The 111032-nt window shown below is 66.3% G+C and carries 111 protein-coding genes, 2 pseudogenes and 1 other annotated feature (1 of these 114 running past the window's edge); of the genes and pseudogenes, 49 read left to right on the top strand and 64 right to left on the bottom strand.

The genetic code is table 11. The annotated features are described in order from the left end of the window. Positions 1 to 1488, top strand: the 3' portion of a protein-coding gene (locus tag AC1DIO_RS04485) for a heavy metal translocating P-type ATPase (RefSeq protein ID WP_476769720.1). The gene continues 528 nt to the left of window position 1, outside the view; 1488 of the gene's 2016 nt are visible here — the last part of the coding sequence; the start codon falls outside the window, past its left edge; its stop codon occupies positions 1486 to 1488. A gap of 41 nt (positions 1489 to 1529) precedes the next feature. Here AC1DIO_RS04485 and AC1DIO_RS04480 read toward each other — a convergent pair whose 3' ends face one another. The 3 genes from AC1DIO_RS04480 to AC1DIO_RS04470 form a co-directional block, all read right to left on the bottom strand. Then, positions 1530 to 2225, bottom strand: a complete 696-nt coding sequence (locus AC1DIO_RS04480; protein WP_441504630.1) for a VIT1/CCC1 transporter family protein — start codon at positions 2223 to 2225, stop codon at positions 1530 to 1532. Between the two features lie 30 nt (positions 2226 to 2255). Then, on the bottom strand, positions 2256 to 2807 hold the full coding sequence (locus AC1DIO_RS04475) for a cytochrome b (RefSeq protein ID WP_441504629.1): 552 nt from the start codon (positions 2805 to 2807) through the stop codon (positions 2256 to 2258). A gap of 65 nt (positions 2808 to 2872) precedes the next feature. Then, entirely contained in the window at positions 2873 to 3148 is a 276-nt protein-coding gene (locus AC1DIO_RS04470; RefSeq protein WP_441504628.1) for a PepSY domain-containing protein, read from the bottom strand. A gap of 148 nt (positions 3149 to 3296) precedes the next feature. On the opposite strand from AC1DIO_RS04470, the gene AC1DIO_RS04465 reads away from it, so the two are divergent. After that, positions 3297 to 3986 (top strand): response regulator, encoded by a 690-nt coding sequence (locus AC1DIO_RS04465; RefSeq protein WP_441504627.1) that lies wholly within the window; start codon positions 3297 to 3299, stop codon positions 3984 to 3986. After that, positions 3983 to 5341 carry a sensor histidine kinase gene (locus tag AC1DIO_RS04460; protein WP_441504626.1) on the top strand — a complete coding sequence of 453 codons (1359 nt, stop codon included), beginning with the start codon at positions 3983 to 3985 and terminating at the stop codon, positions 5339 to 5341. The genes AC1DIO_RS04465 and AC1DIO_RS04460 overlap by 4 nt, the downstream gene beginning before the upstream one ends. Before the next feature lie 127 nt (positions 5342 to 5468). On the opposite strand, the gene AC1DIO_RS04455 is transcribed toward AC1DIO_RS04460, so the two are convergent. Further along, positions 5469 to 6008 carry a Crp/Fnr family transcriptional regulator gene (locus tag AC1DIO_RS04455; RefSeq protein ID WP_441504625.1) on the bottom strand — a complete coding sequence of 180 codons (540 nt, stop codon included), beginning with the start codon at positions 6006 to 6008 and terminating at the stop codon, positions 5469 to 5471. A 62-nt stretch (positions 6009 to 6070) separates the two neighbouring features. On the opposite strand from AC1DIO_RS04455, the gene AC1DIO_RS04450 reads away from it, so the two are divergent. Further along, the gene (locus AC1DIO_RS04450; protein WP_441504624.1) at positions 6071 to 6652 is read left to right on the top strand and encodes a hypothetical protein; all 582 of its coding nucleotides are present in this window, start codon (positions 6071 to 6073) and stop codon (positions 6650 to 6652) included. Between the two features lie 294 nt (positions 6653 to 6946). Here the strand turns inward: AC1DIO_RS04450 and AC1DIO_RS04445 are convergent, their stop codons facing one another. Beyond that, positions 6947 to 7072, bottom strand: coding sequence for a hypothetical protein (locus tag AC1DIO_RS04445; protein ID WP_441504623.1), 126 nt, complete (start codon positions 7070 to 7072; stop codon positions 6947 to 6949). 204 nt (positions 7073 to 7276) lie between these two features. Between AC1DIO_RS04445 and AC1DIO_RS04440 the strand changes: the two genes are divergently transcribed. The 3 genes from AC1DIO_RS04440 (at position 7277) to AC1DIO_RS04430 (ending at position 11748) form a co-directional block, all read left to right on the top strand. Next, on the top strand, positions 7277 to 7651 hold the full coding sequence (locus AC1DIO_RS04440; RefSeq protein WP_441504622.1) for a hypothetical protein: 375 nt from the start codon (positions 7277 to 7279) through the stop codon (positions 7649 to 7651). 323 nt (positions 7652 to 7974) lie between these two features. Next, positions 7975 to 9321, top strand: a complete 1347-nt coding sequence (locus AC1DIO_RS04435; protein ID WP_476853157.1) for a DUF2339 domain-containing protein — start codon at positions 7975 to 7977, stop codon at positions 9319 to 9321. A gap of 48 nt (positions 9322 to 9369) precedes the next feature. Continuing rightward, the gene (locus AC1DIO_RS04430) at positions 9370 to 11748 is read left to right on the top strand and encodes a DUF2339 domain-containing protein (RefSeq protein WP_476853156.1); all 2379 of its coding nucleotides are present in this window, start codon (positions 9370 to 9372) and stop codon (positions 11746 to 11748) included. Positions 11749 to 11902: 154 nt separating this feature from the next. On the opposite strand, the gene AC1DIO_RS04425 is transcribed toward AC1DIO_RS04430, so the two are convergent. Genes AC1DIO_RS04425 through AC1DIO_RS04405 form a run of 5 tightly spaced genes read right to left on the bottom strand, consistent with a single transcriptional unit; the run spans position 11903 to position 17077 of the window. Then, positions 11903 to 12820, bottom strand: a complete 918-nt coding sequence (locus tag AC1DIO_RS04425) for a dihydrodipicolinate synthase family protein (protein ID WP_441504620.1) — start codon at positions 12818 to 12820, stop codon at positions 11903 to 11905. Positions 12821 to 12844: 24 nt separating this feature from the next. Further along, on the bottom strand, positions 12845 to 13747 hold the full coding sequence (locus AC1DIO_RS04420) for an ABC transporter permease (RefSeq protein ID WP_441504619.1): 903 nt from the start codon (positions 13745 to 13747) through the stop codon (positions 12845 to 12847). After that, positions 13747 to 14706 (bottom strand): ABC transporter permease, encoded by a 960-nt coding sequence (locus AC1DIO_RS04415; RefSeq protein WP_441504618.1) that lies wholly within the window; start codon positions 14704 to 14706, stop codon positions 13747 to 13749. Before AC1DIO_RS04415 ends, AC1DIO_RS04420 begins: the two co-directional genes overlap by 1 nt. A gap of 55 nt (positions 14707 to 14761) precedes the next feature. Beyond that, the gene (locus AC1DIO_RS04410) at positions 14762 to 16339 is read right to left on the bottom strand and encodes an ABC transporter substrate-binding protein (protein ID WP_441504617.1); all 1578 of its coding nucleotides are present in this window, start codon (positions 16337 to 16339) and stop codon (positions 14762 to 14764) included. A gap of 12 nt (positions 16340 to 16351) precedes the next feature. After that, positions 16352 to 17077: a FadR/GntR family transcriptional regulator gene (locus tag AC1DIO_RS04405; RefSeq protein WP_441504616.1), complete on the bottom strand. Its 726-nt coding sequence runs from the start codon at positions 17075 to 17077 to the stop codon at positions 16352 to 16354. Between the two features lie 112 nt (positions 17078 to 17189). On the opposite strand from AC1DIO_RS04405, the gene AC1DIO_RS04400 reads away from it, so the two are divergent. Both AC1DIO_RS04400 and AC1DIO_RS04395 read left to right on the top strand, forming a co-directional pair. Next, positions 17190 to 18143 (top strand): dihydrodipicolinate synthase family protein, encoded by a 954-nt coding sequence (locus AC1DIO_RS04400; RefSeq protein WP_441504615.1) that lies wholly within the window; start codon positions 17190 to 17192, stop codon positions 18141 to 18143. A 41-nt stretch (positions 18144 to 18184) separates the two neighbouring features. Further along, positions 18185 to 19408, top strand: a complete 1224-nt coding sequence (locus AC1DIO_RS04395; protein ID WP_476853155.1) for a mandelate racemase/muconate lactonizing enzyme family protein — start codon at positions 18185 to 18187, stop codon at positions 19406 to 19408. A gap of 115 nt (positions 19409 to 19523) precedes the next feature. Here AC1DIO_RS04395 and AC1DIO_RS04390 read toward each other — a convergent pair whose 3' ends face one another. The 6 genes from AC1DIO_RS04390 to AC1DIO_RS04365 form a co-directional block, all read right to left on the bottom strand. Then, entirely contained in the window at positions 19524 to 20255 is a 732-nt protein-coding gene (locus AC1DIO_RS04390; protein ID WP_476769725.1) for an amino acid ABC transporter ATP-binding protein, read from the bottom strand. Next, positions 20236 to 20889 (bottom strand): amino acid ABC transporter permease, encoded by a 654-nt coding sequence (locus AC1DIO_RS04385; protein ID WP_441488518.1) that lies wholly within the window; start codon positions 20887 to 20889, stop codon positions 20236 to 20238. The genes AC1DIO_RS04390 and AC1DIO_RS04385 overlap by 20 nt, the downstream gene beginning before the upstream one ends. After that, positions 20889 to 21584: an amino acid ABC transporter permease gene (locus AC1DIO_RS04380; RefSeq protein ID WP_113516339.1), complete on the bottom strand. Its 696-nt coding sequence runs from the start codon at positions 21582 to 21584 to the stop codon at positions 20889 to 20891. Before AC1DIO_RS04380 ends, AC1DIO_RS04385 begins: the two co-directional genes overlap by 1 nt. A gap of 69 nt (positions 21585 to 21653) precedes the next feature. After that, on the bottom strand, positions 21654 to 22457 hold the full coding sequence (locus AC1DIO_RS04375; RefSeq protein WP_441504612.1) for a transporter substrate-binding domain-containing protein: 804 nt from the start codon (positions 22455 to 22457) through the stop codon (positions 21654 to 21656). Between the two features lie 84 nt (positions 22458 to 22541). Continuing rightward, positions 22542 to 23528: a 2-hydroxyacid dehydrogenase gene (locus AC1DIO_RS04370; RefSeq protein WP_476853154.1), complete on the bottom strand. Its 987-nt coding sequence runs from the start codon at positions 23526 to 23528 to the stop codon at positions 22542 to 22544. A gap of 23 nt (positions 23529 to 23551) precedes the next feature. Continuing rightward, entirely contained in the window at positions 23552 to 24313 is a 762-nt protein-coding gene (locus AC1DIO_RS04365; RefSeq protein ID WP_441504610.1) for a GntR family transcriptional regulator, read from the bottom strand. A 205-nt stretch (positions 24314 to 24518) separates the two neighbouring features. On the opposite strand from AC1DIO_RS04365, the gene AC1DIO_RS04360 reads away from it, so the two are divergent. Together AC1DIO_RS04360 and AC1DIO_RS04355 are read left to right on the top strand one after the other, a co-directional pair. After that, positions 24519 to 25718 (top strand): mandelate racemase/muconate lactonizing enzyme family protein, encoded by a 1200-nt coding sequence (locus tag AC1DIO_RS04360; RefSeq protein ID WP_441504609.1) that lies wholly within the window; start codon positions 24519 to 24521, stop codon positions 25716 to 25718. Between the two features lie 11 nt (positions 25719 to 25729). Beyond that, positions 25730 to 26497 (top strand): SDR family oxidoreductase, encoded by a 768-nt coding sequence (locus AC1DIO_RS04355; protein ID WP_441504608.1) that lies wholly within the window; start codon positions 25730 to 25732, stop codon positions 26495 to 26497. Between the two features lie 42 nt (positions 26498 to 26539). Here the strand turns inward: AC1DIO_RS04355 and AC1DIO_RS04350 are convergent, their stop codons facing one another. The 7 genes from AC1DIO_RS04350 to pcaD form a co-directional block, all read right to left on the bottom strand. Then, positions 26540 to 27376: a 3-oxoadipate:acetyl-CoA acetyltransferase gene (locus AC1DIO_RS04350; protein WP_441504607.1), complete on the bottom strand. Its 837-nt coding sequence runs from the start codon at positions 27374 to 27376 to the stop codon at positions 26540 to 26542. Between the two features lie 8 nt (positions 27377 to 27384). After that, complete coding sequence (gene benD, locus AC1DIO_RS04345) at positions 27385 to 28188, bottom strand: benzoate diol dehydrogenase BenD (protein ID WP_441504606.1); 804 nt, start codon at positions 28186 to 28188, stop codon at positions 27385 to 27387. A 160-nt stretch (positions 28189 to 28348) separates the two neighbouring features. Then, complete coding sequence (locus AC1DIO_RS04340; RefSeq protein WP_441504605.1) at positions 28349 to 29278, bottom strand: dioxygenase family protein; 930 nt, start codon at positions 29276 to 29278, stop codon at positions 28349 to 28351. A 56-nt stretch (positions 29279 to 29334) separates the two neighbouring features. Then, on the bottom strand, positions 29335 to 29625 hold the full coding sequence (catC, locus tag AC1DIO_RS04335) for a muconolactone Delta-isomerase (protein ID WP_043230486.1): 291 nt from the start codon (positions 29623 to 29625) through the stop codon (positions 29335 to 29337). 5 nt (positions 29626 to 29630) lie between these two features. Further along, positions 29631 to 30803 (bottom strand): muconate/chloromuconate family cycloisomerase, encoded by a 1173-nt coding sequence (locus AC1DIO_RS04330; protein WP_476853153.1) that lies wholly within the window; start codon positions 30801 to 30803, stop codon positions 29631 to 29633. A 238-nt stretch (positions 30804 to 31041) separates the two neighbouring features. Then, on the bottom strand, positions 31042 to 32412 hold the full coding sequence (locus AC1DIO_RS04325) for an MFS transporter (protein WP_441504603.1): 1371 nt from the start codon (positions 32410 to 32412) through the stop codon (positions 31042 to 31044). 9 nt (positions 32413 to 32421) lie between these two features. Continuing rightward, on the bottom strand, positions 32422 to 33231 hold the full coding sequence (gene pcaD, locus AC1DIO_RS04320) for a 3-oxoadipate enol-lactonase (protein ID WP_441488506.1): 810 nt from the start codon (positions 33229 to 33231) through the stop codon (positions 32422 to 32424). Between the two features lie 378 nt (positions 33232 to 33609). On the opposite strand from pcaD, the gene AC1DIO_RS04315 reads away from it, so the two are divergent. After that, the gene (locus AC1DIO_RS04315; protein ID WP_476853152.1) at positions 33610 to 34476 is read left to right on the top strand and encodes a LysR family transcriptional regulator; all 867 of its coding nucleotides are present in this window, start codon (positions 33610 to 33612) and stop codon (positions 34474 to 34476) included. A gap of 61 nt (positions 34477 to 34537) precedes the next feature. Here the strand turns inward: AC1DIO_RS04315 and AC1DIO_RS04310 are convergent, their stop codons facing one another. The 4 genes from AC1DIO_RS04310 to AC1DIO_RS04295 all read right to left on the bottom strand — a co-directional run bounded on the left by AC1DIO_RS04310 (position 34538) and on the right by AC1DIO_RS04295 (position 38625). Beyond that, positions 34538 to 35929 (bottom strand): AtzE family amidohydrolase, encoded by a 1392-nt coding sequence (locus AC1DIO_RS04310; RefSeq protein WP_441504854.1) that lies wholly within the window; start codon positions 35927 to 35929, stop codon positions 34538 to 34540. A gap of 56 nt (positions 35930 to 35985) precedes the next feature. Beyond that, positions 35986 to 36210, bottom strand: coding sequence for a DUF4089 domain-containing protein (locus AC1DIO_RS04305; RefSeq protein ID WP_441504601.1), 225 nt, complete (start codon positions 36208 to 36210; stop codon positions 35986 to 35988). Then, positions 36207 to 37808: a regulator gene (locus AC1DIO_RS04300; protein WP_441504600.1), complete on the bottom strand. Its 1602-nt coding sequence runs from the start codon at positions 37806 to 37808 to the stop codon at positions 36207 to 36209. The genes AC1DIO_RS04305 and AC1DIO_RS04300 overlap by 4 nt, the downstream gene beginning before the upstream one ends. Before the next feature lie 130 nt (positions 37809 to 37938). Continuing rightward, entirely contained in the window at positions 37939 to 38625 is a 687-nt protein-coding gene (locus AC1DIO_RS04295) for a cysteine hydrolase family protein (protein WP_441504599.1), read from the bottom strand. Between the two features lie 278 nt (positions 38626 to 38903). Here AC1DIO_RS04295 and atzF point away from each other — a divergent pair, with 278 nt between their 5' ends. After that, positions 38904 to 40694: an allophanate hydrolase gene (gene atzF / locus AC1DIO_RS04290; RefSeq protein ID WP_441504598.1), complete on the top strand. Its 1791-nt coding sequence runs from the start codon at positions 38904 to 38906 to the stop codon at positions 40692 to 40694. Here the strand turns inward: atzF and AC1DIO_RS04285 are convergent. From AC1DIO_RS04285 to AC1DIO_RS04245, 9 genes are all read right to left on the bottom strand, one after another. Beyond that, positions 40676 to 41359 (bottom strand): GntR family transcriptional regulator, encoded by a 684-nt coding sequence (locus tag AC1DIO_RS04285; protein WP_441504597.1) that lies wholly within the window; start codon positions 41357 to 41359, stop codon positions 40676 to 40678. The two genes, atzF and AC1DIO_RS04285, sit on opposite strands and share 19 nt — an antisense overlap. Positions 41360 to 41455: 96 nt before the next feature. Then, the gene (gene hpxZ / locus AC1DIO_RS04280; RefSeq protein ID WP_476853151.1) at positions 41456 to 41836 is read right to left on the bottom strand and encodes an oxalurate catabolism protein HpxZ; all 381 of its coding nucleotides are present in this window, start codon (positions 41834 to 41836) and stop codon (positions 41456 to 41458) included. Between the two features lie 63 nt (positions 41837 to 41899). Beyond that, the gene (locus AC1DIO_RS04275; protein WP_441504595.1) at positions 41900 to 43633 is read right to left on the bottom strand and encodes a dipeptide ABC transporter ATP-binding protein; all 1734 of its coding nucleotides are present in this window, start codon (positions 43631 to 43633) and stop codon (positions 41900 to 41902) included. A gap of 2 nt (positions 43634 to 43635) precedes the next feature. Further along, the gene (locus tag AC1DIO_RS04270; RefSeq protein ID WP_441504853.1) at positions 43636 to 44535 is read right to left on the bottom strand and encodes an ABC transporter permease; all 900 of its coding nucleotides are present in this window, start codon (positions 44533 to 44535) and stop codon (positions 43636 to 43638) included. A gap of 14 nt (positions 44536 to 44549) precedes the next feature. Beyond that, positions 44550 to 45563 carry an ABC transporter permease gene (locus AC1DIO_RS04265; protein WP_441504594.1) on the bottom strand — a complete coding sequence of 338 codons (1014 nt, stop codon included), beginning with the start codon at positions 45561 to 45563 and terminating at the stop codon, positions 44550 to 44552. A 76-nt stretch (positions 45564 to 45639) separates the two neighbouring features. Continuing rightward, on the bottom strand, positions 45640 to 47229 hold the full coding sequence (locus AC1DIO_RS04260) for an ABC transporter substrate-binding protein (protein ID WP_441504593.1): 1590 nt from the start codon (positions 47227 to 47229) through the stop codon (positions 45640 to 45642). 301 nt (positions 47230 to 47530) lie between these two features. Beyond that, positions 47531 to 48235, bottom strand: a complete 705-nt coding sequence (locus AC1DIO_RS04255; protein WP_441504592.1) for a hypothetical protein — start codon at positions 48233 to 48235, stop codon at positions 47531 to 47533. A 253-nt stretch (positions 48236 to 48488) separates the two neighbouring features. Further along, on the bottom strand, positions 48489 to 48998 hold the full coding sequence (locus tag AC1DIO_RS04250; RefSeq protein ID WP_441504591.1) for a cupin domain-containing protein: 510 nt from the start codon (positions 48996 to 48998) through the stop codon (positions 48489 to 48491). 160 nt (positions 48999 to 49158) lie between these two features. After that, positions 49159 to 49470 carry a hypothetical protein gene (locus tag AC1DIO_RS04245; RefSeq protein ID WP_476775819.1) on the bottom strand — a complete coding sequence of 104 codons (312 nt, stop codon included), beginning with the start codon at positions 49468 to 49470 and terminating at the stop codon, positions 49159 to 49161. Positions 49471 to 49843: 373 nt separating this feature from the next. Here AC1DIO_RS04245 and AC1DIO_RS04240 point away from each other — a divergent pair, with 373 nt between their 5' ends. The 9 genes and pseudogenes from AC1DIO_RS04240 to AC1DIO_RS04200 all read left to right on the top strand — a co-directional run bounded on the left by AC1DIO_RS04240 (position 49844) and on the right by AC1DIO_RS04200 (position 58540). Further along, positions 49844 to 50332 carry an MgtC/SapB family protein gene (locus AC1DIO_RS04240; RefSeq protein ID WP_441488503.1) on the top strand — a complete coding sequence of 163 codons (489 nt, stop codon included), beginning with the start codon at positions 49844 to 49846 and terminating at the stop codon, positions 50330 to 50332. Positions 50333 to 50421: 89 nt separating this feature from the next. Next, a pseudogene (locus AC1DIO_RS04235) lies at positions 50422 to 50595 on the top strand (helix-turn-helix domain-containing protein); the annotation flags it as partial. A 234-nt stretch (positions 50596 to 50829) separates the two neighbouring features. Further along, positions 50830 to 51900 carry a LacI family DNA-binding transcriptional regulator gene (locus tag AC1DIO_RS04230; protein WP_476853150.1) on the top strand — a complete coding sequence of 357 codons (1071 nt, stop codon included), beginning with the start codon at positions 50830 to 50832 and terminating at the stop codon, positions 51898 to 51900. Positions 51901 to 51969: 69 nt separating this feature from the next. Further along, positions 51970 to 53265 carry an ABC transporter substrate-binding protein gene (locus tag AC1DIO_RS04225; protein WP_441504589.1) on the top strand — a complete coding sequence of 432 codons (1296 nt, stop codon included), beginning with the start codon at positions 51970 to 51972 and terminating at the stop codon, positions 53263 to 53265. 38 nt (positions 53266 to 53303) lie between these two features. After that, positions 53304 to 54236 (top strand): carbohydrate ABC transporter permease, encoded by a 933-nt coding sequence (locus AC1DIO_RS04220; protein ID WP_441504588.1) that lies wholly within the window; start codon positions 53304 to 53306, stop codon positions 54234 to 54236. Next, positions 54233 to 55090, top strand: coding sequence for a carbohydrate ABC transporter permease (locus AC1DIO_RS04215; RefSeq protein WP_441504587.1), 858 nt, complete (start codon positions 54233 to 54235; stop codon positions 55088 to 55090). The genes AC1DIO_RS04220 and AC1DIO_RS04215 overlap by 4 nt, the downstream gene beginning before the upstream one ends. Before the next feature lie 36 nt (positions 55091 to 55126). Next, on the top strand, positions 55127 to 56437 hold the full coding sequence (gene melA / locus AC1DIO_RS04210) for an alpha-galactosidase (protein WP_476853149.1): 1311 nt from the start codon (positions 55127 to 55129) through the stop codon (positions 56435 to 56437). Positions 56438 to 56508: 71 nt separating this feature from the next. After that, positions 56509 to 57603 (top strand): ABC transporter ATP-binding protein, encoded by a 1095-nt coding sequence (locus tag AC1DIO_RS04205; protein WP_476826091.1) that lies wholly within the window; start codon positions 56509 to 56511, stop codon positions 57601 to 57603. Between the two features lie 10 nt (positions 57604 to 57613). Further along, positions 57614 to 58540, top strand: coding sequence for a Gfo/Idh/MocA family protein (locus AC1DIO_RS04200; protein ID WP_441504584.1), 927 nt, complete (start codon positions 57614 to 57616; stop codon positions 58538 to 58540). A gap of 28 nt (positions 58541 to 58568) precedes the next feature. On the opposite strand, the gene AC1DIO_RS04195 is transcribed toward AC1DIO_RS04200, so the two are convergent. Beyond that, a complete protein-coding gene (locus AC1DIO_RS04195) occupies positions 58569 to 59468 on the bottom strand; it encodes a sugar phosphate isomerase/epimerase family protein (RefSeq protein ID WP_441504583.1) in 900 nt (299 codons plus the stop codon). A gap of 16 nt (positions 59469 to 59484) precedes the next feature. Next, entirely contained in the window at positions 59485 to 60210 is a 726-nt protein-coding gene (locus AC1DIO_RS04190; RefSeq protein WP_441488494.1) for a GntR family transcriptional regulator, read from the bottom strand. 279 nt (positions 60211 to 60489) lie between these two features. On the opposite strand from AC1DIO_RS04190, the gene AC1DIO_RS04185 reads away from it, so the two are divergent. From AC1DIO_RS04185 to AC1DIO_RS04170, 4 genes are read left to right on the top strand one after another with little or no spacing between them, the layout of a single operon-like run. Further along, positions 60490 to 61383 carry a dioxygenase family protein gene (locus tag AC1DIO_RS04185; protein WP_476768300.1) on the top strand — a complete coding sequence of 298 codons (894 nt, stop codon included), beginning with the start codon at positions 60490 to 60492 and terminating at the stop codon, positions 61381 to 61383. Between the two features lie 37 nt (positions 61384 to 61420). After that, entirely contained in the window at positions 61421 to 62203 is a 783-nt protein-coding gene (gene hpaH / locus AC1DIO_RS04180) for a 2-oxo-hept-4-ene-1,7-dioate hydratase (protein WP_441504581.1), read from the top strand. A gap of 19 nt (positions 62204 to 62222) precedes the next feature. After that, positions 62223 to 62987, top strand: coding sequence for a 4-hydroxy-2-oxoheptanedioate aldolase (gene hpaI, locus AC1DIO_RS04175; protein ID WP_441504580.1), 765 nt, complete (start codon positions 62223 to 62225; stop codon positions 62985 to 62987). Between the two features lie 38 nt (positions 62988 to 63025). Next, on the top strand, positions 63026 to 63781 hold the full coding sequence (locus AC1DIO_RS04170; protein WP_441504579.1) for a transporter substrate-binding domain-containing protein: 756 nt from the start codon (positions 63026 to 63028) through the stop codon (positions 63779 to 63781). 175 nt (positions 63782 to 63956) lie between these two features. Here the strand turns inward: AC1DIO_RS04170 and AC1DIO_RS04165 are convergent, their stop codons facing one another. Continuing rightward, positions 63957 to 64487, bottom strand: a complete 531-nt coding sequence (locus AC1DIO_RS04165) for a hypothetical protein (RefSeq protein WP_441504578.1) — start codon at positions 64485 to 64487, stop codon at positions 63957 to 63959. Positions 64488 to 64837: 350 nt separating this feature from the next. Between AC1DIO_RS04165 and metG the strand changes: the two genes are divergently transcribed. Then, the gene (metG, locus tag AC1DIO_RS04160; RefSeq protein WP_441504577.1) at positions 64838 to 66520 is read left to right on the top strand and encodes a methionine--tRNA ligase; all 1683 of its coding nucleotides are present in this window, start codon (positions 64838 to 64840) and stop codon (positions 66518 to 66520) included. A 205-nt stretch (positions 66521 to 66725) separates the two neighbouring features. Here metG and AC1DIO_RS04155 read toward each other — a convergent pair whose 3' ends face one another. Then, entirely contained in the window at positions 66726 to 68066 is a 1341-nt protein-coding gene (locus tag AC1DIO_RS04155) for a hemolysin family protein (RefSeq protein ID WP_441504576.1), read from the bottom strand. 211 nt (positions 68067 to 68277) lie between these two features. Here AC1DIO_RS04155 and AC1DIO_RS04150 point away from each other — a divergent pair, with 211 nt between their 5' ends. The 3 genes from AC1DIO_RS04150 (at position 68278) to AC1DIO_RS04140 (ending at position 72740) form a co-directional block, all read left to right on the top strand. After that, complete coding sequence (locus AC1DIO_RS04150) at positions 68278 to 69399, top strand: 2OG-Fe(II) oxygenase (protein ID WP_441504575.1); 1122 nt, start codon at positions 68278 to 68280, stop codon at positions 69397 to 69399. A 278-nt stretch (positions 69400 to 69677) separates the two neighbouring features. Then, positions 69678 to 71003, top strand: a complete 1326-nt coding sequence (locus tag AC1DIO_RS04145) for an O-antigen ligase family protein (RefSeq protein WP_476853148.1) — start codon at positions 69678 to 69680, stop codon at positions 71001 to 71003. Between the two features lie 100 nt (positions 71004 to 71103). Beyond that, positions 71104 to 71159: a sequence feature (sul1 is cis-regulatory element that is thought to sense ions involved in sulfur or methionine metabolism; They are found in Alphaproteobacteria), on the top strand. A 105-nt stretch (positions 71160 to 71264) separates the two neighbouring features. Then, positions 71265 to 72740, top strand: coding sequence for a SulP family inorganic anion transporter (locus tag AC1DIO_RS04140; protein ID WP_441504573.1), 1476 nt, complete (start codon positions 71265 to 71267; stop codon positions 72738 to 72740). 101 nt (positions 72741 to 72841) lie between these two features. On the opposite strand, the gene arsH is transcribed toward AC1DIO_RS04140, so the two are convergent. The 6 genes from arsH to AC1DIO_RS04110 form a co-directional block, all read right to left on the bottom strand. Then, positions 72842 to 73540 (bottom strand): arsenical resistance protein ArsH, encoded by a 699-nt coding sequence (gene arsH / locus AC1DIO_RS04135; RefSeq protein WP_441504572.1) that lies wholly within the window; start codon positions 73538 to 73540, stop codon positions 72842 to 72844. Beyond that, positions 73537 to 74589 carry an ACR3 family arsenite efflux transporter gene (gene arsB / locus AC1DIO_RS04130; protein ID WP_476853147.1) on the bottom strand — a complete coding sequence of 351 codons (1053 nt, stop codon included), beginning with the start codon at positions 74587 to 74589 and terminating at the stop codon, positions 73537 to 73539. The genes arsH and arsB overlap by 4 nt, the downstream gene beginning before the upstream one ends. Before the next feature lie 131 nt (positions 74590 to 74720). Then, on the bottom strand, positions 74721 to 75185 hold the full coding sequence (arsC, locus tag AC1DIO_RS04125) for an arsenate reductase (glutaredoxin) (RefSeq protein WP_441504570.1): 465 nt from the start codon (positions 75183 to 75185) through the stop codon (positions 74721 to 74723). Continuing rightward, positions 75163 to 75534: an ArsR/SmtB family transcription factor gene (locus AC1DIO_RS04120; RefSeq protein ID WP_441504569.1), complete on the bottom strand. Its 372-nt coding sequence runs from the start codon at positions 75532 to 75534 to the stop codon at positions 75163 to 75165. Before AC1DIO_RS04120 ends, arsC begins: the two co-directional genes overlap by 23 nt. Before the next feature lie 185 nt (positions 75535 to 75719). Further along, positions 75720 to 76169: a helix-turn-helix domain-containing protein gene (locus AC1DIO_RS04115; RefSeq protein ID WP_441504568.1), complete on the bottom strand. Its 450-nt coding sequence runs from the start codon at positions 76167 to 76169 to the stop codon at positions 75720 to 75722. A gap of 286 nt (positions 76170 to 76455) precedes the next feature. Further along, on the bottom strand, positions 76456 to 77397 hold the full coding sequence (locus tag AC1DIO_RS04110; RefSeq protein WP_441488478.1) for an N-carbamoyl-D-amino-acid hydrolase: 942 nt from the start codon (positions 77395 to 77397) through the stop codon (positions 76456 to 76458). A gap of 116 nt (positions 77398 to 77513) precedes the next feature. On the opposite strand from AC1DIO_RS04110, the gene AC1DIO_RS04105 reads away from it, so the two are divergent. From AC1DIO_RS04105 to AC1DIO_RS04085, 5 genes are all read left to right on the top strand, one after another. Next, a complete protein-coding gene (locus tag AC1DIO_RS04105; protein ID WP_441488477.1) occupies positions 77514 to 78425 on the top strand; it encodes a LysR family transcriptional regulator in 912 nt (303 codons plus the stop codon). Positions 78426 to 78561: 136 nt separating this feature from the next. Next, the gene (locus AC1DIO_RS04100) at positions 78562 to 79566 is read left to right on the top strand and encodes an ABC transporter substrate-binding protein (RefSeq protein ID WP_441488476.1); all 1005 of its coding nucleotides are present in this window, start codon (positions 78562 to 78564) and stop codon (positions 79564 to 79566) included. A 37-nt stretch (positions 79567 to 79603) separates the two neighbouring features. Next, positions 79604 to 80383, top strand: a complete 780-nt coding sequence (locus AC1DIO_RS04095; protein WP_476853146.1) for an ABC transporter ATP-binding protein — start codon at positions 79604 to 79606, stop codon at positions 80381 to 80383. Beyond that, on the top strand, positions 80370 to 81158 hold the full coding sequence (locus AC1DIO_RS04090) for an ABC transporter permease (RefSeq protein WP_441504567.1): 789 nt from the start codon (positions 80370 to 80372) through the stop codon (positions 81156 to 81158). The genes AC1DIO_RS04095 and AC1DIO_RS04090 overlap by 14 nt, the downstream gene beginning before the upstream one ends. A 28-nt stretch (positions 81159 to 81186) precedes the next feature. Then, positions 81187 to 82695 (top strand): amidohydrolase family protein, encoded by a 1509-nt coding sequence (locus tag AC1DIO_RS04085; protein ID WP_441504566.1) that lies wholly within the window; start codon positions 81187 to 81189, stop codon positions 82693 to 82695. A 99-nt stretch (positions 82696 to 82794) separates the two neighbouring features. Here the strand turns inward: AC1DIO_RS04085 and AC1DIO_RS04080 are convergent, their stop codons facing one another. After that, a complete protein-coding gene (locus tag AC1DIO_RS04080) occupies positions 82795 to 83202 on the bottom strand; it encodes a hypothetical protein (protein WP_476853145.1) in 408 nt (135 codons plus the stop codon). Positions 83203 to 83570: 368 nt separating this feature from the next. Between AC1DIO_RS04080 and AC1DIO_RS04075 the strand changes: the two genes are divergently transcribed. Beyond that, on the top strand, positions 83571 to 84194 hold the full coding sequence (locus tag AC1DIO_RS04075) for a class I SAM-dependent methyltransferase (protein ID WP_441504564.1): 624 nt from the start codon (positions 83571 to 83573) through the stop codon (positions 84192 to 84194). 160 nt (positions 84195 to 84354) lie between these two features. Here AC1DIO_RS04075 and AC1DIO_RS04070 read toward each other — a convergent pair whose 3' ends face one another. The 10 genes from AC1DIO_RS04070 to AC1DIO_RS04025 all read right to left on the bottom strand — a co-directional run bounded on the left by AC1DIO_RS04070 (position 84355) and on the right by AC1DIO_RS04025 (position 93997). Next, positions 84355 to 85170, bottom strand: a complete 816-nt coding sequence (locus AC1DIO_RS04070; RefSeq protein ID WP_441504852.1) for an aspartate dehydrogenase — start codon at positions 85168 to 85170, stop codon at positions 84355 to 84357. Positions 85171 to 85172: 2 nt separating this feature from the next. Then, positions 85173 to 86279 carry an alpha/beta hydrolase gene (locus tag AC1DIO_RS04065; RefSeq protein WP_441504563.1) on the bottom strand — a complete coding sequence of 369 codons (1107 nt, stop codon included), beginning with the start codon at positions 86277 to 86279 and terminating at the stop codon, positions 85173 to 85175. Between the two features lies 1 nt (position 86280). Further along, positions 86281 to 86982, bottom strand: coding sequence for an ABC transporter ATP-binding protein (locus tag AC1DIO_RS04060; protein WP_441504562.1), 702 nt, complete (start codon positions 86980 to 86982; stop codon positions 86281 to 86283). Beyond that, positions 86982 to 87734, bottom strand: coding sequence for an ABC transporter ATP-binding protein (locus AC1DIO_RS04055; RefSeq protein WP_441504561.1), 753 nt, complete (start codon positions 87732 to 87734; stop codon positions 86982 to 86984). Before AC1DIO_RS04055 ends, AC1DIO_RS04060 begins: the two co-directional genes overlap by 1 nt. After that, positions 87731 to 88732, bottom strand: a complete 1002-nt coding sequence (locus AC1DIO_RS04050) for a branched-chain amino acid ABC transporter permease (protein ID WP_441504560.1) — start codon at positions 88730 to 88732, stop codon at positions 87731 to 87733. The genes AC1DIO_RS04055 and AC1DIO_RS04050 overlap by 4 nt, the downstream gene beginning before the upstream one ends. 4 nt (positions 88733 to 88736) lie before the next feature. Beyond that, the gene (locus tag AC1DIO_RS04045; protein ID WP_441504559.1) at positions 88737 to 89651 is read right to left on the bottom strand and encodes a branched-chain amino acid ABC transporter permease; all 915 of its coding nucleotides are present in this window, start codon (positions 89649 to 89651) and stop codon (positions 88737 to 88739) included. Between the two features lie 15 nt (positions 89652 to 89666). Then, on the bottom strand, positions 89667 to 90833 hold the full coding sequence (locus AC1DIO_RS04040) for an ABC transporter substrate-binding protein (RefSeq protein ID WP_476853144.1): 1167 nt from the start codon (positions 90831 to 90833) through the stop codon (positions 89667 to 89669). A 118-nt stretch (positions 90834 to 90951) separates the two neighbouring features. Further along, positions 90952 to 91503 carry a 3-hydroxyanthranilate 3,4-dioxygenase gene (locus AC1DIO_RS04035; RefSeq protein ID WP_441488463.1) on the bottom strand — a complete coding sequence of 184 codons (552 nt, stop codon included), beginning with the start codon at positions 91501 to 91503 and terminating at the stop codon, positions 90952 to 90954. Positions 91504 to 91536: 33 nt separating this feature from the next. Further along, the gene (locus AC1DIO_RS04030; RefSeq protein WP_441504557.1) at positions 91537 to 92523 is read right to left on the bottom strand and encodes a dihydrodipicolinate synthase family protein; all 987 of its coding nucleotides are present in this window, start codon (positions 92521 to 92523) and stop codon (positions 91537 to 91539) included. A 40-nt stretch (positions 92524 to 92563) separates the two neighbouring features. Next, positions 92564 to 93997, bottom strand: a complete 1434-nt coding sequence (locus AC1DIO_RS04025) for an NAD-dependent succinate-semialdehyde dehydrogenase (RefSeq protein WP_441504851.1) — start codon at positions 93995 to 93997, stop codon at positions 92564 to 92566. A gap of 291 nt (positions 93998 to 94288) precedes the next feature. Here AC1DIO_RS04025 and AC1DIO_RS04020 point away from each other — a divergent pair, with 291 nt between their 5' ends. Next, entirely contained in the window at positions 94289 to 95221 is a 933-nt protein-coding gene (locus AC1DIO_RS04020; protein ID WP_476853143.1) for a LysR family transcriptional regulator, read from the top strand. 256 nt (positions 95222 to 95477) lie between these two features. On the opposite strand, the gene AC1DIO_RS04015 is transcribed toward AC1DIO_RS04020, so the two are convergent. Next, positions 95478 to 96371 (bottom strand): LysR family transcriptional regulator, encoded by an 894-nt coding sequence (locus AC1DIO_RS04015; protein ID WP_441504555.1) that lies wholly within the window; start codon positions 96369 to 96371, stop codon positions 95478 to 95480. Positions 96372 to 96497: 126 nt separating this feature from the next. Between AC1DIO_RS04015 and AC1DIO_RS04010 the strand changes: the two genes are divergently transcribed. From AC1DIO_RS04010 to AC1DIO_RS03990, 5 genes are all read left to right on the top strand, one after another. Then, positions 96498 to 96914, top strand: a complete 417-nt coding sequence (locus AC1DIO_RS04010; protein WP_476853142.1) for a (R)-mandelonitrile lyase — start codon at positions 96498 to 96500, stop codon at positions 96912 to 96914. Next, the gene (locus AC1DIO_RS04005) at positions 96911 to 97267 is read left to right on the top strand and encodes a carboxymuconolactone decarboxylase family protein (RefSeq protein ID WP_441504553.1); all 357 of its coding nucleotides are present in this window, start codon (positions 96911 to 96913) and stop codon (positions 97265 to 97267) included. Before AC1DIO_RS04010 ends, AC1DIO_RS04005 begins: the two co-directional genes overlap by 4 nt. Then, positions 97264 to 98331, top strand: a complete 1068-nt coding sequence (locus AC1DIO_RS04000; protein WP_441504552.1) for an NAD(P)-dependent alcohol dehydrogenase — start codon at positions 97264 to 97266, stop codon at positions 98329 to 98331. The genes AC1DIO_RS04005 and AC1DIO_RS04000 overlap by 4 nt, the downstream gene beginning before the upstream one ends. Before the next feature lie 101 nt (positions 98332 to 98432). Then, positions 98433 to 99131 (top strand): RibD family protein, encoded by a 699-nt coding sequence (locus AC1DIO_RS03995; protein WP_441504551.1) that lies wholly within the window; start codon positions 98433 to 98435, stop codon positions 99129 to 99131. A gap of 864 nt (positions 99132 to 99995) precedes the next feature. Then, positions 99996 to 100778: a DUF4344 domain-containing metallopeptidase gene (locus AC1DIO_RS03990; protein ID WP_441504550.1), complete on the top strand. Its 783-nt coding sequence runs from the start codon at positions 99996 to 99998 to the stop codon at positions 100776 to 100778. A 197-nt stretch (positions 100779 to 100975) separates the two neighbouring features. On the opposite strand, the gene AC1DIO_RS03985 is transcribed toward AC1DIO_RS03990, so the two are convergent. Further along, the gene (locus AC1DIO_RS03985) at positions 100976 to 101101 is read right to left on the bottom strand and encodes a hypothetical protein (protein ID WP_441504549.1); all 126 of its coding nucleotides are present in this window, start codon (positions 101099 to 101101) and stop codon (positions 100976 to 100978) included. Between the two features lie 322 nt (positions 101102 to 101423). Here AC1DIO_RS03985 and AC1DIO_RS03980 point away from each other — a divergent pair, with 322 nt between their 5' ends. Continuing rightward, positions 101424 to 102098 (top strand): LuxR C-terminal-related transcriptional regulator, encoded by a 675-nt coding sequence (locus AC1DIO_RS03980; RefSeq protein WP_441504548.1) that lies wholly within the window; start codon positions 101424 to 101426, stop codon positions 102096 to 102098. Here AC1DIO_RS03980 and AC1DIO_RS03975 read toward each other — a convergent pair. The 3 genes and pseudogenes from AC1DIO_RS03975 to AC1DIO_RS03965 all read right to left on the bottom strand — a co-directional run bounded on the left by AC1DIO_RS03975 (position 102095) and on the right by AC1DIO_RS03965 (position 103545). Beyond that, complete coding sequence (locus AC1DIO_RS03975) at positions 102095 to 102307, bottom strand: MFS transporter (RefSeq protein WP_441504850.1); 213 nt, start codon at positions 102305 to 102307, stop codon at positions 102095 to 102097. The genes AC1DIO_RS03980 and AC1DIO_RS03975 overlap by 4 nt on opposite strands. 23 nt (positions 102308 to 102330) lie before the next feature. Further along, positions 102331 to 102522: a hypothetical protein gene (locus AC1DIO_RS03970; RefSeq protein WP_441504547.1), complete on the bottom strand. Its 192-nt coding sequence runs from the start codon at positions 102520 to 102522 to the stop codon at positions 102331 to 102333. 32 nt (positions 102523 to 102554) lie between these two features. Beyond that, positions 102555 to 103545, bottom strand: a pseudogene (locus AC1DIO_RS03965) (aldo/keto reductase). 319 nt (positions 103546 to 103864) lie between these two features. Between AC1DIO_RS03965 and AC1DIO_RS03960 the strand changes: the two are divergent. Then, positions 103865 to 104197, top strand: a complete 333-nt coding sequence (locus AC1DIO_RS03960; protein WP_441504546.1) for a hypothetical protein — start codon at positions 103865 to 103867, stop codon at positions 104195 to 104197. Between the two features lie 147 nt (positions 104198 to 104344). Here AC1DIO_RS03960 and AC1DIO_RS03955 read toward each other — a convergent pair whose 3' ends face one another. Next, positions 104345 to 104821: a CYTH domain-containing protein gene (locus tag AC1DIO_RS03955; RefSeq protein ID WP_441504849.1), complete on the bottom strand. Its 477-nt coding sequence runs from the start codon at positions 104819 to 104821 to the stop codon at positions 104345 to 104347. Between the two features lie 405 nt (positions 104822 to 105226). On the opposite strand from AC1DIO_RS03955, the gene AC1DIO_RS03950 reads away from it, so the two are divergent. The 4 genes from AC1DIO_RS03950 to AC1DIO_RS03935 are packed head-to-tail and all read left to right on the top strand — an operon-like array spanning position 105227 to position 109276. Beyond that, positions 105227 to 106270: a PhnD/SsuA/transferrin family substrate-binding protein gene (locus AC1DIO_RS03950; RefSeq protein ID WP_476853141.1), complete on the top strand. Its 1044-nt coding sequence runs from the start codon at positions 105227 to 105229 to the stop codon at positions 106268 to 106270. 8 nt (positions 106271 to 106278) lie between these two features. Further along, positions 106279 to 107163, top strand: a complete 885-nt coding sequence (locus tag AC1DIO_RS03945; RefSeq protein WP_441504544.1) for an ABC transporter permease — start codon at positions 106279 to 106281, stop codon at positions 107161 to 107163. Then, on the top strand, positions 107160 to 107903 hold the full coding sequence (locus AC1DIO_RS03940) for an ABC transporter ATP-binding protein (RefSeq protein ID WP_441504543.1): 744 nt from the start codon (positions 107160 to 107162) through the stop codon (positions 107901 to 107903). Before AC1DIO_RS03945 ends, AC1DIO_RS03940 begins: the two co-directional genes overlap by 4 nt. A 23-nt stretch (positions 107904 to 107926) precedes the next feature. Further along, positions 107927 to 109276: an LLM class flavin-dependent oxidoreductase gene (locus AC1DIO_RS03935; protein ID WP_441504542.1), complete on the top strand. Its 1350-nt coding sequence runs from the start codon at positions 107927 to 107929 to the stop codon at positions 109274 to 109276. Between the two features lie 142 nt (positions 109277 to 109418). On the opposite strand, the gene AC1DIO_RS03930 is transcribed toward AC1DIO_RS03935, so the two are convergent. Then, positions 109419 to 110135, bottom strand: a complete 717-nt coding sequence (locus tag AC1DIO_RS03930; protein WP_441504541.1) for a carbonic anhydrase — start codon at positions 110133 to 110135, stop codon at positions 109419 to 109421. A gap of 514 nt (positions 110136 to 110649) precedes the next feature. Between AC1DIO_RS03930 and AC1DIO_RS03925 the strand changes: the two genes are divergently transcribed. Then, on the top strand, positions 110650 to 111032 hold a 383-nt coding region (locus AC1DIO_RS03925), incomplete at its 3' end, for a twin-arginine translocation signal domain-containing protein (RefSeq protein WP_476853140.1).

The following is a 111032-nucleotide window of genomic DNA, read 5'->3' as shown; positions in this document are numbered from 1 at the left end:
CGCGACGGCGTCATCTCGGTCATTCCCATCGACAGTATCGTGGTTGGCGACCGCGTCCTGGTCGCTCCCGGCGAGAATATTCCTGTCGACGGGCTCGTCCGGTCGGGCCTGTCCTATGTCGATCAGGCGCGGATCACCGGCGAGTCGATGCCGATCAAGCGCAGCGAAGGCGATGCCGTCTTCGCGGGCTCGATCAACCAGTCGGGTGCGCTCGATATCCAGGTCAACCGCGTCGGACGCGACACCAGCTTCGGGCGTATCATTGACGCGATCGAGAACGCGGAACAGTCCCGCGCGCCGGTCCAGCGCCTCGCCGACCAGCTCGCCGGCTATCTCGTCTACTTCTCCTTCGCCGCGGCGATCGTCACCTACCTGCTCACCGGAAACATCCGCGACACGATCTCGGTCATCATCGTCGCCGGCGCCTGCGGCGTCGCAGCCGGCACGCCCCTGGCGGTACTGGGTGGCATCGGCCGTGCCGCGCGCAACGGCGCGATCATCAAGGGTGGCGTGCACCTTGAGATGCTCGGCCGCATCGACACGATCGTGCTCGACAAGACGGGGACGCTGACCTTCGGCGAGCCGCGGGTTCTCGAGATCCATCCGGCGCCCGGCCGTAGCGAAGGGGAGTTGCTGAGGCTGGCGGCTTCGGCCGAACTGCGCTCCGAACATCCGCTGGCCAAGGCGATCGTCGCGGAAGCGCGGGCGCGCGAGATTGCGGTGCCGGAGCCCGATCGCTTCGACTACACGCTCGGTCGCGGCGTCTCGGCGCAGATTGGCGAGGATCGTATCCTGATCGGCAGCGTCAAGCTGCTGCAGGCCGATGGGATCGAGGCTCCCGCGGGTCGGGCCGGCAACGCCGTCTCGTCCGAGATCTGCGTMGCGATCAACGGCCTCTATGCGGGCTCCTTCGCAGTGGCCGACGAAGTCAGGCCGGAGGCGGCCTCTGCCATTCGCGCCCTGCATGCCTTGAAGATCCGCACCATTCTGCTGACCGGTGACAATGCCAGGGTTGCCGACAGCGTCGGGGCCAGTCTGGGCATCGACACGGTCGAGGCCGGCATGCTGCCCGAGCAGAAGCTGGAGCGCGTGCGGACCCTGGTCGCCTCCGGTGCCAAGGTCGCCATGCTGGGCGATGGCATCAATGACGCGCCGGCGCTGACGGCTGCAAGCGTCGGCATCGCGATGGGGTCCGGGACCGACGTCGCCAAGGAGAGCGCGGATATCGTGCTGCTGGCCAACGACCTGGAGCGTCTGGTCGAGACGGTTCGCATCGCCCAGCGCACGCGCGGCGTCATCTGGCAGAACTTTTCAGGCACAATCGCGGTGGATGCCCTGGGCATCGCCATGGCGGCCTTCGGCTTCCTGAATCCGTTGCTGGCCGCGTTCATCCACGTCTCGTCCGAGCTGATCTTCATCTCGAACTCCGCGCGGCTGCTGCCGGCCGGCGAAAAGCGGGTGACGGCAGCAGCCGGGAGAGAGTCTTAAGTACCGGACCGGCGCCAGCCGCGGATCCTTGGGGGAGGAACCTAGACCTGATGCCCGACGAGCGCGCCGATCGCCCAGGTCGCGGCCATCGCGATGGCGCCCCAGAACGTCACGCGCAGGGTCGGCTTGACGATGCCGGCTCCGCCGACGACGGCGCCGATCGAGCCAAGCAGGGCAAGGCAGACGAGCGAACCACCTGAGACCGCCCAGCCGATCGATCCCGCGGGCACGACGAGGGCGAGCAGCAAGGGGACGGCTGCGCCCGTTGCAAACGTGACGGCCGAAGTCAGCGCCGCCTGGACAGGCCGCGCGATCATGTGCCCGGCGAGACCAAGCTCGTCGCGTGAATGCGCTTCGAAGGCATCCCTGGCCGTCATCTGCTCCGCGACCTTGCGGGCGAGCGCCGGTTCGACGCCGCGCTCCACGTAGATCTGCGTTAGCTCGGCCAGTTCCGCCTCGGGCTGCTCGGCGAGTTCGCGCCGTTCACGCGCCATGTCCGCCTTCTCGGTGTCCGACTGGGAACTGACGGAAACATATTCGCCAGCCGCCATCGACATGGCGCCGGCGACGAGCCCGGCGACGCCCGCGACCAGCACCTCGTTGGCGCTCTTGGCCGCCGCCGCGACGCCCACGACGAGGCTTGCCGTCGAGATGATGCCGTCATTGGCACCGAGCACGGCGGCGCGAAGCCAGCCGATCCGCTCGACAAGATGATTTTCACGGTGGAGCGGATACATGGCGTCGGTCCTTGCGGTTGGCCGGGCCGCTCAGTCGAAGCGCGAACCGCGGGGCGTGACCAGGGGCAGCATACGCGAGAGCGTTGCATCCTTCAGGACGAGGTGATGGGCAATCGCCGCCAGCGCATGGACGCCAGCCAGCACCATGAAGAGATGGGCGGCCACGACATGCGCGTCCTTGAGAGTCTTTGCCAGAGCGGTGTCGAGCGCGACCGGCGATGGAATGGTGGCGAGCCAGAAGAAGTCGACGGGACGGCCCCTCATCCAGGCCGCGAAGAGCCCGATCAGGGGGATCGCCAGCATCGCCGCGTAAAGACCGAGATGTGCGATCTTCGCAGCCAGTTCCACCATCGGCGCGGCCGGCAGCGCCTCGGGTGCGGGCGTCATGCTGCGCCAGCCGATGCGCACCACCGTCAATGCGATCACGAGAAGACCAATCGACATATGGAGCGTGAGCAGCCACGGGCGGTCGCCCTTCGGGAATTCGTCGCGCACGAGCCCTATTCCGTAGGCCGCGACGACGGCGAGCGCGATGACCCAGTGAAGGCTGATGGTGAACCTGTCGTATCGGCGTGTCGGCATCGGGAAATCCTCATGGCAGGAGCTGAAACTGAGAGCAGGGGCTGGAGAGGGGGCCTGACGGCTGGTCAGTCGTCGTCGCCATCCCGCGTGACGCGTTCGAGCGTTTCAGGATCGAATTTCGCCTTGATGCGGCGGCCGGCTTCGTCGGCCGCGCGGACCTTGTAACAGCCGTGGTCGGTCTTGATCCGCATGGTGGTCCAGCCTTCGGCCCGGAGCTTTTCGACCAGTGCCTCGCGCGGCTTCCACTCCGTCATCGGAGCAAGGCAGCGTTGGCCGGCGTAAGCGGGAGCCGTCACCCCGAAGAGGAGGCCGAGTGCGGCGGCTGGCAGGGCGCGCTTCATGAAACCTGTCCTCCACGGGTTGGGCCGATGGCCCCTTCCATCACGCCAAGCTGACACCCACCTGAACGGCGGATGCGATTGCGTTCAGCCCGCTGTCAGGTTTGTGCCATAGACGGGCGAATGGTCCCCGGAGGCTGCGGAACCCGGCATGCGTGTGCTTCTCGTCGAGGACGATCCGATCCTGGGTCCAGCGGTGCGCGACCAGGTCGCAGCCGACGGACATGGCGTGGATTGGGCGAGCCGGATTGCGGATGCCACGGAGTTCATCCGGCTTGCGAGCTACGACCTGATCCTTCTCGACCTGATGCTGCCGGACGGGCGTGGGCTCGACCTGCTCCGCGCCAGACGGCAGGCCGGCGACGCGACCCCGGTGATCGTCCTGACCGCGCGCGACCAGGTCTCCGATCGGATCGCGGGGCTGAACGCCGGGGCGGACGATTATCTCGTCAAGCCGTTCGATCTGGCGGAGCTCTCCGCACGCCTTAGCGCCGTGGCGCGCCGCTATGGCGGCAATCCCAATCCCCTGCTGCGGATCGGAGATCTGACGCTCGATCTTGCGGCGCGCACCATCGCCAGGGATGGCCGCAGCATCGCCCTGACCGCGCGCGAATGGGCCCTGTTCGACGCCTTCCTCCAGCGCCCGGCCATGCTTTGCTCCAAGGCGCTGCTCGAAGAGCGGCTCTACGCCTTCGATTCCGAGGTCGAGAGCAACACGATCGAGGTCTATGTCGGGCGTCTGCGCAAGAAGCTCGGCGCCCATGTGATCGAGACCGTGCGTGGCATGGGCTATCGTCTCGGTGCGACAGCCGTCGCAGGATCGGGCAAGGCGAGGCCATGACGAGATTCGCGTTGCCGCCCAGGGGCAGCCTGCAACGCCGGCTCGCCTTGTCCCTGACCGGCGGCGTCATGGCGCTGTGGCTCCTGGCAACGCTGGGCGCCGGCTTGCTCCTGCGCCATGAGATCGACGAGGTCTTCGACAGTGCCTTGCAGGAGGTGGTCCAGCGCGTGCTGCCGCTCGCCTATACCGAGGTTCTCAACCGCGATGCGGATGCAGAGCCCGGGCCCCAGCAGATCGCATCGGTCGGCGCACATCGCGAATACATCACCTATGTCGTGCGCGATGCGGCCGGGCGGAGCCTGCTGCAGTCGCATGACGCAGACCCGGCGCAGTTTCCGCCGAACCCCGCGCATGGCTTCAGCGACGGACCGAGTTCGCGTCTCTACACGGAGGTCGCCGTCAGCGGCACACTTGTCGTCACCGCCGCCGAGCGACCGGGCCACCGCCAGAACGCGGTGCGCGACGCCATCAAGGTGCTGGCCTGGCCGCTGCTGCTGCTTCTGCCTCTCGGCATCGCCGGAACCTGGGCGCTGGTCGCCTTCTCCCTGCGGCCGGTCGTGGCCTTCAGGCGCGAGATCGAGGCGCGCGGCGATGGTCATCTGGCGCCGGTCGCGGTCGCGGCACTGCCCTCGGAGATCGCACCGGTGGCAGAGGCCGTGAATGCGCTGATGGCGCGGATGCGGCGGCTGCTGGATGCCGAGCGCAGCTTCACCGCCAACAGCGCCCATGAATTGCGCACGCCGGTCGCTGCCGCCCTCGCGCAGACCCAGCGCCTCAGGGCCGAGCTTCCGGAGGGGCCGGCCCGCGCCCGCACGAAGGAGATCGAGACGGCGCTGCAACGGCTGGCGCGCCTGTCCGAGAAGTTGCTCCAGCTCGCCAAGGCCGAGGGGGGCGGGTTGCTTTCGGAAGTGCCCCAGGACCTCGTGCCCGTGCTCGCTCTCGTTCTGCATCACCTTGAGGACCAGGGCAGGGTCGAGCTCTCGCTGCCGGCAGAGGAGCGGTTCGTCTCGACCCTCGACATCGACGCCTTTGCGATCCTCGCGCGCAACCTGATCGAGAATGCGCTGAAACATGGCTCCCCGACCCGGGTGGTGCGGGTGAGCTTGACGCAGGACGGGAGTTTCAGTGTGACCAGCGCCGGGCCGGTGCTGTCGCAGGAGGTCCTCGACGGCATGACGCACCGCTTCACGCGCGGCACGACGATGGCCGACGGTTCGGGGCTCGGCCTCTCGATCGTGCAGACGATCATGCGCGGTGTCGGCGGCGAGCTCGCCTTCTGCTCGCCCGCCCCGGGACAGGCGGATGGCCTCGAGGTCCAGGTGCAACTCCCCGGCCTGAAGCCGACAGCCGGCTGAGCGCCCTTCGGTCCCGTCGCCAGGACGCGGCCCGGGCGGTGCGGAGCGGCAACCCTCGGTTGCCCCTATCGACAGGCGTGAATGGGAGCCGTTTCCGGCGATCGGGGCCCTGGAGCTCCGCTGCCTGTCACCTTCGCGCAGCGCGCGCTCGCGCAATTTCCCGATACAGCGCCTCTGGCGACACCCCGATCTCGGTCGCGATATGGCGCCAACCTCCCTTGGCCGGCAGAGGGCCGTTCCAGGCGATCCATGCGTCGAGCCTGGCCTTGACCGTCTTCAGGGAGGCTATCTCGGCATGCAGTCGTGCCCGCTGCACTTCATGAGCGAGATGGCTGGCCCAGGTTTCGGCAAGCACCGGATCATGCGCCAGGGCCTGCTTCAGATCGCGCCGCGAGACCGCCTGCGTGACAGCCGCGGTCTCGGCGCGCCCGTCACAATGATATTGCTCGGAATAGAGCGAGGCTTCGGCCAGAATGGCCCCAGGCAGCGCGCGCTGAAGGATCAGCGCGGCCCCATCATCCTGGTGCCGGATGAGATGGAGGCAGCCGGAATGGACGACATGAACCAGCCGGACGGGGTCACCGCGATGGAAAACGGCGTCCCCCGCGCAAAATTCGCATGTCTGCGTGGAAAGCCCCTTCAGGAGCGCAATTGCTGGTTCGGGCATGATCGCTATCATGTTCAGCGTCTTGGCGGCATGGCAAGCGTATTCCACACAAGGAGACCAGCATGATCCGCTCCATTGCTTTCCTCGCCTGCCTGCTTCCCGCAGCCGTGCTGGCGCAAACGCATTCCGGCCATCACGGCGGCGGAGCAACCCCTGCTGCGAGCCAGCCGATGACGCAAGACTCCGGTGGGCCTGGCCTGCGTCCGACGCAACCGGGGCAGGGGGCGTTCGCCGCGATTCAGGAGATCGTCGAAATCCTGGAACAGGACCCCAGGACCGATTGGTCCAAGGTTGACATCGAAGCGCTGCGGCAGCACCTTGCCGACATGAGCGCCGTGACATTGTCGTCCGAGGTCAAGGCCGAGGCGGTCGAAGGGGGGAGGCGGTTTACCGTCACCGGAACTCCGCCCGTGCGAGATGCCGTGCGACGCATGGTGCTCGCGCACGCCGCCACGATGAATGACCGGGAGGGTTGGCGCTTCGAGGCGGCGCCTATCGAGAACGGGGCGACCATCACGGTGCGCGTTCCCGCCAAGGATGCAGCCAAGCTCAAGGGACTGGGTTTCCTGGGCGTCATGACGCGGGGCATGCATCATCAGGAACATCATCTCATGATCGCCAGGGGTGACCGCCCACACCAGTGAGCCGCAGCGATCCGGACCAGAAGCGGTACCGGCCTTGGGACGACGACGCAGGGCTCGTCTTGCGTGCGGTCGGGGGCCTGTCGGGCTGTATCGCCTGAATATGACTGGGCTGGTTCCAGCCGATACGCTGCCGAAGTGGTTTTGTCGCCGGGCTGAACGGCGCTGCCGCCTTCGGTGCCGGGCTGGCCCTGCTGCTTTGTGCAGGCGCAGCATGGGCGTTTCGGCCCTCGCGGGCGGCAGGCTGAGCCCAATGGCCGCCCGCCGCCGATCTCTCTGTAACGTCCTTGTTTCGGTCTAGCTCCAGAAGCCTTCCTGATAGGCGCGGGGCGAGAAATCCGTCTCGTCCTGCTGCTCCTCGTGGTCCTCTTGGGGCTCGCGTTCTGTCTCGACTGTGCAGTCGGAAACGTGCCTGTCCAGCATCGAATCTCTCCTTTCAGATTGTGAGGGAGGGTGCTTAGGCAGTCCCTATATGACCATTTATGCTGCATCGCACAAGACAAAGGCGGTGCGCCCCGCATGCGTCCAGCGCGGGAACAAATCAGTTACAACCGTGTTGCTATGATTCCCCCGCAATGCGGAGTTGTTGTGTTTTGCCGCGACGCGGCCTTGAAGATTGGATCCGAGATGAACCGAAAGACCTTCCTTGCGAGCGTGCTGGGTGCGATCGCGATCGCAGGTGCAGCCGTTGCCTCTCCCACGCCCGCCAGTGCCGAAGCTTTGCCCGCTGGCCTGGCCGCCGGCCTCGACCGGCAGCCGGCCGAATACAGCATGACCGCCGCCAAGGAGCGCCGGTTGATGATGATGCAGGAAGCCAATCGCCAGCAGCGCTATGGTCGCGGCGGATATGGCCCGCGCCCCGGCTACGGGCCGCGCCCTGGCTACGGCCCGCGGCCTGGCTATGGACCACGCCCTGGTTATGGCCCCGGCTATGGCCCGCGCCCCGGCTACGGCCCGCGCCCTGGTTATGGCCCCCGTCCCGGATATTACGAACGCTGGTGATCCAAAGCCTGTCCGGACACGCATGGCCCGGCCAGGCCTGATCATCCTCCAGGGGGAATTTCCCTGTCTGCCTTGCCGATCGTGGCCCGCCGTTTCGAAGGGAATGGCGGGCCTTTCATGTCCGGGCCTTGGCTGCAGGGAGGGGGCGGGTTCGCTGCCAGCACCGTGGGATTCGTGATCGGCGTGGCACTCGGAATGCTGACATGGCGGTCGATCTGGAGGGCGAGCCTGGCCGGCTGGCAGGTTAACCGCCGAAGATTAGACAATTCCCGGCCCGGTGCCCTAAGTGTCGGGGGCGAACGACTTTAGGTTGAGGGCCTGCCTTGGAAGCTCTGGTGATTCTCGGCCTTGCCGTCATTGGCTTCCTCATCGCCATTCCCTGGGCCGCCTTCTCCTCCCTCTCGCGCGCCAATCGCGCGCTGGCCCTGGTCGCAAAGCAGCAGGAAGAGATCGACCAGCTCCGGCTTGCCCTCTCCACGCTCCGCGAAGCCCACGGCGAAACCGGTCAGGCGGAGGCCGAGGCAGAGGACGAGGCCGTCCCTGCGGAATGGCTGCATCGCGAGCTTGCCCCGGCAGAGGATCCAACCTTCACGGCCGAGGCCGTGCCGCCGACGCCACTGGAGACCGCGGCGGATCCCATGCTCGCCGCCCCGCAGCCTGCCGACGCATTCGCAGCCGACGCGCTGGCGCTGGAACAGGCCGCCGCGATGACGGAGCTGGCGCGGGACGCGGAGGCCGAGGCCCCGCCGTCGCTCGATGCCTTTGCAACGCCTGAACCTGTGCCATCCGCGCCCCGCCGCGATTTCGAGCAGGCCATCGGTTCGCGCTGGGCCGTCTGGGTCGGCGGCATTGCGCTCGCCTTCGGCGGGCTCTTCCTGGTCCGCTATTCCATCGAGGCCGGCGTCTTCGGCCCCGGCATGCGGCTGCTGATGGGCGCAGCCTTCTCCCTCATTGCAGCCGTGGCCAGCGAGTATCTCAGGCGGAGCGATCGACTTGCCCATCTCGGCGAGAGGCCGGGCGCGCTCGGCCGGCTCGGCGGGGCCAATATCCCTGCGGTTCTCGCCGGCGTCAGCGTGCTCAGCGGCTTCGGCGTCGTCTACGCGGCCCATGCGATCCACGGCTTCATCGGGCCGGCCCTGGCTTTCACGCTGATGGGACTGATCGGGCTCGCGGCGCTCGCCGCGTCCTTGCTCCACGGCCCGGTACTCGGCCTGTTCGGCCTGGTCGGTTCCTACGCGACGCCGCTGCTGGTCGCGAGCAGCGCGCCGAACTTTCCGGCGCTATCCGTGTTCCTCGCCCTCGTCACGGCCGTCGCCTTTCTCATCCATGCGTGGCAGCCGAGCCGCGTGGTGACGCTTGGCGCCATCGCCGGCCATGGCATCTGGACAGCCCTGATCGGGCTGTCCGGGGAGAGCCCGACCTGGTCATCCCTCCTGCTCGTCGTCGGGGCTGTGCTGGCGCTCGTGCTTCTGAAGGAATGGCCGAAACTGAAGGGCGGCACAGCCAGAAGCGCCTGGCCGGTCGCCGGCTTCGACGGCATCGGCCTTGCCGCGATCGCCACGCCGCTGGTCCTGTCCGGGGTGCTGTGGACTGCCGATGGCGGGCCCGTCATGCTGCATCTCGCCATCCTGACGACCGTGCTGGTCGCCAGCATCTCAGCCGTCCGGTAGGGCGATCTTGCCCCGCTGGCGCCGCTCGCCGCGGCCGCCGCTTCCGGCATGGTTCTGCTCTGGCCCAACGTGCAGGGCGCCTTCGGGCTCTCGCCGGACATCGTCCTCGACATCGTCAGGCTGAGCATCACCGGCAATGCCGGGCCGGGCATCCGGTGGACGGCGGCGCTACTCGCCCTGATCGTGGGCGGCTTGCCCTTTTACGCACTGCTCCCGCGCAAGGGCGCCGGCGCCGGCGGCTTCATCATCCGCGGCTGCCTCGGCTTCGCCTCCGCGCTCGGGCCGATCTGCCTGCTGCTGGCGACGGCGCTCCGGAGCAACGGTTTCGAGCGCTCGACGGGCTTTGCGGCGCTCTCGCTTCTGCTTGCTGCCGCCCTGTTCGCCGCCTCCGAATTGCTGCTGCCGGTCGAGCGGCGCAGCACGCGCTCCCGGACAAACCCGCTGGCATTGATCGGCTCGGCCGCCTATGCCGCCGGCGGCGCGATCGCACTTGGCCTCGCCGTCGCCTTTGCCCTGCGCGAGACCTGGCTCGTCGTCGGGCTTGCGGTCGCGGCGGCCGGCGTCGCGATCATCGCCAGCCTGCGGCCGATCCCGCTTCTGCGCAGCATGTCTGCCGCCCTGGCGACAGCGGCGCTCGCGCGCCTGGTCTGGCAGCCGATCGTCTCCGACATGGGCTCCTGGCCGCTCGTCAACTGGGTCATCCCGGCCTATGCCGGGCCGGCCCTGTGCTTTGCGATCGGCGCGCTGGCGCTGCGTGGCAAGCAGGACCGGCCGCGCAGCGTCTTTGAGGCCCTGGCGGCCTTCTTCGGCGCGGCCTTCATCCTGCTCGAGATCCGGCAGTTCTTTGCCGGCCCCGAGCTCGTCCCGGACATCAGGCTGATCGCCGGCCATTATTCCGGCCTGCCGCGAAACCGCCTGTTCGAGGAGGCTGTCGCCCATGTCGTGGCGCTCGGCCTGATCGGCGCTGGACTGCAGGTCCTGGCGCGCCGCCTGGGCGGGCGCGTCTTGCGGCCGGCGGCCGATATCACGGCGGCCCTCCTGCTTCTGCTCAGCCTCGCTGGGCTCTGCGGCCTGCTCAATCCGCTCTTCGACGGCACGGCGGTGCTCGGGCCTCCGATCTTCAACCGGCTCCTTTTCTATGTCCTTGCCGGCGGCGCGCTCGGCCTGCTCGGCTTCCGGCTCGATCGCGGGCAGGCGCGCTCGCGCATCGGCGAATGCCTGACCGCCTGCGCAGCGGTGCTGGTCTCGCTTGGCGCCGTCCTGATCGTCCGGCAGGGTTTTGCCGGCCCGGAACTGGCGCCGCGCTCGGTCGAAACGGTCGGCTTCATCGAGGCAGTCATCGTGACGATCACGTTGCTCGCCCTCACTGCAGCCGCGCGCATCTGGCACGAGGCGGCGCAGAACCGCGTCACCCGTTGGGTCCTGCGCGTGCTCGCTTTCGCCGCCGTCGGCTGGGCTGCCCTGGCGCTCGGCATCGTCCGCAATCCGCTGTTCGACCAGAGCGGCGTCTCCGGCCCCATCATCTTCAACCGCATCCTCTGGGGCTATGGCGCGGTTGTGCTCGCCTTTGCCGGCGCAGCCTTCTGGTTGCGCGATGCGCGGCCCAGAATCAGCCGGGCCTTCGCGTGGACGGCATGGGCGGGCACGGCGCTCTGCGCCTTCCTGCTGCTGCGCCACGGCTTCCATGGTCCGCTGCTGGTCTCAGGCGAGCCGGTCACGCTGGCCGAGGCCGGCTGCTACGCCGCGATCGCTTTCATCATGGCCATTGCGGCGATGATCGCCGGCACGGTGACGATCCAGGGCCGCGCTGTCCCCTTGCGCCCGGAGAGCGCGGCGATCGCCTCCTGCGCCGTCTTCGCGGTTCTCTCGGGCGTCGTCGCCAATCCGCTGCTGAGCGAGGTTCCGTTGGCGGGCCTGTTCATCCTCGACAATGCCCTGGTCGGTTATCTCATGCCCGCGCTGCTTGCTTTCGCTGCGGCGCGCTGGACGCGCGAATTCGTTGCGGCGGCCCTGCCGCGACGGATCTTCGGCGGCACGGCGATCATCGGGGCGCTCGCCTATGTGCTGATCGAGGTGCGGCGCTGGTTCGTCGGCCCCGATCTCCTGGCCGACGGCATCGGTGCGACCGAACTCTACGCCTATTCGGCGGCGATCCTGCTCTATGGCGTCGCGCTGCTGGCGCTCGGCTTCCGCTTGCAATCGAAGGATCTGCGTCTGGCCTCGCTTGCGGTCGTCACCATCGCGATCTGCAAGGCCTTTCTGGTCGACATGTCCGGGCTGGAAGGCCTGTTGCGGGCGCTCTCCTTCATCGGCCTCGGCGCCAGCCTGGTCGGCATCGGGCTCGCCTATCAGCGCTTGCTGCAGCGGGAGAATGCGCAGCAGGGCGCGGCGATCCGGGAAAGCGGGGCCGCAACGGAAGGGGGCTAAAGCATCAGCCCCAAAAGTGGATTGCGCTTTTTCGGAAAAGCCGATGCAAACACAAAGGATCACATCATCGGATCGGATACGATTTCCTGTCCGATGATGTAACGCGGTTGCTGCCGCAGCCGCATTCCTGGGGAGAGCTGCGACCGTCCTCGGATCAGCCGAGAAGGCCGGTCTCGCTGAGGATGACCTTGATCGCCGCCGCTTCCTCGGCGTTGAGGGAGCGTTGCGGGCGGGCCATCGTGTTGGTGTCGATGATGCCGAGAAGCTGCATCGCCGTCTTGAACGCGCCGACGCCGGCCGAGCCGGCGCTGGTCCGGCCGAGCGAGATCCAGACCATCTCGAACAGGCGGCAGAGCCGTTCCTGCTCGTTGCGGGCCTCGTCCCATTGGCCTGCCTGAGTGAGCCGCCAGAGCTTGACGTAGCCTTTGGGGTCGACATTGGCGAGACCGGGGACCACGCCCTGGGCGCCCATCAGCGCGGCGTTGTCGACAACGATCTCGGAGCCCGTCATCGCGAAGAAATCCGGCATGTCGGCGAGATCCTGCCGGACGAAACGGAAATTGCCGTCATCGCCGCTGGAATCCTTCAGGCCGGCCACGGTGCCTTCGCGGGCGAGTGTGACGGTCGTCGCGCGCTCCAGCTTGATATGGACGCAGACGGGAATGTCGTAGGCGATCACCGGGCAGTCGACCGCCTCGCGCACATAGCGGAAATGGTCGATCGTCTCGGCCTGGTTGGTGCGGGTGTAGAAGGGGGCGGTCACGACCAGCGCATCGGCGCCGGCCGATTGAGCCGCCCTGGCGTGCTGGATGACGCGGTCGGTCGTCGGGTCGATCGCCCCGGCAAAGATCGGGACGCGGCCGTTATTGATCTTCACGGCATGCTCGATGATCCTGCGGCGCTCGTCATCGCCGTGGAAGACGACCTCGCTGGTCGATCCGAGCACGAAGAGCCCGTCGACGCCACCCTCGAGTAGATGCTCGATCACCCGGGTGAAGGAGGGGTAATCGACCCGGAAATCTCGCGTCAGCGGGGTGACGACCGGGGGAACCACACCGTGGAAACGTGCCATGGACCGAAACTTTCTCTGCGTTGATCAGGTGATGTCGGCGCGGGGATCGAAGGCGTCGCGAAGCCCGTCTCCGATGAAATTGATGGCGAGTACGGTGGCGACCAGCGCGGCGCCTGCCGGCATCCATTGCCAGGGGTGCAGTTCCAGCACGACGGTCGAGCGCGCGGCCCTCAGCATGTTGCCCCAGCTCGCTTCGGGCGGGACGATGCCCATGCCGAGAAAGGAGAGGCCGGCTTCGAGCAGGATCGCATTGGCGACCTGCACGGTGGCGTAGACCACGAGGATATCGAGCGAGTTCGGCAGGGCATGGCGCCAGAGCAGGTGCCCGAGACCGGCCCCGAAGCCGCGCGAGGCGACGACGAAATCGCGTTCGCGCAGCTCGAGCAGGCGCGCCCGCACCATGCGCGAGAGCACCGGCCAGGAGAGCAGGGAGATCACGAAGATCGTCGGCAGGATGCCCGTGCCGGTGATCGAGGCGAGCACCAGAAGCAGGATGACCGGCGGCAGAGTCATCGCGAGATCGACAAGGCGCATGATCACGCCGTCGAGGGCCCGCCCGCCGAACGCCGCAACCGCGCCGACGACGAAGCCGACGCAAAGCGAGATCGCGACCGAGACCGAGGCGATCAGCAGCGAGATCCGCCCACCCTGCAGCAGGCGGGCCAGCGTATCGCGGCCGACGCCGTCGGTGCCGAGCCAATGGGAAGCCGTCGGCCCGGAGTTCAGCGCCCGCAGATCGATGCTGTTGGGCGCATGGCGCCACCAGAGCGGGTAGGTCAGCACGGCGAGCAGGACGGGCGCCAGGATGAGCACTCCCGCGATCGCCGCGCGATTGCGAAGAAAGCGCCCGAGCGCGCGCTGGAGCGGGCTCCGGCTGCTGCCTCGCAGAGGGACCGCGCTCGCGGCGATCGGCGCATCCGCGTTCATTATCTCACCTGGATGCGCGGATCGACCACCGCATAGGCAAGGTCGGTCAGAAGGTTGACCAGGATGACGCCGGCACCGATCAGCAGCGTCGCGCCCATGATCACGGGGTAGTCGCGGGTCTCGACGGCCTTGACCATCAGGAGCCCCATGCCCGGCCAGTCAAAAACGCTTTCGATGAAGATCGCGCCGCCGATGGCGATGCCGATGGTCGAGCCGATCAGGGTGATGACGGGCAGGATGGCGTTGCGCAGGGCATGCCTGACGATGACCGCAAATTCGCCGACGCCCTTGGCACGCGCCGTGCGCAGATAATCCTGGTTCAACACCTCGATCATCGAGGAGCGCATGTAGCGCATGAACAGCGCGGAATAGACCACCGCCAGCAGGGAAGCCGGCAGGATGAGATGGGCCAGCAGGTCGGAGAGCGAGAAGGGCGCGCCCGGCGTCAGCATCCCGCCCGAGGGAGCCCAGCGCAGCACGACCGCGAAGACATAGAGGCCGAGCAGGGCGCTGAGGAAGGCCGGCGTCGAGATCGTGACGAAGGCGACCAGGCCGAGCCCGATATCGATGGCGGAGTTGCGCTTGACCGCCCCAATGACGCCAGCCGTGATGCCGAACACGATCGCCATGGCGAGGCCGCTCAGCATCAGCAGCAAGGTGGGCCCGGTGCGTTCGACCAGCAGCGGCAGCACGCGCACGCCGGCCCTGTCGATGGAGTAGCCGAGATCCCCTCCGAGCGCCGCGCTGAGCCAGGCGAAATATTGCACCGGCCAGGACCGGTCGAGGCCGAGCCGCTGGCGCAGCGCGTCCATCTCGGTCTGGCTCAGCGGCGCCAGCGGATTGACATAGGCGTCGACCGGGTCGCCGGGGGCCAGGCGCAGCAGCACGAAGACCAGGATGCTGAGCGCGATCAGCATCATCAGGCCGGCGGCGAGCCGTTTCAGATAGAAGCCAAGCATGGGTCAGTCCGTCGTCGAAGGGACGAGGGAGGGCCTTTTCGGCCCTCCCGCCGGCTCAGGGCGCGATCGACCATTTTTCCGGCGTGGCCGCGAACGGCCCGCCGCCCGGCGCCGGCGTCCAGACGAAATCCTTGAGCTTGACCGAGGCGACGCCATAGCGATTGGCGACCCACATCGTGCCCCAGGGCAGGGTCTTGTTCATGACGGCGCAGACGTCCTGGTATTTCGTCGTCGCCTTGGCCTGATCGGTCTCGGCGACGGCTGCGTTCAGCGCGGAATTGAGCTCGGGGATCTTGATCTGCAGGAAGTTCTGGCCGACGGGCGGGATCTGGCTCTCGTTCAGCCCGAGATTGAGCGTTCCGGGGTCGGGGCCGTTCTGCAGGCCGGCATAGACCAGCGGGAAATCGGCCGGGTTCGACGTTCGCGACATGGCGATGGCGTTATAGCCCGCGGGGTCCAGGGCGCGCGGCACGACATTTATGCCGACCTGGGCGAGCATGGACTGGACGGCGGCCATGACATTGGCGGTCAGCGGGTTGTTGTAATAGGTCAGCCAGGTGATCGGCTTCGTGCCGTTGATCTTGTCCCAGCCGGCTTCCTTGAGCAACTGCGTCGCCTTGGCCGGGTCGTAGGCATAGGCGTCGAGCCCCTTCGGGATCAGGCTGCCTTCGACATAGCCGCAATCGGCCTTCTTGGCGGCACCCTTGTAGAGGCTGTCGATGATCGCGTTGCGGTCGATCGCATGCATCACCGCCTGGCGGACGCGGATGTCGTTCCAGAGCGGCACCTGGTTGTTGAAGCCGATATAGTTGGCGACATAGGAGGCGCCTTCGATGACCGTGAAATCCTTGTTGCCCTTGAAGGTCGGGACGTCGTCGGACTCGATATAGGTGAACTGGATTTCGCCGGCCCGCAGCGCCGAGATCGCCGCGGCCGCATTGGCGAAATAGCGGTTGATCAGCCGGTCGACCTTGGGCTTGCCGCCGCGATAGCTCTCATGGGCGGCGAGTTCGACGAAGCGATCGGTCTCGTAGCGCACGAATTTGAACGGGCCGGTGCCGATCGGCTTCGTCGACCAGAGCACGTTCTTCGCCATGTCCTCCGGTGCGATCGCCGAAAGCGCATGCGCCGGCAGGATCATCATCTTGGTCAGGCTGACGATCAGCGCGTTGTCGGGCCTGGAGAGCCTGACGACGACCGTGCGCGGGTCCTTGACCTCAACGCTGTCGATGGCCGCCAGGCGCGCCGACAGCAGGCTCGCGGTCTTCGGGTTCTTGTTGAGCGCGATGGTGAACTTGACGTCGTCGGCCGTGAAGGCCTGGCCGTCATGCCAGGTCTCCTGCGCCAGCTTGAACGTGTAGCTCAGCTTGTCGTCGCTGATCTCCCAGCTCGTCGCCAGGGCCGGCACGAGCTTGGTCAAGCCGGCATCATAGGTCACCAGCGGCTCGAAATAGGTGCTCAGCCAAGTGTAGCCGGCCGGCGCCGTCATCGGGTTGAAATTGCCCTGCAGGCCGCCGGGGCCGACATCGAAGCCGCCGGTGATCGTCTTCATCTGGGCGATGGCCGGCGTCATCATCGTGCCGGCCAGCAACGCGGCGCCGATCAGCGCCCTACGATACGTCCTCATGGTCATCGTAACCTCCCATCAGCTCGCCGCCTTGTTGGCTGCGATTATTTTTGAGATGCCGTGATAGTGGTGGTCGAGGCGCTCGCGCGCCGTCTCGGCGTCGCGTGTCGCGACGGCCTCGACGATCTCGTGGTGATCGCGCCAGGTTGCGACCGGATCGCGATTTTCGAGATTGATGAAATCCGAGGCCTTGACGAAGGCCTGCCAGAAAATGTCGAGCAGCTTCAGCAGCAGCTGGTTGTTCTGGCAGCGGAACAAGGTGCGGTGGAAGCGCCGGTCCTCCTCGAGGAAGCTCTCTCCTACATCGACCCTGGCCTTCATCTTTGCGGTGAGGGCGCGCAACTCGGCGATGTCGTCGGCGCCGATCACCTGCACCGTCCTGCCGATCAGCGCGCCTTCCAGCGCGCGGCGAATGGTCAGGAGCTCCTCGAAATCATCGAGCCTGCCGCGCAGGCCGAAGGCGAGGTTGTCGAGCAGCGGAGCGAAGGAAAAGTCGCTGACGAAGATGCCGATGCCGCGCCTGGTCTCGACGATGCCGACCGATTCCAGCGCCTTGACCGCCTCGCGCACTGAGTTGCGGCTGACGCCGAGCTGCTGGGCGAGGTCGTTCTCCGGCGGAAGCTGGCTGCCCGGAGGCAGGCCGCTCTCGTCGATATAGGCCTTGACGCTTTCCAGCACGGAGACGTGCAGCGATTGCGGCTTCACCAGGGGCCTGATCGTCCGGGTCACGGTCTTCGACCTCATCCTGTGGCACCGGCCGCGCCCGAGAGCGCCGGCGGCTTCCGCCCGATTGTTGAACGATATCTACTTGTAGGATATCCGTGAAGTCAACAAGTCGGCAGGAGGGGAAACGACGATGTCGGGAAAGCTCGACCGGGCGGGCAGGTGGGGCGCGCTGCGCGGCAATTGGGCAACCTTGCTGCTGCCGATCGAGTCGGATGGAGGGATCGATCTGTCGCGGCTCGCCAACGAGATCGACGTGCTGATCGCCGCCAGGGTCGACGGCATCTATTCGAATGGCACGGCCGGCGAGTGCCACAACCAGACCGAGGCCGAATTCGACGCGATCCAGCGTATCCTGGCCGAGCGCTGCAGCCGCGCGAACATGCCCTTCGTGATTGGCGCCTGCCAGCCCGATCCGAGTGTCGCACTTGACCGGCTGAGACGCGCCGTCGCGCATGCGCCGGACGGAATCCAGGTGATCCTGCCTGATTGGTGGCCGGTCAGCGATCCCGAGGCCGTGGACTTCCTGCAGATGGCCGCCGAGGCGGCGGGAGACATCCCGCTCGTGCTCTACAACCCGCCGCACGCGAAGCGTGTCCTGTCGCCGGCCACGCTTGGGGCCGTGCTGAAGCAGGTGCCGCAGGTCGTCGGCATCAAGCTCGCCGATGGCGATGCGGACTGGTACGCCGAAGCGCAGGCGCATCTGGACGACTGGGCGCTTTACCTGCCCGGCCACCATCTTGCGACCGGTGTCGAGGCCGGGGTCGCAGCCGGCGCCTTCTCCAATGTCGCCTGCCTCAGCCCGCGCGGCGCGCAAGCCTGGACCGAGATGATGCTGAGCGATATCGGCGCCGCCCGCGAGATCGAGCAGCGCATCTGCGCTTTCATGGATGCGCATATTCTGCCGTTCCGGCGCGACCACGGCTATTCCAACGCCGCGCTCGACAAGCTGCTCGCCGCCATCGGCAACTGGGCGCCGGTCGGGCCGCGCCTGCGCCGGCCCTATCGCTGGATCGACGCGGCCGAGGCGGAGCGGCTGAGGCCGATCGCCCGGCGCATGCTGCCCGAGATCATGGACGCGCGCTGAACCTAACCATGCCCTGACCGGTAGCGAAGCGAGGGAGTGCCATGCCTAGGATTACCGGGGTTCGCTGCGTCCTGCTGAGTTCGCCCTATGCCGATGCCGATGAGCGCGAGATCAGGGCCTGTTTCCCGAACGGACCGAAGCGGACGATCGGCATGGTCGAGGTGACGCTGGACAATGGCGTGACTGGCCTCGGCGAAGGCTATATCGCCGTGTTCGCACCGCTGGTGTTCAAATCGATCGTCGATCTCTGCGCGCCGCTGATGCTGGGCAAGGATGGCTTCGACATTCCGCGCCGGGTCAGGGACCTGCGCTCGCTCTGCGATTACTGGTCGCTCCAGGGCGCGGCGCGCCATGTCATCAGCGCGTTCGAGAGCGCCTTGCAGGACGCCAGGGGCAAGAGCCTCGGTCTGCCCGTCCATGAACTGCTCGGCGGCGCCCAATGCGATGCCATCCCGATCTATGGCAGCGGCGGCTGCTGCGACGCGAGGCACCAGTTCATCCGCGAACTCGACTTGCTCGGCGCGAAGGGCATCGCGATCTACAAGATCCGCTCGCTCAAGGCCGACATCTGGCGGACCGTCTGGGTGCTGGAGGAAGCGGCCAGGCGCGGCATAAGGGTCGGCGTCGACATGTGCCAGAATCTGGCCGATCCGCCGCAGCCCGTCGACGATGTCGTCGCCTTCGTCGAGGCCGTGCATGGCAGGACGGCTGAGCGCATGCTCTTCCTCGAAGAGGCCGTCGGCCCCGACAGCCCCGAGGCCTTTCGCGAGCTGCGCCGGCGCATCGACGTTCCCGTCTGCGGCGGCGAGATCATCACGACGCCGAAGGAAATGATCGAGCGCATGCGTGCCGGCTCCTATGCCTTCGTCCAGCCCGACGCCTCGGTGATCGGCGGTATCAGCGCGGTGATGGAGATCTTTGCCGCGACAGATGAACTCGCGACGGAGGTCGTCGTGCACGCCTGGGGCGGAGCGGCCGCGATCATGGCGAATTACCACGCCGCCTTTGCCGGTGGTGGCAAGCTGGTGGAATTCCCCATGCTCGATTTCCCGCTCGGCCGGGAGATGATCGGCGATCAGGGCCGGATCGAAAACGGTCGGCTCCTGCTCCCGACTGCGCCCGGCCTCGGCCTGACGCTGACGCCGGAGATGGAGGCGCGCTATCCTTTTGAGGCGAGCGCCGTCTATAGCTGCGTCCTGAAGGACTGGGGCCCGCCGCCGGACGAGGACTGGAAAGACTGTGGCGCGTCTGGTGGGTCCGCTTGATGGGAGGCGTCAGACCCTGCGGATATCCGCCGCAAGCAGAGCTTTTCCTCCGGCAGGGATCGTCCGGCCCTGGCCCCTTCCGCGAGAGATGGGGACGGGCGCTGGGACCGGCCGATCAATGCGCGCCTGCGCTGACGAAATTGCGCAGCTCCGGCGTCTGCGGGTTGGCGAAGAGCTCCCGTGACGGCCCGCTCTCCCAGATCTTGCCCTGATGCATGAAGATGGTCGTGCTGGCGACATTGCGCGCGAAGTTCATCTCATGAGTGACGAGCAGCATGGTCATGCCGCCCTTGGCGAGTTTTTCCATCACCAGCAGAACCTCGCCGGTCAGTTCCGGATCGAGCGCGGATGTCACCTCGTCGAACAGCATCACCTTCGGCCGCATCGCAAGTGAGCGGGCGATGGCGACGCGCTGTTGCTGCCCCCCGGAGAGATTGTCGGGATAGCTGTCGAATTTCTCGGACAGGCCGACCTGCGCCAGCACCTCGCGGGCCAGCGTCTCGGCCTGCGCCTGGGGCACGTTCTGCGTGATCCGCGGCGAGAGCGTGATGTTCTGGGAGACGGTCAGGTGCGGGAACAGGTTGTAGCTCTGGAAGACGATGCCGACATCCTTGCGCAATTCGCGCAAGTGTTTCGGATCCTGGTCGACGACATGTCCGGCAACCTCGATGCGGCCGGACTGGATCGCCTCCAGCCCGTTGATGCAGCGCAGCAGCGTGCTCTTGCCCGAGCCGGAGCGGCCGATCAGGGCGACGACCTGCCCGGGTTCGACGGTGAGGGAGACGCCCTTGAGAACCTCGAGGTTGCCGAAGCGCTTGTGGACGTCGTCAATGAGGACGGCTGGCATTCATCACCTGTTCGAGATGGCGGCTGAGCCGGGACAAGGGGAAGCAGATCGCGAAATAGATCAGCGCGACCAGCGTGAAGATCTGGAAAGGCTGGAAGGTCGCGTTGTTGACGAGCTGGCCGGCACGCGAGAGTTCGACGAAGCCGACGACCGAGACGATCGAGGTGTTCTTCACGAGCTGGACGAGAAAGCCGACGGTGGGCGGCAGCGAGATGCGGATCGCCTGCGGCAGGATGATGTAGCGGTATTGCTGCCCGCGCGTCAGCGCGAGCGAGGCCGATGCCTCCCATTGCTGGAAGGGGACGGACTGGATCGAGCCGCGCCAGATCTCGGCCAGATAGGCCGAGACATAGATCGAGAGCGAGGCGGACGCTGCGAGGAAGGGCGGCAGTTCCACGCCCATCGCCGAAAGCCCGTAATAGCTCATGAACAGAACCATCAGCACCGGAATCGACTGGATGACCAGGATGTAGCCGGCCGCGAAGCGGCGCAGCGCGGCGACTTGGGAGAGCCGCATGATCGCGAAGACACCGCCGATCAGCCCGCCGAGGATGAAGGCGACGCTGGTCAGAACCAGCGTCCAGCCGGCAGCGCGCAGGATGAAAAGCGCTTCGGGAAGCCCGAATGTGGTCATCAGGCTGCCTCCGCCTTGACATCGACGCGGGCGAGCCCGGAGACCGGCGCGAAGAGCCGCTGGCCGAGCCAGAGCAGGAAGACCTTCAAGCTCAGCGCCAGGAGGAGGTAGATCACGGTGACGATGATATAGGTCTCGAAACTGCGGAAGGTCCGCTGTTCGATGATGGCCGCGGCGCCCGAGAGCTCCTGCACCGAGATGAAGGAGCAGATGCTCGATGCCAGCATCATCAGGACGAACTGGCTCGACAGCGCGGGCCAGACCCGGGCGAAGGCCGGTTGCAGCACGACATACTGGAAGACCTGGCGTTTGCTGAGCGCGAGCGACAGGCCGGCCTCGAGCTGCGATTTGTGAATGGAGTCGACGCCGGCGCGGATGATCTCCGTCGCATAGGCGGCAAGGTTGAGCGTCATGGCCAACAGGGCGGCCTGGGTGCCCGACATGCGGATGCCGACCAGCGGCAGGCCGAAGAAGATCATGAAGAGCTGCACCAGGAACGGTGTGTTGCGCATCAGTTCGACATAGCAATCGACGGCAATGCCGGCCCAGCGGCCTGCCAGCGTGCGCAGCGCGACAAGCAGCACCGCGAAGATCAGGCCCAGCACGATMGCGCTGGCAGACAGGCCGATCGTCAGCATGATCCCGTCAAGGATGATGTCGGTTTCGGCGAGTACGGATTCGAACTGGAGCGACATGATCCCTCGTCAGTCTGGCGCGAGGCCCCGCCGCGCAGGATCTGCGCAGCGGGGACGATGCGAAACGGATCAGAAGGTTGGCAGCGGCGGCAGCGGACCGCCGACCCACTTCTCGGAGATCGCGTTCAGTTCGCCGTTCTGCTTGATGTAGTAGATCATGTTGTTGAGCCACTGCTTCAGCTCATAGGCGTCCTTGCGAACGGTCATCGAGTTCGGCTGCATGCCGAAGACGAACTTGAGCTCGGTCTCGGTTTCGCCGCGCGCCTTGATCGCGGCGTTCGCCTGGGCGTCTGGCCCGGCGATGGCTTCGACCTGGCCGGAGAACAGCGCCTGCATCGTGGTCGCGTCATCCTCGAAGCGCAGGATCGTGAGGTTGAGCTCTTTCTCGCGATTGGTGAATTCCCGCTCGACGCTGGATCCGCGATTGACGCCGACCTTGCGGCCCTTGAGATCGGCCCAGTCTTTGATGGGCGTGCCCTTCTTGGCGTAGATGCCGGTCTGGAAGGCGCTGTAGGGGATGGTGAACATCACCGCCTTCGCGCGTTCCGGTGTCGGCGCCAGCGTCGCGACGAGGAAGTCGACCTTGCCGGCCTCGAGGGCGGGAATGCGGGCCGGCGGCGTCAGCTGGACGATCTCGACCGGCAATCCGAGATACTTGCCGATCAGGGCGGTGACGTCGGCATCATAGCCGATCGCATTGCCTTGCGAGTCGACGGAGCCATAGGGCGGCGCGCCGATCAGCACGCCGACGCGGACCTTGCCGCGCTTGACGATTTCCGTGACCGACTGGGCCGAGGCATGAGCGGCCGGGAGCGCGCCGGCGCCCAGCGCGAACAGCATCCCGATCATTCTGAGATTCTTGAACAGGCTCATGGTGCGTTTCCTTGTTGCGATCTGCTTCATTGGCGACCGGCTTCGTGGCGTCCGGTTCGTTGAGAGGAGAGCAGGCGTGGTCGTTCAGGCAGTCTGGCGCGCCTCCCGTACGAGATTGATGAGGGGTTCCCCGGCGAAGCTGCGCTTGATGTTGTCGGCGATGGTCTGCTGGCGGCGCCGGATCGTCCCGCTCGTCCAACCCGACATATGCGGGGTCATCACGATGTTCGGCAGCTCGTGAAAAGGCAGCTCGGAGGGCAGCGGATTGGCGGAGGCCGGGCCCGGGTAGCGATACCAGGTGTCGATCACCGCCCCGCCGATGCGCTTGCCCTTCAGGGCCTCGAACAGCGCCGTCTCGTCGATCGTCGGGCCGCGCCCGACATTGAAGATCAGCGCGTCGCGGCGCATCGCCGCGAAGGCTGCGGCGCCGACGAGGCCATTCGTTTCCGGCGTCAGCGGCACGGAGACTACGATGGCGTCAGCCGAGCCCCAGAATTCCTCCAGCCGATCGAGCGTGAAGGCGCGGTCGACGAGATCGGAGACCGGGACAGCGCTGCGATTGGCGACATGGACCTTCATCTCGAAGGCCTTGGCGCGCCGCGCGATCGCCTTGCCGATATGGCCGAAGCCGAGCAGGCCGATGGTCTTGCCGACGATCTCGCCATGGACGCGCGCAGGTGAGCCGGCCCAATAGGCCCAGTCGCCGCGGCGCAGCTTCGCGTCGGCATCCGCCAGGGGGATATGCCGGGCCAGCAGCGCGCTCATGACATATTCCGCTATCGCCTGTTMATGGCCGAAGCAGTTACAGACATTGGCCACAGGCGGAAGCAAAGCAAGGTCGACCGCGTCATAGCCGGCACCTGGCACATGGAAGAGCTTGAGCCCGGACGGGACCGGCAGGCTGGCATCGAACTTCACGCCGATGATGACATCCGCCTGCGCATAGGCCTGCTGGTCGGCGCCGACGCCGAGCCCGTCCGGCAGAATGCGAATTTCGGCCCMGGGGCCGACGAGTTCGGCAAAGCCGGAGCTGAAGGAGGCGGCGTTCTCGCCATGGAAGATGATGCGCATGGGGTCCACTGGCCTGTTGCGTTTCAGGCGCCGAGCAGGGGCTCGACGCTGCAATCGAGTAAAGAAGGGTCGATGCGGGCCTCCATCTCGTCGAACATACTGTCGACGAATTCGATCAGCGCGTCGGAGGCCGCGACTGCGCGTTCGGCATGGCGGGTCGCGATCGCGTTCAGCACGGCGAGATGGTGGTCGATCGTGCCGTCGAGCGTGGTCTTCTCGGCCATGTAGCTGTGGTAAATGAAGCCGATGCGCCGGAAGATGGTGTGCAGCGGGCGCAGCGTGTGTTCGAGAAACGGCTCGCCCGCGGCGGCCAGCACCATCTGGTCGATCCTGCGATCGAGCGCATTGAACTCGGCAAGCGTCAGCCCGTCGCGCTTCTCGCGCAGCAGGCGTTCCATGTGCAGCATCTGGTTGCGATGCGAGGGGCCGGCGCGTTCTGCCGCGAGGCGAATGACGAAGCGTTCGATGTCGCGGCGCAGATGCAGCAGCACGCGTTCCCGGGCGAGGTCGATCGGCGCGATTTGCAGGCCATGACGCGGGCGGATGATGATCAGCGTGTCGGCGGCGAGACGGTTGACGGCATGATGCACCGGGGTGCGGCCGAAGCCGGTCAGGTCCTGCAGGTCCTGCATGGCGAGAAAACGGCCGGGCGCGAGCTCGCATTTGACGAGCAGTTCCTCGATCCGGTGATAGGCGAGTTCGAAGAGATTGATGCGATTGCGCCGTGGCGGCACGCTCGTCTCACCCTCTGCGACCAGCCGCGGGCGGCTTGGGCGCTTGGCCATGTCCCGTCTCCTCAGTCGTGGAACTCGTTGAACGGATCCATCTTGGCGTCGACCATAAACATGTTGTGATATTTTACAAGCACTCCTATGGTCGCCTCGTTTCGAGGGGGCGAGGCTGTCATCGGGCTCGCCTGTTTCGCACTCAACCAAGGCGTTCCCCGGCAAGAAACCCGGTGAAGAACGCCAGCCGCCAGGGAGGCAGGCCGTGAAGATCACCGCCATCGAGACGTTGCGGACCGAAGAATTCGCCAATGTCCTGTGGGTTCGCGTGCATACCGATGCGGGCATCATCGGTCTCGGCGAGACCTTCTATGGGGCAGGGGCGGTCGAGGCGCATCTGCACGACACGCTCGCCATGCGGCTGCTCGGAAAGAACCCGCTGCACATCGAGGCATTGCACAGAGAGATGACGAACCTGCCGATGGCGCAGGCCTCGACCGGCGTCGAGTCGCGTGCGACCTCGGCGGTCGATATCGCCTTGTGGGATGTCTTCGGAAAGGTTTGCGGCCAGCCGGTGCACCAGATGCTCGGCGGCCTCTGCCGTGACAAGCAGCGCATCTACAATACCTGTGCGGGGTACAAATATGTCCGCTCGCAGAACATCAAGCCGGTCTCGACCTGGAATCTGGGGGATGCATCAGGTCCCTATGAGGACCTCGACGGCTTCATGAACCGTGCCGATGCCGTCGCCGAGAGCCTGCTCGAAAGCGGCATCACGGCCATGAAGATCTGGCCCTTCGACCCGGCCGCGATCGAAAATCAGGGGCTTTTCATCAGCCCCGACCAGATGCGGAAGGCGATCGAGCCGTTCGAGAAGATCCGCAAGGCGGTAGGCGACAAGATCGAGATCATGGTCGAGTTCCATTCGCTCTGGAATCTGCCGACCGCGATCAAGATCGCCCGTGCGCTCGAACCCTACAGCCCGACCTGGTACGAGGATCCGATCCGGATGAACTCGCCACAGGCGCTGGCCGAATTCGCCCGTTCGACCACGGTTTCGGTCTGCGCCAGCGAGACGCTGGGCTCGCGTTTCCCCTATAAGGACATGCTCGACCACGACGCCATGCACATTGTCATGGCCGACCTGTGCTGGACCGGGGGGCTGACCGAAGGGCGCAAGATCGCCGCCATGGCGGAGACCTATCACCGCCCCTTCGCCCCGCATGACTGCATCGGCCCGGTCGGCTTTATCGCCGCGATCCATGCCTCCTTCAGCCAGCCCAACACGCTGATCCAGGAATCGGTGCGGGCCTTCTACACCGGCTGGTACAAGGAACTCGTCGACACCATGCCGGTGATCAAGGACGGTTATGTMCTGCCGATGGAAGGGCCGGGGCTCGGCGTCGAACTCCTGCCCGCCGTCTTCGAACGCTCGGACCTCATCGTTCGTCGCTCCAGCCTGTAAGGACGATGCCCATGACCAACCCTCTTTTCGATCTCACCGGCAAGACCGCGCTGGTGACAGGCTCCTCGCGTGGGCTCGGCCGCGCCATGGCGGAAGGACTGGCTGTTGCAGGTGCTCGCATCCTGATCAACGGCACGGACCCTGAGCGCGTCGCACAGGCCGTCGCGGAGTTCCGGGCGGCGGGCCACCAGACGGATGCGGCGCCATTCGACGTGACCAACGAGCCCGAGATTCTGCGGGCCTTCGAGGGCTTCGATGCCGCAGGTATTGCGGTCGATATCCTCGTCAACAATGCCGGCATTCAGTTCCGCAAGCCGATGGTCGAGCTCGCCACGGCGGACTGGCAGCGCGTCATCGACACCAACCTGACCTCGGCCTTCATGATCGGGCGCGAGGCGGCCAAGCGCATGATCGCGCGCGGCCATGGCAAGGTCGTCAATATCGGATCGCTGACGAGCGAACTCGCCCGCGCGACGGTCGCGCCCTATACGGTTGCCAAGGGCGGCATCAAGATGCTGACGCGGGCCATGGCGGCGGAATGGGCCGAGCATGGCATCCAGGCCAATGCGATCGGCCCGGGCTACATGATCACCGACATGAACCAGGCCCTGATCGAGAACCCGAGCTTCGACGCCTGGGTCAAGGGCCGCACGCCGGCCAGGCGCTGGGGCAGGCCGGAGGAGCTTGTCGGGGCCGCCGTGTTTCTGGCCTCATCGGCATCGGACTACGTCAACGGCCAGATCATCTATGTCGATGGCGGGATGTCATCGGTTCTGTGATGGACACCAGGCGTTTGTCGCCGCGCCACTCGCCCCGCCGCTTCAGACCGGCGCGAGGTTCAGCGCGGCGCGCGCCTCGGCGGGCGTGGCCGGTCGGCGGCCGTGGCGGCGGATCAGCTCGACGGCGAGGCTGATCAGCTCGGCATTGCCGCTCGCCAGCCGGTCCTTGCTGATGCGGATATTGTCCTCCAGCCCGGTGCGGACCGCGTCAGCGCCGCGGGCGAGCGCCCAGTCCATCACCCGCATTTGGTCGCGCCCGATGCCGGCGGCCGTCCAGGTGGCGCCCGGGATGACCCGCCTGGTCTCGGCGAGCAGGATGTCGAGCAGCACCTCGTCGGCCGGCATCGCATTCCGGACGCCCATCACGAACTGGATATGCGGGCGCGGTCCGATCAGCCCCTCGTCAACGAGGCGGCGCGCGGCGTGGATATGCGAGAGGTCGAAGATCTCGATCTCGGGTGCGATCCGATGCTCCAGCATCCGCGCCGCGAGATCGTTCACCAGGCTCGTCGGGTTCTCGTAGACGATCGTCGGAAAATTCACCGAGCCGGTCGAGAGCGAGGCCATGTCCGGACGATGCACCAGGCTCAGGCCGCGCGCCGCCGGGTCGCGCCCGCGGCCTCCGGTCGAGAACTGGACGATCATGCCCGGGCAGGCCCGGCGAATGCCGTCCTGCACCTCAGCGAAACGCTCCGGATCGGACGAAGGCGTCTCGTCGTCATGGCGGACATGGATATGGACGAGACTGGCGCCCGCCTCGAAGGCGGCGCGGGTCGAGGCGACCTGCTCGGCCGGCAGCACGGGCAGGTTCGGATTGTCCTTCTTGCGCGGCACGGAGCCGGTGATGGCGACCGCCACCACGACGGGACGAGTGGTCATGGCATCTGTCATCCCTGGTCTCCGCCGCCGGCCGGCAGCACGGTTCCGTTGATATAGGACGCATCGTCCGAGGCCAGGAACAGGATGGCGGCTGCGATCTCGCCGAGCTGTCCGTAGCGGCCGAGATGCGAGGCGCTGAGCGTCTGGTCGACGACCTGCTGCATCCACTGCTTGTCGGCCTCGGTCTGCACGTCGGTTCCCCGTGGAATCCGGCGGGGCGGCGCATCCACGCCACCCGACGCCACGGCGTTGACGCGGATATTCGTGCCCGCAAGCTCGAAGGCGAGCGAGGCGGTCAGCGCGTTCACGCCGCCCTTGGCCGCGGAATAGGGAATGCGGTTGATGCCCTTGGTCGCGATCGAGGAGACATTGACGATCGCGCCGCGTCCCTGCTCCAGCATATAGGGCAGCACGGTGCGGCAGCCCCACAGCGTCGGAAACAGCGAACGGCTGATCTCCGCGGCGATCTGGCGTTCGTCGAATTCCTGGAAGGGCCGCATCCAGATCGCGCCGCCGACATTGGTCACCAGCACGTCGATGGCGCCGAAGCTCTCCTGCGCGCGCGCCATCACCCGCTCATTCCCGGCGAAGGTCTCGAGATCCTCCTCCAGCGCGATGACGCGCCCTGGCCCGAAGGCCGAGGTGATCTCCTGCGCGACCTCCTGGACGATGGCCGAGCGGTCGACGATCGTCAGTCTTGCCCCTTCGGCGGCCGCATCCAGCGCCACCTGCTTGCCGACGCCCTGGGCCGCGCCGGTGACGACAAGGCTGCGCCCTTCGAACCGGCGGCCGCGCGTGGATGGCTGGGACATGGTCGATCTCCGGGATTATGCCGCCACGAGGGCGGGGACTGGACGGTTTGGCACCGTCGCCGGTCGGGCGGGCGGCGAAGGCCGCCGCGCCGCTTGGCGCTGTCCGTGACAGTCTATGGCGGGGCACCCTGGCCGGGTGCCAGGCCGGTGAGCGAGGGCCTCAGCCGGCGGTGACGTGGGTGCGGCTGACCTGCGTCTGCGGCACGCCCTCGCGCTCCTTGGTCAGCACGATGTCGAAGGTCGTGCGGGCGAACGGGCGGTTCAGACCGGCATTGCGGATCGCGTCCGCGTCGACGACGCGGTCCAGCGTGACGACGAGCTCGTCGCGGGTGCCGAAGGCGAAGTCCGTGTAGAGGTATTTGTCGCCGGTGAAGTTGAACTGCGTCGTCAGCTGGCGGTGGCCCGGCGCCGAAATGAAGTAATGGACATGGGCCGGGCGCTCAGCATGTCGGCCGAGTGCGGTCATCAATTGGCGCGTCGCGCTTTCCGGCGGGCAACCATAGCCATTCGGCACGATCGTGCGGGCGCGATAGTGGCCCTGTTCATCCGTCTCGATGCGACGGCGCAGATTGTAGGGCGCCTGCTCGCCATCGATGAAGGAATATCCGCCCTTGGAATTGGCGTGCCAGAGGTCGACGATCGCGCCGGCAATCGGCTTGCCGTCCTCGTCCGTGACCTGGCCTTCGATGATGAAGATCTCGCCGGGATCGGTGCCGTCATCCATGCGGGCCTCGCCCTTGGAGAGCGGCGCGCCGGGCACATAGAGCGGCCCTTCGATGGTGCGCATCGTGCCGCCCTTGAGACCGGCAAGCCGTTCGGCCTCGTCGAGCCGCAGGTCGAGGAAATGCTCGAGCACGATGCCGGGGACGAGCAGGCCGAGCTCGTCATTCTTCGCGGCCCTGCCGATGAAGGCGACCGCTGCCCAGAATTCGTCCATCGAGACGTCGCACTCGTCGATCACCTGCATGATCCGGTAGAGCAGCTGGGCCGTGACGGCCTTGGTGCGCGGGTCGCCCTTGTCATTGTCCATCCCGGCCGCACGGGCGGCGAGATCCTTCTTGTCCTCGTCGGAGATCAGGTTGATGGGCATGGCGGTTCCTCGTGTTCTGGTGATTGGCGGCCATTTCAGGCCGCAGCCGTTGTTTGTCAGCGGTCGTCGTCATGCACGGACGACGGGTGGCGGCAGAGTGCCGTGACCTTCACGTCCATGTAGGGGAAGAGGGGCAGCTCCGAGAGAATGTCGTGCAGCGCCTGCGGGCTCTCGACGTCGAAGATACTGGTGTTGGCATAGCGCCCGGCATGACGCCAGAGATGGCGCCAGAGCCCGGCCCGCTGCAGCTCCTGCGCACGCTTGCGTTCGCTCGCCTTCAGCGCGGTCGCCGTCTCGACCGGCAGGTCGGGCGGGATCCGGACATCCATTTCAACCTGGAACAGCATGATCTCTAGAACCCCGTCTTGGCGCGTGGCAGCACATGGACCGAGCGCTCGGTGCGGTCGCGCCGGAAGCGGCTCAGTTGAGCTTCGGACAGCGTCACGCCGAGTCCCGGCGCCGTCGGCACGGTGAGGCCGAAATCGGCATAGTCGAGCGGCGTCTCAAGGATCTCCTCGGTCAGCAGCAGCGGGCCGAACAGCTCCGTACCCCATTCCAGCTTGCCGATGGTCGAGAAGAGATGGGCCGAGGCCGCAGTGCCGATGCCGCCTTCCAGCATCGTGCCGCCATAGAGTCCGATGCCGGCGGMTTCCGCGATCGCGGCMACCTTGGCCGCGGCGAAGAGCCCGCCGGATTGTTCGATCTTCAGCGCGAACACGTCGGCGGCGGCGAGGGCAGCGATGGCGAAGGCGGTTTCCGGGCCGTTCAGCGCCTCGTCCGCCATGATCGCGACCGGCGTCTCGCGGGCCAGCCGGGCGAGCGCGCCGAGATTGCGGAAGGCGACGGGTTGTTCGATGAGCTCGACACCGGCGGCGGCGAGCGCCGGCAGCATCGCCGACGCGGTGGCTTCCGACCAGGCCTGGTTGATGTCGACGCGCACCGAGGCGCGGTCACCGAGCGCGCGCTTGATCGCAGCGACATGGGCGACATTGGCGCCGGGATCGCCCTTGCCGATCTTGAGCTTGAAGATGTTGTGGCGGCGGCGCGCCAGCATCTCCTCGGCTTCCGCGATGTCGCGGCCGGTGTCGCCGCTGGCCAGCGTCCAGGCCACGGGCAGCCGGTCATGCTGGCGCCCGCCGAGCAGTTCGGAAATCGGCAGGCCGACGCGCTGGCCGAGCGCATCGAGCAGGGCCGTCTCGACGGCGCATTTGGCGAAATGATTGCCCTGGACCGACATGGCGATGGTCGCCATCGTCCGGGCGATGCGGCTTGGATCGCTGGCGAGCAGGATCGGCGCGAGATAGGTATCGATCGCGAGCTGCATGCCCTCCGGGCTCTCGGGACCATAGGCCAGCCCGCCGATCGTGGTGCCTTCGCCAATCCCGACCACGCCGTCCGACAGATGCAGCCGCACGATCATCAATGTCTGGCGATGCATCGTCGTCATCGCCAGCTGGTGCGGGCGGATGGTCGGCAGATCGACCAGAATCGTCTCGACCTGTTGAATCCGCGGACCTTCAGACACGTTTCGCTCCCATATTCATTGAAGCAAAGGCTAGAACGCGCCATTCCCGGGGAACAGGATCGATTGGGTGTATTTTGATACCCGAAGGGTATGGAGCCCCGCGAGGGCGTGATTAGCGGGGCGGCCCCGCCTGCGCCTCGCATCGGGCACAAAAAAGAGGGACGCGACCGGCCTTTCGGCGGTCGCGTCCCGGGTTGTTCTCCCGGCTTCGCCTATGCCTGATGCAGCCGCATGAGGCTCACCGGATCGCCGGAGCGGCGGCGGCCGGTGCGGGCGAGGCGAGGGCGGCGCCGACTGCCGGCCGAACCATCAGCGTCGCCAGCGCCGCGATCACCAGCGGAATGGCAAGCGTCATGAAGTAGCCGGACGGACCCACGCCGGTCAGCAATGTGCCGCCGATCGCGGAGCCGATGATCGCTCCCGAGCGACCGACGCCGATGCCCCAGCCCGTGGCCGTTGCGCGCAGCTGCGTCGGGTAGGTATTCGAGATCAGATAGTTCAGCACGAGTTGCTGGCCACCGATGCCGAAGCCGGCAAGGGCGATGAGGGAGAAGACCAGCGGCCAGCGGTCGCCCGCGAAGCCCAGCCCGAGCGCAACCGCGATCCCGACGGCGAACATGCCGATCAGGAGCTTTCGCGGGTCGACCTTCGGCAGGAAGGACGAAAGCGGCAGGGCCATGATGATGAAGGCGGCGTTGACGACGACGGTACCATAGGCGGCCTGGGCCTTTTCCAGGCCGAGCGTTGTGAGCGCGGTCGGCAGCCAGAGCAGCAGCAGGAACCAGGCGATCCAGTTGAACAGGTAGATGGCGGAGATCGCGACGGTGACGCGGCGATAGCCCGCCTCGAACAGGCCGGCGATGGAGCCGCCATGCACGACCCTGCCGGCGCTGACGAGGCGCATCTGGTCGGGGATCGGCTGGCCGGTCATCTGCCGGAGCAGGCGGCGGGCCTCGTCCTGCCTGTCGTTCTGCTTGCGCGAGACGAGATAGGCGGGCGATTCCGGCAGGAGGAAATAGGTKATGACCATCAGCCCGAGCGGCAGGAGGCCTCCGACCAGGAAAATCCCGCGCCAGCCCAGGATCGGCAGCCAGCTCGCCGCGATCAGGCCGCCGAGCATGGCGCCGGCCGGCAGGCCGAGCAGCACCCCGGTGATCATCGTGCCGCGCCGGGAAGCGGGGCTGTATTCACCCGCCAGCGCCAGGAGCGAGGGCGTGGCCCCGCCCATGCCGAGGCCGATCAGGAAGCGCAGTACGATGATCTGCGTCGGCGATGTCGCGTAGGCGCCCATCAGGGAGAACACCCCGAATAGGAAGATGGCGATCAGGATCGCCTTGCGCCGGCCATAGCGGTCCCCGAAGCTGCCGAGGCCGATCGCACCGAGCGTCATGCCGATCGTGCTGGCGGTGATGACCCAGGTCAGGTCGGCGGCCTTCATGCCGAAATCCTGCGCGATCGCGGGTCCGATGAAGGCGATCGACTGGGTGTCGAAGCCGTCGAGCAGGGCGATGACGAAGCAGAGTGCGACCACGGCCCATCTGCGGCCCGTCATCGAACCTGCATCGATGATGTCCTTGATGTCTTGTGTGCCGGCGGGTGGACTGGACATGGGCGTTCCTCAGATCTGTGTTTTTTGTGGGTATGAACGGGAAAGATCGCGCCGTAGCTCGGCAGCGACGCGCTCGGCCTGCTCGATGGCGAGCAGATGGGCTGCGGGCGAGAGCACGACGAGGCGTGAGCCGGCGATGCCCGTGTACAGGGCTTCAGCCATCGCGAGCGGCGTCGCGGGATCCTCGCGGCCGGCGATCACGGTCGTGGGAGCAATCACCCGGTGCAGCAGCGGGCGCAGATCCATCCGGCCGATCGCCTCGCAGCAGGCGGCGTAGCCGTCCCGGTCGATGGCGGCGAATTCGCCAGCCACCGCGTCCGTGGCGCTGCGATGGGCGTCGCGGAAGCCCGGCGTGAACCAGCGCTCCATCGTGGCCGCGAGGATCGCTCGCGTGCCGTCGCGCCGCACCAGCCCGGCACGCTCCTCCCAGGCCTCGCGCGTCGGCATATAGGCCGTCGTCGCCATCAGGGTCAGGCCGGCCAGACGCGCCGGGTGCCGCGCGGCAAAGGCCTGGCCGATCATCCCGCCAAGCGAGAGGCCGGCGACATGGGCGCGCGTCAGGTCGAGATGATCGAGCAGGGCGGCGAGATCATCGGCAAGATCGGCGATCTCGAAGGGCGAGGGGCCGTGGTTCGAGCCGCCATGGCCGCGCGTGTCGTAACGCACGCAGCGATATTCGGCCGAGAGCTCGCTGGCGATGGCGTCCCACATCCGATGCGTGGTGCCGAGCGAATTCGAGAAGACCAGGGCCGGCGCGGAGCCCGGCCCGGTGACCGTGTAGAACAGGCGCAGGCCCGGTCCGGTTTCGAGATAGGGCATGATCAGGCTCGCCGGCTTCGGCCGCGGCGCCCCGACAGGGCAGCCGGCGCGCGTTTCGCAAGCCGCGCTGGCGCGGGCCGCAACGGTTCGGTCTCAGACATGGCTCTCCGGCGGCTCTGACGGCCAGCTCAGGTTCGCGGCGGAGTGTTCCTCCTGCGCGAACGCTTCTTCCCTGCTTGTCAGGCTAGGCAGGCATGGTGTCGCTGGACAGGATCGTTTTGGTGTAAATTAATACCCCTACGGTATGGAAGCCCGCTTCCCTGCCGATGCGGTGGGGAAGCCGGGCAGTCGCCCGCGAGCATGTGACAACCGCCGCGATGGCGGTCTCCGGGGTGCAGCCGCCCTGCATCGATCGGAGAGCGGGAGGAGCAGGCAGCGATGGATCTGCGTCATCTGCGCTATTTCACGACCGTCGCCGCCGAAGGCTCGTTCAGCCGCGCCGCCGAGAAGCTCCATATCGCCCAGCCGCCGCTGAGCCGGCAGATTCAGCAGCTGGAGGAGGAGCTTGGCGTGCGCCTGCTCGATCGTGGCCGGCCGATCACGATGACCGAGGCCGGGCGCTATCTCTTCGAGCAGGGGCAACAGGTGCTGCAGCGCGTCGAGGAGATGAGCGCCATGACGACGCGCATCGGCAAGCGCCTGGTGCTGCAGTTCAATGTCGGCTTCGTCGCCTCGACGCTCTACGACACGCTGCCGCAACTGATCCGCGATTTTCGCATCCTGGTGCCGGATGTCGAGGTCCAGCTCCTCGAGATGACGACGCTGGAGCAGATCTCGGCCCTGAAGGACGGTCGCATCGATGTCGGCTTCGGACGCCTGCGCTTCGATGACGACATGCTGGTGCGAAAGGTGCTACGCGAGGAAGGATTATGCGTGGCGGTCGGCKGGGCCCATGCGCTGCTGGCAAGCGGCCGGAAGCCGAAGCTGGCCGATCTCGAGGCGGAACCTCTGATCCTGTATCCGAAGGCGCCCCGGCCGAGCTATGCCGATCAGGTCCTGTCCTTCTATCGCGAGGCGGGGGTCAGGCCGCGCATCGGCATGGAGGTCCGGGACGTGCAGACCGCGCTCGGCCTGGTCGCCTCGGGCGTCGGGATTTGCGTCGTTCCGGCCTCGGTCCGGCGCTTCGGCCGCGACGATGTCCAGTTCCTCGATCTCGACGAGAGATTCACCAGCCCCATCATCGTCAGCTATCGCCGGAACGACACCTCGCTCCTGCTGCAGCAGATCATCGGACTGGCGGGCTGAGGGAGCGCGAGAGGCGCATCCGCCCGGCATCCTGCCCCCTGAGGGGCGGGCGTTCCTGGCTTCACAGGGGTTGAGCCTCCGAGACAGCTTTCAATCCTCGTGCTTCAGGGCGCCACGCGTCATCCAGCCGTGCCTGCCTGGCGGTCGCGACGCCGGCCTGCGCGACGGTATAGGCTGCGCGCAGGCAAAGATCCTCGCGCCAGGGCGGGGCGATCAACTGCACGCCGACCGGCAGGCCGGCCCCGAAGACCGGCACGGCTGCGACCGGCAGGCCGATGCAGGAGATCGGTTGGGTGAACAGGCCGAGATTGGGCCGCAGCGCGACCGTCTCGCCCCGCAGCACCATGGTCTTGCTGCCGATTTCCGGTGCGACGCAGGGCGTGGCCGGCGCGATGATCAGGTCGACCGTTTGAAACAGCTGCATCATCTCGTCATGGAACCAGCGCCGTGCCCGCTGCGCCTGGAGATACCAGGCCGTCGGCTGCAGCGCGCCGGCGAGGAAGCGGTCGCGGGTCTCCGGGTCGAAATCATCGGCGCGCTGCTGCAGCCGCGTGAGATGGAAGGCCGAACTCTCGCCATTGGTGATCAGGAAGGCAGCCGCCCGGGCGATGCCCGCTCCGGCGATATCGAGCGCCCGCGTCGCACCCAGCGCCTGCGCGACTGCGGCGACGGCAGCTTCCGCTTCGGGCATCCCATCGGTCGAGAAATAGCCGCCGGCGACCGCGATACGCAGGCCGTCGACGCCCTGCTTCAGCGTCGGCAGGGTCGCCTCGGCCGCCTGTCGCGCACAGGCCGGATCTCCCGCATCATGGCCCAGCATCAGGTCATAGGCCATCGCGAGGTCGGTCACGTCCCGGGCGAAGGGGCCGAGATGGTCGAGCGAGTCGCAGAACGGAAAGCTGCGCGTGCGCGGCAGCCGGCCATAGGTCGGCTTGAGCCCGAAGACGCCGCAAAGCGAACTCGGCACGCGGATCGACCCGTTCGTGTCGGAGCCGAGCGAGATCGGGGCGAGCCCCGCGGCCGTCGCGGCGCCTGATCCGGAGGATGAACCTCCGGCCACGCGGCTGAGGTCATGCGGATTGCGGCAGGGGCCGTCATGCGCGTTCTCGCCGGTGAAGTCATAGGCGTATTCGCCCATGTTCAGGCCGCCGAGCAGCACGGCGCCGGCTTCCGTCAGGCGCTCGATCAGCACGGCATCGCGCGAGGCGGGCGGGCGCTCGCGGTTGATCTTCGAGCCGGCCCGTGTCGGCAGGCCGGCAATGTCGAACAGGTTCTTGGCGGCGAAGGGCACGCCGGCGAGGGGGCCGAGGGGCGCGCCGGCTGCGTGGCTGGCATCGGTCGCGCGTGCCTGCGCCAAGGCCCTCCCGGCGGTGACGTCGGTGAAGGCATTGATCGCCGGGTTCAGGCGTTCGATCCGCTGGAGGAAGCCGGTGATGACCGCTTCCGCGGTCATCACGCCCTCCCTGATATCGGCCGCGATACGGTGGGCCGGTGCGAAGGCATCGAAGCTCACGCGGGCTCTCCGTCATGCGGGCGCCCGGCGCGGAACACGCCGGCCGGCTCGAAGCTGGCCTCGTCGACGGGCGCGGCGAAGACGATCTCGGACATGGCCTTCGCCACTGCCAGGAATTGCAGGACGACCGGACGCTGCTCCTCGCTGATCGCCAGGCCGAGCGCGGGCGCCATCGCATCGCAATGGCGCGCCGCATCGAAGACGGGTTTCGGTTCGCTCATTCCGCCGGCTCCAGCTTGCCGCGGGGCTCGGTGGTCATCGTCTTCGCCGCGGTCACGACGGAGAGCGAGCGCGCGCAGAGGAAGAGGAAGCCCGCGACGATCGCATAGGCGAGGCTGATCGAGGGTGTGACGCCGAACCCCTTGCCGATGCCGATCGCCTCGCCATGCATCAGGCCGAAATAGGTCAGGACGGCGCCCGCGGCCGCAAAGCCTGCGGCGTGGAGGAACTGCTTCTCGATGACGAAGACGGCGATGGCGCCGAGCACCAGCCCGGACAGGATCGCGCCACCGCCCATCAGTTCGAGCCCGTGATAGAGCACGCCCATATTGGCCATCTTGTCGATGCCGACAGCGGCCGCATTGGTCCCCGCCGCGCCGAGTGCCCCGTCGATCAGCACCTTGGCCCAGGCCGCGAGATGCGGCGTCAGCGCCAGGACGATGGCAGGCGCATGGCTTGCCGGCGTGGTCTGGAAGGCCTGCGCGCCGATCAGCATGCCGATATAGAGCAGGATCGGCGAGATCGCGACGAGCGGGATCAGCGCCAGCAGCAGGGCGATGACGCCGAACCAGCACAGCACGATCACGATCAGCCCGGTCGCGGCGGAATAGCCGATGCGCCCGCCCATCGCCTTCCAGCCGGGGTGGCCGATATAGACGGCGTTGATGAAGGGGTTGCCCATCAGGCAGCCGATCAGGCTGACGACGCCGTCGGCGGTCAGTACCCGCGTCGTCGGGTAATGGTCACCGGCCGCTTCCGCGCTCTCGACATTGTCCATGGCCTCGACGAGATCATAGATGCCGAAGGGGATCGCCGTGACGAGGATGATGCCGAGATAGGAGAAGCCGGAGAAGACATGGTCGACTGCCGGCAGCGGCAGCGAGAAACCGAAGGTCGAGAAGGCGGCGCCCAGCTTGGCGAGGCTCAGGCCCCCGACATCGAGCCCGAGCAGCGCCGACCCCCAGGCGATGACCATGCCGAAGGCGATGGCGACCAGCCCCGCCGGGATGCTGCGGGGATAGCGCACGCCGCCGAACCAGCTGACCAGGATGATCGCAAGGCAGGTGAGACCGATCGCCGGTGTCAGGAAAATCTCGAGTGCCGGGCGCATCGAAATGAAGGCGATCGAGACGCCGGCCAGCGTGCCGAGCAGCGCCGCGCGCGGCGTGACCTTGCGGATATAGGGCGCGATGAAGCCGCCGGCCATCAGGATGAAGCTCTGGAAGAACACCCAGACGAGCCCGGCCTCCCAGCCCTTGATCGGATCGCCGGTCATGCTCGCGATCGGCAGCATGATCACGAAGGTGACGACGAACATATGCGGCACGCTGATGCCCGAGGGCAGGGCGCAGACATCGTCGCGGCCGGTTTCCCTGGCGAGCCGGTAGGCGAGCCAGGCGTAATAACCGGTCGAGAGCAGCATCATCAGACCAAGCGCGGGCAGGATGCGGCCGAAGACGATCTCAGCAGGCATCTTCAGCACGAATTGCAGAAGCCCGGTCAGCACCAGCAGATTGACTAGGATATTGGTACCGAAACCGAACAGGGCGTTCCAGTCGCCCGGCGTCCACAATTGTGGCCTGCTTGTCGCGCTCGTCATGGTCTTCACCTCCGCGCTTGGATCACGCTGCGTTTGGAAGAAATCGTCAAAACGCGGAAAACGTGAACAAATCTAATAGTTTAGGGCATTCTTAACGCGAAAAACCGTTGCCGCTTTTCCGCAGCTTGCTCTAGGCAGCCCGGTCCTTGGCTGCGAGGGCGGCCAGCACCGCATCCGTGGACGAGACCCAGCCGAAAATGCCGCCCTGGGCTGCGATCATCGCCAGGCCCACTCTGTGGAATTCCGGAAAGTACGAGGCGCAGGCGTCGCCGAGGACGAGACAGCGATAGCCCCGGTCATTCGCCTCGCGCACGGTGGTGTGGACGCAGACCTCGGTCGTCACGCCACTGACGAGCAGCGTCTCGATGCCGCGATTGCGCAGCATCAGGTCGAGATCGGTCTGGTAGAAGGCGCCCTTGCCGGGCTTGTCGATCACCGGTTCGCCGGGCAGCGGCGCCAGCGCCGGCACGATGTCATGGCCGGCCTCGCCGCGGACGAGGATACGCCCCATCGGCCCCGCCGCGCCGATGCGTGTGGCCGGATCGCCGCGCAGCACCTTGGCCGGCGGCGCGTCCGAGAGATCGGGCCGGTGGCCCTCGCGCGTGTGGATTACCAGCATGCCGGCGGCGCGGGCTCCTGCGAGCATGGCCTTGCAGGGCAGGAGCGCCGCGCCGAGCAGGGCGACATCATTGCCGAGCGCGGCGCCAAAGCCGCCCGGCTCCAGGAAATCCCGCTGCATGTCGATGATCACGAGCGCGGTTCGCGCGAAATCGACGCTGATCGGGAAGGGCTGGGCTGCAATCTCGGACCGGCTCACGAAAGGCGCTCCCGTCGCTGGCGAACGGAACAAGCTTTGCAAGGGCTGTGCCTGAGCGCGGGTTGCGGCCCCGGAGTTGCGGGCGGTTCCAGCTAAGGATTTGAAATCGCTTGATCAATTTGAGCGTCAGAGGGGCGCGATCGGCGGATCGCACGGGTCCGGCTGCGCAGCGCGGCCGATGCAGGTGGCGGCATGCATAATCTTCGCATGCATCTCGCAAGCAATTGCTCATTTCATAGGCTGGAAAGAAGAGGGGCTATCTCGTGAGCACAATGACCATGCTTCTCGCTGATCATCTTGCCGGCCGGCGCACGATCCCGGAGACGATTGCGGCAGCCTATGCGCGCTATCGCGACCATGACGACGAAGCGATCTTCATCAGCCTGCGGCTCGAAACGGAAGCGCTGGCCGAGGCGGCGCGCCTGCAGGCCGAGGGCCCACGGGGTCGCAGGCTCTGGGGCGTGCCCATCGCGGTCAAGGACAATATCGATGTCGCCGGGCTCGCCACCAGCGCGGCATGTCCGGCTTTCTCCTATCTCCCCGTCGCGGATGCCGGCGTGGTTGCGCGGTTGCGGGAAGAGGGCGCGATCATCATCGGCAAGACCAATCTCGACCAGTTCGCCACCGGCCTGAACGGCACGCGTTCGCCCTATGGCGTGCCGCGCAACGCCTTGCGCCCCGATCTCGTGCCGGGAGGCTCGAGCTCCGGCTCCGCCTGCGCGGTTGCGGCCGGCATCGTTCCTGTCGCGCTCGGCACCGACACCGCGGGGTCGGGCCGGGTGCCCGCCGGCCTGCAGAACCTCGTCGGCCTCAAGCCGAGCCTCGGCCTGGTCTCGACGGCGGGCGTCGTTCCGGCCTGCCGCACGCTCGACTGCGTTTCGGTGTTCGCGCTGACCGTCGATGACGCATCGGCCGTCCTGGAGGTGATCGCCGGCCCCGATGCGACCGACCCGTTCTCCCGTTCCATACCGTTCGGGCGGCCGGGCGCACTGGCGCCGCATCCGCGGCTCGCCATCCCGCGCCCAGCCGATCTCGATTTCGACGGCGCTCCGGCGGCGGCGGCGAGCTTTGCCCTTGCGGTCGAACGGGCGCGAGCGCTGGGCGCGATCATCGTCCCCATCGACATGACGCCATTCTACGAGACCGCCCGGCTGCTCTATGACGGGCCCTGGGTGGCGGAGCGCTATCTCGCCATCCGCGACCTGCTGATGGCCGAACCCGAGGCGATCCTGCCGGTGATCCGGCAGGTCATCACGGGGCGGCCGCTGCCGGATGCGGCCGAGGCCTTCGCGGCGCAATACCGGCTGGCCGGGCTTGCTCTCTGCGCCCGGGCCGCTCTGAAGGGCATCGATGCCATGATGGTGCCGACCGTGCCGCGGCCGGTCACGCTGGCCGAGATGGCGACAGACCCGATCGGCCGGAATTCGCTGCTCGGCCGCTACACCAATTTCGTCAACCTGCTCGATATGTGCGCGCTCGCCGTGCCGGTGAGCCTGATGGAGGACGGCACCGCAGCCGGCGTCACCTTGATCGCGCCGTCCGGCCAGGATGCGTCGCTGGCCAGCCTCGGGCGGGCCTTCCATCAGGCGTCGGGACTGACGCTGGGCGCGACCGGCCTGCCGCTGCCGCCGGCGAACGAGCCGGCCACTGCCGCGCCTGGCATGCTTGAGATCGCCGTTGTCGGCGCGCATCTCTCGGGCATGCCCCTGAACGGAGAATTGACCGCGCTCGGCGCGATCTTCCAGCGCGCGACGAGTACAAGCGCCGAATACCGCCTCTTTGCCCTGCCGGGCGGACCGCCGGCGCGGCCGGGCCTGATCCGGGTCGGGCAAGGGGGAACTCCGATCGCGCTCGAGGTCTGGGCGCTGCCTCCCGAAGGCTTTGGCCGTTTCGTTGCCGGCATTCCTTCGCCGCTCGGCATCGGCACGCTGGCGCTGGCCGACGGCACGCGGGTCAAGGGCTTTCTCTGCGAGCAGATCGCGACCGAGGCGGCGCGCGACGTCAGCGAGTTCGGGGGCTGGCGGGCCTATGTCGCAGCGCAGGGCGCGCGTCAGGGCGCGCCCGCATAGCTCCTGAACGCATCGCGCACGATGCCGATATGGGCGCGCATCGCCTCGCTCGCGCCGGGCTGGTCGCCGCGCAGGATCGCCTGGACGATCAGGTCGTGCTCGCGATAGGAGCCGCCGAGCCGCCCGGTCGCCCGGAACTGCGCCCTGCGGAACGGCGCGACCCGGGCGCGCGTCATCAGCGTCAGCTCCGCCAGATAGCCATTATGCGATCCGGCATAGATCGCGGCGTGAAAGGCCTCGTTGGTCTCGTGATAGCGCGCGGGATCGCCCTCATGCACCAGCGCGCGCAGGGCCTGGTGCAGCCCTTCGAGCCCGCGCCGTTCGGGCACGGTCATGTTGCGGGCGGCGAGCCCGGCGCAGAGCGCCTCCAGCTCGGCCATGGCTTCGAACATGTCGTCGAGCTGCCGCGGGGTCGGCAAGGCGACAACCGCCCCGCGGTGCGGCCGGACGCTGACGAGGCCCGAGGCGGACAATTGGCGGATCGCCTCGCGCACGGGTGTCCGCGAGACGCCGAACCGCGCCGCCAGATCCTGCTCGTCGAGCGGCGTCCCCGGTTCGAGCGCACCGGAGACGATCTCGTCGGCGATCTGAAGGCGCAGCGCCTCCGTGCGCGTCGGCGCCGGGGCTGCGGGCTTGGCTCTGACGGGGAGGGCGCGGGGCGGCATGGCATCAGCACCGGAGAACGGGCAGGGGCGCAGGCGCCTGCATGACAGGCATCGACGCGACGGTCATGGCCAAGGTCATGGCCCGACGCGAAAGACTCATTCCGCGATGACGCTGACATGGGCGGCGACGACCCGCCAGCCTTCGGGAAACTTGACCCAGGTCTCGCTTTGCCGGCCGACCTTGCCCTGCATGCTGGCGCGGCGGAACATCGTGTTGGCGGTCGCCATCGCATCGCCATAGCTGGTGATGACGGTGCGTTCGAGCGCGCGCTCGATCCCGACGGGCGAGCGCGCCGAGCGGAACGCGGCGATCTGATGATGGCCGTAGAGGTTCTCGGCCACGCCATAGCGCAGCGTCAGCGGGCTGTCCCTGAACAGCGCGTCCAGCGTGGCCACGTCGTTGCTCGTCAGCGCCTTTTCATAGGTCGCGAAGGCGGCCTCGACTTCGGCAAGCACGGCAGGGTCGTTGATCTTCATGAAAGGCGTCTCCAAAGGCCATGGCCGGTTTCGGCGCTGCATGCGCAACGGCATCTTGCACCGTCACATCGGCGGATGCGGAATCGCGGTCAGCAGCTCTCTGGTGTACTCGGCTCTCGGGTTGCCCAGAACCTCTTCTGCGGTACCTTCCTCGACGATCGCGCCGCTGCGCATCACGATCACCCGGTCGCAGAGCAGCCGCACCACATTCAGGTCGTGCGAGACGAAGAGATAGCTCATGCCGAGCCGCCCCTTCAACTCCTCCAGCAGGTTCAGGACGACCGCCTGGACGGAAACGTCGAGCGCCGCTGTCGGCTCGTCCAGGATGACGAGGTCGGGGTCGAGCGCGATCGCGCGGCCGATGCCGACGCGCGCCTTCTGCCCGCCCGAGAGCTGATGCGGGAACCGGTCGATCAGCTCGGCCGGCAGGCCGACAAGCCGCGCCAGGTCCTCGCAGCGCGCCCGCAGCGCATCGCGGCCGCGGATCGCGCCCATCCGCATGATCGGGTCGGCAATCGCCCGCTCGGCAGTGAAGCGCGGGTTGAGGCTGTCGGTCGGGTCCTGGAACACCATCTGGATGCGCCGGCGCTGGGGCGAGGCCGCAAACTGCCGGGCGGGGATCGCGCCGATATCGCTGCCGTCAAAGACGATCCTGCCGCCACTCGGGTCGATCAGCCGCGTGATCATCATCGAGGTCGTCGACTTGCCGCAGCCGGATTCGCCGACGAGCCCGAGCGTCTCGCCGCGCGCAATTGAGAAGCTGATACCGTCGACGGCGCGGAAGCCGGGCTTCCCAGGCTCCGCCTTGCCCATCAGCCTGGCGAGGAACGCCCCCGTAGCCGGGCGCGGATACTCCTTCACCAGCGCCTCGACGCTGAGCAGCGGCCCAGGGGCCGCTTCGCCTCGCGCCGCGCCAGAGGAGGTGGGGACAGGCGAGGGGGCGGGCGCTGTCTTGGGCACCGGCTCCGCCTTCGGCGGTTCGGTCAGCAGATCGGCGAGCGACATGCCGATGCGCGGCGTCGCCTGCATCAGCCGGCGGGTATAGGGGTGCTGCGGATTGCGGAAGATCTCACTGGCCGCGGCCGTCTCGACGACGCGGCCCTTCTCCATGACCACGACCTTGTCGCAATAGGCGGCAGCCAGCCCGAGATCATGGGTGATCAGGATCGTCGACATGCCGCGCTCGCGGGTGAGCTCGACGATGAGATCCATCACCGCCTTCTGCGTGGTGACGTCGAGCCCCGTGGTCGGCTCGTCGGCGATCAGCAGCTGCGGCTGGCAGGTGATGGCGAGCGCGATCACCACGCGCTGGCACATGCCGCCCGAAAGCTCGAACGGGTAGGCATCGTAGCGCTCTTCGGGCCTTGCGATCCTGACGCGCGTCAGGGCCTCGATCGCCTTCTCCCTGGCGGTCGCGCGCGTCGCCTGGACATGTTGCAGCAGCACGTCCTCGATCTGCCGTCCGACCTTGCGGATCGGGTTGAGCGCGGCGCGCGGGTTCTGGAAGACCATCGAGATCTCGCGCCCGCGCAGGTCGCGCATCTGCGCCTCGTCGGCGGCGACGAGATCGACGCCTGAGAACGAGATCGAACCCTCTGCGACCCGGCCGGCCCGGTCGAGAATGCGCACCACGGCATAGGAGGTCACCGATTTGCCCGAGCCGGACTCGCCGACGATCGCGACCGTCTCGCCCTTGGCGACGCTGATATCGATCGATTTCACCGCCTGCACCGCCCCACGGCGCGTGGCGAATTCGACGGTGAGGTTCCGGATCTCGAGCAGCGGGATCGTGGCCAAGGTCAATTCCTCCGCTGGGGATCGACGAGATCGCGCACGCCGTCGCCGAGCAGGTTGAAGCAGAACACCGCGATCATCAGCGCCAGGCCGGGGAAGAAGGCGATCCACCATTCGCCGGAGACGATGAAGCTCGCACCCTCGGCCACCATGATCCCCCATTCCGGCGTCGGCGGGCGTACGCCAAGGCCGATGAAGGAGAGGCCGGCCGCGTTCAGGATCGCGTAGCCCATGGTCAGCGACATCTGCACAGCCATGATCGGCATGATGTTGGGCACGATCTGGGTGAGGAGCAGCCGCCAGTCGGAATTGCCCGAGAGCCGCGCCGCCTGCACGAAACCCGCCTCGCGCCGCACATTCGCCTCGGCCCGCGCCACCCGCGCATAGAGCGGGAAATTGATGATGGCGGTCGCAATCACGATATTGGTGACGCTGTTGCCGAGCGCCGCGACGATGCCCATCGCCAGTACGAAGAGCGGGAAGGCCATGATCGTGTCGGCGATGCGACCGACCAGCTTGTCGACCCAGCCGCCGAAGAAGCCGGCGCTGACGCCGGCGAGCCCGCCGAGCAGGAAAACGAGCGCGACCGAGGCGACCGCAATGGTGAAATCGAGCCGCGTCGCGGCGATGACCCGGCTGAAGATGTCCCGCCCGAGCTGGTCGGTGCCGAACCAATGCGCCGCGCTCGGGGCCTGGAGTGCCGCATTGGTGTTGCTCGCCAGCGGGTCGTAGGGCACGAGCGAGGGACCGAAGATCGCCGCGAGCACGATCAGCCCGAACAGCAGGAAGGCGAAGCCGGTGATCGGGTTTTCCGAGACGACATGGCGCGCATGGGCCCACAGGCTCGTCGCGGGCGGCGCCTCGAAGCGCAGGGCGGGCGTGGCGGCGGGGTCGAGCTTGCTCATGTCGTTCACGGGCCTCACCCTTCCAGCCTGACGCGGGGATCGATGACGCCGTAGAGCAGGTCGATCAGCAGGTTCAGCACGACGTAGAGGATCGCCATGGTCAGCACGAAGCCCTGGATCGGCGCGTAATCCGAGGCGATCAGCGCCTCGACCGCATAGGAGCCGACGCCCGGCCAGGCGAAGACCTTCTCGACCAGGACATTGGCGCCGAGCAGGAAGGAGAACACCATGCCGAGCGTGGTCACGACGGGCAGCATGGCGTTGCGAAAGGCATAGGTGCCGATGACCTTGGCATTGGTCAGCCCGCTGGCGCGCGCGGTGCGGACGAAATCGGCGCCGAGCACAGCCAGCATCGAGGCGCGGGTCATCCGCGTGATCGGCGCCAGCGAGAAGATGCCGAGCGTGACCGCCGGCAGGATCAGTTGCGCCAGCGCGGCACGAAAGGTTTCGACATGCCCGGCAAGCAGGCTGTCGATCAAGAACAGCCCGGTGATGCGCGGCGGTTCCGAGGCGAAGACATCGAGCCGCCCGAGAGGCGCCGGCGACCAGCCGAGCAGGAAATAGAAGGCATAGACCAGCAGGAGCCCGGTGAAGAACACCGGCAGCGAGACGCCGGCCGTCGCCACCACGCGGCAGAGATGGTCGATCCAGGAGCCCTGCTTCACCGCGGCCAGTACGCCGAGCGGCAGGGCGACCGACATGGCCAGCAGCAGACCCGCAAGCGTCAGCTCGGCGGAGGCGGGCAGCCGCGCCGCCAGGTCGGCCGTCACCGGCTGGCCGGTGGTCAGGGACTGGCCGAGATCGCCCTTGGCCAGCGCCGTGACATAGGAGACGAACTGCACCGGCAAGGGCTGGTCGAGCCCCAGCTTGCTGCGGATTTCGGCAATGGCCTGCGGCGTCGCTGCGGGCCCGGCGAAATAGGCTGCCGTGTCCCCCGGCAACACCCGCGTCAGCAGGAAGGTGACGATGATCACGCCGATGACCGACGGGATCGTCGTCATCAGCCGCCCGCCGATCATGCGAAGCATTGTGCAGCCTCCTTGCCGAAATCCGGCGAAGTCGCCGCCGCCGCCGTTGCGTGCGGGGCGGCGGTGCGCTGGGCGCTCAGCCCTTGGTCAGGTAGCGGAAATCGGGCTCGCGGCAGGGCTGGAACTGATAGCCGCCGATCGCCTTCTGGAGCGCCACGTCATGGGTCGGCTGCGCGATCGGCACCATCGGCACCTCGCGGTTCACCAGCTTGATGAAGTCGACGACATTAGCGTCATAGGCTGCCTTGTCGGGCGCGAAGCGCGCGGCGTCGATCAGCTTGTCGAGTTCCGGGTTCTGATAGGCGGCGATGTTGAAGATCGAATTATTGCCGTGCATCGTCCAGAACAGGTAGTAATCGGGATAGTCGAGCCAGCCGGCGAAGCGGTTCAGCACCATCGGATTGGTCTTCTTGGCGATCTCGGTACGGAAATTCGCGCCCGGCACCTTGTTGATCTCGACGGTGATTCCGATCGCGCCGAGCGCCTCCTTGATCAGCACCGCCATCGGTTCGGCGACCGTCGCATTGCCGGCGTCGAAATACAGCGTGGTCGAGAAGCCGCCGCCGGCTGCATCGACCAGCGCCTTGGCCTTGGCGACGTTGGATGTGTAGGGAAAGGGCTGCGGCCAGGTGACCTTGGGCGTCTCGGGCCCGCCCGACATGTCGACGCCGCGGCCGAACAGCGAGGCCTGCAGCAGCTTCTCATAGGGCATCACCCAGGCCACGGCCTGGCGCAGGCGCACATCCTTGAACGGCCCGACCTGCGTGTTGAGGTAGCAGCCCCAGACACCGTTGGGGATCGGCACGCCGACGACATTGACCTTGCCGGCATCGAGCAGGTCCTTGAAGTCCTTCGGTGGCAGCCCGTAGGAGACATCGGCATCGCCGCGCTCCATCAGGGCCCGGCGGGTCGAAGGCGAGGCGATGTCGCGCGCAATGATGCGGCGAAGCTGCGGCAGCTTGCCGGAGGTCCAGGCATCGTTCCGGACATAGATCGTCTCGACGCCGGGTTTCCAGCTCTCGACCTTGTAGGCGCCGGAGCCGGCGACGTTGTTCTTCAGCCACTCCTTCGCATGGGGATCGCCGCCGCCATTCTTGATCGCGAGCTCGGAGTCGAACACGAAGGGGATGGTGACCGCGAGGTTCGGCAGCGTCATCTTGTCCTTGCGGACGAAGTCGACTCGGAAGGTCTTGTCGTCGACGACGACGAACTGCTCTGGCTTCTCGAGCGAGCCGGCATTCATCTGCGTGGTGGCGAACCCCCCGATCGTGCAGGCGCGGTCGAGCGACCATTTCACATCGGCCGCCGTGACCTTGCGGCCGGAATGGAAGGTGGCGTCGCGCAGCTTGAAGGTGCAGCTCATGCCGTCCGAGGCGACCTGCCAGCTCTCGGCCAGTTCGCCCTCGAGCTCGCCCATCGCGATCGTGTTGCCGCCGCCGCCCGGGATCGGCACCGGCTTGAAGCGCAGCAGCCGGTCATAGCAGTTCAGCGCGACGCCATTGACCGGCTGCGACGAGCCGATGCCCTGCATGTCCAGGCTGTTGGGCCCATATTCCTGCACCAGCAGCAATGTCTCGGCCCGGCTGGGTGTCTGTGCCCCGAGCTTGCCCTGCGCGACGAAGGGGGCAGCAAGGCCGGCTGCGATGGCGGTGCGGCGAGTGAGCATCGGCGAGAGATCCTTGTTTTGCCAGTCGGGATGTCGCGGCGCGCCGGCCCGCCGGGAACAGGCCGGCGGGCGGGGCAGAGCGCCCTGCGGCCGGGCCGCGAGGGCAATCCGTTCCGCGCCTGTCGCGGCTCGGATGGTGCTCTGTCCTGGATGCGGGTCAGCAAAGGCGCACATGGGCGCCAGTCAAGCACGTAGCGTGCCAAGACTTAGGCGATTGAAATCTCTTGTAAAATGCTGGCGTGGGCAGCCGCCCTCGTCATGTTGCATGCAATGACTGGTATTCAGGCTATTTAGTGGGCAATTATCTCTGCTGCCGCGCACTTGTGCTTATCAGCGCAGCGTTGATGCCGATCTCGGCCGCGTCGAGGATGGCCGGATCCGATGCCGGATCGGCGGCCAGGCCTGCGGCGTAGCCGGATAGATTGGTGCTCCAGACCAGGATGGTGTCGAGGCGCGATCGCGCGGCCAGGGTCCTTGCCTCGGCGAGCAGCCTGTCGCCGGTAAGATGCGCGGCATCGAGATTATTGGTGATGCCGAGCCAGAGATGCTCGCGGATGTCGACATCCCCACGGCGAAACTGCCCGGCGACATGCAGCGATTCCGCTTCGTCGCCCTGCGTGATCAGGCCGACGCGCCGGCCCGGCTCTGCCCCGAGGAGCGCAAGGGTCGCGAGAGCGGTGGTGACCGCCGGGATGCCCGTCTTGTCCTCGATCCGCCGGCACAGGTCGCGATCGGCGGCAAAGCCCAGCGCCGCGCCCCGCGTCGCGTTCCAGCAGATCGTATCGACGCGGGCCTCTTCCAGCAGCATCGCAGCGGTGTCGAAGGGTTCGAGCCTGTAGCCGGCAGCCGGCGCGGCCGCGACGATGCCGTCATAGGGCACCCGGGCGATGCAGCAATCTATCTCCGGAGTTCCAGCCAGCAGACGGGCCGCCACGCGCTCGACGACCCGGTTGGAGGAGGGAACGATCAGGCCGATGGCGCGGCGCGCGGAAGCAGTCTCGGGCATGGCAGGCAGCGCGTTTCCGACGGGAGCGGGGGCGATCAGCGTCCGGGCTCATGGCCGGAAAGTAAAGCCTCGTTGCGCGCCTTGGCCATCAGTCACCGGTCCCGCTGACCACAAGAGGGATTGCCTCGATGCCCGTCGCGCCAGGGCTAGCAGGGCTTGCGTCAAGCGTTGCGCCCGGCGCGCGGGCGGGAGCCTGCGACAGGCAGGGCGAGCGGGCGATATTCGCAAATGGGCACGACAAACAACTCCGGTCTCACATACTCTCGCTCCAGTGGTACGAAACCGGGCCATCATACCCGGCCACCGGATCGCTCGCCGGAAACGCCAGGCGGGCGATTGCCCGGCGGATCGGCGCTGTTGCTTCGGTCCGCACGATGTCCCCCGACTGCCCCGGGGGATAGGCGCCGATCACCAGTAAGTCCTGCGATGCCCGCAAGCATCGATGTCCCGTTCCCGCCGGCAGCAGGACGACATCTCCGGCGGCAACCTCGATCTCACGGCCTCTTTCTCCCCCTAGGAGCAGTGTCGCCTTGCCGGCGGCTATCCCGAGAGCCTCGTGCCCTTCGGTGTGATAGTGCTGGAAGTCATAGATGCCGCTGCGCCATTGCGGGGGCCAGCCATTCCCTTCGAAACGCTCTTCCATGAGGGTCGCCATATCCGCGGCTTCGGCGGGAAACGCAGCCACGTAGAACAGCACGGGCAGGCGCGGATTATTCGGCACGGTGCCGTGCTCCTCGAAATGAAACGCCGTGACGATCGCCATGTCGTGCCCCGCGGAACTCGGCGGCATAACGCTGGGAATGACCCATCGTTCCCGGTCCGGCGGTACGTCCCGGCGGCGCGCAGTCCGGGACGTACCGCGCATTGGTGCATTCGGTCCTCAGTGGGCGCTTTTTGCTCGGGATCGCTCGTGCGGAGCAGCCTTAGCCTCGTCGCTGCCAGCGTGCTCGCAGCCTCGCCCACAGGTTCATGGCAGCGTGGACAAAGCGCGCCATGGGTTTGCGCAAGGGCGCGATATCCGCTGCGATCAGTAGCAGGCCGAGCGGCAGCATCCAGAGCCCGAGCACGGGCAGTATCGAGAAGATGCCCCCGACCACGAGGATGAGGCCCGCGGGGAGGCGGGCCCAGCGCGAGGCGGGATGGCGCAGCCAGCGCAACAGGGAGGCGAAACCCTGCGGAACCTCCCGCTCGATGCGCTTGAAGGCCAATCGGAGCTCATGTTTTCCGTCGCTCATCATCTCTCCGGTCCAAAGTTGGTCGGATAACGCATGGCGGAGCAACGTGTTCGCCACGGGGCGGCGCATGGCCCTCGGCCGGGCATTCCTGGCGGATGGTGCCTCGCCGGTCTTCTTCACGCCTGCATCGGAACAGCCTGTCGGGGGCGGCGTTGGGGAAGGGGTGATAGCGAAGGAGACCCCATGAGAAACGGCCAGGAAGCTCAGATTGGGGCGCGCGATTCAGCGCAACGGGGCCCCGACGGCCCTTTCTCACCTTCGCCTGTGCCGCTCAAGGCGGCTGGGCCGGCAGGCCCTGATGCCGTCGAGGCGGCCGGCACGCGCGAGCGCGTACGGCGTAGCGACCTTGATACCCCCGGGCGGGAATAGCCCTATGGAGCTGTTTTCATGGGCTGAAGTCGACCTGATCTTCAGGTTGTTGGCGGGGACCGCCGCGGGCATAGCCGTCGGCTGGGAGCGCACGCTCAAGCAGAGCAGTGCGGGCATTCGCACATTCGGTCTGGTCGGACTTGGAACGGCAGCGGCAGCTGGGATCTTCGGCGAACCGGATCAGGCCGATGCGGCAAGCCGTGTCGTGCAGGGTGTTCTGACCGGCATCGGATTTCTGGGCGCCGGGGTGATCGTCCTTCGCGATCGGGAAATGACCCCGAGGGGGCTCACCACGGCTGCGGCCATCTGGGTGACGGCCGCTCTCGGCTGCGCTGCCGGCCTGGGCGACTGGAAGATCGTCGTGACCGCAACGGGCCTCGCATTGCTGCTGCTGGCGATCAATCACTCGATCGAGCGCTGGGCCGGGCGGCGGGCCGGGGGAGATGCGGCGAGAGCTGCGCAAGGGGAAGCACGGGCGCGCGACGAGGACTGAGAGGCACCCGATTGCGGCACATGCTTCCTGCGCTCATCCCGCGATTGCGGAAGGCGCGTCGGGAGCGGAAGTCATCGAATATCGGCTCCATGCCCGACAAGCCCGTCGGAGGGGGCAGAGGCGGGCGGGCTCGGCGCGCGCTTGGGCGCGCGACTTCGGTGATCAGCTACACGATCTCCAATCTGGTGGCTCAGCTGGGCTTCCCGCTGTTCGACCGGGATTCCACCCGGAAGCCGATGCTGAAGGAAGCGGGGCGGACCGTGGCGCGAGCCGGCTGCGCGCCAAGGCTCAGGGCCTGCCGTGCGCCCGGATGCACTGGCCAACCGGCGCGCGCAGGTTGAGGTTTTCTGCCAGCCGGGCGGCTGCCATGACCAGCTTGATCGACTGGTCCCGGCCTTAGGAATGCGCCGTCAGGTCGGCGCTGCGGCCTTCGTTGACAGGCATTCCATGAGCGGTTAGCTCTTAATCTAATACGTATTAGATTCCAGGAGAAGGCGTTGCCGCGCGAGCAGAAACCATCGAAGCGACCGGGAGCCGCGACCAGCACCGATGTCGCGAAGCGTGCGGGGGTTTCGCAGGCGACGGTTTCGCTGGTGCTCAATGGCGCAAGTGGGCGCGTCGGTCTCTCCGAGGCCACGCAGCAGCGTGTGCGCAAAGCCGCCGCCGATCTCGGCTACACCCCGAATTCCGTTGCACGGAACCTGAGGCAGCGGCGCACCAACACGCTCACCTTCATCACCCCCGATATCGGCAATCCCTACTCGRCCGAGGTGATCGGCGCCGTGCAGCAGGTGGCGCAGGAGCGCGGCTATCTGCTCGACGTGCTCGTTGCGGAAGACGAGGCGGCCAAGCTCAAGGCGATCGCGCGGCTGCGCGGGGGCGTCTCGGACGGCGTCATCACCTCGGCTCCAACGCGGGCGATCTGGGACGCGTTGAAGGAACTGGCACGCCACGGCGTCCCCTGTGTCGCGCTGCAGGATCAAGGCGACGGTACCGAAATCACCTCCGTCGGCGTCGATCTCGAGGGCGGGGGCTACATGGCGACGCAGCACCTGCTCGCCTGCGGCTATCGGCGGATCGGCCATATCTCGGGCCAGCAGCGGCATCCCCTGCGCGAGCGGGAGCGTGTGCACGGCTATCGTCGGGCGCTCCTCGGAGCCGGTCTGCCGCCGCGTCCGGATTGGGAAATCGAGGTCGCGAACAGTCCGGAAGGAGGCGTGAAGGCGGTGGAGCTCTTGCTCGCCTTGCCGCAGCCGCGGCCCGAAGCGCTTTTCGTGTTCAACGACCAGATGGCGATCGGCGTGCTGCACGGCTTGCGTCGTCACGGCCTGCGCGTGCCCGAGGACATGGCCGTGGTCGGCTTCGACGGCATCGCGCTCGCGGCTTTCACGGTTCCGGCGCTAACGACGGTGGAACACCGCCGGCTCGAGCTCGGCCAGCAGGCGGCGACGAGCCTCATCGACCAGCTCGAGGGCGGGGAAAGCCCCGTTCGGTACACGCAGCTTCCGGTCCAGCTCGTGATCCGGGAATCCTGCGGCGGCCTGAAGGGTGGTGGCCTGCCAGCCTAGAGCCCGTGACCAACAACACCAAAAAACCAAGCCGCGAAAAGCGGTGATGATCCAGGGAAGGAAACAGGGATGACGAACCTCAACGGAACAGGCACGGTTTTCTCTCGGCGGCATATTCTGGGCGCCGGGCTCGCTCTCTCGGTCGGGTCGGGGAGGGCGGCGCGGGCCCAGGCGCCGGTGAGCCTCAATTTCGCGGTCTGGGGCAACCGGGCGGAGGAGGACGCTTTCCGCCGGCTGATCGCGGGCTACACCGCGCAAAACCCGCATGTCTCGATCCGGCTGGAGCTCAGCGGATCCTCCGGCCAGCTCTATCAGCAGGTCGATACGCGCCTCGCCGGCCGGCAGGCCCCCGATCTGGTCCGCATCCAGTACCAGCAGGTCGGCCGCTATGCGAAAGCAGGCGCAATCGTCGATCTGAGCGGGCATCTCGACGGCGGCCTGGCAGCGCAATTCGCCCCCGCATTGTGGAAGGCCGTCACCTATCGCGACAAGGCCTTCGCCATTCCCCACCACACCGACACGCTCGCGGTCTATTGCAACATGGAGATGTTCCGGCGGGCCGGAATCGAGCTGCCGCGGCGGCTCGAGGACAGCTGGCGCTGGGAGGAGTTCATCCGGATCGCCCGGATGCTGAAGGACAAGGCCGGAGCGCCATTCGGCTTCGCCTGCGCCTGGCAGAACACCGCCGCCTATCGCTTTCTGCCCTTCCTCTACCAGAATGGCGGCAAATTGCTCGACGAGCAGCTGCTCCAGCCGCAGCTCTCGTCGAAGGAGGGTCTCGAGGCGATCGCCTGGGCCCAGTCCTGGTTCACCGACAAGCTCGTCCCGCCCACGACCTCGATCAAGACCAACGAGCAGACGCAGAACCTCTTCGCCAACGGGACGATCGGCATGCTGGTGCATGGCGACTGGCAGATCCCGTTCCTGCAGGACGCGATGAAACAGGCGGAGTGGCAGGTGACCTATATGCCGCGCAGCGTCAGCATGGCCTCCGATCTCGGCGGCAATTGTCTGGCCGTGACGCGCGACAGCAAGAACCGGGATGTCGCCATCGACTTCCTGCGCTATGCCACCAACGAGGCCAATATGCGCGACTTCTGCATCGCCGCCGGCTTCCTGCCGGTTCGGCGCAGCCTCATGGAAACGAAGCTGGACTACCCGCTTCGTCCCGACGCGATGCAGGTCTTCGTCGAGCAGTCGCGGACGATCCCGGACCATCTGGCCGCGACGGTGACGCTGCCGGATTTCAGCCGCATCAATACGAAGCTCGGCGAGCAGCTCGACCTCGCCTTCACCTCCGGCCAGTCGCCAAAGGACACGGCCGAGAACGTGGAAGGCACCATCCGCAGCGTCCTCAAGAGCTGACGGCGGTGCGGCCTGCCGTCCCGTCTGCGAGGTGATCCATGTCCGACAGCGTCGTCATGACCAGCACCGCGCCCCCCGTTACCGGGGCGCGGGGGCGCCGCTCCTTCCGGCGGCCCTGGATGCTGCCCTATCTCCTGATCACGCCCAACCTGCTTCTGTTCAGCGCCTTCAGTTTCTTTCCGCTGCTCTATGCCTTCTATATCAGCTTCCATGACTGGAGCCTGATCGGCGACGTCACCTATGCCGGCCTGGCCAATTATCGCAGGCTGGTGGCCGACACGCAGTTCTGGCACGCGCTGTTGAATACGGCGGTCTATGCCGTGGCTTCGGTGCCCACCACCATGGCAGGCGGGCTGCTCCTGGCCGTGGCGCTGAACCGACGGATGCCGGGGCGGGTCTTCCTGCGCAGCGTCTATTTCCTTCCGGTCGTGGTTTCGGCCGTCGCCACCGGCATCATCGCCGCCTGGATGTTCAACGAGCATTACGGCGTCATCAACTCCCTGATCGTGCGCCTCGGCGGCGACCGGATCCCATGGCTCTCCTCGCCGGCCTGGGCGCTGCCGTCGCTGGTGATTGCGACATTCTGGGTCAGGGTCGGCTTCTGCATGGTGGTGTATCTCGCCGCGCTGCAGTCGATCCCGACGCTCTATTACGAAGCCGCGACCATGGATGGCGCGTCGCCCTCTCGCCAGTTCTGGAAGATCACGCTGCCCCTCCTGCGGCCCGCCACCTTCCTGTTGCTGATCCTCAGCGTGATCCACTCCTTCCAGGTCTTCGACCTGATCTACGTGATGACCGGCGGTGGCCCGGGATTCTCGACGACGATGCTGGTGCAATACATCTACCAGTCCGCCTTCATGACATCGGAGATGGGCTATGCCAGCGCGATCGGCGTCGTGCTCTACGCCATCGTGCTCGGCTTCACGATCATTCAGTGGCGGGTCAGCCGCCAATCGGAGAACGTGCTATGAGCGGCGTCACCTTCGAGGCTGGCGCCAGGCGCCCCGGCACCCGCCGAACCGGCAACGTGCTGATCTGGATCGCTGTCGTGCTCGGCGCGCTGGCGATGATCTTTCCGCTCTACTGGATGCTCGCGACCGCGATCCGGCCTCGTTCCGAGGTCTTCCAGCCGCTGGTGAGCCTGATCCCGCAGGTGCTGACGCTGGAGAATTTCAGGAATATCGCGCAGCGCCATCCCTTCCTGACCTGGGTGATGAATTCGACCTTCATCGCCGTGATCGCCGTGCTGATCACCGTGTCCGCGAACCTGCTCTGCGGCTACGTCTTCGCCAAGTTCCGCTTCCCCGGGCGCGACATCCTGTTCTTCGCGATCCTGGGCGCGCTGATGATCCCGATCCAGGTGATCCTGGTGCCGGAATTCCTCGTGACCTCCTGGCTGGGGCTGCTGAATTCGCCCTGGGGCGTCATCCTGCCGCGCGCGGCCGAAGCTTTCGGTGTCTTCATGGTGCGCCAGTTCATGGTCAGCATTCCCGATGAGCTGATCGAGGCCGCCCGGCTCGACGGCGCCAGCGAGATGCGGATCTTCCTGCGCATCGTGCTGCCGCTCTCGAAGCCGATCATCGCCGTGCTGGTGATCTTCACCTTCATGTGGCGCTGGAACGACTTCGCCTGGCCGCTGGTCGTCCTGACCGACCAGGAACTCTTCACCCTGCCGCTGGGCCTGAACCTGCTGCGCGGCGAGGCCAATCCGGACTGGGGCGGCGTCATGGCGCTGGCCCTGATCTCCCTCCTGCCGATGCTGCTCATCTTCCTGATCTTCCAGCGCTATCTGGTTCAGGGGATTGCCAGCACAGGCCTCAAGTGAGCCCTTTCCCGACCTCTACCCAAGAGAGACCATGACATGACCAAGATCGCCATGATCGGCGCCGGCAGCGTCGTCTTCGTCAAGAACCTGCTCACCGACATCCTCAGTCTTCCCGCGCTGAAGCAATGCGAGATCGCATTGTACGACATCGATGCCGAGCGCCTCGAAACGGCGGGAATGATGGCGCGCTGGACGTCCGGCCAGTTCGATGCCGGGGCGACCGTGACCGAGCATGCCGACCGCCGGCGCTGCCTGGAGGGCGCGGATTTCGTGATCAACATGGTGCAGATCGGCATGCACGAGGCGACGCTGCTCGATTTCGAGATCCCGAGCCGCTACGGCCTGAAGCAGACCATCGCGGATACCGTCGGTATCGGCGGCATCTTCCGCGGGTTGCGGACCATTCCCTTCATGGTCGACCTGGTCGGGGACATGCGGGCGGTCTGCCCCAATGCCCTGCTGATGAACTACACCAACCCGATGAGCATTCTGACCTGGGCGGTCTACAGGGCCTTCCCAGAGCAGCAGGTGGTCGGGTTGTGCCACAACGTCCAGCACACGGCGCGCGACCTTGCTTCCTATCTCGGGGTCGATCGCTCCCGCTTGAGCTATGACTGCGCCGGCATCAACCACATGACCTGGTTCCTGCGGCTCGAAATCGACGGCAAGGATGCCTATCCGCAGCTGCGGCGTGCCGCCCGCAATCCGGAGATCTTTGCGAAGGACAAGATCCGTTTCGCCCTGCTGGAGCATCTCGGCCGCTTTGTCAGCGAATCCAGCGAGCATACGGCCGAATACACGCCCTATTTCCTGCGCCGCGAGGACCAGATCGCGGAATTCGACGTGCCGGTCGACGAGTATATTCGCCGCAGCGAGCGCAACCTGCGACGCTATGCCGACACGCGGCAAAAGCTGCTGGCCGGCGAGAGCTTCTCGCTCGAGCGCAGCGACGAATACGGCGCATCGATCATCAACGGCATGGTCACGAACGAGCCCCAGCTCATCTACGGAAATGTCCGCAACACCGGGCTGATCGAGAACCTGCCGCAGGATTGCTGTGTCGAGGTGCCCGTGATCGTCGACCGCAACGGCCTGCGAGCCTGCCATGCCGGCACGCTGCCGCCGGAGCTCGCCGCCCATTGCGCGCCGCATGTCTTCGTCCAGGACCTCACCGTGCGCGCTGCCCTGGAAGGCGACCGGGACGCGGTCTACCGCGCCGCGGTGCTGGACCGCCATGCCGCGAGTGTCCTCTCGCTGCGCGAGATCCGCGCCATGGTCGACGACCTGATCGCGGCCCATGGTTCGGCCATGCCGGTCGGCATCCGTTMGACGGCACTCGCTGCCTGAGCGCGCCCAAGCAGGGCAGGCGGCCTGCCTGCCCGCAACGACAAGAACGATAAGGCCGCAAGGAGGGAACGATGAGTTGGCTGACCTTGGAGCATGTCCATAAGCGCTTCGGCGATCACCCGGTGATCCAGGATGTGAACCTGTCCGTGACCAACGGCGAGTTCGTGGTCTTCGTCGGTCCGTCTGGCTGCGGGAAATCCACCTTGCTGCGGATGATCGCCGGGCTCGAGGATATCAGCGACGGCACCTTGCGCATCGACGACGCGGTGATGAACGAGGTGCCGGCGGCGCAACGGGGCATCGCGATGGTGTTCCAGTCCTATGCGCTCTACCCGCATATGAATGTCTACAAGAACATGGCCTTCGCGCTCGAGACGGCGCGGATGACCAAGGCCGAGATCGATATGCGCGTGGCCCGTGCCGCGGCGATCCTGCAACTGGATCACTTGCTCGACCGCAAGCCCAAGGAGCTCTCGGGCGGGCAGCGCCAGCGCGTCGCCATCGGCCGCGCCATCGTGCGCGAACCCAAGATCTTCCTGTTCGACGAGCCGCTCTCCAATCTCGACGCGGAGCTGCGCGTGCAGATGCGCGTGGAAATCGCCAAGCTGCACCAGCAGCTCGGCAACACGATGATCTATGTCACGCATGACCAGGTCGAAGCCATGACGATGGCCGACAAGATCGTGGTTCTGCGCGCCGGAAAGGTCGAGCAGATCGGCTCGCCGCTGGAGCTCTACAACAACCCCGTCAACCGCTTCGTCGCGGGTTTCATCGGCAGCCCGAAGATGAACCTCCTGCAGGCCAGGATGCTGCCGGCGACAGGAGGAGAAGCGCGGGTGGCCCTGGCCGAGACCGTGTTGCCCCTGCCGCATCTGGCTGGCCAGGACGGCGCCGATTGCAGCCTGGGCCTGCGGCCCGAGCACCTGCGGCTCGGCGGCGCCGGCACGCGGATCGGCGAGGCGAAGGTCCAGCTCGTGGAGCAGCTCGGGGGCTCCTCGCTGATCTACGGCGTCCTCTCCGACGGCCAGCCGATCACCGTTCAGGTCGAGGGACAGCAGAAGCCGAAGCCCGGCGAGCGGGTGCCGCTGCATGTCGATATCGCACTGGCGCATCTGTTCCGGCCCGACGGCGCGCGCGTGACTGCGCAAACCGTCGCGCACAGCTGAGGCGGGCGGGATGTCGAGGATCCGCCTCGGACTCGTCGGGCTCGGCAAGATCGCGCACAGCCAGCATCTCGGCGCGATTGCGGCCACGCCCGGTTTCGAGCTGGTCGCGGCGGCGAGCCGGGAAGGCACGCTGCCTGGCTTGCCCGTCTTCACCTCGCTCAGCGCGATGCTGGCCTCGGATATCGATCTCGATGCCGTTGCCCTTTGCACACCGCCTCAAGGCCGGCATGCGCTGGCGGCAGAGGCGCTCGAAGCCGGAATGCACGTCCTGCTTGAAAAGCCGCCGGGTGCCAGCGTCAGCGAACTCGGCCCTCTCGTCGCAAAGGCGGAACGGAGCGGCCGGACGCTGTTCACCACCTGGCATTCGCGTTTTGCGCCCGCTGTCGCGCCGGCGCGCGCCCTTCTCGCGCAGCACCGGCCGCGCTCGGTCGAGATCATCTGGAAGGAGGATGTGCGCGTCTGGCATCCCGGGCAGGACTGGATCTTCGAGCCCGGCGGGCTCGGCGTCTTCGACCCCGGCATCAACGCCCTCTCGATTCTGACCACCATTCTGCCCGAGCCGGTCTTCGTGACCGGCGCCTCGCTATCCGTCCCGGCAAACCGCCAGGCGCCGATCGCCGCCGCGCTCGATCTCGCGGATGGTTCGGGGCTGCCGATCCACGCAGAATTCGACTTCCGCCAGGAGGGCGAACAGAGCTGGGACATCCATGTCGAGACTGAGGCCGGCCTTATCATGCTCTCCTCGGGCGGCAGGACGCTGAGCCATGACGGCCGCATATTGGTCGACGAGCCGGAGCGGGAATATGCGGAGATTTATCGCCGCTTCGAAGCGCTGATCGCGGAAGGCCGCAGCGATGTCGACCTCGCGCCGCTGGCGCTGGTCGGCGACGCATTCATGCTGGGGCGGCGTTTGACCGTCGAGCCCTTCGAGGGCTGACATTCCCCGGGGCGCTATCTGATCGTGCTCAGTTCGCTCGCCGTCCTGCTTGGGCCACTGAAGAGCGCCCCGTAGCCACCTCCGTAAGCGGTGTCCTCGAAGTCGGTGTGGCGAGTGCGTGCGCAGCGATCACCTGCCGTGCCGCCTCGAACACCGCCTTCGCGTGCTCTGCCGCCGGCAGCCCTTGATTGGGCACCTCGACAGAGAGCGTCACGTCGGCCGGCAGTTCCGCCAGGAGGTCCTGCAAGGGCAGGGAGGCCTCGCCTGGAAGCCTGCGTCCCGCGCGCGCCTCCCTGATGATCTCGTCGAATGTCGTCGGGCGTTCGGCCACCGCGTCGCAGAGCTGCGCGCTCCTGATGAAATGCGACGGGATCGTTCTCAGGTCGATCGGAAGACCGCCGCCTCGCGAAAGATGAAGGGCATCGACCAGGACCCCGCCATTTGCCTTGTCGGCCTCCCCTACGATCGCTGCGGCGTCGTGAATGCTGGCGACACGGCGCCATGGCATGTTCTCGATGTCGACGCCCATGCCGAAGCGTGCCGCGACGTCGCACAGAGAGGCGAAGCTGGCGACGAGCCGTCTATGGTCGGGATCGTCGCCGCAGACGCTCAGGCGCCTGGCACCGAGTTCCGCCGCGCTTTCCAGCATCGGGATCAGCGCGTCCGCTGCGAAATTCGCGTCGATGACGACGAATTCGATATCGTAGACGCGCAGGCCGGTCTGGGTCAGCAGGGACCGTATCGACCGCATCTGAGCACTGCCGGGGCGGATCTCGTAGAAGGGCGCGCCAGGAAAGGCCGGATTCAGCCGAAGCCCTACCGCGGAGAAACCGACTTTCGCCGCGAGTGCGACGAAGTCGAGCGGCGGCACATCGATCGTCGTGAAATGCGCGATTCCAAGAGGCGGCTGACCTGATGGCGATGACACGGGACGCTCCATCGCTTCAGGGCTGCAACTGGCCGGCAAGGCGGGTGTGGAGGTTGGACCCGGTGCGCTGGATATGCTCGCGCAGCTTGGCGCAGGCATAGTCGGCGTCGCGGGCGACCGCGCCCTGGGCGATCTCGCTATGCTCGGCGGCGACGTTGCGGTCCCCGCCTTGGGCCACCAGGAAGATCCGTCGATAACGGTCGTTCAGGTTGTGCAGCATGACGCAGGCGTTCAGCAGCAGCGGCATCCCGCAACCGGCGAGGAGCATCATGTGGAAGTCGCGATGCGCGTGCTCCCAGGCTTCCAGTGTTGCCGGCTCACTGGCGATCCGCTCTATCCGGTTGAGACGGTGAAGGGCGCGCATCACGTCGCTTTCCCAGGCCAGGTCGCCTTTCGCGATGGCTGAGGAGAGCGCCAGGCTCTCGAACTCGACGCGCAGTTTCGTGATCTCGGCAAGGTTGGACAGCGAGACCGGCGCGACAGTGTATCCGCGGTTGTCGTGCAGTTCGACAAGCCCCACCGCAATCAGGCGGGCAAGCGCTTCGCGAAGGGGACTGAGCGAGACGTCGAGCTGCCGACGGACGGTATCGAGATTGATCTTGGTGCCGGGCGCCAGTTCCCCGGACAGGATCGCCTCGCGGAGGCGATTCACCAGAAGCGACGCCTTGGTGTTCTTTGCCGTCGCTGGAGTGCCTTTCGACGAAAACTCGGCGGGGGGCAGGTCGTCGACAGCGATGTTCATCGTCCCTCCCTTGAACCCGTCGGCGCGAGAGTCGAGGTGGTATGATAATCGATTATCTACGTCAACCGGGCGGCGATCGATACGCCGCGAGTAGATGGGCTGCTTCTCCAGATGTGGTGCAACTATCTCACAGATGGGCTTATTTCAGAAGGTTCTCGGGAATTACTGCGCTGGAAGGCCTCGCTCAGCGTGTGCGGAGCCGGCGCATGGCGTTCTTCATGCGGCTCTTGATTGACAGATAATCGATTTTACAGGAGTGGAGATCGCAGGGAGGACGCCATGATCATCGAGAGCCACCAGGATGTGACCCGCGATGCGCTGGCCGTGATGCAGCGCACGAAAGACCCGCGCCAGCGCGAGATCCTGACCTCGCTGGTCAGCCATCTCCACGCCTTTGTCCGTGATGTGCGGCTGAGCGAAGCGGAGTTCCGCGAGGCAACCGCGATCCTCAACGAGATCGGCAAGCTGGCCAGCGATAGCCATAACGAGATGGTGCTCATGGCGGGCTCGCTGGGTGTCTCGTCGCTCGTCTGCCTGCTCAACAACGGCGATGGCGGCAATACCGAAACGTCGCAGTCGCTGTTGGGACCATTCTGGCGCTTGAATGCTCCTCATGTCGAAAATGGCCGCACGATCATCCGCTCCGACACGCCGGGCGATCCGCTGCTCGTCACCGCACGTGTCCTGGACCAGCGCGGTGCACCGATCGTCGAAGCCGAGGTCGATGTCTGGCATGCGTCCCCCGTCGGGCTCTACGAGAACCAGGATCCCGAGCAGGCCGAGATGAACCTGCGCGGCAAATTCACCACCGACAGCGAAGGGCGCTTCTGGTTCTCGACGGTGAAGATGGTKGGCTACCCCATCCCCACCGACGGCGTGGTCGGCCGGCTGCTCGCCGTGCAGGACCGCCATCCCTATCGTCCGGCGCATCTGCATGCGCTGATCGTCAAACCCGGCTTCAAGGTGCTGATCTCGCAGGTCTACGACCCACGCGACCCGCATATCGATTCCGATGTGCAATTCGGCGTCACCAGGGCTCTTGTCGGCGACTTCATCCGCCATGACGAACCCCACCCATCCGACGCCATGGTGCCGGTCCCCTGGTATTCGCTCGACTACACCTACGTCATGGAGCCCGGCGAGACCGTGCTGCCGCGCCCGCCGATCAAGTGACCCGTTCGCGCGACCCGCGCCGCCAAGGAGTGTTCCGATGCTGACCGATACCGAACGCCAGCAGGCGGCCGATGCGTTGCTCCAGGCAGAGCGCACGCTGAAGCCGGTCCCGCAGCTCAGCAGGACCTATCCCGCGATCGAACTCGAGGACGCCTATCGCATCCAGGGCCTGTGGGCAGATGCGCGGATCGCGGGCGGAGCGAGAATGGTGGGCCACAAGATCGGCCTGACCTCGCGCGCCATGCAGATGGCCTCGAAGATCAGCGAGCCGGACTATGGCTGCATCCTTGACGATGCGCTCTTCAACGACGGTGCCCAGATCAAGGCGAGCCTCTTCATCAAGCCGAGGCTTGAAGTCGAACTCGCCTTCATCATGGGCGAGGATCTCGAAGGACCGGGAAAGCGCATCTATGACGTGATGCGCGCGACCGAAATGGTMGTGCCGGCGCTCGAGATCATCGATTACCGTACTGACGTTCCGCGCGCGATCACCGACACGATTGCCGATAATGCCGCTTTCGGCGCGATCGTGGTCGGCGGCCGACCGGTCCGTCCGATGGATGTCGACATCCGCTGGGTCGGCGCGACGCTGTCGAAGAACGGCATTATCGAGGAATCCGGGGTTTCGGCTGCCATCATGGGCCACCCGGCTGCCGGCATCGCCTGGCTGGTCAACAAGCTCCATGTCGTCGGCGCGGGGCTGAAGAGGGGGCAGATCGTCCTCGCCGGCTCCTTCACGCGGCCAGTCGACATCGCAGCCGGAGACGTCATACAGGTCGATTACGGCCCGCTCGGCGCCATCGGCGTCTCTTTCAACTAAGGTTGCACCTGAGGTTGCCATGGAACTGCCGACGAACACGTTCAAGCGCGCCCTGAGCGAGGGCCGGCATCAGCTCGGCCTCTGGTGCAGCCTGCCCGGCGCCTATGCGGCCGAGGCGGTCGCCGGCTCCGGCTTCGACTGGCTGCTGTTCGACACCGAGCATTCGCCGGGCGATCCGCTGACGGTCCTGGCCCAGTTGCAGGCCGTGGCTCCCTATCCGGTCTCGGCAGTGGTCCGCCCCGCGAGCAACGATGCGGTGCTGATCAAGCGGTTCCTCGATTTCGGCGCCCAGACCTTGCTGATCCCCTATGTCCAGAATGCGGAGGAGGCGAAGGCGGCGGTCGCGGCGATGCGTTATCCGCCAGCCGGCATTCGCGGCGTCTCCGGCGTGACGAGGGCAACGCGGTTCGGACGGGTCGCGAACTACGGCAAGCGGGCAGGGGAGGAGCTCTGCCTCCTGGTCCAGATCGAAACCCAGGACGCGCTCGACAATCTCGAGGCGATCGCGGCCGTCGATGGCGTCGATGGCGTGTTCATCGGCCCGGCCGATCTCGCAGCCAGCCTTGGCCATGTCGGCGAGCCCGGACATCCCAGGGTGACCGCACTCATCGAGAAGGCGGTCGGTCGCATTCGCGCTTGCGGCAAGCCCGCAGGCATCCTGACGCCCGACACTGCATTCGCGGCGCGCTGCATCGAGCTCGGCACGCTCTTCACGGCGGTCGGCGTCGATGCGGCCATGCTGGTCAAGGCGACGGAAGCCCTGGCAAGGCAGTTCAGGTCGTGATGGCTGGTCAGCATTCGGTGCTGGGATCGGAGGCGAAGATGCGATTGCTGGACCATGTCGGCCCGCCCCCGGAGGACCTGACAGAGCTTCTCGCACCGGGCGGGGTTCTGCGGGCTGCGATCAATCTGTCTAACTTCCTGCTGGTCTCCGACAGGACTCCCGATGGCGGGCCGGTTGGAGTGGCGCCTGACATGGCGCGTGCATTTGCCGATCTCCTGGGAGTGGAGCTGCGCTACGTCACCTATGAATCGCCAGGCCTGATTGCCGATGCCGCCGAGCGGGACGAATGGGACATCGCCCTGATCGGGGCTGAGCCGCAGCGCGCCGCGTTCATCAGCTTCACCCCCGCCTATACCGAGATCGAGGCGAGCTACCTTGTTCCGGACGGTTCGTCGCTGGAACGGATCGATGACGTGGACGCGTCGGGCCGGCGCATCGCCGTCACCGATCGGACGGCCTACGGGCTCTGGCTCGACCGCAACATCGCGCATGCGACGCTGGTCCGGACCAAGACCATCGCTGATGCAGCGTCAGTCTTCCTCGAGGGCAAACTCGATGCCCTTGCGGGCCTGCGCCCCAGATTGGTGACGGACCAGAAGGCGATCCCCGGAACCCGGATCCTGCCAGGCCGCTACATGGCCGTGCAGCAAGCCGTGGGAACACCGACCAGGAACGCCGCAGCGATCGACTATATCAAGCGCTTCGTGGCGACCGCGATTTCGTCCGGCTTGGTTTCGGGGTTGATCGACAAGCATGGGGTCGAGGGTCTCACGGTCGCCCGGGACCAGGGCTGATCCGCGACGGGAGCGCTCCGGGACGGCTGAGCCCCTCGCATCCGTGCGCGCGGTGCCGGACACGCTACCGCTCGCTGGATCATCGCACCGGATATCGTATCCGGTTCGATGACCTGACCATCTGTGATTGCATCGGCCATTCCGAAAACCGCAATCCACTTTTCGGGCCGATGCTTTAGCGCAAGGCGAAGTGCTGCATGATCTGTTCGGCCGCGCGATCCGGCGCAGTGATCTCCGTATCGATCGCGAGGCAGTTCTCCCGTGGAACCGGGGCTATGGTGTAGCGCGACAGGAATTCGGAGCGGCCCTTGACGGAACTCGTCTTGCGTCGCTGGACCCTGTCGGCATTGCCGACACGCTGTGCGGCCTCTCGTTCCGAGCAATGCAGGAACACGGGAAAGACAGAACCGCCATTGCGGACCACATCGTCTTCCAGCTGATCGAAGAACGGACGGTCCTCCAGCTCGGAATAGCAGAGGGTGACGATCAGACAGGAAATGTCGTTCTCGATCGCGGCCCGCAAGATGGATCCGCGAACCGTGTCTACCAGCTCCCAGAAGCCGGGAGCGCCAAAGTCGAAAATGGTTCGCGCGGCGTCGATGGCGGCATGATTGTCCAGCAGTCGCGCCGGCATCGCCGCAAGCAAGGCCTTGGCGACCGTCAACTTGCCGCTTGCCGGTGCCCCGTGAAGAAAGATCAGGTTCATGGCGGCCATGCTATGGCGGTTCGGGGAAACCGCACATTGGCCATTCGGCTCCCTACCCAATCCCCTCATCGGCATGGCGCTATGCGGCCTCAGGCCTGACCGCGGCCTTGATTTCCCCGCCGATTGCTGGCACCCGTCAGGCAGATCAGACGCGGATTTACAGATGTTCCTTCCCGCCCACGCCACGCGAATGCGCAGGCCCGACCAGCAGGAGATTGGCCGGAGGGGATGAGCGCGTGCGTATCGCCGCGCGAGTGAGCGTCGGACCCAAGCCCTCCGGTTCTGCGGAGGGCTTTTTTGTTTCATCAGGTCTCGGCGCGTCACCCGTGGAATGACCCCAGGAGGGCATCATGGCGAACGCACTCATCACCAGCGCACTTCCCTATATCAACGGCATCAAGCATCTCGGCAATCTGGCAGGCTCGCTGCTCCCGGCCGACATCCACGCCCGTTACCGACGACAGATCGGCGACCAGGTTCTCTTCATCTGCGCGACCGACGAACATGGAACCCCGGCGGAACTGGCGGCGGCCGAAGCCAGGACCGACGTCGCAGCCTATTGCCATGCGCAGCATGAGATCCAGGCCGGGATCTATCGTCAGCTCGGCCTGTCCTTCGATCATTTCGGCCGCTCGTCCTCGCCGCGCAACCACGCGCTGACCCAGCATTTCTTCCAGTGCCTGGAGCAGAACGGCTTCATCGAGGAGCGGGTGCTCGAACAGGTCTATTCGCCCGCGGACAGGCGCTTCCTCCCGGACCGCTACATCATCGGCACCTGCCCGCATTGCCGTTTCGAAGCCGCGCGGGGCGACCAATGCGAAAGCTGCACCCGTCCGCTCGATCCCGTCGACCTGGTCGCTCCGCGCTCGGCCCTCTCGGGCAGCACTGATCTCGAGGTCAGGCCGAGCCGGCACCTGTTCCTGCGCCAGTCGGCCCTGGTCGGCGAGCTGGAGGCGTGGATCGCAAGCCGGTCCGGATGGCCGCCGCTCGTCACCTCGATCGCGCGCAAATGGCTCAGCGAAGGCATTCAGGACAGGTGCATCACACGGGATCTGTCCTGGGGCGTCCCGGTGCCGAAACCCGGCTTCGAGGGCAAGGTCTTCTATGTCTGGTTCGATGCGCCCATCGCCTATATCGCCGCCACGCAGGAATGGGCCGATCTCGACCCGGAACGGCGCGACTGGCGGCGCTGGTGGTGGAAGGTCGGAGATGTCGACGCCATCCAGTTCCTCGGCAAGGACAATGTGCCCTTCCACGCCGTCAGCTTCCCCTGCACGCTGCTGGGTTCCGGCGAGCCCTGGAAGAGCGTCGATGTGATCAAGGGCGTCAACTGGCTCACCTATGAAGGCGGTAAGTTCTCGACCAGCCAGCGCAGGGGCGTGTTCCTCGACCAGGCGCTGGCGTTGCTGCCGGCCGACTACTGGCGCTGGTGGCTGGCCGCGAACGCGCCTGAGAACCATGACACCGACTTCAGTTTCGCGCGCTTCGCGGCCGACGTGAATTCCGACCTGGCCGACACGTTCGGCAATCTCGTCAATCGCGTGCTGAAACTCGTCACGGCCCACCATCAGGGGATCGTCCCGGCGAACGGCGCTCCCGGCTCCGCCGAGCTGGCTCTGTCGGATGAACTTGCGGGACATCTGCATGCGCTTCGCACGCATCATGACCGGCGTGCGCTGCGCAAGGCGGCCGAACAGGTCCGCGCGATCTGGCGGCTCGCCAACGGCTATCTCGCGCGGGAGGCGCCCTGGTCGGCCCGCGCCGCCGATCCGGAGCGGAGCGCCGTGGTGATCAGAACGAGCGTGAACCTCCTTGCGACCGCCGCCGACATCGCCTGGCCGTTCATTCCCGAAAGCGCCAGCCGCGTCCTCGCTGCGCTGGGGCGTGCCGACCAACCCACGACTTGGCCCGATGCCGGCGATATCCTGGCCGACCACCATGGCGGACGGCCGCTCGCGTCGCTGCCGCCTCTCTTCGTCAAGCTCTCGCAGGACTGGGTCGCGCAGAACCGGGCACGGTTCGCTGGCCGCTGACCTCGTCGAGGAGGGCGCCCGATCGGCGGGGCTGCGAGTACGGCATGGCCGCGAACTGGCTGCGAGCCTCTCCGCCGGTCCGTTGATGAGCCTGCGCCGCGTGTTGATCTTGCCCGCCCCATCGCGACGAGGCGGGCGAGATCATGCCAGAGGCTGACGGCCCCAGAGCCGACGGGCGAAGGGCGCTCTCTGCCGGCGCGGCGCTTCACCCGTGGGCGGAAACCTCCCCTGTGATGCGCTGCGCCAGGAGCTTGTCGATCCGCCTGCCGTCCATGTCGACGATTTCGAACCGCCAGCCTGCATAGTCGAAATGCTCGCCGATCTCGGGGAGGTGCTCGAGCCGGGCCAGGGCGAAACCGGCGATCGTGTGGAAATCCCCTTCCGCCGAGCGCAGTCGGAAGCCAAGCCGATTGAAGGCATCATGCGCCGGCATCATGCCGTCGATCAGCAGCGAACCATCGTCGCGTTCCACGATATCGGGTTCCTCGCCCTCGACATCGGGCAGGTCGCCGGCAATGGCTTCGAGGAGATCGGTCTGGGTGACGATGCCGTCGAGGCCGCCATATTCGTCGATGACGATTGCCAGGCGGACCGGAGCCTTCTTGAAGCGCTCGAGCACGCGGAAGATCGGCGTCGTCTCGTGCACGATGACGGGGTCGCAGATCACGGCCATGGGATCGAGCGCCTTGCCGTCCAGGACCTGGTCGAGAAGGTCCCGCTTCAGGATCATGCCCAGGGGCTCGTCGATGCCACCGCGCCCGACCAGCAACTGCTCATGGCGACATTCGCGTATGGTCCGCAGCATCTCGTCATGAGTGTCGTCGGCGTCGATCCAGGCGACGTCCCGGCGCGGTGTCATGATGTCGGCGATGCGCCGGTCGCCGATGCTGAGCACGCGCTCGACCAACTCCTGCTGCGCCGGCTGGAGGATTCCGGCCTCCTGGCTTGCCTGGACGAGGAGTTTCAATTCTTCCGGCGAATGCAGGGATTCCTCTCCCGTTCCCGGCCGCAGGCCGCACAGGCGCAGCACGAGATTGCCGAGGCCATTCAGCGAGATGATCGCCGGCCGCAGCAGGAACAGGAAGAGACCGAGTGGCCGCACGATCCAGAGCGCCGTTTCTTCGCTGCGCTGAAGGGCAAGGCTCTTGGGAGCGAGTTCGCCGAGAACGATGTGCAGGGCCGTGATGATGACGAAGGAGATCGCGACCGCGATCGCATGGGAGCTGGCCGTCGCCAGTGAGCCGGGCAGGCCGTTCAGGAGCGGCTCGATCAGGTGAGCCAGAGCGGGCTCTCCGATCCAGCCGAGCGCCAGCGAGGAGATGGTGATGCCAAGCTGCGTCGCGGCGAGGTTGGCGTCGAGATTGTCGACGGCGCGCTTGAGGGCGGCGGCATTCATGCGCCCCGCGGTGACAAGCTCGGAAACGCGGCTTCGGCGCACCGCGACCAGCGAAAACTCGGCCGCAACGAAGAAGCCGTTTGCGGCAACGAGAAGCAATACGGCAAGCACTCCGACCAGGTCGAACATGCTGCCATCGGTACTGGACATGGACTCCGTTCCGGCTGCAGAAGCAGCCATGCGTTGTTGATGGTGGAACCAGCCATAGCATAGCGGGGCGCGCGCTGTATGCGGGGTCTAGTCGCTTGCGCGGAGATCAAAGCTCGTCGATCGCTCATCGAAGCGAAGGTGAAGCGCCTGTCATCCTTGCCAATAGTGGGCGATATGCCATTCTCATCCGATAACATCTGGGGAATTGGCCGTGAAATACAGGTCGATGGGCGTCGGCGATCCTGCGCCGTGGTTCGAGCAGCGTTCCACAAGCAACCCGGCCTATAAATTCTCCAGCGCAGCCGGGCGCTATATTGTCCTGTGCTTCTTCGGTTCCGCCGCGCGCGCAAGCACGGTATCCGCGCTCAAGATCCTGTCCGAGCAGCGCGACCTCTTCGACGACGACAAGATCGCCTTCTTCGGCGTCAGCAACGACCCCGATGACGAGCTCAAGCAGCGCGTCAGGCAGCGCATGCCCGGCATCCGCTATTTCTGGGATTTCGATCTGCTGATCAGCAAGGAGTTTGGCGTCGCGCCCATCGAGGCCGAGCCAGGCACGGATACGCCCCTGCGTCGCGCCTGGTATGTGCTCGATCCGACGCTGCGCGTCATGGCGGTCTTTCCCCTCACCCGCGAGGGCGGCGAGCGCCATGAGGTTGCGGCGTTCCTCGCCGCGCTTCCACCGGTCGACGCGTTCCCGGGCTTCCAGGTGCATGCGCCCGTCCTGGTATTGCCCAATGTCTTCGAGCCGGATTTCTGCCGGCAGCTGATCGCCCTGCACGAGGCCGAAGGCGGCAATGAATCCGGCTTCATGCGCGAGAAGGACGGGAAGACCGTCCTGATCTCCGACCATGCCCACAAGCGCCGCTCCGACGTCCTCATCGGCGACACGGAGCTGATCGGGGTCATTCAGGGCAAGATCGGCAAGCGCATCGTTCCCGAGATCAGGAAGGTCCACCAGTTCACGGTGACCCGCATGGAGCGCTATCTCGTGGGCTGTTACGATGCGCAGACCGGCGGGCATTTCGGCGCGCATCGGGACAACACGACCAAGGGCACGGCGCATCGCCGCTTTGCCGTCTCCATCAACCTGAACGCCGATTTCGAGGGCGGCGAGGTCAGCTTTCCCGAATATGGCGCGCGCAGCTTCAAGCCGCCGCCCGGCGGCGCCGTCGTCTTCTCCTGCTCGCTGCTTCATGCCGTCTCGCAGGTGACGCGGGGCAAGCGCTTCGCCTTCCTGCCATTCCTCTATGACGATGCTGCAGCCAGGCTGCGGGAGGACAATCAGGTGTTCATGGAGGCCGGAGGCAGTTATCTCGCCGGGACGAGCTAAGGCATCGGCCCGAAAGCGTAGATTGCGGTTGGGAAAGCCGATGCAATCACGGAAGTCGCAGACCATAGACCCGATACGATATCGGGTCCTATGATCCCAGGCGCAGCGCCCCGCCACGACCGGTGAATTCGGCCGGCCATCAGGCCAGGCCGCAGCCCTGGCCGGCGGCCTATCTGTCTGCGGCTACAGGCTCTTAAGGTTGCATGGCATATGATGCGTGATCGCGCGGCTGCATTAACGCGCGGCCTGCAGAACGGGGCGAGTGTGTCAGGGACAGCATGACGGTCGGCATCGCAGAGACAGGAACCAGCGCGGCCGCCTCCGCGTCAGGCGTCCCGGCCGACGATGCACGGCTCGTTGCCGCGCTGCTCAGCGGCTTTGGCCTGTTCATCATGATCCTGACCTTGCAGCCCTTTGCCGGTGTGCCCGACAGCACGGAGACCGGGGCCTCGACCGGCAATGTCGTCAACCAGATCGGCTATGTCAGCCTCGCCATCGTCTATCTCGGGGCGATGCTGCGGCTGAGCGAGCGGGCAGCTCTCGCACAGCTGCGCAACAGCACGTGGATCATCGTCCTGCTGGTTGCCGCCTTGTCCACCACGCGCGCACCGGACCCGGAAGCCGCGTTGCGCGGATTGCTGCTGACCGCGTTCGCCATGGTCGTCGTGGTCGGTGTCCTGCTCCTGCCCAGGACGGAGCGGGACTTCGCCAGCGCTGCGGCCAATGCCACGCTCGCCGTGCTCCTGCTGGTCTATGCCGTCATCCTGCTTGCCCCGCATCTGGCGATCCATGGCTCTGAGGGCGTCGAGGGCGGCCATGCCGGCGACTGGCGCGGCCATCTCTCGCACAAGAACTTCGCTGCGCCGGTGTTCTCGATCCTCATCATGTTCGGCATCTATTGCTGGCGCATGGGGTTCAAACTGCGCGGCCTGCTGATCATCGGTCTCGGTGCGATCTTCGTGCTGAACAGCGGTTCGAAGACGACGATGGGCTTCCTGCCGGTGGCGGTCGGCCTCGTTCTGCTCGGCCGCGCCATGGCCGGGCCTCGCCTGATGCTGTTGACCCATGCCGTGCTGGTGCTGCTGGTCGCCGCGCTCACGGTCGGCACCGTGTTGTCGCCGACATTGCTCAGGATCTCGTCTGCCCTGATCTCAGACCCCACCTTCACCGGCCGCGACGAGATCTGGCGCTTTGCCAGCGTCCATATCGGCGAGAAGCCCTGGTTCGGCTATGGCTATTTCGGCTTCTGGMAGACGCCCGTGGTCTCGACGCTGGAGGAGAATTTCGAGGCKAGCTGGGACGTTCGCGGCATCGGGTCCGCCCATAACAGCTATCTCGATGCGATGGTGATGTTCGGAATTCCGGGCGCGATCGTGATGGCCTGGTGCCTGATGATCCTGCCTCTCAGGAACTATCTCCGCGCCGACCGGGTCGCGGCGAGTCGGAACCTGGCCGACCTCTTCCTGATGATCGTCATCTTCATGACCTATGTCGGCATGCTGGAATCGTTCTTCCTCAATCGCGCCGACCCGCTCTGGATGCTGTTTGCCCTGGCCGTGTCCGGCCTCGAATTTGCCGCCCGCATGGCGACCAGGCGGGTCTGAGGGCGGCCTTCCGCATTTCAGTGCCCGCGCCGTCACGCGCATGGTCGGCGCCAACTGGGTTGCGCCGCAGCGAAAACTGCGACAGAGCTGGGTTCACTAGTCAGGACCCGGTGAAATCCCGGGTGGCTCTTCCGGCCGCCGATCCGCCGGACAACGCAACGACGGAACGATGAACGCCCCGGCCCGGTCCGGAGCTGTCCGTATGTGCGCGCCTCGCCTGCCTGTTGCTCGCGGCGGGGCCATGAAGGCTTCACTCTCCCCATGGCAATCTCTCATCTGCGCAGCGAATGGGCGCCCAACGTCACGCGCGAAATCCTGGCCGGCACGGTCGTCGCGCTGGCCCTGATCCCTGAGGCGATCGCATTCTCGATCATCGCCGGGGTCGATCCCAAGGTCGGGCTCTACGCCTCCTTCTGCATCGCCGTCGTCACCGCCATCGCGGGCGGGCGGCCGGCGATGATTTCGGCCGCCACCGGCGCCATGGCGCTCGTCATGATCACGCTCGTCAGGGAACACGGGCTTGGCTACCTGTTCGCCGCGACGGTCCTGACGGGCATCTTTCAGATCGTGGCCGGCATCCTCAGGCTCGGCAACCTGATGCGGTTCGTCTCGCGCTCCGTCGTCACCGGTTTCGTCAACGCGCTCGCGATCCTGATCTTCATGGCGCAGATGCCGGAACTGCTCGGACGCGGACCCGTCGTCTACGCCATGACCGCCGCCGGGCTCGCCATCATCTATCTGCTGCCACGGCTTACCAAGGCGGTGCCGTCGCCGCTGGTCGCCATCGTCCTGCTCACCGCGGTGTCGCTGTCTTTCGGCCTCGATATCCGCACGGTCGGCGACATGGGCGCGCTGCCCGGCGAATTGCCCGCCTTCGCTATCCCGCAGGTGCCGTTCTCCCTCGAGACGCTCAGGATCATCACGCCCTATGCGTTGACGCTGGCCATGGTTGGACTCCTGGAAAGCCTGATGACCGCGGCGATTCTCGACGAGATGACCGACACCACGTCGGACAAGAACCGGGAATGCGCCGGCCAGGGCGCAGCCAACATCGTCGCCGGGTTCTTCGGTGGCATGGCCGGCTGCGCGATGATCGGCCAATCCGTGATCAATGTCTCGTCGGGCGGCCGCGGCCGCCTCTCGAGCCTGTGGGCGGGCAGCTTCCTGCTGTTCCTGATCGTCGTGCTCGGCCCCTCTGTCGCCCGGATCCCGATGGCGGCGCTGGTCGCCGTCATGATCATGGTCTCGATCAACACCTTCCAGTGGCGCTCGTTGCAGACCTTGCTGATCCACCCGAAGAGCTCCAGCGTCGTGATGCTGGGCACGGTCGCGGTGGTGGTCGCAACGCATGATCTGGCGAAGGGCGTGCTGTTCGGCGTCATCCTCAGCGGGCTGTTCTTCGCCCACAAGGTCACGCGCTTCTTCGCGGTTAGATCCGAGCGCGAGGGTGACACGCGCGTCTACCGCGTCACCGGGCAGATCTTCTTCGCGACCGCCGAAGCCTTCCATGCGGCCTTCGATTTCCGCGAGGAGGAGGTGAAGCAGGTCGTGATCGATCTTGGCGCAGCCCATTTCTGGGACATCACCGCGATCAACGCGCTGGACCGCGTGGTGCTCAAGTTCCGGAACCGGGGCATCGCCATCGAGACGATCGGCGTCAACCAGGCGACCGCGGCGATGATCGAGCGCCTCGCCGTCCACGACAAGGCAGACGGAGCGCTCGCATCGGGCCATTGAAACGGGGGCGCCGGCCGCGGCGATGTCAGTCGCAGCCTGGTTCTGCGCCCGTCGCGTGGGCCTGACTGGTTTCGCTTTGCTCCCGCGCGCGCCGTGTTGACTTAGATAGCGCTGACCGGAACCGCCTCGGCAGCAATCTTCCTCTCGCTGTAGCGCGTGGTGAGATAGGCGGAGCGGTCGCGCGTCAGCAGCGTGAAGCGGACGAGTTCCTCCATCACGTCGACGACGCGGTCGTAATAGGCGGAGGGCTTCATGCGGCCCACCTCGTCGAACTCCTGAAAGGCCTTTGCGACGGAGGACTGGTTCGGGATGGTCACCATTCGCATCCAGCGCCCCAGCACGCGCAATGTGTTGACGGCGTTGAACGACTGCGAGCCACCCGAGACCTGCATCACCGCCAGCGTTCGGCCCTGGGTCGGGCGCATCGAGCCAAGCTCCAGCGGTATCCAGTCGATCTGGTTCTTGAATACGCCGGTGATCGTGCCGTGACGCTCCGGGCTGCACCAGACCTGCCCCTCCGACCATAGCGCCAGATCCCGCAACTCCTGAACCTTCGGGTGGTCCGGCAGGACGCTGTCGGCCATTGGCAGGCCGGCAGGGTCGAATACCCGCGTTTCGGCGCCGAGATGCTTGAGGATACGCTCTGCTTCGAGTGTCAGCAGCCGGCTGTAGGAGCGCGTCCGAAGTGAGCCGTAGAGCAGAAGGATGCGCGGTGGATGCGTGGCGCGCCGGGCGGGCTCGAGCTGGGTGAGATCGGGAGCGACCAGACGGTCGAGGTCGACATTCGGAAGATCGGTCATGACGTTGCCTTTGCAGGATTGCGCGGGCTTCCCCGCTCGTACCAGCCCCTGGAACGGTTCACGATCCAGACGACCGACAGCATGACCGGCACTTCGATCAGCACGCCGACCACCGTTGCGAGGGCGGCGCCGGAGTTGAAACCGAACAGGCTGATGGCGGCTGCAACCGCGAGCTCGAAGAAGTTCGAGGCTCCGATCAGGGCCGAGGGACCAGCGACGCAGTGTTTTTCGCCGGCCGCACGGTTGAGGAGATAGGCCAGTCCCGCATTGAAATAGACCTGGATCAGGATCGGGATGGCCAGGATCGCGATGATAGACGGCTGGGCCAGGATCTGCGCGCCCTGGAACCCGAACAGCATTACCAGGGTCGCAAGCAGGGCCACCAGCGACACAGGCGATAGGGCGGCGAGAAGGCGATGCAGCGCTTCGTCACCGCCGGAGGCGAGCAGGCTCCTGCGGATGAGCTGCGCGATAATGACGGGAACCAGGATGTAGAGCGCGACCGACAATGTCAGCGTGCCCCAGGGAACGGTGATGGCGGACAGGCCAAGCAACAGGCCGACGATCGGGGCGAAGGCGACGATCATGATCGCGTCGTTCAACGCGACCTGGCTCAAGGTGAAATGCGGTTCTCCCTTGATCAGGTTGGACCAGACGAAGACCATTGCCGTGCAAGGCGCCGCCGCCAGGATGATCAGACCGGCGATATAGGAATCGACCTGGTCGGCGGGCAGGTGAGGGCGAAACAGCCAGCCGATGAAGAACCAGCCCAACAGGGCCATCGAAAACGGCTTCACGGCCCAGTTCACGAAGAGTGTGACGCCGATCCCACGCCAGTGCTGGCCGACCTGGCGCAAGGCGGCGAAGTCGATCTTCAGCAGCATCGGGATGACCATCAGCCAGATCAGGACTGCCATCGGCAGGTTGACCCTCGCGATCTCGGCGCTGCCGATCGTTTGAAAGGCGCTCGGGAACAGCTGGCMGAGCGCGACGCCGGCAAGAATGCACAGAGCCACCCACAGCGTCAGGTAGCGTTCGAACGTGGACATGCGATTTTCCCAAGGCATCGGCCCGAAAAGTGGATTGCGGTTTTCGGGGCAAAGCCGATGCGAACACAGAAAGCATCGGCCCGAAAAGTGGATTGCGGTTTTCGGGGCAAAGCCGATGCGAACACAGAGAGTTAGATCATCGGGCCGGATGCGATATCTCGGCCGATGATCTCACCGCTCGCGATGCGGCGGCCGGCCTCATCGACGATGCGCTCGCCGTCCTCCTTGACGAACGGACCGCGCTGCGGCGGCAGCAGGTCAATCACCTCTTCCGAGGGGCGGCACAGCCTCACGCCGTTCGGTGTCACCACGATCGGTCGATTGAGCAGGATCGGGTGCTTCTCGATTGCGTCGAGCAAGGCGTCGTCGCCCAGCGACGGATCTGCAAGGCCGAGTTCGGCGAATGGCGTCCCCTTCTCGCGCAGGACCTGCCGGAGCGTGAGACCCATCCGCGCGACCAGGTCCACGATCATCGCCCGGGACGGTGGCATCTTCAGGTAGTCGATGACGTGAGGTTCGACGCCGGCGTTCCTGATCAGGGCAAGCGTGTTCCGCGAGGTTCCGCAGTCGGGATTATGGTAGATGATGACGTCCATCGGCGGGGACCTTCGGTGGGCAGCAGGGAACGAGTTCGTCGATGAGCGGTTGGCACAGGTCTGCCCGCCCGCCGCAGCAATCCTTCAGCAGGAAGGCGATCACCGCGCGGAAACCGTCGAGATCGGCGCGATAGATGATCGAGCGGCTCTGCCGCTCGCCCGCGATCAGTCGTGCGCGCGACAGGATGGCGAGATGAGCCGACATCGTGTTCTGCGGAACATCCAGCAGCCGCGCGAGCTCGCCGGCGGGAACGCCTTCGGGCTCGCGGTTCACCAGAAGCTTGAAGGTGTCGAGGCGCGTGGGCTGTGCCAGTGCAGCCATGGCGAGAATGGTTTGTAAATTATCCATATATCCAAGTTAATGGATATTATAGATGTTGGCAAGGGCCTCCGTTTCCTTGAATGTCGCCCTCTGTGTTTCCGGCCGTGCCGAACGCGCGCCATGCGCAAGGAGGTGGGGCCGACGTCGCAACGGTCGCCGAACGCCAGGGGCTCGCCTCTTCCGCTGCCTCAGCTGCGCCGCGACAAAACGGTTCAGTCGCAGCCGGACCCTGCAGCCGTGGCGCGACCCGGCTCGGCTTCAGACGCTTCCTCGGCGTCGCCCATCGCTTCGGTGAGGGCGACAATCCGGCGGCGTGTCTTGAAGTTCCTTATCGAAGCGAAGGCTTTGGCCAGACGGATGCCGTCGCGGGTGGCGAGCAGGTCAGCGACCTCCGGGGAGGGGGCGTCCGGCACTGAATCTGCGGCTGGAGTCGAGATCGCCGGCGCCCCATCGAAAAAATGGGAAACGGGGACCTGAAAGATATTGGCGATATGCTGGAGCCGGCTCGCACTGATCCGGTTCACACCCTTCTCGTATTTCTGGATTTGCTGAAACGTGATCCCCAGCAACTCGGCAAGCTTCGTCTGGCTGTAGCCCGTCAGGCGGCGCATTCTTCGCAGGCGAATGCCGACATACTCATCGACCCGGTCTGGTTCCTTCACCTGTGCCGCCCCTGACTTTCAGACTATCGAAAAGGGACTATAGGCCCTTCAAGCCGTTCTTGTCCGCTCTGGCCGACAAAGTCAGCCGACCAACGTCGCACCAAATGATGCGAAGAAGGCGAGGCGCTCTTGCGCGGCCGGCGCGCGCCGGTTTCCCGATGCGGATCGCCCGGGCGGAGCATGCCTGGGTGATCGGACCGGATATCGTACCGGGTCCGATCATCTGACCGTTCCGTGTTCGCATCGGCTTTCCCGAAAGCCGCGATCCACTTGTCCTGCCGATGCCTTAGTCGGTGGTGCCGAGTGGCGCGCCGACGCCGATTCGTGAGGTGATCAGGTCATAATGTTCGACGCGCCGATGAGCGGCGAAGTTGAACATCGTCTCCTTGCCGAAGCGCGTGGCATCGAGATCGCAGGCATGGATCAAGAGCCCGTCCTCGTCATGGTCGAGTTCGCCGACGATCTTGCCGCTGGGATCGGCGATCAGCGTGCCGCCGAAGAGCGGGAAGCCGTCCTCGACGCCGGCCTTGGCGACCGCCACGACCCAGGTCGAGTTGTGATAGGCGCCGGCCTGCACCGACAGGCGGTGATGGAACAGGCGGTCGGCCAGCGTCTCGGTCTTGGAATGGCCGTTGGTGGTCGGCGTGTTATAACCGAGCACGACCATCTCGACGCCCTGCAGCCCCATGACGCGATAGGTCTCGGGCCAGCGCCGGTCGTTGCAGATCGCCATGCCGACCAGCCCGTTCTCGAAGCGCCAGACCGGGAAGCCGCGGTCGCCGGGCTCGAAATAGCGCTTCTCGAGATGCTGGTGCGCCCGGGTCGGGTCGCGTTCGGCATGGCCGGGCAAATGCACCTTGCGGTACTTGCCGATGATCTGGCCGGTCCTGTCGACCAGGATCGAGCTGTTGAAATGCCGTCCCTCCGGCGTCAGCTCGGCATAACCGAAGCTCATGGCGATGCCGAGCGCGCGCGCCGTGTCGAAGAGCGGCTGCGTGTCGGGGCCGGGCATCGCGGTTTCGAACCACTGGTCGGCCTCGACACGGTCCTCGCAATACCAGCGCGGGAAGAAGGTCGTCAGGGCGAGTTCCGGATAGATGACGAAATCGGCGCCGCGGGCCTTTGCCTGCTGCATCAGCGCGATCATCCGGCGCACGACCGATGCGCGATCATCGGCGCGGTGGATGGGACCGAGCTGAGCCGCTGCAACGGTAAGAAGGCGGGACATCGAAAGAGACTCCTTGGGCTGTGAAGGCCAGTTCAAACTGGCCGCAATCTAGCCGGGCGCCACCAAAACAAGTATATACCATTTCTCTACTGAACTATAAGGGGAKGTTATGTGCCATGGCGATGAATCTTCGGCAGATCGAGATGTTCCGCGCGGTCATGGTGACAGGCTCGATCAGCGGCGCGGCGCGCCTGCTCTCGGTCTCCCAGCCGGCGATCAGCCGGCTCCTGTCCTATACGGAGGATCGGCTCGGCCTGACGCTGTTCGAGCGCGTCAAGGGCCGCGTCCAGCCGACGCCCGAGGCGCGGCAGCTCTTCGCCGAGGCTGAGCTCGTCCATCAGGGCGTGACCCGGGTCAACGACATGGCGGAGGAGCTGCGCCGCGGCAGCGCGGGGTCGATCCGACTGCTGGCAAGCCCCAGCGTCGGCCACATGCTGGTGCCGAAGGCGATCGGCCGCTTCCGCCAGTCGCATCCCGATGTGCGCGTCGATTTCGAGATCCTCACGTTGGCCGAGCTGATCGCGCGCATCGCCAGCCATCGCGCCGATCTCGCCGTCACCTCCATGGCCGTCGAGGATCCGAGCGTAAAAGCCACGCAGATCGCCGAGGGACGCCTGCGCGTGATCTTCCCCGAAGGCCATCCGCTCGGCAGCAAGCGCGTGCTGAAGCCGGCCGATCTCGTGCCCTATCCGATGATCGGGTATGGCTCGCAGACGCCCTATGGCATGGTCGTCAATCGCGCTCTTGGCGCCACGCCAAAGCCCATCCGCTTCAACGCGCAGGTGCGCTTCACGCCGAATGCCTGCTCGCTGGTTCAGGCCGGCGGCGGCATCGCGATCGTCGACGACTTCGTGCTGGTCGACAACGCCTGGCCGAATATCCGCTCCCGCCCTCTGGTGCCGAAGACGACGACGCGGCCGCATCTGCTCTCCTCGCGGGTCGAGCCGCTGTCGCGCATCGCCCGCAGTTTCGTGCAGGGGCTGATGGAGCTGCTGCCGCTCGCGACCGACCCCGCCATGCCGGATTGAGCGGGGGCGGATGCAGCCGCCGCACGATGTGCGCTGCAGCATAACCATATATTATGTATCGCAGCGAAATTGGTATTTGATCTGATCGGCGTCCCCACTGTTTCTGTCCATAGGGKAACCAGGAAGGGCGACCACAATGTCGAAATTCACGTCGAGCACTCTCACAGCCATCTTCAGCGCGGCCGTCGCGTTGTCCGTACCGTCTGCCGCTCGTGCGGCCGAGAACGTGCATCTCATGCTCGACTGGATTCCGACCGGCGATTACGCGCCTTATTATGCCGGCATCGCGTCGGGCATCTATCAGCGCAATGGCATCGAGCTGCGGATCAGCAAGGGCAACGGCTCCGGCGACACGCTGAGCAAGGTGGCCGGCGGCGCGGCCGATATCGGCATGGCCGATATTTCCGCCCTGTTCACCGCGCGCCAGCGCAGCTCCGTGCCGCTGAAGATGATCGGCGCGGTCTACGCCCATTCCCCGCACTCGCTCTTCGTGCGCAAGGATTCCGGGATCACCACCTTCACCGGGCTCGAAGGCAAGAAGATCGGCATCACGCCGGGCAACAGCCACCGGCTCTACTTCCCGGCGGTCGCCGCGGCGGCAAAGACCGATCCCAACAAGATCGAGTGGGTGACCGTCGACGGCTCGGCCATGGGTCCGCTGCTGATCAGCGGCAAGGTCGACGCCATCCCGTCCTACTCGACCAATTTCTACTATCAGAACAAGCAGGCCCAGCGCGCTGGCAAGGAGCTCGCCTTCCTGCCCTTCGTCGAGGCGGGTTTCGCGATCTACTCGCTTGCCTTCCACACCACCGAGGCGAGCGCGAAGAACCGCCCGGAGATGCTGAAGAGCTTCATGAAGGCGACCACGGAATCCTGGGAGGCGGCGCGCGACAATCCGCAGGCCACCTGCGAGGCGCATGTGAAGGCGATCCCGCAGGTCGATCTCGATGATTGCCTCGGCAGCCTGAAGGCGACGCTGGGCTTCATCTTCACCGATCACGCCAAGGAGGCCGGGGTCGGCGGCATCACCACCGAGCGCCTGAACAAGACCTATGAGGTCGTTGCCCAGTCGCAGAATCTCGACCCCAAGCTCGATCCGGCGACCGCGGTCGACATGTCCTTCCTGCCGCCGAAGAAGTGACGAGAGCGGACAGGGCAGGGGACGCCGGAGAATAGACATGATTGAAATCAGCGGGGCCGGCCAGGTCTTTGGCTCGGTCGGCAATGGCGGCGTGCGCGCGCTCGACGGGATCGATCTCACGATCCGCGACCGCGAGATCGTCACGCTCGTCGGCCCCTCCGGCTGCGGCAAGTCCACCTTGCTGCGGCTCGTCTCCGGCCTGGTGCCGCCGACGGAGGGCAGCATCGCCATCAATGGGGAGCGCGTCAGCGCGCCGCGGCAGGACACGGGCATCGTCTTCCAGGCGCCGACCCTGCTGCCCTGGGCGACGATCATGGAGAACGTGATGTTCCCCTCCACGATCATGGGGCGTGCCGACGAGACGGCGCGCCGGCGGGCGAAGGACCTGCTGGCCGTCGCCGGCATCGCGGATTTCGCCGATCACCGGCCGCGCCAGCTTTCCGGCGGCATGCAGCAGCGCGCCGCGATCTGCCGGGCGCTGGTGCATGATCCCGACATCCTGCTGATGGACGAGCCCTTCGGCGCGCTCGATGCGTTGACCCGCGAGATCATGACGATCGAGCTGCTGCGGATCTGGGCGAATGCGCCCAAGACCATCATTTTCGTCACCCATTCCATTCCCGAAGCGGTGATCCTGGCGGACAGGGTCGTCGTGATGTCGCCCCGGCCCGGCCGGATCGCCGAGATCATCGATGTCGATCTGCCGCGCCCGCGCGATTTCGCCATGTCGGGCCACCCGGAATTCCAGCGCTGCGCCGGCCGCATCCGCGAACTGATCTTCGGCGAGCAGKGGACGCATTTCGATGTCGAACACTAAAGCCCTGCGCCTGCTCGGCGCGAGCCGCGAATTCCTGATCCCGCTCGTCGCGCTGGTCGTGCTGATGGCGATCTGGGAGGTGACCGTCCGGGTCTTCGCCATCCCCGAATACCTGTTGCCGGCGCCCTCGCGGATCTTCCAGGACACCGCGGCGATGGGCCCGGCGCTGGGCGAGCATACGCTGGCGACGCTCAGGACCGTGCTGTTCGGCTTCCTGCTCTCGATCGCGGTCAGCTTCCCGCTCGCCGTGCTGATCTCCTCCTCGCGGCTGGCGGCGGATGCGATCTATCCGCTGCTCGTGCTGACCCAGTCGGTGCCGAAGGTCGCAATCGCGCCGATCCTGGTCGTGATGCTGGGTCCCAACGAGCTGCCGCGCGTCATCGTGACCTTCCTGGTCGCCTTCTTCCCGCTGGTGATCTCGATGACCACGGGTCTGCTGGCGGTGCCGCCGGAGCTGGTCGAGCTTGCCCGGTCCTGCCGCGCGAGCAAGCTGCAGGAGCTGCTGCGGGTGCGTCTGCCCTATTCGATCCCGTTCGTATTCTCCGGCCTGAAATCGGCGATCGCACTCTCCGTCGTCGGCGCCGTGGTCGGCGAGTTCGTCGCGGCGGAACGGGGCCTAGGCTATCTCATCACCTCCGCAACCGCGTTCTTCAAGGTTCCCGTCGCCTTCGGTGCCATGCTGATCCTGGCCCTGCTCGGCATCGTCCTGTTCCAGCTGATCGTCGTCGCCGAGCGGGTGTTCTTCCCCTGGGCAGCGGCCGAGCAGCGGCGCTGACCTGCGGCGCCGAGAAGGAGACCCCGCCATGACCGCAAGCCCGCTCCACACGATCATCCGCAACGCCCTCGTCCTCCTGCCGGAGCGCGTTCAGGCTGAACCGCTCGACCTGCTGCTCGAAGGCGACACGATCCGCGAGATCGGTCCGCGCGGCATGTCCGTCCCCGAGGGGGCGGCAGAGATCGACGCCACCGGCAAGCTCGTTCATCCCGGCCTCGTCAACGCCCATACCCACGGCCATGGCGCGCTCGCCAAGGCCATGGGGGACCGCTGGTCGCTCGAACTGCTCCTGGCCGCCGGCCCCTGGATCAGCGGCAACCGCAGCCTCGAGGACAAATATCTCAGCGCCGCACTCAACGGCGCCGAGATGGTGCTGAAGGGCACGACCGCCTGCTACGACCTGTTCTTCGAGGTGCCAGCGCCGTCGGTCGAGGGCATGTCGGCTGTCGCCCGGGCCTATCAGGATGTCGGCATGCGCGCGACGATCGCGCCGATGGTCGCCGACACCACGCTCTATGAGGCCATTCCCGGCCTCTACGACGCCTTGCCCGAGCCGCTGCGCGCCGAGGTCGACCGCTTCCGGATGCAGCCCTATGCCGAGACGCTGAAGGGCTTCGAGGCTTTCGTCACGCAGGCGCGCTTCGATACGGAACGGCTAAAGATCGCGCTCGCCCCGACGATCCCGCTGCATTGCTCGGATGGGTTCCTCGGCGCCTGTCGCGACTGTGCCCGCCGCTTCGGTCTCGGCCTGCACAGCCATGTCGCGGAATCGAAGATCCAGGCGCTCTCCGGCATGAAGCGCTATGGCCGCACATTGACTGCCCATCTCGACCAGCTCGGCCTGCTCGGCCCCGATTTCACGGTCGCCCATGGCGTCTGGCTCGATCCGGAGGACATGCGCATCCTCGCGGGCCATGGCGCCTCGGTCGCGCACAACCCGGCGAGCAATATGCGGCTGGGCAGTGGGCTTGCCGACGTGCGGGCGATGCTCGCGGCCGGCGTCAATGTGGCGATCGGCACGGACGGCTCGAACAGCGGCGACAACCAGAACATGTACGAGGCGACGCGCCTGGCCTCCTTCGTCTCGAAGGTGCGTGGACCCGATGTCCGGGAATGGCTGACCACGCCCGAGGCCCTGCATGCTGCAACCGAAGGCGGCGCCCGCGCGCTCGGCTTCCAGGGCCGCATCGGCCGGATCGAAGGCGGCTACAAGGCCGATCTCGTCTTCGTCGATCTCGGCCATATCAACTGGCTGCCGCATAACCGCACGGTGAACCAGATCGTCCATGTCGAAGACGGCACGGCGGTGCGCGACGTGATGATCGGCGGTCGCTTCGTCGTGAAGGAGGGGCGCCTGCTGACGCTCGACCTCGCGAAGCTGGCGCGCGAGGCGGAAGCGGCGCGCGAGCGGCTGGAAGCGGCGAACGCGCCCATGAAACTGCTGGCCGAGAAACTGCAGGATGCGGTCGCGAGCTTCTGCGTCGGCCTCGCCCGGCAGCCCTACCAGGTCGAGCGCTACGGCGCGCCGCTGCGCTGAGGCACGGCTCCGTTCGGCATTCGGCCGTCGAACGGAGATCCCCTTCGCGGACGCGACCGACCGGCCGGCTTCGCTGATGGCCGGTCGTCGGCGACGGCCTCACCAATATGCCCGGTAGACCGTGCKGGGATAATAGTGCGGGCCGTAATAAGCCCGGTTCCAGCCGTAATAGCGCGGGGCATAATAGACGGGCCGCGCATAGTAATAGCCCGGGCGATAATAGACCCGCGGGCCATAATAGGAATAGGCGGGATAGCCATATCCGTAGCCATAGGCCGGATAACCGTATCCATAGGCATAGGCGGGCGTCGTTGCTGCGGCGACCAGGCCTCCGAGCAGCGCCCCACCGACCAGCCCGGCAGCGACAGCGCCGCCGCCMCAGCCATAGTTGCGATAATACCCGCCGTGATAGCCCCAGCCGCCCCCGCGCCAATATTGCGCGTCGGCGGTTCCGACACTGCCGGTCATGATCAAAGCGGCAGTGGCGAGCGTTGCGAGTTTCCTCATGACACCCTCCCACCTTGCTGTGACGCAAGCGAGGCCAACCGACGCCGTGTCGCTTCCGCTATCCCCGGGCAGAAGTGCCGTCGTGGGCCGGTGCTTTCGCGCCAACCGTCTCCGATAACGCCGAATTTACACGCGTTTCCGGCGGGATGCAGCAGCCTTGATGCCGCGCGTTTGGGACAATACTCCGATGCGCGTCGGAGGAGGCGGACCTGATGACCGGCATAGGCTGTTGCCAGAGTTCTGGGCGCCAGCGCTCGGGCCCGCTTGGGCAGGGAAGAGTCTGAGGATTTGCTGCAGCTCTGAGGGGATGCTTGGGGTTGCAGACGTCGCGGCTCGACGCGCGTGCGGTCGTCTGCAACTGTTCCGCCATGGCTAGCGATCCCAAACACCTTGTCGCTGCAGGTTATGACGACGTTGCAGACGCATATCTCGAACGGTTCGGGGTATCTGCTGTTCGTCAGAAATGGCTCGGCCGTCTTATCGACAGCCTGCCAGCCGATGGCGGCCGGGTCCTCGATCTCGGATGCGGTGCGGGCATCCCCGTGGCGCGGGATCTTGCGGCATTGGGACATGCCGTCATCGGTGTCGACGCATCGGCACAACAGATCCTCAGGGCTCGAAAGCAGGTCCCGCTGGCGACGTTCATCCAGGCGGATATGTGCGACGTGGCGCTTGAAGCCGGTTCCTTCGACGCGGTTGGCGCCTTCTATTCGATCACGCATGTCCCCTCTGTCCAGCAAGGACCGTTGATCCTGAAGATCGCGAGATTGCTGAAGCCGGGCGGTGTCTTTGTCGGAAGCTTTGGAACAGGTGTTTCCGGCGAGTGGACCGGTGAATGGCTGGGAACCACGATGTTCTTCGGTCACAACGGCGAAGCGGAAACACTGAAATATCTATCCGATGGCGGATTGCTCGTCCGCAAATCGTCGATCGAACCGCAGGACAACGAGGAGGCCTCCTTTCTGTGGATCGAGGCCGCAAAGGAGACCTGACCGCTTTTGCTCAATCGGGTATTTACGCCCGCGGCCCGGGAGGATCGCGGGAACCAATGAACGTCCGCCAGCATCTCTTGCAGAACTCGCGGGAGCATCGCGATTGCTGCCGATCGCCGCATGGACCCGGCTCGGAGCGCTGCTTTGCGTCTCCCGCCGGTCAGATGGCCAACGGGTTCACCGCGGCTCCGATCAATCGGACCAGCGAGAGAGCCGTCATCTCCGATGATTTCGGATTGGCGGCAAGGGCGCGGTTCTCGATTGCGATCTCGAGCCGGCCGAACGCCCCGCTCGCGGCAAGGCGATGGCTGTTTGCCTTCGCCCCGGGATCGGCGACGAGCTGGATGCGGGTCCGGTCGAGCCCGATGCCGGCCAGCGCGCTGATCACCGCGACATTGGCGTTCTGCGGGAACAGCGACGCCGCCTCGCGCGCGGTTCCGCAGAAGAAGGTCAAGGGCGCCGAAAGCGCGTCGAGCGACGCCATCGCCTCGGCCGCCGTGCCGCGCCAGGCCGCGGGCGGCTTGACGATGGTATGGGTGACCTCGTCCAGCGGAAGCGCCGCGGCCGCGGCCAAGGCATCGATCCCCCCGAGCGCGCCCGCCGGAATCAGGAGTCGGCTGCCATTGGTCTCGGCCACCTCCAGGAGCCTGCCGAGCAGCGCATCGTCGCAAAGGGCGCTGGTCGAGGCCACGGCGAAGGCCGGGGCGTGGCGCAGCGCTGCCGCGCCCCATCCGGCCACAGCCTCGCGCCCGGCGGCTTCGACGACGAGGTCGAGCCCGAGACCGGCGAGCTGCCCCGGATCCGTGATCGGCGCCGCGCCCGTCGGCAGGTCGGGCGCGCTCGACAGATCGCGAAGGCCGATGGCCGCGACAGTGACGCGGGAGCCCAGGCGCTGCGCCAGCAACCCGGCGACGCGGCGGCTGATCGCGCCCCAGCCGATCAGGGCGATCCGAAGAGGCTTGCGCGGGTGCGACATGGTCAAGCGGCCGCCGTGTTGCGAGCGAGTTCGAGCAGCTTGCCACCGTTCAGGCCGTCGAGGAGGCTGAAATGATGTCCCGCGCAAAGGACCGGCGGTCCGGCCCGCCAGGCGGTGGCAAGTGCGGCTGACTGGGCCTTGAAGGCATCGCTTTCCACTTCGCCAACGGCGAAGGCGAGGCGTGCGGAGGGGCAGGGCCGGCCGTGCAGGCTCAGGCGTTCGGCCCGGGCCAGGTCGTCGAGGCCAAGCAGGCGCCCGAGCGGGAGATGGCCGAGCGGTGTCAGGTCGAAGAGACCCGAGAGCAAGAGCCCGGAGGCAATGGGCGGGGCATCCGACGCAACCAGCGCCATGGCGGCGAGGTGGCCGCCGGCGGAATGCCCCGCGAGATGCAGCCGCGCGGCGTCGATGCCGAGCGCCTCGGCTTCCCCGACCAGGAAGTTCAGGGCAGCGACGATCTGCTCCGCGCTCCGCTCCAGCGGGGTCTCGGGCGCAAGCCCGTAATTCGGCATGGCGACGGCGAAGCCGGCCGCCAGCATGCCCTGTGCGAACTGCGCGTGCTGGACCTTGTCGGAGGCCTGCCAGTAGCCACCATGGACGAAGACCCAGAGCGGCGGGCGCGAGACGCCCCGTGGCAGGTAGAGGTCGAGCGTCTCGAAACGCCCCGGCCCATAGGCCAGGTCGCGGCCGCGGTGATGAGCGCGGAAGGCTTCGCCGTCGCGGCTCCATTGCCGGAACAGCGCCTTCATGTCGGCCTGCAGGCGCGGACTGTACTGGCGGGCGAGCTGCGGCAGCGTGTGGCCTTGAACGAGCCTCTCCGGTGGTGGTGTCGGCTCGGAGTGCCGCGCGCGGATCGCCAGGCCGGGCTCGGCCCTCGGCTGCAGCCGGATCGGCGGGCGGAAGCCGGCGAAGACCTCGCGATAGGCGAGCTCGACCTCATGGCGCGAGAGATGGAAGGCCGCCGGCTCGCCTGTCTCCCATGTCATCGAGAGCAGATGCTGCGGCCCGCAGCCGGCTGCGACCAGCCCGTCGAGGATCGTCGCGAGCGCATCGCGCAGCGCCTCGACCGGATCGGTCAGGGATGTCGTCGCGACTAGCTCTGCCGCGACCATGTCAGACGCCGACATAGCGATGTACCATTTCTGCCTGCGCCGCGAGATCGACGCTGCTGCCGGACCAGACGGTGCGGCCCCTTTCGAGGATGTAGTGGCGATCGGCGATGCGCTTGAGCACGTTGATGTTCTTGTCGATCAGCAGGATGGACTGGCCCTGCGCCTTGAGCACCTCGATGCAGGACCAGATCTCGGCGCGGATCACCGGCGCGAGACCCTCCGTCGCCTCGTCGAGGATCAGCAGCTTCGGATTGGTCATCAGCGCCCGGCCGACTGCGAGCATCTGCTGTTCGCCGCCTGACAGGGTCCGCGCCGATTGCCCGGCGCGCTCCTCAAGGCGCGGGAACAGGCGATAGACCCGTTCGAGCGTCCAGGGCTGTGCACGCTTCAGCCGGTTCGATGCGGTGGCGACGAGGTTTTCGCGCACGCTCAGCGTAGGGAAGACCTGCCGGCCTTCCGGCACCAGGCCGATGCCGCAGCGGGCGATCTTCTCCGGCGGACTGCCCGATACGGCGCGGCCCCCGAACCGGACTTCGCCGGCCTTCGGCGGGAGCAGGCCCATGATCGAGCGCACGGTGGTGGTCTTGCCCATGCCGTTGCGGCCGAGCAATGTCACGACCTCGCCCTCCGCGATGTCGAGCGCGACGTCGAAGAGGACCTGGCTGGCGCCATAGGCCGATTGCAGGTTGCGTACGCTCAGCATCAGGCGTCTCCCTCGCCGAGATAGGCGATGCGGACATCCGGGTTGTCGCGAATTTCGGCGGCCGTCCCGGTCGCGATCACGCGGCCATAGACAAGCACGGAGATCCGGTCCGCCAGCGCGAAGACCGCGTCCATGTCGTGTTCGACGAGCAGCAGGGTGACGCGCCCCTTCAGGGCCCGGAGCATCGCGACCATCTGTTCGCTCTCGGCATGGCCGAGGCCGGCCATTGGTTCGTCGAGCAGGAGAAGGCGCGGTTCGCAGGCGAGCGCCACCGCGAATTCGAGCTGTTTCTGCTCGCCATGGGAGAGATCGGCGACTCTCACCTCGGCGCGCGCCGCCAGGCCGGCCGCCGCCAGATGCTGCCGTGCCCTGGCGCGCAGCGCCTCGTCGCGGCGGGCATTGGCGAAGAAGTGAAAGCTGTGCCCTTCATGAGCCTGCACGGCCAGCGCGACATTGTCGAGCATGGTGTAGTCCGGCAGCAGATGGGTGATCTGGAAGGTGCGGGCGAGGCCGCGACGGACGCGCTGCGGCGTCGGCAGCCGGCCGATATCCTCGCCGTCCAGGCGGATCTCGCCCTCGTCATGGGAGAGCTCGCCGAAGAGCTGGGTGATCAGCGTGGTCTTGCCCGCGCCGTTCGGGCCGATCAGGGCGTGGACCTCGCCTTCGACCACGTCGAGATCGACCTTGTCGGTGGCTACGAGTCCGCCAAAGCACTTCTGCAGGTTGCGTACGGAAAGCAGGGGCTGCGTCAACTCCCGACCCTTCCGACGCGGTTGAAGAGCGCGCTGAGCCCGCCCTGCGTGAACAGGACGACGAACAGCAGGACAGGCCCGAGGATGAGCTGCCAGTGCTCGGTCCAGGCGGTGAGCACGGTTTCCAGGATGACGAGCGCAGCCGCGCCGAACAGCGGGCCAAGGACCGTGCCGACACCGCCGAGGATGACCATGATCATCAGCTCGCCCGACTTGGTCCAGTGCAGCATGTCGGGGCTGACGAAGCGCAGGTAATTGGCCATCAGCGCCCCGGCGAGCCCGGCCCCCATGCCGGAGACGACGAAGGCGGTGAGCTTGTAGGAATAGGGCGCGACGCCGATCGCCGCCATGCGGCGCTCGCTCTGCCGGATGCCGATCAGGACCATGCCGAAGCGTGATCCGACGATCCGCGAAAGCGCGCCGAAGACCAGCGCGGCCGCCGCCAGGCAGATGAAGTAGAACACCGTGTCGTTGCGGGTGTCGAGGTCGAGCAGGACATTGCGGCGGCGGATGATCAGCCCGTCATCGCCGCCATAGGCCTTGATCGAGACGAACAGGAAGAACAGCATCTGCGCGAAGGCGAGCGTGATCATGATGAACTGCACGCCGCTCGTGCGCAGGCAGAGCGCGCCGATGCAGAGGGCGAGGATGCCCGCGACAAGCATCGCGGCGGGAAGGGTGATCAGGAGCTGGTTCGTTCCCGGCAACAGGCCGAAGAGCAAGGTGTCGCCGACGAAGCTCTGGTAGAGGATGCCGACGACATAGCCGCCGATGCCGAAGAAGGCGGCATGGCCGAAGCTCACCATCCCGCCGAAGCCCAGGGCGAGATTGAGGCTGGCGGCGGCAATTGCGTAGATCAGCACGCGGGTCGCCAGGGGCACGAGCGAGGGCTGGCCGATGGCCTGCAGGACGAAGGGCAGGGCGCCGAGCGCCAGGCCAATCGCGGCAGCGGTCAGGAGCCGGCCACGGGCCGGCGCCCGGGCGATAGGACTGGTCATGATGTCATGCATGGGCGGGAAAGAGCCCCTTCGGGCGCATGAGCAGCACGATTGCCATCAGCAGGTAGATCCCCATCGAGGACAGGCCGCCGGCGAGCGCATCTGCCTCGGATGGATTCATGACCGAGCGCAGCAGGCCGGGGAGGAAGGCGCGCAGGCTGGTGTCGACGAGGCCGACGATCAGCGCGCCGAAGAAGGCGCCCCGGATCGAGCCCACGCCGCCGATCACCACGACCACGAAGGTCATGATCAGGATCTGCTCGCCCATGCCGACCTGGACGGCGAGGATCGGCCCCGCCATCAGCCCGGCAAGTCCGGCGAGCAAGGCGCCGAGCCCGAACACCGCCGTGTACAGCAGGCGAATGTCCACGCCGAGCGCCCTGACCAACTCGCGATGGGTCGCGCCGGCGCGCACCAGCATGCCGACGCGTGTGCGGTTGATTAGGAGATAGAGCCCGAAGGCCACCGCAAGGCCAACCGCGATGACCGCGATCCGGTAGACCGGATAGACCAGCCCCGGCAGCAATTCGACGGAGCCGTTCAGTTCAGGAGGCACCGAGACGAAGAGCGGCTGCCTGCCGAACAGGATCGTCACCGATTGGTTGAAGATGAGGATGAGCGCGAAGGTCGCGAGCACCTGATCGAGATGGTCGCGCGCATAGAGCCGGCGCAGGACCAGGAGTTCGACCGCCATGCCGGCCGCCGCCGCCGCCGCGAGCCCGGCTGGCACTGCGAGCAGCAGTGAGCCGGTGCTGGTCGCGACAAAGGCTCCGGCATAGGCCCCGATCATGTAGAGCGAGCCATGCGCCAGGTTGATCACGCCCATGATGCCGAAGATCAGTGTCAGCCCGGCGGCGAGCAGGAACAGCATCACGCCGAACTGCAGGCCGTTGAGCAGTTGTTCGAGGATCAGCGCCATGGGCGGTCCACCTGATCAGAGCTTGCACTGCGCCGCGTAGGCGTCGCCGTAATTCGTCAGGATCTTGCCGACGGTCTTGAGGACGAGCTTGCCATCGCTGTCCTTTTCGGCCCGCAGCCCATACCAATCCTGGATCGGATGCTGGTTCGGGCCGAACTTGAAAGCGCCGCGCACGGACTGGAAATCGGCCTTGGCGAGCGCCTTGCGCAGGGCCGGCACATCGGGTTTTCCAGCGGTGGCCTTGAGCGCGGAGGCGATGGCCAGCGCCGTGTCATAGCCCTGGCTCGCGTAATAGGTCGCCGGGCGGTTATAGGCCTTGGTCCAGGCCGCCATGAAGGCCTTGTTGGCCGGGTTGTCGAAGTCGGAATTCCAGTGGCTCGAGGCGTTCACGCCAAGCGCGGMATCGCCGACCGCGGCAAGCGTCACCGCATCGAGCGAGGGGGCTGCGACGACCATCGGAATCTTGCCGGTCAATCCMGCCTGCTGGTACTGGCGCAAGAATGCGATACCGAGGCCGCCGGGGTTGAACTGGTAGACGAAGTCGGGATTGGCGGCACGAATCTGCGCCATCTCCGCGGCGAAATCGGTCTGGTCGAGACGGGTATAGACCTCGCCCACGACCTCGCCCTTGAACATCCGCTTGAAGCCGGCGATGGCATCCTTGCCCGCCTGGTAGTTGGCGGCCAGGACGAAGGCCTTCTTATAGCCGAGATTGTTGGCGTTCTGGCCGGCGCTCTCGTGCAGGCTGTCGTTCTGCCAGGCGATGGCGAAGTAGTTCTCGTGGCATTCCTTGCCCGCGAGATTGGACGGCGCGGCGTTGGCGCTGACATAGAGCGCGCCGGAATCGACGATGTCGGGCACGGTGGCGCCGGCGACGTTCGAGAAGACGATGCCGGTCAGGATCTTGATCCCATCGGTCTTGAGCATGCGCTCCGCGATCTGCTTGCCCTGACCGGGCTTGAGAGCGTCATCCTCGACGACAAGCTCGACGGGAGCGCCGCCGAGCTTGCCGCCCTGCATCTCGATGGCGAGCTTGAAGCCATCGCGAATATCCTGGCCGAGATATCCGCCCGGTCCGGACAGGGTGGTGATCATGCCGATCTTGACGGGCTGCTGGGCGATGGCAGCTCCCGTCATCGAGGCGGAGGCCAGCAGGCCCAATAGCAATCTGCGAAATGTCATCGTGAGCTCCAGTTGCTTGCGTTCATGCCTCTGAGATTTTTGCTGCGCCTTATTCGTGCTGGCGCTTGCGTGGGAGGAACCCGCGGCGCGGCCGGGATTCGGCCGCGCCGCTGAATTCCTACAGGCAGACCCATCCGGCCGGCGGTTCCTTGCCGGGATGGAGCGTGCCGCAATGCGGGCAGGTGCGGGCCTGCTCGTTGTTGTAGAAGGCCTTGTAGAGCGGCGGCAGGTCGTCGACGATGCTGACCAGATCGACCTCGACGCGATGCACGAGCTTCGTGCAGTTGAAGCAGTACCATTCGAAGGCGTCGAGCCAGCCCTCGGGCCGCTTCGGCTCGATGACGAGGCCGATTGAGCCTTCCTGCGGGCGCTGCGGCGAATGGCGCACATGCGGCGGCAGCAGGAAGATCTCGCCCTCCCGGATCGTCACGTCGTAATGCTTCCCGTCATCCACGACCTTGAGCATCATGTCGCCCTTGAGCTGGTAGAAGAACTCCTCCACCGGATCGTCATGATAGTCGGTGCGCTGGTTGGGGCCGCCGACGACGGTGACCATCAGGTCGGAATCCGTCCAGATCTGCTGGTTGCCAACCGGAGGCTTCAGCAGATGCTGGTGCTCCTCGATCCATTTCGCGAAGTTGAAGGCCTTCAGCCGTCCTTCCGTCGCCATCGTTCCACCTCTCCCGTTTCGTCTGCCGGCGGCTCAGCCGGTCTTGGCCAATGATGCATCTGCGGCGTGCAGCTTCAGGCCGCAGGACTCGAAGGCGGCGCGCGTCGCAGCCTTCTCTGTCTCTGTCAGCTCCAGCAGCGGCGGCCTGACCCGGCCGCCGGCCTGGCCGAGCAGCTCCTGCCAGTATTTCTGATGGGCGTGCGGTTTCTCGGCGGGCCTTGTGCCACGCAGCGCCTCGCGGACCGGGTTCAGGCTGTCGCGCACGGCGCGCGCCTGCGCGGCGTCGCCACGGAAGGCGAGATCGGTATATTCGCGCATCCGCAGATCATGCGGCGTCTGGATCAGGCAGGGCGGCGAGGAGCAGAGATAGAGCTGCCAGCCGAGCTCGAGAATGTTGTCGAGCCATTCCTCCTCGGAGGCGCTGCTGACCAGGATGCGATCGCCGGCGAGCCTGGTAAGCTCGGCATACATCGGGCGCGGCACACTGTACTTGATCGCGACGACGTTCTCGATGTCGGCCAGCCGGTTGCAGAGCTGTGGCGAGAGCAGGTAGCCGCTGTCGGGATGGCTCCACAGCGCAATCCCGATATCGACCTTCTCGGCAATCGTCCGGTAGTATTCGTAGACCGTCTCCTCCTGCGCCTTGAAGAAATGCAGGACCGGGGCGTGGATGACGATGTAGTCGGCGCCGACCTTCTGCGCATGCCGGGCGAGATCGATCACCACATCCATGTTCTGGTCCGAACAGGACATGATCGTCGCGGCCCGGCCGGCCGCGGCCGCGACGGCGATCTCGAAGCTGAGCTTGCGCTCCTCGAGCGACATCGAGAAGAACTCGCCCTGCTTGCCGGCGATGAACAGGCCGTCGATGCCGAGCTGATCGGTCCAGTGCCGGATATTCGTGCTGAAGCCGTCCCGGTCGATCGCGAGATCGCGGGTGAACGGCGTCAGCGCGGCAGCCCAGATGCCTTTCATATTGGCGCGGGCATAGGCCTTTGCGTCTTTCTTTGAATATTTCATGCCGATGCTCCTGTTGCGGCCCCGCCGTCAGAGACCGCGTTCAGATGCTCATGCGGTGCGAGACGTTCTTGATGACGGTGTAATGCGATAGCCCCTCGGCCCCGCCCTCGCGGCCGTAGCCGCTGTCCTTCACGCCCCCGAACGGCGTCTCCGCGACGGAGGCCTCGAGGGTATTGATCGAGAGGTTGCCGGCCTCGATCCTTTCCGCCAGCCGGTCCGCATTGCTTGCGGCATGCGTGAACGCATAGGCGGCGAGCCCGAAGCGCAGGGCATTGGCCTTCTCGATCGCCTCGTCGAGGGACGAGACCGGGTTGATCAGCGCCAGCGGGCCGAACGGCTCCTCTCGCATGGCGCGCGCGTCATCGGGAACATCGGCTATGACGGTGACCGGGAAGAAGTAGCCGCGGTTGCCCAGCCGTTCGCCGCCGGCCAGCACGCGCCCTCCCTTGGCCCGTGCATCGGCGACCAGCGTCTCGAGCGCCTCGATGCGGCGGGAATTGGCGACGGGGCCCATCTCTGTCGACGGGTCCAGGCCATTGCCGATGGTCACCGCGCGGGCCTTCTCGGCGAAGGTCCGGGCGAAGGTGGCGTAGATGCTTTTGTGAACGAAGAAGCGTGTCGGAGAGGTGCAGACCTGTCCGGCATTGCGCGACTTGCGCTGCGCGGAGGCGATGGCGGCGGCCACCGGGTCGACGTCGTCGCAAACGATGACCGGGGCGTGGCCGCCAAGCTCCATGAGCACGGGCTTCATATGGCGCGCCGCCAGAGTCGTCAGGTGCTTGCCGACTGCGGTCGAACCGGTGAAGGCGATCAGGCGGGTCTGCTCCTGGGGAATGAGATAGTCGGACACCTCCGACGGAATGCCGAAGACGAGGTTGAGCACGCCGGCCGGCAGCCCGGCATCGTGAAAGGCCCGGGCAATATGGATGGCGCCGGCAGGCGTCTCCTCGGCAGCCTTGAGAATGATCGAGCAGCCGGCCGCCAACGCGCCGGCGATCTTCCGGGAGGGCTGGCTCATCGGGAAGTTCCACGGCGAGAAAGCCGCCACCATCCCGATCGGCTGATGCATGACGATGTATTTGATGCCGGGCTCGCTGGGGATGACGCGGCCATAGAGGCGCTGGCCCTCGGCGGCATCCCATTCGAAGAACTCGCAGCCCCGGATCACTTCCAGGCGGGCCTGTCCAATTGGCTTTCCGTGTTCCAGCGTGATCGAGAAGGCGATCTCTTCGATGCGCTCACGCATGAGGGCGGCGGCCTTGAGGATGATCTCGCCGCGCCGGCGCGGCGATGTCCGGCTCCAGATCATGAACCCGTCGGCCGACGCGGACAGTGCGGCGTCCAGATCCGACCGCGTCGCGAGCGGGACCATGCCGATGACGCTCTCGTCGACGGGGTTCAGGACCGGCTGCCCATTCGAGGCGCTCTTCCATGCGCCGCCGATATACATCTGAAGGTCAGGGTAGCAGTTCATCATGAGCCTCGAATGGACGGTGCCGGCGGGAGCACAGCGCTTGCGATCGACGAGCATCCGGCTTCGCTCCGCGAGGGGCACGATGGCCCGTGCGGCGCGCTGCCAGGCCCGTTGCCATCCTGCAGCGCGGGACGCTCCTTGACCTGAAGCCCTGCCATCCCCGGCCATCTCCAGGGCCGGGCCCGCCCGATGCGTGACCCCCGCCTTGACCAGGATCATCGATTGGGATGGGCTATACGGCAATTCTACATATTTGTATGAATTCAGATGATTTGCTTATGAGTGTCTGCCATGACCGTCTCGCTTCGACAGATCCGGGCCTTTCTCGCCGTGGCGGAATGCGGCACCTTCACCAAGGCTGCGGAACGGCTGCACATGGCTCAGCCCGCACTCTCGCAGCTCGTGCGTGAGCTGGAGCGGGAACTCGGCCTGCGCCTGTTCGACCGGACGACGCGACGCGTCGAATTGACCGAGGGCGGGCGCGAGTTCCAGGGCGCGTCGGCCAAGATCATGCACGACCTGGATCTGGCCGTGCGCAATGCCAATAATCTCGCAGAAAGACGGCGTGGCCGGATTGTCGTCGCCGCTCCCCCCTTGCTGGCGGCCGTCCTGCTGCCGATGGCCATCGTCGAGCTCGGTCAGCGCTATCCCGGCATCGAGGTCGCCATCATCGACGCGCGGACCGATGCGATCGTCGAGGAGGTCAGGCTTGGCCGGGCAGATTGCGGGCTGGGCACGTTCTCGGCGATCGAGGACGGCATCGAACGCATGCCGCTGGCGCGGGACAGTCTCATGCTGTTCTGTGCCCGGACGCATCCCTTCGCCACGCGCTCCTCGCTGCCATGGGCCGATCTGGCCGGGCAGCCTCTGATCACCCTGACCAGGGACAGCGGTATCAGGCTGCTGGTCGAGGTCGGCTATGAGACCGCGGAAGTGCCGTTGCGACCGCTCTACGCGGTCTCGCAGATCACCACGGCATTGGCGCTGGTCGAGGCCGGTCTCGGCATCGCGGTGCTCCCGACCTATGCGCTGGCCATGACCCCACATCGCCCGATCGCCGCCCGACCCCTGGTCGAGCCGACGATCGCACGCGACGTCGTCATGATCCGGCCCAGCGGCCGTTCGCCGTCGCCCGCCGTCCTGGCTTTCGAGAGCATTCTGCGCGGCTCGATCCGGCGACTGGGCGAACTGGACTGGAGCATGTCGAGCGAGGCGGGGATGTGACGGGCACGGAGCCTACGGCCGTCAGACGACGCAGACTCGCCCCACGGCCTGCAGCGCGGCTTCCGCTCGATCTCGACTGTGCTTCCTCCGAGCGCGGGCACCAGGCCGGGGGGAGATCCGCTAGCAGCTGGCCATGGCAGTCCGGCTGTCCGCGCCGAATGATCGCTCTGGGGAAAGCGGCCGACGAGGAAGGGCGACTATTCTCGGACGCTGCTCTCATCATCCGGCAGTATTCGCCGGGGCGGTCAGACCTGCCTCACGTGTGATACCTCAAAGCCTCGACGAGCAACGCAAAGGCCGCCGATGGCTGGCGCCGGCTGGGGTAATACAGGTGGTAGCCGGAAAAGGGCGGGCACCAGTCCTCCAGCACGCGGACCAGGCTGCCCCGGGCAAGCTGCTCCGCCACATGGTCCTCCATCACGAAGCCGAGCCCGAAGCCGGCCTCGGCGGCGCGCGCGATCATACTGACATTGTTGAAGGCGAGCCGACCCTCCACCCGGACGCGGACTTCGCGTCCATCCCGCTCCAGCTCCCAGGCGTAGAGGCCGCCGCCGCTCAACAGGCGCAGGTTGATGCAGCTGTGCTCGGCGAGGTCATGCGGGGTCAGGGGAATGGAGCGGGTGGCGAGATAGCCGGGCGATCCGACCACCACCATGCGCAGATCCGGCCCGATCCGGACCGCTACCATGTCCTTGGCGAGCGCTTCGCCGAGCCGGACGCCGGCGTCGAAGCGCTCGGTGACGATGTCGGTCAGGCTGGAATCGATGCTGAGCTCGACATGGATGTCGGGGTAATGCGGCAGGAACCGCTCCAGAGCCGGCCAGAGCACGGTCGTCGCCGCGTGCTCCGAGGTCGTGATGCGGATCGTCCCGGCCGGCTTCTCGCGCAACTCGTTGAGGGAGGCCAGTTCCGAGCCGATGCTCTCCAGAGCCGGGCGCAGCGTGCCGAGCAGCCGCTCCCCGGCCGCGGTCGGCGCGACGCTGCGGGTGGTGCGGGTCAGCAGGCGCACGCCCAGCCTGGTCTCGAGCCGGCGGATCGTATGGCTCAGCGAGGATTGCGAGGTGCCGAGCTTGGCGGCCGCGCGCGTGAAACTCTGCTCCTCGGCGACCGTCAGGAAGGCATTGAGATCGACCAGTTCCTCGCGCCGCATTCATGAACTCCCGATATGGCTTCATGCGGTTTCTATCGCCTAATCCAATGAATGTCGCGCGGCTACAGTGCTTGGGAGGGGCGGGAGTCTGTCCGGCTCCAGGCACGAGGACGTGAGGAAACGTGGATGGACATCAAGCGAAGCGKGGCGCAGCCTTCTGCAAAGGGGCCGGCCGAGTATTTCACGGGCACGGTCAGGATCGATGCGCCCTTTGCCGGCGGCGCCGCCCTGAGCGGCGCGACCGTCACCTTCGAACCCGGAGCGCGGACGGCCTGGCACACCCATCCGCTCGGCCAGACCCTTCTGGTGCTCTCGGGGCTGGGCCGGGTGCAGCGCGAGGGCGGTCCGGTCGAGGAGATCCGGCCCGGCGACATCGTCTGGTTCGAACCGGGCGAGAAACACTGGCACGGCGCCGCGCCGGACTGCGCCATGGCGCATGTCGCCATTGCCGCGATGAAGGATGGTTCGGTGGTGACCTGGATGGAGAAGGTCGTGGACCAGGATTATCTCTGGCAGGTTCATCGCGGAGAGGTGCAGGGATGACGGATGATCGCAGCCCTGCGCAAAAGGCCTATGGCGATGTCGCTCCGGCCCTTGCCGGTTTGGGCGATCGCGTCCTGTTCGGCGAGGTCTGGGAGCGCCCCGGCCTGTCGAAGTGCGACCGCAGCCGGATCACCGTCGCGAGCCTGGTTGCGCTCAACCGCACGAACGAACCGCCCGGCCATGTCCGGCGCGCGCTCGACAATGGCGTGACGGCGGACGAGCTGACCGAGCTCGTCACCCATCTTGCCCTCTCAGCGGGCTGGCCGACCGCCAATTCCGCCATTCCTGTGCTGCGCCAGGCCCTCGATGAGGCCGGCGCTTCAACGACCATCAGGACGGGAGACCTGGCATGAAGACCATTGGCTATGCCGCCCGGTCGGCCGCTTCGCCGCTCGCCCCCTTCGATGTCACGCGGCGGGAGCTTCGGCCGAACGATGTTGCGATGGAGGTGCTCTATTGCGGCGTCTGCCACACCGATCTGCACCAGGCCCGCAACGACTGGGGMTGGAGCCAGTATCCCATGGTGCCGGGCCATGAGATCGTCGGCCGGGTGACCGCGGTCGGCCGCGATGTCCGCCGCTACAAGGCCGGCGATCATGTCGCCGTCGGCTGCATGGTCGATTCCTGCCAGGCCTGCGACCAGTGCCGCAAGGGGCTGGAACAGCTCTGCCGCAAGGGCAATGTCCAGACCTATAACGACAAGGAGCGCTTCTCCTGCGAGCCGGCCGAGCCGACCTATGGCGGCTATTCCAAGCACCTCGTGGTGCGCGAGGAGTTTGCGCTGCGCGTGCCCGACGGGCTCGATCTCGCCAAGGTCGCGCCGCTGCTCTGCGCTGGCATCACCACCTATTCGCCGCTGCGCACCTGGAATGTCGGACCGGGCAGCCGCGTCGGCGTGGTTGGTCTCGGCGGCCTCGGCCATATGGCGGTGAAGCTCGCGGCTGCGCTCGGCGCCGATGTCACGGTGATGAGCCGTACGGCAGACAAGCAGGCCGATGCGCTGGCGCTCGGCGCCGACCGGCTGCTGGTCTCCAGCGATGCCGAGGCCATGGCCAGGGCCGCAAACGGCTTTGACCTGATCATCGATACCGTTCCGGTCAGGCACGACATCAACCCCTATCTCTCGCTGCTCGATGTCGATGCGACGCTCGTCCTGGTCGGCCAGGTCGGGCCGCTCGCGGAGCCCTCGACCGTGCCGCTGCTGCTCGGCCGCCGGCGTATCGCCGGCTCGCCGATCGGCGGCATCGCCGAGACGCAGGAGATGCTGGATTTCTGCGCCAAGAAGGGGGTTCATCCCGATGTGGAGATGATCCGCATGGACGAGATCAACGACGCCTTCCTGCGGCTCGAGCGCGCCGATGTGCGCTACCGCTTCGTCATCGACATGGCCTCGCTGGTTCCAGCGCAGGCGGGGTAGGGCGCGCGGGTCGGATCAAGATCATGGCCGCGCCATCGCGCATGGTGGTGCCATTCCGAAGGGCGGTGCCATTCCGTGCGAGCGCCTTGGGGGAGCAAGCCATGAGACCCATCGTCATCTGCCACATGCTCTCGTCGCTGGACGGCAGCCTCCATCCGAGCCGCTTCACCTGGAGCCCCGATGGCAGCAAGGCCGAATGGTCCAGGCTCTATGAAGAGGTCCATGAGGGGCTCGAGCCCGACGCCTGGCTCGTCGGCCGGGTAACGATGGCCGAGATCAGCAAGGTCGGTCCGCACGCACCGGCCCAGGTCGGCCCGGTCGAGCGGCCCTGCCATTTCGCGGTCCGTGAAGCCGAGTGCTTTGCGATAGCGCTCGATCCATCCGGCAAACTCCACTTTGCCGGGCCGAAGATCGGCGGCGACCCTGTCGTGGTGCTGCTCGGCCCTGGGGTTGCAGACAGTCATCTCGCCGAACTCGCCGCGGACGGTGTCTCCTATATCGTCGCCGAAACCGCGAAGATCGATCTGGCCGCCATGCTGGATGTCCTCGGCCACGAGCTCGGCATCCACCGGCTGCTGCTCGAGGGCGGCGCCGGTATCAACGGCTCTTTCTTCGCCGCAAGCCTGGTCAACGAGCTGAGCCTGCTCCTCGTGCCCGCCCTCGACGGACGGGGCGGACATCAGGGTTTCGTCGAGGCCGGAGAAGACGGCCTCGACGGCGATGTGCAGCTCTCCTTCAAGAGCTGCGAACCGCTGGCGCATGGCATCCTGCATCTGCGCTACATCGTGGCGCCCCGCTGAGGCCCGGACGCTGCGCCAAGAAGGGTGTTCATCCCGATGTCGAGATGATCGGCATGGACGAGATCAACGACGCCTTCGAGCGGCTCGAGCGTAGCGATGTGCGCTGTCGCAGCGTCATCGACATGGCCTTGCTGGTCCAGCGGCAGGGGCGCAGGGACGCGTGCCCAGGATCATGGCCGCGTCATTCCACATGGCGCGGCCAGTCCTGGCGATGCAACCACTTGTGTCGCTCCGCCTTTGCGGTGCCGGCGTCAGCGCCCGACCGAGGGCAGCCGCGGCCTCGCAACCGATGCCGATCTGGGAGGCGAGGACGCGACGATCCGGTCCGATGCCTCGAGCGCAGCGATCACGCTGGGCTGAATGTAGCTCCGCAAGTCCTGTCGCCAGGTTTCGGTMATCTTGTCCCAATGAAACTGATGATGGTTTCGTACGGATTCATGCAATGCCCGGGCGGCCGCCTCGACGGCCGCCGCGACGCGTCTCTGGTCCATCTCATACCCCCTGCAACCCACCCCATGAGTATGGGCAGATCATCGCGGGGGCGGGAAGGTCCGGTCTATGAGGCGAAGGACACATTACGGTTATTCCGGCTCTCGTATCCTCCATTGCCAACGCGCGGCGATGCCGGGCAAGGCCGAGGTGCCGTCCCGATCGAAACCCGGTCATCCCATCCGAAGTCTCAGCCGACCTGCCACGGCGCAGACGCTCTCCCGCAAGCACTCCTTCTGGGTTAGGCTGGCATCTACCTGATCGGTCGCATCAGGAAGGGGAGCCGCCATGAGGCCAGCCTCCAGACTGTCATTCGGCGTGTGCGCTTTCGGCTTGGCTTTGAGCGTGACCGGAGCGGCATCCGCGCAGCCCGCCGTGCCGGCGCCTGTCGTCACCATCACCTACGAGGCGCCGAAGAACCCGGCGCATCAGCCCGTCCTCGATCTCCTGCGTGAAAAGCAGGCACTCGAGAAGGCGGCCGAATTCTACCGGCTTTTCCGGCTGCCGAGGCCATTGACGCTGAAGGCGAAGGGCTGCGACGGCGAGATCGATGCCTGGTTCGAGAATGACGAGATCACGATCTGCTACGAGTATGTCGCGTATGTCCTCGACATCGCGCGGGGTCCCAAGCGGCCCGATTGGGTGAGTGAGAACGATGCTCTTGTCGGGCCGGTCATCGACCTGTTTCTTCACGAAGGCGGGCACGCGATCTTCGACTATCTCAAGATTCCGGTGCTGGGGAATGAGGAGGACGCCGCCGATTTCGTTGCGTCCTACATGGAGCTCAACCTTTACAAGGCTGATGCCTACGGCCTGATCGCCGGCATCGTCTATTGCTACCTCAACGAGGCGGGCGTCCACAGCTTCAAGAAGCTCAAGCGGATGCCGGGCGGCCCGGTCGACGGGCAGACATTCGCCGATGCTCACAGCACTCCGCTGCAGCGCATGTACAACGTGCTTTGCCTCGCCTATGGCTCCGACCCCGTCCGCTACAAGGCGCTGGTCGACAAGGGCGTGCTGCCGGCCGAACGCGCCAGTGGCTGCAAGGTCGAATATGAACAGGTCGACCACGCCTTCAAGACGCTGCTCGTCCCGCATCTTGACCAGGCGGCGCTGGCCCGGCTGTATCCGCAGGTGAATTCCGCCGCGCCGAAATAGAGTGTCTGTCTGCAGAAGGTGAAGCCCGGCTTGGCTCTCGGGACCCTATCATCGGGCTCACCAGGCGCGCGGCCTCGCGCACCCGTCGCCGAGACATCGAGGGATAGAATTCAGGCAAGCAGAGCAAAGCAGGCAAGTATTGTGAGAAGAGAACGGCCAGTTGAACCGGCCGTTCTCTGACATATTGGCTTGGGGCGTCAGCCCTTGGTGACGATGGGCGTTGCCGCTGGCGCGGGCGGGGGTGCTTTGCCCTTGCCGTAATAGGCGCATCCGCCGACGCCAGACAACGCCACTGAAATAGCCAGGATCAGGAGTGTTTTCATTGCGCAGCCCTCGTTGAGTAGGTCCCCACCCCGTCATCATAGTACAGATTGGCGACTAAATCCCGATGAATCCTCGCCTCGAAGTTTATCCCGGCGCAAACTGATGGTGTGATCGTTGCCCTGACCATCGCAGCGCCGGGGCAGCAGGGCGGCAAATCGCRGAGCCATGGTCGAACCCCTGCCAGCCCGGCCTTCCTGCTCCGCTTCCGGCCCATGATGGTTCGAGAATGTTTCGATTTTTTTAGCATTTACAAAGAGCGTTGACTAAGCAACCATTCGCTCGGCCTGGGGAGGTGAAGTACGGTACAGAGGTTCTGGGATCATGCCGGACCGCTCGGTTGCGATCGTCGACGACCACCCCTTGTTGATGGAGGGGATCGGAGCACTGCTCAAACGATGGGGCGGTTTCGCGCTCACCGCGACCGGGAACATCGCGGAGGATATCGTCTCGATCGTCAGGACGCACCGCCCCGGTGAGATGATCGTCGATCTCAATATGGTGGGGGATGTCTTCCAGGCGATTGCGGACGCGCTGAAGATCGCTCCCGAGACAAAGATCATCGTGTTCACAGCCTCGACAAGCCCCGATGATGCGATCAGGGCCCTGGATGCCGGAGCAAGGGGCTATGTCCTGAAAGGCAGCCCCGGCGAGGATCTGTTCCAGGCGCTTCAGGCCGCGCAGCACGGCGATGTCTATGTCACACCCGCCTTCGCGACCAAGGTGATCGGTGCCTTGCAGGACAAGGCGGTCGAACGCCAGAAGGCGATCAGCAACAGGCTCAGCGTCCGCGAGGAGCAGATCGTCAAATTGCTGCTGCTTGGGAAACGCAACAGCGAGATTGCCCGCGAGCTGTCGCTCAGCGACAAGACCATCAAGGGCTACATGACCAACCTGATGGCCAAGCTGAACGTGCGCAACCGCCTCGAGGTGGTGCTCGCCGCGCAAAGGCTCTATCCGCCGATGACCATCGCGACGGTCACAAGGCTCCACTCCTAAGGGAAGCCTGATCTCATCTGCTTGCCCGAGATGATGGCGCCGACGGCCTGGACGATGCGCCAGCCGATCATCGCTCCGGCGCTGCCCGCGAATGCGCAACCGGCCGAGCCGATGACGAAGAGCACGAGGCCGATCGCCACCGGCCGGCACCGGCCATAGCGGTCGCTGATCGGGCCCCAGAACAGCTGGCCGAGGCTGAAGCCGGTCAGGAAACCCGAGACCGTGAGCTCGATCAGCCCGGTATCGGCGCGAAGAGCGCGTGCGCCATCTCCGGCAAGGCGGGCAGATAGAGGTCGGTCGAGATCGACGCGAAACCCATCAGCACGCTGAGCACGCCGAGCACCCGCCAGGGCTGGCCGGCCGCATCAGGGCGCGACCGGGCGGCGGCGCAGGCCAGCGCCTTGGCTTCGATGTCGTTGCTCATGGGCCAGTTCCGTACGGTTGACCTGCCGGCGCTCAAAGGCCGGTGGTCGCGAGCAATTGCGCGGGATAGCGCTCGCCCTCGATCGCGATCGCCGCCGCAGCCTGCTCGATCTCGGCAAGATCGGCGGCGGTGAGCTCGACCGCGACGGCGCCAAGGTTCTCCTCGAGGCGATGAAGCTTGGTCGTTCCGGGGATCGGCACGATCCAGGGCTTCTGGGCGAGCAGCCAGGCGAGCGCGATCTGCGCCGGCTTCGCGCCCTTCTCGGTGGCGATGCGCTGGAGGAGATCGACCAAGGCCTGGTTCTTCGCCATGGCTTCGGGAGTGAAACGCGGCAGGATGCTGCGGAAATCGCCCTCGCCGAGCTTGGTGTCCTTGCTCATCGCGCCGGTGAGAAAACCCTTGCCGAGCGGGCTGTAGGGCACGAGGCCGATGCCCAGTTCCTCGCAGGTTTCCAGGATGCCATTGCTCTCGACGCCGCGCGTCCACAGCGAATACTCGTTCTGCAGGGCGGTGATCGGCTGCACGGCATGGGCGCGGCGTGCTGTCTTCGCGCCGGGTTCGGAGAGCCCGAAATGCCTGACCTTGCCGGCCGCGATCAGGTCCTTGACGGCGCCGGCGACATCCTCGATCGGCACGCCGGGGGTCGACACGGTGCTGGTAGAACAGGTCGATGACATCGACGCCGAGCCGCTTGAGGGAGGCATCCGCGACCGCCTTGATCTGCGCGGGCCGGCTGTTCAGGCCGGACTGCTTGCCCTCGACGAAGTTGAAGCCGAACTTGGTGGCGATCACCACCTGGTCACGGACCGGTCGTAGCGCTTCCCCGACCATCTCCTCATTGGTGTAGGGGCCATAGACTTCGGCCGTATCGAAGAAGGTGACGCCGCGCTCCACCGCCTGGCGGATCAGCGTGACGCCCTCCTGCCTGCTGAGCCTGTTGGCATAGCCGAAATCCAGCCCCATGCAGCCATAACCGAGGGCCGACACCGCTAGGCCATTCTGTCCAAGAAGACGTGACTTCATCGCCTGTTCTCCGGGGTTCAAAGGGCGTTCTCTCGCCGTGCTGCCGAAGATAGGGGAGGCGCCATCGATCAATTAGACGGCATAGACCGCATGAAGTCATATCCGTAGTTCATGAGTAAGCCTGAGCCGTGGCGTGCTAAACTGGCGCGTTCGTCACGCGCCGTACCTTTCGGGAGCGGCGAGTGCGCCGCTGGTGGAGGTCTGCTCCGGGGCGAAACTCAAACCCAGATGGCCGCTCCGGCAATCTGCTGGGAGTGGCAGCTGGATTCGACACGGCGTCTCGCTCGGTGCGATCATTGCCCGCAACCGGGAGGGAACCATGCACGGCGGTCCCCATGGCCAAGAGGCCTTCATCAACACGCTGGCAGCGTCGCTGGCCGGTGCCGCGAGCCTCGCCAGGAACGCCCTGGTCGAGATCGCCATTCTGGGCGGGCCGGAGCGTCTCGATGCCCTGGAGCAGCGGTTTCTGAACGACGCCAAGAACGCAACGATTGAAGGCGTCTCCATCGAAGAGGATGCTCGTCTGCTCAACGATATCGTCGCGACGGTCGGGATGATCTTTGCGCAGGCTCGGGAGGCCGTGGCCGAGCGCCTTGGCGATCAGCCGCGGCGAGGCGGCGAGGGGCCGAACCCCAATGGCGGGGAGCCTTAGGGCGCCGGCCCGAAAAGCGGATTGCGGCTTTTGCGGGCAGCCGATGCAGAGGCAGAAGGCTGTCGCCTGCCACTGATCCTCGATATCTCCGGGGGGCGGAAGGCGGCAAACCCAAAAATGCCCGTCACCGCTGGAAGAGGGGCGAACTTATGGCGACGCTGGAGGCAGAACGTCCCCCTCGGCGAGCGCGGCATTTCGGTAGCGAGGATCATTCGTGACTTCGAGTCCGACCCAAGACGGAAGATCGACATGCTGAGCGGCCTCGATCAGTTCGACCTCGGCGATCACAAGCCCTGCATGGCGGCCTGAGAACACATCCACGTCCCACGTCAACCCGCCATGCTCGACCCTGTATCGCGTCTTTTCGAGGGGTGGGCCGATGCACAGCGTCAGCAGCATCTCCTCGGCTTCCGCGACGGGGATTTCGTATTCGAACTCCGGGCGGGCCAGACCATGAGTCTCCCCCTTGATGGTGAGGAACGCCTCAGCGGCGGCACAGCGGATGCGGACGCTGGTTGTCCCCTTCGGCGTAAGATAGCCCTGGCGCAGGGGCTGCCCCGGGCCAGCTTTCTCCCGCCAATCGTCGGCGATGACGAGGAATTTGCGTTCAATCTCTGTGCCCATGTCCGGTTCGCTGTTGGGTCTCGTCTCACCAGCGATAACCTGATTGGCGTTCTCGGCATAACCCATAGGGGGAGCTCACCGCTTCACTCCGGACCCCGGATCGGCATCCCGGATTGGGTTTCGGCCGGCAGGCGTCGAAGGCCCTTTTCCGGTGCCGCCGCAATACTGGCCGTGCCTCCGCAGCAACAGCGAACGCTTTGCTCCGTCATCGTCCTCCCGGAGACAGAATTTTTCGCCGAGCAGCAGCGTTCTCGCATGCGCAGCTCCAGGAGAATGACGTTCGCCGTTTCGTTGTATTTCAGAAAGAACATTCTGTTTGACTAAAAGAACGATTCTTCGCCAGTATTTCGACGGCCGGTCGCGACATTCATCCCTGGCCGGGCACGAGCTGAGTGAGGAACAACCATGTCGAGCGATGCGCTTTCCGCAGGGACACAAGGGCTGAGGCGCCGCACGATCCTGGCCATGTCGCTCCTGCTTTCGGTCGCCGCCCCCGGTCTTGCGGCGGCCCAGGGGCAGCCCGCACCACTTGCGAAGGCTCCGGTCGGCACGAGGCTGGTCGTCGCCGATCAGAATGAGGCGCTGCAGAGCCTGATGCGGGCGTCGGGCGCCCATGACAGGCTGTCGAGCCAGGTGACCTATGCCAATTTTCTCGGCGGCCCGGCCATTCTCGAAGCCTTCCGGGCGGGGGCTCTCGATCTCGCGACCGTCGGCAACACGCCGCCCATCCAGGCCCATGCGGCTGGCGAGCAGATTCCGATCGTGGCGGCGCGCACCTCGTCCGAAACCGACTACGCGCTGGCCGTACGCCCCGGGCTGAAGATCGCCTCGCTGGAGGAACTGCGCGGCAAGAGCATCGCCTATGGCGAGGGGACGGGCCGTCAGCCCTTCGTTCTCAACGCGCTGAAGCTCGCGKGGCTGACGAAGAAGGATGTGCGGCTCGTGCCCTTGCGGGCCGCCGATTTCCCGGATGCGGTGCGAACGGGGCAGGTCGATGTAGCGGCGCTGAACGAGCCGCATTTCTCGCGCTATCTCGCCGATTTCGCCGATCGCGGCGCGAGCGCCCTGCCGAAGGACCAGAACGACCGCCTGCCGAAGAGCCTGACCTATCTCTATGCGAGCAAGCGGGCCCTGGACGATCCGGCCAAGCTCGCAGCCATTCGCGAGTTCGTGGCGGCCTGGATCGATGCCAACCGCTGGTCGCATGCGAATGCCGAGGGCTGGGTCGAGGCCTATTACGTCAAGCGCCAGAACCTCAAGCCGGCGGATGGGCGCAGGATCGTCGAAGCCGAGGGGCGCTTCGAATTTCCCCTGCTCGCCAGCCTGATCCCGAAGCAGCAGGCCTTGATCGACGTCATCCACGAGGCTGGCGACCTGCCGAAACGGCTCGATGCACGCGAGGAATTCGATCTGCGCTTCGACGACATCATCGCCGCCAAATCCAATTGAGGCTGTCCATGTCCGATCAAAGCCACGCGCTGATTGCCACGGCCTATTCGGTGCCCTTCGCCGCGATTGCGGGCGTTCCGGCGCAGGCAAACCCGACGCCCCCCGCGCAGGGCAAGCTCCCGAAACTGGCGCCGGGCCGCCTGCCTGCGGGCGCCATCCTGTTCGGGCCGGTCGCGCTGGTCGTTCTCTGGGAGCTCGCCTCGCTGACGGGGTGGCTCTCGCCGAAATTCCTCGCGGCGCCGTCGATCGCCCTGTTCACCGGCTTCGAGCTGCTGCAATCGGGCACGCTTGCCGACCATTTCCTGGCATCGGCGGGGCGCGCCTATCTGGGGCTCGGCATCGGCGTCGCGGTCGGCCTGCTGCTGGCGCTCGCATCCGGTCTCAGCCGGATCGGCGAGGCCTCGATCGACGGCCTCGTCCAGATCAAGCGGGCGATCCCGACGCTCGCGCTGATCCCGCTCGCGATCCTCTGGCTCGGGATCGGCGAGGCCATGAAGGTGGCCCTGATCGCCTCCAGCGTCTTCGTGCCGATCTATATCAACACCCATGCGGCGCTGCGGGGCATCGATATCCGCCATGTCGAGCTCGCCCGCAGCGTCGGGCTGACGCGCAGCGCCTTCCTGCGCGAGGTGGCGCTGCCCGGCGCGTTGCCGGGCTTCTTCACCGGCCTGCGACTTGCCGTGACCACCTGCTGGACGGCGCTCGTCGTGCTCGAACAGATCAATACCAGCCAGGGCATCGGCTACTTGATGAACCGCGCCCGCGACTATGGCCAGACCGATATCATCGTGGTCGGCCTCGCGATCTATGCGGTGCTCGGCCTCGGCTCCGATTTCGCCGTCCGGCTCTGGGAGCGCAAGGCGTTGTCCTATCGCAAGGCGCTGGCGTCATGAACGCCTCGGCTCATCCGCTCCGCCTGCCGCAGCCGGACGCCCTCGCGGTCAGCCTGCGCGACGTCACGCGCCGCTTCTCCGGCCGCAGTGTGCTCGGGCCCGCCTCGCTGGATTTCGCCGCGGGCGAGTTCGTCGCGCTCATCGGCAAGAGCGGTTCGGGCAAGAGCACGTTGCTGCGCGCCATCGCCGGGCTCGACGATGGTGTCGAGGGCGAGGGCACGCTCACGGTGCCGGCCGACCGCTCCGTCCTCTTCCAGGATTCGCGGCTGCTGCCCTGGAAGAGCGTGCTGCAGAATGTCGTCTTCGGCCTGCATGCGGCCGACAGCGACGCTCGCGGGCGGCAGGCGCTGGCCGATGTCGGCCTCTCCGGGCGGGAGGAGGCGTGGCCGAACGCGCTTTCCGGCGGCGAACAGCAACGGGTGGCGCTCGCCCGCTCCCTGGTGCGCCAGCCGCGCCTGCTTCTGGCGGACGAGCCCTTCGGCGCACTCGACGCGCTGACGCGGATCCGGATGCACGATCTCCTCTTCCGCCTGATCCGGCAGCATCGCCCGACCGTCCTGCTCGTCACCCATGACGTCGACGAAGCGATCAAGCTCGCCGATCGCGTGCTCGTCATCGACGAAGGACGCATCACCCTCGACCAGCCGGTTTCCTTGGCCCACCCGCGCGCCAGGCACCCGGGCTTTGCTGTGCTGCGTGGCGAACTCCTCGCCGCCCTCGGCGTCACCGATCCCATCTGACCGACACCCGAGAGAGCGAACCCATGACCCGTGAACTTCACCTCAATCTCTTCATCAACGGTCGCGGCCATCACGAGGCGGCCTGGCGTCACGACGGTTCGACGCAGCGGGCGCTGACCGACGTCGCCTACTACCGCGACCTGGCGCTGGCGGCTGAGGCGGCAAAGCTCGATTCCGTCTTCTTCGCCGACCATGTCGCGCTGGGCGACGAGCTTGAACATGCGGCGCGCGGGGAACTCGAACCGCTGACCCTGCTCGGCGCACTCTCGGCGCTGACCGAGCGCATCGGGTTGATCGCGACGGCCTCGACGACCTATAGCGAGCCTTACAATCTCGCCCGGCAGCTCGCCTCGCTCGACCATCTCAGCGGCGGCCGCATCGGCTGGAACATCGTGACCTCCTGGGCGCCGGCGGCCGCGGGGAACTTTGGCCAGGAGCGGCAGGCCGGGATCGACCAGCGCTATGAGCGGGCTCACGAGTTCGTCGAGGTTGCCTCGAAACTCTGGGACAGCTGGGCGGCGGACGCGATCCTCGACGACCGCGAGACCGGGCATTTCGCCAGGCCCGACCGGATCCGCCGCGCCGACCATCGCGGCACGCATTTCGGGGTTGCCGGCGCGCTGAACATCCCGCGCTCGCCGCAGGGGAGGCCCGTCTTCGTCCAGGCGGGCGCCTCGACCGATGGCCGTGCTTTCGCGGCCCGCTATGCCGAGGCGATCTTCACCGCGCATCTCACCAAGGAGAGCGCGATTGCCTTCTATTCCGACATCAAGACGCAAGCCCGCGTGCTCGGCCGCCGGGGCGACCAGATCGTCATCCTGCCCGGGATCAGCGCTGCGATCGGCTCGACTGAAGTCGAGGCGAAGCGGGTATGGGAGGAGTTGAACGAGCTGTCCCACCCGACAGTTGGCCTGTCGCGCCTGTCGAACCGCTTCGGCGGCCATGATTTCTCGCATCTGCAGCTCGACCAGGTCCTGTCGGTCGACGATTTTCCCGATCCCTCGCAGGTGCAGGCCTCGCGCAGCCGGGCGCAGGCGATCACCGCCCTGGTCGGGCGCGAGCGGCCGACGCTGCGCGGGTTGCTGCACAGCCTTGCCGGAGCGCGCGGGCATTTCACCGCGACCGGCACGCCCGAGCAGATCGCCGATGTGATCGAGGACTGGTTCGTCTCGGGCGCGGCCGACGGCTTCAACGTCATGCCGCCGATCCTGCCGCGCCAGTTCGCTCTCTTCACCAGCGAGGTCGTGCCATTGCTGCAGAAGCGCGGACTGTTCCGGACCGAGTATGGCGAGGGCACCTTACGCCAGCGCCTGGGGCTCGATCCGGTGCCGAGCCAATTCGACCAGCAGGCGCCGCTGCAAAGATCCGCCTGATCGCCGCAGCGCGCGCCGAGACCGCGCTACGGGAGCTGTCTCGGGCGGGTGGTCCTGGGGAGGTGCTACGATCAACCCGATACAACGGCGCGGGTGAGGGGGCTTGTCACGTCGCAAGGGACCGCCCGGCCCCGGTCATGCCTCAGAGCAGCGTGATCTTGCCGCTCGCCAGCTCGTAATGTGCCCCGACGACCTTGATCTTCCTGCTAGCAACGAACTCCGCGAGGATCGGTTTGGCGGTCTCGAGACGGCGTTTGCCGCGGCGGATGTTTTCCGCGATCGCCGCGGCAAGGAGGTCGTCCGGCTTGCCGGCCTTGGCGGCCGCGACCGCCGGCCTGAGCTCGCGCACCATTTCCTGGAGATGGCCCGGCAGGGTCGCCTTGTCCCGCACGACCTTGATCGTGGCGTCGATGGCGCCACAGCCCGAATGGCCAAGGACCATGACGAGCGGCGTGTTGAGGTATTTCACGGCATATTCGAGGCTGGCCAGGCCATCGTCATTGACGAAATTGCCGGCGAGACGAACCACGAAGAGGTCGCCGGGGCCCTGGTCGAAGGCGAGTTCCGGCGAGACCCGCGAATCCGCGCAGCTCAGGATCGCAGCCACCGGATACTGGGCGCTGGCGCGGGCAGCCCGGCCGGCCGAGTAATCCTGATTGGTCGGGGTGTTCGCGGCATAGCGGGCATTGCCCTCCATCAGCCGCTTCAGCACTTCGTCGGGCGAGATCGCATTCTGCGGGGGCGCGGCCTGGGCGAAGGCTTGCCGGGGCAGGGCGGCGGCGCCGGCAAGGGCCACCATGCCGGAAAACAGGCCACGGCGGGACAGGCCGGGCGCGGGCGAGCAGCAGAGATCACACATGACGGAAGTCTCCTCCAGAACGGCCTGCATGGCGCGCAGCCCCGGCCGCTGAGCGCGGCGATTCACGATCCTTGCCGCCAGGCTCGCAGACGCAGCCTGCGCCCTATTACTGCTACAGGATGGGGATACTGCGAAGTGGGGATTTTGCAGGGCTTCCTCATGGGTAGCCCGCCTGAACCCGGCCCATTGCGGCATTCCATCCGTCCTGAGTCCGGGCTGGCGGCCCGCTGAAGGCCTCAGTGGTCCGCGAGGGGGCAGTCGCTCCACTTCTGGCCGATCGGCGAGCATCCGGTGTCCGGCGTGGTCGCGCTGCGCGGCTCCCGCATATCTGGCTTGTGCCGGAAGCGGACCTTAAGCGCCACCTTCGCCGATTGCCTTAAGCCGGGCTTAATTCTGTAGCTCTTACCACCAGCGTTGAATCCAAAGCATCGTCACGCTTTAGATTTAATAAAAGAAGGCTGGATCCGGTCAATCTATTGACCGGTCTCTTGTCAGATGAATCTGAGGGTAAGTCATGAATAGTCAAGATATCCAGGGGATGGTGAACAATCTGAAGGAAGGTCGCCTCTCGCGGCGTTCCTTTATTCAGCGAATGGCGGCAGTGGGTATTACTGCGCCGATCGCGAGCCAGATCCTCGCCTGGAACGGCGTCGCAATGGCGAACGCAACGATCGAATACAAGCCGACGAAGGCTGGCGGCGGCGGGCCGCTGAAGATCCTGCTCTGGCAGGCACCGACCCTGCTGAATCCGCATTTCGCCAGCGGCACCAAGGACCAGATCGCCTCGCGCGTTTTCTTCGAGCCGCTCGCCGGCTGGGACAAGGACGGCAATCTCGTTCCCCAACTCGCCGCCGAGATCCCGACCAAGGCCAATGGCGGAGTGTCTGCCGACGGCAA

The sequence above is a fragment of the Allobosea sp. 05T439 genome (assembly GCF_056396005.1).
Note: the sequence above shows the minus strand (reverse complement) of the source record. Positions and strands in the feature narration are given on the sequence as shown.

Excerpts from the sequence above, each read along its gene's own strand:
- AC1DIO_RS04350 (WP_441504607.1), bottom strand. The coding sequence starts at position 27,376 with ATGACCACTCGTCCCGTCGTGGTGGCGGTCGCCATCACCGGCTCCGTG.
- AC1DIO_RS04440 (WP_441504622.1), top strand. The coding sequence starts at position 7,277 with ATGAACCGAAAGACCTTCCTTGCGAGCGTGCTGGGTGCGATCGCGATC.
- AC1DIO_RS04225 (WP_441504589.1), top strand. The coding sequence starts at position 51,970 with ATGACGAACCTCAACGGAACAGGCACGGTTTTCTCTCGGCGGCATATT.
- AC1DIO_RS04260 (WP_441504593.1), bottom strand. The coding sequence starts at position 47,229 with ATGCTCACTCGCCGCACCGCCATCGCAGCCGGCCTTGCTGCCCCCTTC.
- AC1DIO_RS04395 (WP_476853155.1), top strand. The coding sequence starts at position 18,185 with ATGCCTAGGATTACCGGGGTTCGCTGCGTCCTGCTGAGTTCGCCCTAT.
- hpaI (WP_441504580.1), top strand. The coding sequence starts at position 62,223 with ATGGAACTGCCGACGAACACGTTCAAGCGCGCCCTGAGCGAGGGCCGG.
- AC1DIO_RS04215 (WP_441504587.1), top strand. The coding sequence starts at position 54,233 with ATGAGCGGCGTCACCTTCGAGGCTGGCGCCAGGCGCCCCGGCACCCGC.
- AC1DIO_RS04065 (WP_441504563.1), bottom strand. The coding sequence starts at position 86,279 with ATGGTCGCGGCAGAGCTAGTCGCGACGACATCCCTGACCGATCCGGTC.
- AC1DIO_RS04405 (WP_441504616.1), bottom strand. The coding sequence starts at position 17,077 with ATGAGGTCGAAGACCGTGACCCGGACGATCAGGCCCCTGGTGAAGCCG.
- arsH (WP_441504572.1), bottom strand. The coding sequence starts at position 73,540 with ATGACCGATCTTCCGAATGTCGACCTCGACCGTCTGGTCGCTCCCGAT.
- AC1DIO_RS04270 (WP_441504853.1), bottom strand. The coding sequence starts at position 44,535 with ATGAGCAAGCTCGACCCCGCCGCCACGCCCGCCCTGCGCTTCGAGGCG.
- AC1DIO_RS04015 (WP_441504555.1), bottom strand. The coding sequence starts at position 96,371 with ATGCGGCGCGAGGAACTGGTCGATCTCAATGCCTTCCTGACGGTCGCC.
- AC1DIO_RS04300 (WP_441504600.1), bottom strand. The coding sequence starts at position 37,808 with ATGACGAGCGCGACAAGCAGGCCACAATTGTGGACGCCGGGCGACTGG.
- pcaD (WP_441488506.1), bottom strand. The coding sequence starts at position 33,231 with ATGCCCTATCTCGAAACCGGACCGGGCCTGCGCCTGTTCTACACGGTC.
- AC1DIO_RS04105 (WP_441488477.1), top strand. The coding sequence starts at position 77,514 with ATGGCGATGAATCTTCGGCAGATCGAGATGTTCCGCGCGGTCATGGTG.
- benD (WP_441504606.1), bottom strand. The coding sequence starts at position 28,188 with ATGTCCCAGCCATCCACGCGCGGCCGCCGGTTCGAAGGGCGCAGCCTT.
- AC1DIO_RS04190 (WP_441488494.1), bottom strand. The coding sequence starts at position 60,210 with ATGAACATCGCTGTCGACGACCTGCCCCCCGCCGAGTTTTCGTCGAAA.
- AC1DIO_RS04170 (WP_441504579.1), top strand. The coding sequence starts at position 63,026 with ATGCGATTGCTGGACCATGTCGGCCCGCCCCCGGAGGACCTGACAGAG.
- AC1DIO_RS04365 (WP_441504610.1), bottom strand. The coding sequence starts at position 24,313 with ATGGCCAAGCGCCCAAGCCGCCCGCGGCTGGTCGCAGAGGGTGAGACG.
- AC1DIO_RS04250 (WP_441504591.1), bottom strand. The coding sequence starts at position 48,998 with ATGGCGATCGTCACGGCGTTTCATTTCGAGGAGCACGGCACCGTGCCG.
- AC1DIO_RS04240 (WP_441488503.1), top strand. The coding sequence starts at position 49,844 with ATGGAGCTGTTTTCATGGGCTGAAGTCGACCTGATCTTCAGGTTGTTG.
- AC1DIO_RS04035 (WP_441488463.1), bottom strand. The coding sequence starts at position 91,503 with ATGGCGACGGAAGGACGGCTGAAGGCCTTCAACTTCGCGAAATGGATC.
- AC1DIO_RS04070 (WP_441504852.1), bottom strand. The coding sequence starts at position 85,170 with ATGTCGCACCCGCGCAAGCCTCTTCGGATCGCCCTGATCGGCTGGGGC.
- AC1DIO_RS04120 (WP_441504569.1), bottom strand. The coding sequence starts at position 75,534 with ATGGATAATTTACAAACCATTCTCGCCATGGCTGCACTGGCACAGCCC.
- AC1DIO_RS03935 (WP_441504542.1), top strand. The coding sequence starts at position 107,927 with ATGACCCGTGAACTTCACCTCAATCTCTTCATCAACGGTCGCGGCCAT.
- AC1DIO_RS04140 (WP_441504573.1), top strand. The coding sequence starts at position 71,265 with ATGGCAATCTCTCATCTGCGCAGCGAATGGGCGCCCAACGTCACGCGC.
- AC1DIO_RS04355 (WP_441504608.1), top strand. The coding sequence starts at position 25,730 with ATGACCAACCCTCTTTTCGATCTCACCGGCAAGACCGCGCTGGTGACA.
- AC1DIO_RS04480 (WP_441504630.1), bottom strand. The coding sequence starts at position 2,225 with ATGTATCCGCTCCACCGTGAAAATCATCTTGTCGAGCGGATCGGCTGG.
- AC1DIO_RS04155 (WP_441504576.1), bottom strand. The coding sequence starts at position 68,066 with ATGTCCAGTACCGATGGCAGCATGTTCGACCTGGTCGGAGTGCTTGCC.
- AC1DIO_RS04425 (WP_441504620.1), bottom strand. The coding sequence starts at position 12,820 with ATGGCACGTTTCCACGGTGTGGTTCCCCCGGTCGTCACCCCGCTGACG.
- AC1DIO_RS04470 (WP_441504628.1), bottom strand. The coding sequence starts at position 3,148 with ATGAAGCGCGCCCTGCCAGCCGCCGCACTCGGCCTCCTCTTCGGGGTG.
- AC1DIO_RS03980 (WP_441504548.1), top strand. The coding sequence starts at position 101,424 with ATGCCGGACCGCTCGGTTGCGATCGTCGACGACCACCCCTTGTTGATG.
- atzF (WP_441504598.1), top strand. The coding sequence starts at position 38,904 with ATGCTTCTCGCTGATCATCTTGCCGGCCGGCGCACGATCCCGGAGACG.
- AC1DIO_RS04310 (WP_441504854.1), bottom strand. The coding sequence starts at position 35,929 with ATGACCGCGGAAGCGGTCATCACCGGCTTCCTCCAGCGGATCGAACGC.
- AC1DIO_RS04400 (WP_441504615.1), top strand. The coding sequence starts at position 17,190 with ATGTCGGGAAAGCTCGACCGGGCGGGCAGGTGGGGCGCGCTGCGCGGC.
- AC1DIO_RS04205 (WP_476826091.1), top strand. The coding sequence starts at position 56,509 with ATGAGTTGGCTGACCTTGGAGCATGTCCATAAGCGCTTCGGCGATCAC.
- AC1DIO_RS04165 (WP_441504578.1), bottom strand. The coding sequence starts at position 64,487 with ATGAACCTGATCTTTCTTCACGGGGCACCGGCAAGCGGCAAGTTGACG.
- AC1DIO_RS04075 (WP_441504564.1), top strand. The coding sequence starts at position 83,571 with ATGGCTAGCGATCCCAAACACCTTGTCGCTGCAGGTTATGACGACGTT.
- arsC (WP_441504570.1), bottom strand. The coding sequence starts at position 75,185 with ATGGACGTCATCATCTACCATAATCCCGACTGCGGAACCTCGCGGAAC.
- AC1DIO_RS03930 (WP_441504541.1), bottom strand. The coding sequence starts at position 110,135 with ATGTGTGATCTCTGCTGCTCGCCCGCGCCCGGCCTGTCCCGCCGTGGC.
- AC1DIO_RS04475 (WP_441504629.1), bottom strand. The coding sequence starts at position 2,807 with ATGCCGACACGCCGATACGACAGGTTCACCATCAGCCTTCACTGGGTC.
- AC1DIO_RS04305 (WP_441504601.1), bottom strand. The coding sequence starts at position 36,210 with ATGAGCGAACCGAAACCCGTCTTCGATGCGGCGCGCCATTGCGATGCG.
- AC1DIO_RS04465 (WP_441504627.1), top strand. The coding sequence starts at position 3,297 with ATGCGTGTGCTTCTCGTCGAGGACGATCCGATCCTGGGTCCAGCGGTG.
- AC1DIO_RS04450 (WP_441504624.1), top strand. The coding sequence starts at position 6,071 with ATGATCCGCTCCATTGCTTTCCTCGCCTGCCTGCTTCCCGCAGCCGTG.
- AC1DIO_RS04220 (WP_441504588.1), top strand. The coding sequence starts at position 53,304 with ATGTCCGACAGCGTCGTCATGACCAGCACCGCGCCCCCCGTTACCGGG.
- hpxZ (WP_476853151.1), bottom strand. The coding sequence starts at position 41,836 with ATGAAGATCAACGACCCTGCCGTGCTTGCCGAAGTCGAGGCCGCCTTC.
- AC1DIO_RS03955 (WP_441504849.1), bottom strand. The coding sequence starts at position 104,821 with ATGGGCACAGAGATTGAACGCAAATTCCTCGTCATCGCCGACGATTGG.
- catC (WP_043230486.1), bottom strand. The coding sequence starts at position 29,625 with ATGCTGTTCCAGGTTGAAATGGATGTCCGGATCCCGCCCGACCTGCCG.
- AC1DIO_RS03985 (WP_441504549.1), bottom strand. The coding sequence starts at position 101,101 with ATGAAAACACTCCTGATCCTGGCTATTTCAGTGGCGTTGTCTGGCGTC.
- AC1DIO_RS04085 (WP_441504566.1), top strand. The coding sequence starts at position 81,187 with ATGACCGCAAGCCCGCTCCACACGATCATCCGCAACGCCCTCGTCCTC.
- AC1DIO_RS04200 (WP_441504584.1), top strand. The coding sequence starts at position 57,614 with ATGTCGAGGATCCGCCTCGGACTCGTCGGGCTCGGCAAGATCGCGCAC.
- AC1DIO_RS04030 (WP_441504557.1), bottom strand. The coding sequence starts at position 92,523 with ATGAAATATTCAAAGAAAGACGCAAAGGCCTATGCCCGCGCCAATATG.
- AC1DIO_RS04430 (WP_476853156.1), top strand. The coding sequence starts at position 9,370 with ATGGTTCTGCTCTGGCCCAACGTGCAGGGCGCCTTCGGGCTCTCGCCG.
- AC1DIO_RS04445 (WP_441504623.1), bottom strand. The coding sequence starts at position 7,072 with ATGCTGGACAGGCACGTTTCCGACTGCACAGTCGAGACAGAACGCGAG.
- AC1DIO_RS03995 (WP_441504551.1), top strand. The coding sequence starts at position 98,433 with ATGAGACCCATCGTCATCTGCCACATGCTCTCGTCGCTGGACGGCAGC.
- metG (WP_441504577.1), top strand. The coding sequence starts at position 64,838 with ATGGCGAACGCACTCATCACCAGCGCACTTCCCTATATCAACGGCATC.
- AC1DIO_RS04415 (WP_441504618.1), bottom strand. The coding sequence starts at position 14,706 with ATGCTTGGCTTCTATCTGAAACGGCTCGCCGCCGGCCTGATGATGCTG.
- AC1DIO_RS04460 (WP_441504626.1), top strand. The coding sequence starts at position 3,983 with ATGACGAGATTCGCGTTGCCGCCCAGGGGCAGCCTGCAACGCCGGCTC.
- AC1DIO_RS04245 (WP_476775819.1), bottom strand. The coding sequence starts at position 49,470 with ATGAGCGACGGAAAACATGAGCTCCGATTGGCCTTCAAGCGCATCGAG.
- AC1DIO_RS04385 (WP_441488518.1), bottom strand. The coding sequence starts at position 20,889 with ATGACCACATTCGGGCTTCCCGAAGCGCTTTTCATCCTGCGCGCTGCC.
- AC1DIO_RS04020 (WP_476853143.1), top strand. The coding sequence starts at position 94,289 with ATGACCGTCTCGCTTCGACAGATCCGGGCCTTTCTCGCCGTGGCGGAA.
- AC1DIO_RS04045 (WP_441504559.1), bottom strand. The coding sequence starts at position 89,651 with ATGGCGCTGATCCTCGAACAACTGCTCAACGGCCTGCAGTTCGGCGTG.
- AC1DIO_RS04060 (WP_441504562.1), bottom strand. The coding sequence starts at position 86,982 with ATGCTGAGCGTACGCAACCTGCAATCGGCCTATGGCGCCAGCCAGGTC.
- AC1DIO_RS04090 (WP_441504567.1), top strand. The coding sequence starts at position 80,370 with ATGTCGAACACTAAAGCCCTGCGCCTGCTCGGCGCGAGCCGCGAATTC.
- AC1DIO_RS04265 (WP_441504594.1), bottom strand. The coding sequence starts at position 45,563 with ATGCTTCGCATGATCGGCGGGCGGCTGATGACGACGATCCCGTCGGTC.
- AC1DIO_RS04410 (WP_441504617.1), bottom strand. The coding sequence starts at position 16,339 with ATGACCATGAGGACGTATCGTAGGGCGCTGATCGGCGCCGCGTTGCTG.
- AC1DIO_RS04285 (WP_441504597.1), bottom strand. The coding sequence starts at position 41,359 with ATGCCGCCCCGCGCCCTCCCCGTCAGAGCCAAGCCCGCAGCCCCGGCG.
- AC1DIO_RS04455 (WP_441504625.1), bottom strand. The coding sequence starts at position 6,008 with ATGCCCGAACCAGCAATTGCGCTCCTGAAGGGGCTTTCCACGCAGACA.
- AC1DIO_RS04050 (WP_441504560.1), bottom strand. The coding sequence starts at position 88,732 with ATGACCAGTCCTATCGCCCGGGCGCCGGCCCGTGGCCGGCTCCTGACC.
- AC1DIO_RS04340 (WP_441504605.1), bottom strand. The coding sequence starts at position 29,278 with ATGCCCATCAACCTGATCTCCGACGAGGACAAGAAGGATCTCGCCGCC.
- AC1DIO_RS04420 (WP_441504619.1), bottom strand. The coding sequence starts at position 13,747 with ATGAACGCGGATGCGCCGATCGCCGCGAGCGCGGTCCCTCTGCGAGGC.
- AC1DIO_RS04110 (WP_441488478.1), bottom strand. The coding sequence starts at position 77,397 with ATGTCCCGCCTTCTTACCGTTGCAGCGGCTCAGCTCGGTCCCATCCAC.
- AC1DIO_RS04375 (WP_441504612.1), bottom strand. The coding sequence starts at position 22,457 with ATGAGCCTGTTCAAGAATCTCAGAATGATCGGGATGCTGTTCGCGCTG.
- AC1DIO_RS04005 (WP_441504553.1), top strand. The coding sequence starts at position 96,911 with ATGACGGATGATCGCAGCCCTGCGCAAAAGGCCTATGGCGATGTCGCT.
- AC1DIO_RS03960 (WP_441504546.1), top strand. The coding sequence starts at position 103,865 with ATGCACGGCGGTCCCCATGGCCAAGAGGCCTTCATCAACACGCTGGCA.
- AC1DIO_RS04390 (WP_476769725.1), bottom strand. The coding sequence starts at position 20,255 with ATGCCAGCCGTCCTCATTGACGACGTCCACAAGCGCTTCGGCAACCTC.
- AC1DIO_RS04255 (WP_441504592.1), bottom strand. The coding sequence starts at position 48,235 with ATGCCCGAGACTGCTTCCGCGCGCCGCGCCATCGGCCTGATCGTTCCC.
- AC1DIO_RS03945 (WP_441504544.1), top strand. The coding sequence starts at position 106,279 with ATGTCCGATCAAAGCCACGCGCTGATTGCCACGGCCTATTCGGTGCCC.
- AC1DIO_RS04100 (WP_441488476.1), top strand. The coding sequence starts at position 78,562 with ATGTCGAAATTCACGTCGAGCACTCTCACAGCCATCTTCAGCGCGGCC.
- AC1DIO_RS04025 (WP_441504851.1), bottom strand. The coding sequence starts at position 93,997 with ATGAACTGCTACCCTGACCTTCAGATGTATATCGGCGGCGCATGGAAG.
- AC1DIO_RS03940 (WP_441504543.1), top strand. The coding sequence starts at position 107,160 with ATGAACGCCTCGGCTCATCCGCTCCGCCTGCCGCAGCCGGACGCCCTC.
- AC1DIO_RS03970 (WP_441504547.1), bottom strand. The coding sequence starts at position 102,522 with ATGAGCAACGACATCGAAGCCAAGGCGCTGGCCTGCGCCGCCGCCCGG.